This is a genomic window from Kitasatospora sp. NPDC049258, assembly GCF_040678895.1.
Lineage (GTDB): Bacteria > Actinomycetota > Actinomycetes > Streptomycetales > Streptomycetaceae > Kitasatospora.
This window is the reverse complement of the sequence record NZ_JBFAQT010000002.1, coordinates 55340-170428: the sequence shown is the minus strand read 5'-3', so window position 1 is coordinate 170428 and position 115089 is coordinate 55340. Positions and strand designations below refer to the sequence as shown.

At 73.6% G+C, this 115089-nt stretch carries 95 protein-coding genes and 3 pseudogenes; 44 read left to right on the top strand and 54 right to left on the bottom strand.

Annotated elements, in window-relative coordinates; genetic code table 11:
* The first annotated feature begins 15 nt into the window (after positions 1-15).
* Entirely contained in the window at positions 16-1023 is a 1008-nt protein-coding gene (locus AB0K43_RS02645; protein ID WP_363634988.1) for a LacI family DNA-binding transcriptional regulator, read from the top strand.
* Between the two features lie 38 nt (positions 1024-1061).
* Here AB0K43_RS02645 and AB0K43_RS02640 read toward each other — a convergent pair whose 3' ends face one another.
* From AB0K43_RS02640 to AB0K43_RS02605, 8 genes are all read right to left on the bottom strand, one after another.
* Positions 1062-1907 carry a PaaX family transcriptional regulator C-terminal domain-containing protein gene (locus AB0K43_RS02640; protein ID WP_363634986.1) on the bottom strand — a complete coding sequence of 282 codons (846 nt, stop codon included), beginning with the start codon at positions 1905-1907 and terminating at the stop codon, positions 1062-1064.
* A 91-nt stretch (positions 1908-1998) separates the two neighbouring features.
* Positions 1999-2796 carry an Asp/Glu racemase gene (locus AB0K43_RS02635; protein ID WP_363634984.1) on the bottom strand — a complete coding sequence of 266 codons (798 nt, stop codon included), beginning with the start codon at positions 2794-2796 and terminating at the stop codon, positions 1999-2001.
* Positions 2797-2908: 112 nt separating this feature from the next.
* Positions 2909-3814 carry a fumarylacetoacetate hydrolase family protein gene (locus AB0K43_RS02630; protein ID WP_363634982.1) on the bottom strand — a complete coding sequence of 302 codons (906 nt, stop codon included), beginning with the start codon at positions 3812-3814 and terminating at the stop codon, positions 2909-2911.
* 243 nt (positions 3815-4057) lie between these two features.
* Positions 4058-5176, bottom strand: coding sequence for a cupin domain-containing protein (locus AB0K43_RS02625; RefSeq protein ID WP_363634980.1), 1119 nt, complete (start codon positions 5174-5176; stop codon positions 4058-4060).
* Entirely contained in the window at positions 5173-6207 is a 1035-nt protein-coding gene (locus AB0K43_RS02620; RefSeq protein ID WP_363634978.1) for a carbon-nitrogen hydrolase family protein, read from the bottom strand. The genes AB0K43_RS02625 and AB0K43_RS02620 overlap by 4 nt, the downstream gene beginning before the upstream one ends.
* Positions 6208-6309: 102 nt before the next feature.
* Positions 6310-8679, bottom strand: a complete 2370-nt coding sequence (locus tag AB0K43_RS02615; RefSeq protein ID WP_363634976.1) for an FAD-dependent monooxygenase — start codon at positions 8677-8679, stop codon at positions 6310-6312.
* Between the two features lie 65 nt (positions 8680-8744).
* Complete coding sequence (locus AB0K43_RS02610) at positions 8745-9254, bottom strand: thioesterase family protein (protein WP_363634974.1); 510 nt, start codon at positions 9252-9254, stop codon at positions 8745-8747.
* 40 nt (positions 9255-9294) lie between these two features.
* Positions 9295-10917, bottom strand: a complete 1623-nt coding sequence (locus AB0K43_RS02605; RefSeq protein WP_363634972.1) for an AMP-binding protein — start codon at positions 10915-10917, stop codon at positions 9295-9297.
* 283 nt (positions 10918-11200) lie between these two features.
* Between AB0K43_RS02605 and AB0K43_RS02600 the strand changes: the two genes are divergently transcribed.
* Entirely contained in the window at positions 11201-12151 is a 951-nt protein-coding gene (locus AB0K43_RS02600; protein WP_363634970.1) for an alpha/beta hydrolase, read from the top strand.
* Positions 12152-12281: 130 nt separating this feature from the next.
* The gene (locus tag AB0K43_RS02595; RefSeq protein WP_363634968.1) at positions 12282-13628 is read left to right on the top strand and encodes a cytochrome P450; all 1347 of its coding nucleotides are present in this window, start codon (positions 12282-12284) and stop codon (positions 13626-13628) included.
* Positions 13629-13684: 56 nt separating this feature from the next.
* On the opposite strand, the gene AB0K43_RS02590 is transcribed toward AB0K43_RS02595, so the two are convergent.
* From AB0K43_RS02590 to AB0K43_RS02575, 4 genes are all read right to left on the bottom strand, one after another.
* On the bottom strand, positions 13685-14119 hold the full coding sequence (locus tag AB0K43_RS02590) for an NUDIX domain-containing protein (protein WP_363634966.1): 435 nt from the start codon (positions 14117-14119) through the stop codon (positions 13685-13687).
* Positions 14120-14216: 97 nt separating this feature from the next.
* Positions 14217-14405 (bottom strand): hypothetical protein, encoded by a 189-nt coding sequence (locus AB0K43_RS02585; RefSeq protein ID WP_363635263.1) that lies wholly within the window; start codon positions 14403-14405, stop codon positions 14217-14219.
* Between the two features lie 196 nt (positions 14406-14601).
* Positions 14602-15189 carry a histidine phosphatase family protein gene (locus AB0K43_RS02580; RefSeq protein WP_363634964.1) on the bottom strand — a complete coding sequence of 196 codons (588 nt, stop codon included), beginning with the start codon at positions 15187-15189 and terminating at the stop codon, positions 14602-14604.
* 227 nt (positions 15190-15416) lie between these two features.
* Positions 15417-15647: a hypothetical protein gene (locus AB0K43_RS02575; RefSeq protein WP_363634962.1), complete on the bottom strand. Its 231-nt coding sequence runs from the start codon at positions 15645-15647 to the stop codon at positions 15417-15419.
* 229 nt (positions 15648-15876) lie between these two features.
* Between AB0K43_RS02575 and AB0K43_RS02570 the strand changes: the two genes are divergently transcribed.
* Positions 15877-16620: a PASTA domain-containing protein gene (locus tag AB0K43_RS02570; protein ID WP_363634960.1), complete on the top strand. Its 744-nt coding sequence runs from the start codon at positions 15877-15879 to the stop codon at positions 16618-16620.
* On the opposite strand, the gene AB0K43_RS02565 is transcribed toward AB0K43_RS02570, so the two are convergent.
* Positions 16595-17059, bottom strand: a complete 465-nt coding sequence (locus AB0K43_RS02565) for a nuclear transport factor 2 family protein (protein ID WP_363634958.1) — start codon at positions 17057-17059, stop codon at positions 16595-16597. The genes AB0K43_RS02570 and AB0K43_RS02565 overlap by 26 nt on opposite strands.
* 120 nt (positions 17060-17179) lie before the next feature.
* On the opposite strand from AB0K43_RS02565, the gene AB0K43_RS02560 reads away from it, so the two are divergent.
* Positions 17180-17752: a helix-turn-helix domain-containing protein gene (locus tag AB0K43_RS02560; RefSeq protein WP_363634956.1), complete on the top strand. Its 573-nt coding sequence runs from the start codon at positions 17180-17182 to the stop codon at positions 17750-17752.
* Between the two features lie 293 nt (positions 17753-18045).
* Here the strand turns inward: AB0K43_RS02560 and AB0K43_RS02555 are convergent, their stop codons facing one another.
* From AB0K43_RS02555 to AB0K43_RS02525, 7 genes are all read right to left on the bottom strand, one after another.
* Positions 18046-18546, bottom strand: coding sequence for a GNAT family N-acetyltransferase (locus AB0K43_RS02555; RefSeq protein WP_363634954.1), 501 nt, complete (start codon positions 18544-18546; stop codon positions 18046-18048).
* Between the two features lie 69 nt (positions 18547-18615).
* Positions 18616-20217 (bottom strand): carboxylesterase family protein, encoded by a 1602-nt coding sequence (locus AB0K43_RS02550; RefSeq protein WP_363634952.1) that lies wholly within the window; start codon positions 20215-20217, stop codon positions 18616-18618.
* 113 nt (positions 20218-20330) lie between these two features.
* Positions 20331-21959, bottom strand: coding sequence for a carboxylesterase family protein (locus AB0K43_RS02545; RefSeq protein ID WP_363634949.1), 1629 nt, complete (start codon positions 21957-21959; stop codon positions 20331-20333).
* Between the two features lie 55 nt (positions 21960-22014).
* Positions 22015-23565 (bottom strand): ABC transporter substrate-binding protein, encoded by a 1551-nt coding sequence (locus AB0K43_RS02540; protein WP_363634947.1) that lies wholly within the window; start codon positions 23563-23565, stop codon positions 22015-22017.
* 41 nt (positions 23566-23606) lie between these two features.
* The gene (locus tag AB0K43_RS02535) at positions 23607-24695 is read right to left on the bottom strand and encodes an oligopeptide/dipeptide ABC transporter ATP-binding protein (protein ID WP_363634944.1); all 1089 of its coding nucleotides are present in this window, start codon (positions 24693-24695) and stop codon (positions 23607-23609) included.
* Positions 24692-26656 (bottom strand): dipeptide/oligopeptide/nickel ABC transporter permease/ATP-binding protein, encoded by a 1965-nt coding sequence (locus AB0K43_RS02530; RefSeq protein ID WP_363634941.1) that lies wholly within the window; start codon positions 26654-26656, stop codon positions 24692-24694. The genes AB0K43_RS02535 and AB0K43_RS02530 overlap by 4 nt, the downstream gene beginning before the upstream one ends.
* Positions 26653-27600 (bottom strand): ABC transporter permease, encoded by a 948-nt coding sequence (locus tag AB0K43_RS02525; protein ID WP_363634939.1) that lies wholly within the window; start codon positions 27598-27600, stop codon positions 26653-26655. Before AB0K43_RS02525 ends, AB0K43_RS02530 begins: the two co-directional genes overlap by 4 nt.
* Before the next feature lie 457 nt (positions 27601-28057).
* On the opposite strand from AB0K43_RS02525, the gene AB0K43_RS02520 reads away from it, so the two are divergent.
* The gene (locus tag AB0K43_RS02520; protein ID WP_363634937.1) at positions 28058-28762 is read left to right on the top strand and encodes a phosphatase PAP2 family protein; all 705 of its coding nucleotides are present in this window, start codon (positions 28058-28060) and stop codon (positions 28760-28762) included.
* Between the two features lie 151 nt (positions 28763-28913).
* Here the strand turns inward: AB0K43_RS02520 and AB0K43_RS02515 are convergent, their stop codons facing one another.
* Complete coding sequence (locus AB0K43_RS02515; RefSeq protein ID WP_363634935.1) at positions 28914-29603, bottom strand: phosphatase PAP2 family protein; 690 nt, start codon at positions 29601-29603, stop codon at positions 28914-28916.
* Between the two features lie 538 nt (positions 29604-30141).
* Between AB0K43_RS02515 and surE the strand changes: the two genes are divergently transcribed.
* Complete coding sequence (gene surE / locus AB0K43_RS02510) at positions 30142-31020, top strand: 5'/3'-nucleotidase SurE (protein WP_363634933.1); 879 nt, start codon at positions 30142-30144, stop codon at positions 31018-31020.
* 140 nt (positions 31021-31160) lie between these two features.
* Here surE and AB0K43_RS02505 read toward each other — a convergent pair whose 3' ends face one another.
* On the bottom strand, positions 31161-33272 hold the full coding sequence (locus AB0K43_RS02505; RefSeq protein ID WP_363634931.1) for a SpoIIE family protein phosphatase: 2112 nt from the start codon (positions 33270-33272) through the stop codon (positions 31161-31163).
* A 214-nt stretch (positions 33273-33486) separates the two neighbouring features.
* Between AB0K43_RS02505 and AB0K43_RS02500 the strand changes: the two genes are divergently transcribed.
* Positions 33487-34146, top strand: coding sequence for a TetR/AcrR family transcriptional regulator (locus tag AB0K43_RS02500; RefSeq protein WP_363634929.1), 660 nt, complete (start codon positions 33487-33489; stop codon positions 34144-34146).
* Positions 34147-34218: 72 nt separating this feature from the next.
* On the opposite strand, the pseudogene AB0K43_RS02495 reads toward AB0K43_RS02500, so the two are convergent.
* Positions 34219-34599: pseudogene (locus AB0K43_RS02495) on the bottom strand (discoidin domain-containing protein); the annotation flags it as partial.
* Between the two features lie 117 nt (positions 34600-34716).
* Positions 34717-37098: pseudogene (locus tag AB0K43_RS02490) on the bottom strand (discoidin domain-containing protein); the annotation flags it as partial.
* Positions 37099-37429: 331 nt separating this feature from the next.
* Here AB0K43_RS02490 and AB0K43_RS02485 point away from each other — a divergent pair.
* Positions 37430-37624 (top strand): DUF1918 domain-containing protein, encoded by a 195-nt coding sequence (locus AB0K43_RS02485; protein ID WP_363634927.1) that lies wholly within the window; start codon positions 37430-37432, stop codon positions 37622-37624.
* A 37-nt stretch (positions 37625-37661) separates the two neighbouring features.
* Complete coding sequence (locus AB0K43_RS02480; protein ID WP_363634925.1) at positions 37662-38375, top strand: DedA family protein; 714 nt, start codon at positions 37662-37664, stop codon at positions 38373-38375.
* On the opposite strand, the gene AB0K43_RS02475 is transcribed toward AB0K43_RS02480, so the two are convergent.
* Positions 38339-39079, bottom strand: a complete 741-nt coding sequence (locus tag AB0K43_RS02475) for a PIG-L deacetylase family protein (RefSeq protein WP_363634923.1) — start codon at positions 39077-39079, stop codon at positions 38339-38341. The two genes, AB0K43_RS02480 and AB0K43_RS02475, sit on opposite strands and share 37 nt — an antisense overlap.
* A gap of 40 nt (positions 39080-39119) precedes the next feature.
* A complete protein-coding gene (locus tag AB0K43_RS02470; protein ID WP_363634921.1) occupies positions 39120-39776 on the bottom strand; it encodes an NAD(P)-binding domain-containing protein in 657 nt (218 codons plus the stop codon).
* A 242-nt stretch (positions 39777-40018) separates the two neighbouring features.
* Here AB0K43_RS02470 and AB0K43_RS02465 point away from each other — a divergent pair, with 242 nt between their 5' ends.
* From AB0K43_RS02465 to AB0K43_RS02455, 3 genes are all read left to right on the top strand, one after another.
* Positions 40019-42958, top strand: coding sequence for a polysaccharide lyase family 8 super-sandwich domain-containing protein (locus AB0K43_RS02465; RefSeq protein ID WP_363634919.1), 2940 nt, complete (start codon positions 40019-40021; stop codon positions 42956-42958).
* 172 nt (positions 42959-43130) lie between these two features.
* Positions 43131-43838, top strand: coding sequence for a DUF2071 domain-containing protein (locus AB0K43_RS02460; protein ID WP_363635261.1), 708 nt, complete (start codon positions 43131-43133; stop codon positions 43836-43838).
* Between the two features lie 84 nt (positions 43839-43922).
* Positions 43923-45023: an ionic transporter y4hA gene (locus AB0K43_RS02455; protein WP_363634917.1), complete on the top strand. Its 1101-nt coding sequence runs from the start codon at positions 43923-43925 to the stop codon at positions 45021-45023.
* A gap of 38 nt (positions 45024-45061) precedes the next feature.
* Here the strand turns inward: AB0K43_RS02455 and AB0K43_RS02450 are convergent, their stop codons facing one another.
* The 3 genes from AB0K43_RS02450 to AB0K43_RS02440 form a co-directional block, all read right to left on the bottom strand.
* Positions 45062-45502 (bottom strand): DUF4279 domain-containing protein, encoded by a 441-nt coding sequence (locus tag AB0K43_RS02450; RefSeq protein WP_363634915.1) that lies wholly within the window; start codon positions 45500-45502, stop codon positions 45062-45064.
* A gap of 119 nt (positions 45503-45621) precedes the next feature.
* On the bottom strand, positions 45622-47445 hold the full coding sequence (gene glmS, locus AB0K43_RS02445) for a glutamine--fructose-6-phosphate transaminase (isomerizing) (protein WP_363634913.1): 1824 nt from the start codon (positions 47443-47445) through the stop codon (positions 45622-45624).
* A 50-nt stretch (positions 47446-47495) separates the two neighbouring features.
* Complete coding sequence (locus tag AB0K43_RS02440; protein WP_363634911.1) at positions 47496-47771, bottom strand: hypothetical protein; 276 nt, start codon at positions 47769-47771, stop codon at positions 47496-47498.
* Positions 47772-47933: 162 nt separating this feature from the next.
* Between AB0K43_RS02440 and asnB the strand changes: the two genes are divergently transcribed.
* From asnB to AB0K43_RS02405, 7 genes are all read left to right on the top strand, one after another.
* Complete coding sequence (gene asnB, locus AB0K43_RS02435; protein WP_363634909.1) at positions 47934-49784, top strand: asparagine synthase (glutamine-hydrolyzing); 1851 nt, start codon at positions 47934-47936, stop codon at positions 49782-49784.
* A 169-nt stretch (positions 49785-49953) separates the two neighbouring features.
* Positions 49954-51066 carry a hypothetical protein gene (locus AB0K43_RS02430; RefSeq protein WP_363634908.1) on the top strand — a complete coding sequence of 371 codons (1113 nt, stop codon included), beginning with the start codon at positions 49954-49956 and terminating at the stop codon, positions 51064-51066.
* An 85-nt stretch (positions 51067-51151) separates the two neighbouring features.
* Positions 51152-52588, top strand: a complete 1437-nt coding sequence (locus AB0K43_RS02425) for a pyridoxal-dependent decarboxylase (RefSeq protein WP_363634906.1) — start codon at positions 51152-51154, stop codon at positions 52586-52588.
* Between the two features lie 107 nt (positions 52589-52695).
* Positions 52696-54081 carry a GNAT family N-acetyltransferase gene (locus AB0K43_RS02420; RefSeq protein WP_363634904.1) on the top strand — a complete coding sequence of 462 codons (1386 nt, stop codon included), beginning with the start codon at positions 52696-52698 and terminating at the stop codon, positions 54079-54081.
* A 178-nt stretch (positions 54082-54259) separates the two neighbouring features.
* Entirely contained in the window at positions 54260-55522 is a 1263-nt protein-coding gene (locus AB0K43_RS02415; protein ID WP_363634902.1) for a MurT ligase domain-containing protein, read from the top strand.
* 80 nt (positions 55523-55602) lie between these two features.
* A complete protein-coding gene (locus tag AB0K43_RS02410; RefSeq protein ID WP_363634900.1) occupies positions 55603-56331 on the top strand; it encodes a glutamine amidotransferase in 729 nt (242 codons plus the stop codon).
* Between the two features lie 374 nt (positions 56332-56705).
* A complete protein-coding gene (locus AB0K43_RS02405; protein WP_363634898.1) occupies positions 56706-57731 on the top strand; it encodes a 6-phosphofructokinase in 1026 nt (341 codons plus the stop codon).
* A 71-nt stretch (positions 57732-57802) separates the two neighbouring features.
* Here the strand turns inward: AB0K43_RS02405 and AB0K43_RS02400 are convergent, their stop codons facing one another.
* From AB0K43_RS02400 to mgrA, 4 genes are all read right to left on the bottom strand, one after another.
* Positions 57803-59335, bottom strand: coding sequence for a M28 family metallopeptidase (locus AB0K43_RS02400; protein ID WP_363634897.1), 1533 nt, complete (start codon positions 59333-59335; stop codon positions 57803-57805).
* 200 nt (positions 59336-59535) lie between these two features.
* Entirely contained in the window at positions 59536-60474 is a 939-nt protein-coding gene (locus AB0K43_RS02395; RefSeq protein WP_363634895.1) for a hypothetical protein, read from the bottom strand.
* Between the two features lie 355 nt (positions 60475-60829).
* Positions 60830-61666: an undecaprenyl-diphosphate phosphatase gene (locus AB0K43_RS02390; RefSeq protein ID WP_363634893.1), complete on the bottom strand. Its 837-nt coding sequence runs from the start codon at positions 61664-61666 to the stop codon at positions 60830-60832.
* 188 nt (positions 61667-61854) lie between these two features.
* Positions 61855-62895, bottom strand: a complete 1041-nt coding sequence (gene mgrA / locus AB0K43_RS02385; RefSeq protein WP_363634891.1) for an L-glyceraldehyde 3-phosphate reductase — start codon at positions 62893-62895, stop codon at positions 61855-61857.
* Positions 62896-63147: 252 nt separating this feature from the next.
* Here mgrA and AB0K43_RS02380 point away from each other — a divergent pair, with 252 nt between their 5' ends.
* Positions 63148-64110 (top strand): cytochrome c oxidase assembly protein, encoded by a 963-nt coding sequence (locus AB0K43_RS02380; protein ID WP_363634888.1) that lies wholly within the window; start codon positions 63148-63150, stop codon positions 64108-64110.
* A gap of 92 nt (positions 64111-64202) precedes the next feature.
* On the opposite strand, the gene AB0K43_RS02375 is transcribed toward AB0K43_RS02380, so the two are convergent.
* The 3 genes from AB0K43_RS02375 to AB0K43_RS02365 form a co-directional block, all read right to left on the bottom strand.
* Positions 64203-65531, bottom strand: a complete 1329-nt coding sequence (locus AB0K43_RS02375; RefSeq protein WP_363634886.1) for a DUF2254 domain-containing protein — start codon at positions 65529-65531, stop codon at positions 64203-64205.
* Between the two features lie 242 nt (positions 65532-65773).
* Positions 65774-66172: a DUF4279 domain-containing protein gene (locus AB0K43_RS02370; RefSeq protein WP_363634884.1), complete on the bottom strand. Its 399-nt coding sequence runs from the start codon at positions 66170-66172 to the stop codon at positions 65774-65776.
* A gap of 36 nt (positions 66173-66208) precedes the next feature.
* A complete protein-coding gene (locus AB0K43_RS02365; RefSeq protein WP_363634882.1) occupies positions 66209-73711 on the bottom strand; it encodes a ricin-type beta-trefoil lectin domain protein in 7503 nt (2500 codons plus the stop codon).
* 454 nt (positions 73712-74165) lie between these two features.
* Between AB0K43_RS02365 and AB0K43_RS02360 the strand changes: the two genes are divergently transcribed.
* The 3 genes from AB0K43_RS02360 (at position 74166) to AB0K43_RS02350 (ending at position 79700) form a co-directional block, all read left to right on the top strand.
* Positions 74166-78083 (top strand): ricin-type beta-trefoil lectin domain protein, encoded by a 3918-nt coding sequence (locus tag AB0K43_RS02360; RefSeq protein WP_363634880.1) that lies wholly within the window; start codon positions 74166-74168, stop codon positions 78081-78083.
* A gap of 367 nt (positions 78084-78450) precedes the next feature.
* Entirely contained in the window at positions 78451-78834 is a 384-nt protein-coding gene (locus tag AB0K43_RS02355; protein WP_363634878.1) for a hypothetical protein, read from the top strand.
* Positions 78834-79700 carry a hypothetical protein gene (locus tag AB0K43_RS02350; protein ID WP_363634876.1) on the top strand — a complete coding sequence of 289 codons (867 nt, stop codon included), beginning with the start codon at positions 78834-78836 and terminating at the stop codon, positions 79698-79700. Before AB0K43_RS02355 ends, AB0K43_RS02350 begins: the two co-directional genes overlap by 1 nt.
* Before the next feature lie 7 nt (positions 79701-79707).
* Here AB0K43_RS02350 and AB0K43_RS02345 read toward each other — a convergent pair whose 3' ends face one another.
* Complete coding sequence (locus AB0K43_RS02345; protein WP_363635259.1) at positions 79708-80136, bottom strand: MarR family winged helix-turn-helix transcriptional regulator; 429 nt, start codon at positions 80134-80136, stop codon at positions 79708-79710.
* A 187-nt stretch (positions 80137-80323) separates the two neighbouring features.
* Between AB0K43_RS02345 and AB0K43_RS02340 the strand changes: the two genes are divergently transcribed.
* Together AB0K43_RS02340 and AB0K43_RS02335 are read left to right on the top strand one after the other, a co-directional pair.
* Entirely contained in the window at positions 80324-81778 is a 1455-nt protein-coding gene (locus tag AB0K43_RS02340) for an MFS transporter (RefSeq protein ID WP_363634874.1), read from the top strand.
* A gap of 105 nt (positions 81779-81883) precedes the next feature.
* Positions 81884-83134 (top strand): Tat pathway signal protein, encoded by a 1251-nt coding sequence (locus tag AB0K43_RS02335; protein ID WP_363634872.1) that lies wholly within the window; start codon positions 81884-81886, stop codon positions 83132-83134.
* Positions 83135-83147: 13 nt separating this feature from the next.
* On the opposite strand, the gene AB0K43_RS02330 is transcribed toward AB0K43_RS02335, so the two are convergent.
* Genes AB0K43_RS02330 through AB0K43_RS02305 form a run of 6 tightly spaced genes read right to left on the bottom strand, consistent with a single transcriptional unit; the run spans position 83148 to position 87537 of the window.
* Entirely contained in the window at positions 83148-83885 is a 738-nt protein-coding gene (locus AB0K43_RS02330; protein ID WP_363634870.1) for an urease accessory protein UreD, read from the bottom strand.
* Positions 83869-84549: an urease accessory protein UreG gene (ureG, locus tag AB0K43_RS02325; RefSeq protein ID WP_363635257.1), complete on the bottom strand. Its 681-nt coding sequence runs from the start codon at positions 84547-84549 to the stop codon at positions 83869-83871. Before ureG ends, AB0K43_RS02330 begins: the two co-directional genes overlap by 17 nt.
* Before the next feature lie 10 nt (positions 84550-84559).
* The gene (locus tag AB0K43_RS02320) at positions 84560-85210 is read right to left on the bottom strand and encodes an urease accessory UreF family protein (protein WP_363634867.1); all 651 of its coding nucleotides are present in this window, start codon (positions 85208-85210) and stop codon (positions 84560-84562) included.
* Positions 85210-86934, bottom strand: a complete 1725-nt coding sequence (locus AB0K43_RS02315; RefSeq protein ID WP_363634865.1) for an urease subunit alpha — start codon at positions 86932-86934, stop codon at positions 85210-85212. Before AB0K43_RS02315 ends, AB0K43_RS02320 begins: the two co-directional genes overlap by 1 nt.
* The gene (locus AB0K43_RS02310) at positions 86927-87238 is read right to left on the bottom strand and encodes an urease subunit beta (RefSeq protein ID WP_363634863.1); all 312 of its coding nucleotides are present in this window, start codon (positions 87236-87238) and stop codon (positions 86927-86929) included. The genes AB0K43_RS02315 and AB0K43_RS02310 overlap by 8 nt, the downstream gene beginning before the upstream one ends.
* A complete protein-coding gene (locus tag AB0K43_RS02305) occupies positions 87235-87537 on the bottom strand; it encodes an urease subunit gamma (RefSeq protein ID WP_363634861.1) in 303 nt (100 codons plus the stop codon). Before AB0K43_RS02305 ends, AB0K43_RS02310 begins: the two co-directional genes overlap by 4 nt.
* 331 nt (positions 87538-87868) lie before the next feature.
* Between AB0K43_RS02305 and AB0K43_RS02300 the strand changes: the two are divergent.
* Together AB0K43_RS02300 and AB0K43_RS02295 are read left to right on the top strand one after the other, a co-directional pair.
* Positions 87869-88024: pseudogene (locus tag AB0K43_RS02300) on the top strand (siderophore-interacting protein); the annotation flags it as partial.
* Positions 88025-88053: 29 nt separating this feature from the next.
* A complete protein-coding gene (locus AB0K43_RS02295; RefSeq protein ID WP_363634859.1) occupies positions 88054-89106 on the top strand; it encodes a HEAT repeat domain-containing protein in 1053 nt (350 codons plus the stop codon).
* Here AB0K43_RS02295 and AB0K43_RS02290 read toward each other — a convergent pair.
* Complete coding sequence (locus tag AB0K43_RS02290) at positions 89103-89891, bottom strand: alpha/beta hydrolase (protein ID WP_363634857.1); 789 nt, start codon at positions 89889-89891, stop codon at positions 89103-89105. The two genes, AB0K43_RS02295 and AB0K43_RS02290, sit on opposite strands and share 4 nt — an antisense overlap.
* Positions 89892-89953: 62 nt before the next feature.
* Here AB0K43_RS02290 and AB0K43_RS02285 point away from each other — a divergent pair, with 62 nt between their 5' ends.
* Positions 89954-90400: a MarR family winged helix-turn-helix transcriptional regulator gene (locus tag AB0K43_RS02285; protein ID WP_363634855.1), complete on the top strand. Its 447-nt coding sequence runs from the start codon at positions 89954-89956 to the stop codon at positions 90398-90400.
* Positions 90401-90412: 12 nt separating this feature from the next.
* Here the strand turns inward: AB0K43_RS02285 and AB0K43_RS02280 are convergent, their stop codons facing one another.
* On the bottom strand, positions 90413-91363 hold the full coding sequence (locus AB0K43_RS02280) for an endonuclease/exonuclease/phosphatase family protein (protein WP_363634853.1): 951 nt from the start codon (positions 91361-91363) through the stop codon (positions 90413-90415).
* 69 nt (positions 91364-91432) lie between these two features.
* On the bottom strand, positions 91433-92671 hold the full coding sequence (locus AB0K43_RS02275) for an MFS transporter (protein WP_363634851.1): 1239 nt from the start codon (positions 92669-92671) through the stop codon (positions 91433-91435).
* Positions 92672-93110: 439 nt separating this feature from the next.
* Here AB0K43_RS02275 and AB0K43_RS02270 point away from each other — a divergent pair, with 439 nt between their 5' ends.
* The gene (locus AB0K43_RS02270; protein WP_363634849.1) at positions 93111-94577 is read left to right on the top strand and encodes an APC family permease; all 1467 of its coding nucleotides are present in this window, start codon (positions 93111-93113) and stop codon (positions 94575-94577) included.
* A gap of 102 nt (positions 94578-94679) precedes the next feature.
* Here the strand turns inward: AB0K43_RS02270 and AB0K43_RS02265 are convergent, their stop codons facing one another.
* Both AB0K43_RS02265 and AB0K43_RS02260 read right to left on the bottom strand, forming a co-directional pair.
* Entirely contained in the window at positions 94680-95198 is a 519-nt protein-coding gene (locus AB0K43_RS02265) for a DUF6584 family protein (RefSeq protein ID WP_363634847.1), read from the bottom strand.
* Positions 95199-95246: 48 nt separating this feature from the next.
* Positions 95247-95780, bottom strand: coding sequence for a DUF4240 domain-containing protein (locus AB0K43_RS02260; RefSeq protein ID WP_363634845.1), 534 nt, complete (start codon positions 95778-95780; stop codon positions 95247-95249).
* 201 nt (positions 95781-95981) lie between these two features.
* Here AB0K43_RS02260 and AB0K43_RS02255 point away from each other — a divergent pair, with 201 nt between their 5' ends.
* Positions 95982-96407 carry a hypothetical protein gene (locus AB0K43_RS02255; protein ID WP_363634843.1) on the top strand — a complete coding sequence of 142 codons (426 nt, stop codon included), beginning with the start codon at positions 95982-95984 and terminating at the stop codon, positions 96405-96407.
* 10 nt (positions 96408-96417) lie between these two features.
* On the opposite strand, the gene AB0K43_RS02250 is transcribed toward AB0K43_RS02255, so the two are convergent.
* Together AB0K43_RS02250 and AB0K43_RS02245 are read right to left on the bottom strand one after the other, a co-directional pair.
* Positions 96418-97170 (bottom strand): TetR/AcrR family transcriptional regulator, encoded by a 753-nt coding sequence (locus AB0K43_RS02250; RefSeq protein WP_363634841.1) that lies wholly within the window; start codon positions 97168-97170, stop codon positions 96418-96420.
* Between the two features lie 68 nt (positions 97171-97238).
* Positions 97239-98756, bottom strand: coding sequence for an MFS transporter (locus AB0K43_RS02245; RefSeq protein ID WP_363634839.1), 1518 nt, complete (start codon positions 98754-98756; stop codon positions 97239-97241).
* Between the two features lie 159 nt (positions 98757-98915).
* On the opposite strand from AB0K43_RS02245, the gene AB0K43_RS02240 reads away from it, so the two are divergent.
* The 4 genes from AB0K43_RS02240 to AB0K43_RS02225 all read left to right on the top strand — a co-directional run bounded on the left by AB0K43_RS02240 (position 98916) and on the right by AB0K43_RS02225 (position 101288).
* Positions 98916-99158, top strand: a complete 243-nt coding sequence (locus AB0K43_RS02240; protein ID WP_363634837.1) for a hypothetical protein — start codon at positions 98916-98918, stop codon at positions 99156-99158.
* Positions 99137-99265: a hypothetical protein gene (locus tag AB0K43_RS02235; protein WP_363634835.1), complete on the top strand. Its 129-nt coding sequence runs from the start codon at positions 99137-99139 to the stop codon at positions 99263-99265. The genes AB0K43_RS02240 and AB0K43_RS02235 overlap by 22 nt, the downstream gene beginning before the upstream one ends.
* Before the next feature lie 122 nt (positions 99266-99387).
* Positions 99388-100602: a glycerophosphodiester phosphodiesterase gene (locus AB0K43_RS02230; protein WP_363634833.1), complete on the top strand. Its 1215-nt coding sequence runs from the start codon at positions 99388-99390 to the stop codon at positions 100600-100602.
* 149 nt (positions 100603-100751) lie between these two features.
* The gene (locus AB0K43_RS02225; protein WP_363634831.1) at positions 100752-101288 is read left to right on the top strand and encodes a ferritin-like domain-containing protein; all 537 of its coding nucleotides are present in this window, start codon (positions 100752-100754) and stop codon (positions 101286-101288) included.
* Between the two features lie 41 nt (positions 101289-101329).
* Here the strand turns inward: AB0K43_RS02225 and AB0K43_RS02220 are convergent, their stop codons facing one another.
* From AB0K43_RS02220 to AB0K43_RS02210, 3 genes are all read right to left on the bottom strand, one after another.
* Positions 101330-103459: a SpoIIE family protein phosphatase gene (locus AB0K43_RS02220; RefSeq protein WP_363634829.1), complete on the bottom strand. Its 2130-nt coding sequence runs from the start codon at positions 103457-103459 to the stop codon at positions 101330-101332.
* 158 nt (positions 103460-103617) lie between these two features.
* Positions 103618-103821 (bottom strand): hypothetical protein, encoded by a 204-nt coding sequence (locus AB0K43_RS02215; RefSeq protein WP_363634827.1) that lies wholly within the window; start codon positions 103819-103821, stop codon positions 103618-103620.
* Positions 103822-103834: 13 nt separating this feature from the next.
* Positions 103835-104737 (bottom strand): SPFH domain-containing protein, encoded by a 903-nt coding sequence (locus AB0K43_RS02210; protein WP_363635255.1) that lies wholly within the window; start codon positions 104735-104737, stop codon positions 103835-103837.
* 195 nt (positions 104738-104932) lie between these two features.
* Here AB0K43_RS02210 and AB0K43_RS02205 point away from each other — a divergent pair, with 195 nt between their 5' ends.
* The 5 genes from AB0K43_RS02205 to AB0K43_RS02185 all read left to right on the top strand — a co-directional run bounded on the left by AB0K43_RS02205 (position 104933) and on the right by AB0K43_RS02185 (position 111737).
* The gene (locus AB0K43_RS02205; protein WP_363634825.1) at positions 104933-105856 is read left to right on the top strand and encodes a DMT family transporter; all 924 of its coding nucleotides are present in this window, start codon (positions 104933-104935) and stop codon (positions 105854-105856) included.
* Between the two features lie 63 nt (positions 105857-105919).
* Positions 105920-106543, top strand: a complete 624-nt coding sequence (locus tag AB0K43_RS02200) for an FxLYD domain-containing protein (RefSeq protein WP_363634823.1) — start codon at positions 105920-105922, stop codon at positions 106541-106543.
* A 371-nt stretch (positions 106544-106914) separates the two neighbouring features.
* A complete protein-coding gene (sph, locus tag AB0K43_RS02195; protein ID WP_363634821.1) occupies positions 106915-107913 on the top strand; it encodes a sphingomyelin phosphodiesterase in 999 nt (332 codons plus the stop codon).
* Positions 107914-108033: 120 nt separating this feature from the next.
* On the top strand, positions 108034-110340 hold the full coding sequence (locus AB0K43_RS02190) for a glycosyl hydrolase family 65 protein (protein WP_363634819.1): 2307 nt from the start codon (positions 108034-108036) through the stop codon (positions 110338-110340).
* 5 nt (positions 110341-110345) lie between these two features.
* Positions 110346-111737 (top strand): NADP-dependent succinic semialdehyde dehydrogenase, encoded by a 1392-nt coding sequence (locus tag AB0K43_RS02185; RefSeq protein ID WP_363634817.1) that lies wholly within the window; start codon positions 110346-110348, stop codon positions 111735-111737.
* Positions 111738-111760: 23 nt separating this feature from the next.
* On the opposite strand, the gene AB0K43_RS02180 is transcribed toward AB0K43_RS02185, so the two are convergent.
* A complete protein-coding gene (locus AB0K43_RS02180) occupies positions 111761-112036 on the bottom strand; it encodes a hypothetical protein (protein ID WP_363634815.1) in 276 nt (91 codons plus the stop codon).
* Positions 112037-112239: 203 nt separating this feature from the next.
* Between AB0K43_RS02180 and AB0K43_RS02175 the strand changes: the two genes are divergently transcribed.
* Genes AB0K43_RS02175 through AB0K43_RS02160 form a run of 4 tightly spaced genes read left to right on the top strand, consistent with a single transcriptional unit; the run spans position 112240 to position 115047 of the window.
* Positions 112240-112536: a hypothetical protein gene (locus AB0K43_RS02175; RefSeq protein ID WP_363634813.1), complete on the top strand. Its 297-nt coding sequence runs from the start codon at positions 112240-112242 to the stop codon at positions 112534-112536.
* Positions 112533-113831: a putative T7SS-secreted protein gene (locus AB0K43_RS02170; RefSeq protein ID WP_363634811.1), complete on the top strand. Its 1299-nt coding sequence runs from the start codon at positions 112533-112535 to the stop codon at positions 113829-113831. Before AB0K43_RS02175 ends, AB0K43_RS02170 begins: the two co-directional genes overlap by 4 nt.
* A complete protein-coding gene (locus AB0K43_RS02165; protein WP_363634809.1) occupies positions 113831-114511 on the top strand; it encodes a hypothetical protein in 681 nt (226 codons plus the stop codon). Before AB0K43_RS02170 ends, AB0K43_RS02165 begins: the two co-directional genes overlap by 1 nt.
* Positions 114508-115047, top strand: coding sequence for a hypothetical protein (locus AB0K43_RS02160; RefSeq protein ID WP_363634807.1), 540 nt, complete (start codon positions 114508-114510; stop codon positions 115045-115047). Before AB0K43_RS02165 ends, AB0K43_RS02160 begins: the two co-directional genes overlap by 4 nt.
* Positions 115048-115089: the final 42 nt, after the last annotated feature.

The window sequence follows — 115089 nt, the reverse complement described above, 5'->3', positions numbered from 1 at the left end:
AATGATGCAATCGTTATGTCGACTGAACAGAGCAACCCGCCCCAGGTCACCAGCGCCGACGTGGCCCGCGCCGCCGGGGTCTCACGTGCCACGGTGTCGTTCGTGCTGAACGAGACCCCGGGGGCCCGGGTCGGCGAGACCACCCGGGCCAGGGTGCTGGCCGTGGCGAAGGAGCTGGGCTACGTGCCGCACGCCGCCGCGCGCTCGCTGCGGGCGGGGCGCAGCGACCTGGTGGTCGTGCCGGTGTCAGTGTCGGCGATCGGCCGGCTCTTCAGCGAGTGGATCGACGAGGTCGAGACGGCGCTCGGGCGGCTCGGCTACACGGTGGTGCTGCACGGCGACCGCACCTCGGACCCGGTCGCGGCCGCCCAGGTGTGGGCCCAGCTGCGGCCGGTCGCGGTGGTCGCGGTCAACGACAGCCGGATGACCGCGGAGGCCGGGCAGGTGCTCACCCGCGCGGGGGTACGGGCGGTGGTGGCGGGCGCGGCGGCGCCGGTGGCGGGCGTGACGACCTTCGTCGGGGACCAGTCGGAGATCGGCGCGGCCGCGATCGGGCACCTGGTGGAGCGCGGCCGGACCAGGATCGGCGTGGTGATGCCGGCGGAGCGCGGACTGTCGGCCTTCGCCCGGCCGCGGCTGACGGGGGCCCAGCGGGCCGCCGAGGAGCACGGCGCGAGCGTCACCGCACTGCCCATGCGGTACACCGACGACGCTGCCGCCGCCATCGCGCTGCTGTGCCGGGAGCTGGAGCTGGACGGGGTGTTCGGCTACAACGACGAGTACGCGGCGCTGCTCGGCGCGGCCTTCGGCGACCGCGGTGTCGCCGTGCCGCGGGACATCGCCCTGGTCGGCGCGGACGACCTGGTGCTCGGGCAGGTGGTCCGCCCCCGGCTGACCTCGATCCGGTACCACCTGCCGAGCCCCGAACTGCTGGCCGAGGCGGTGGACCGGCTGGTGCAGGAGGGCAGCGCTCCGCCGTTGCCGCGGGTCTGGTTCGAGGTCGTGCCGCGGCAGTCCTCCTGACACCGGGTGGAATCCGGGCCGGTCCGCCTGACGCCGGGTCAGCCGCCGGTGGGGGTGTCCTGCCGCTCCAGACCGGTGACCTCGACGACGTGGCGCAGGCTGGGTTCGGCCAGCAGGCTGTGGAGTTCGGCGAAGATCTGGCGCGCCTCCACCGCGTTCCAGTCGTCGGGCAGGAGCTCCACCGGCAGTCCGGGGTCGAGGTACGGCAGGCGCCGCCAGTCGGTGAGCATCGGCACGTAGTCGCGGAACGCCTCGACCTCGTCGAGGCGCGACTCCTGCCGCAGCTCCCGGGCGACCGGCTGGTAGGTGCCGGTGAAGGCGGCGTACTGCGCCTCGATGGCGGTGAAGTCCCACCAGGAGCTGACCGCCTCCTTCAGGTCGGCGAAGCCGGCGTAGTCGGAGGTGAACAGGTGGACGTACTCGGCCAGACCCAGGCGCCGCAGGGTGCGGCGCGCGTCGGGCAGCAGCCGGGCCGGGGCGAGCCAGACGCCGGGTGAGGCGTTGCCGAAGCCCAGCCAGGTCAGCCGCGAGCGCAGCTGGTGGCGGTGGGCCCGCTCGGACTCGGGCACCGAGAAGACGGCGATCACCCAGCCGTCCGCGAGGGCCGCGGGTTCGAGGCTGCCGAAGATCCGGCGGTCGCCCTCGTCGAAGACCGGACCCAGCTCGGCGCCGAGGCGGTAGCCGGTGCCGGTGCGGCGCTCCTGGACCAGGGTGCCGCCCTTCTTCAGCCGGGAGATGGCCGAGCGCACGGCGGGCCCGTCGACATCCAGCTCCGCCATCAGGCCGATCAGGTCGGCGATCGAGATCCAGCCGCCGAGGCGGCGGACGAACTCGCCGTAGATGGTGCTGATCAGGGAGCTGGGCCGCGCCGTGGTCTCCGACATGCTCTGCGCTCCTCCGCGGGTCTCCGGGTGATCATACCGAGCGGCGTTCACCCGTCCGGAGGACCGGGCGGGCCGCCGCCGGGGCCCCGGGTCATCCGGCGGCCGGGGCGGTGTCGGCGCGCAGCGGGGCCTCGGCGTAGGCGCCGGAGAGCAGGTGGCCGGCCCCGGGCGCGAGCGCCGGGAGGTCGAGCGAGCGGAGCATCTGGTGGACGGTGCAGACCGCGGCGGAGACCACGGGCTTGCCGAGCTGCTGCTCGGCCTCGTCGATGGCGGCCAACGAGGGCATCTGGACGCAGGCCGACAGCACCACCGCGTCGGCGTCGGCATGGTCCAGGCGCTTGGCGATGCCGGGCAGCCGGGCGGGGTCGTGGGCGGCGACGTCCAGGTTGTTGGGGATCTCCAGGGCCTCGTAGTCGAGCACGGTGATGCCCTCGTTGGTCAGGTAGTCGACCACCGTGCGGGTGAGCGGGCGCAGGTAGGGCGCGACCAGGGCGACCTTCTTCGCGCCGAGCGTGTGCAGGCCGTTGACCAGGGCGCCGGCGCTGGTCACCACCGGTGCGGGGGCGCCGTTCTCCACCGTGCGCCTGTGCAGGCGCTGCTGGGAGACGCGGTGGTAGCCGTGGCCCATGCTCATGATCGCGACCAGGCAGGCGTACCCGAGGACGTCGACGGCGGCGTCGGAGAGCTCGACGGCGCAGCGGTCGGAGTCCGCGTCCATCGCCTTGAGCTGCTCGGGGGTGACGTGGGTCATCCGCATCCGGCTGGAGTGGAACGTGAACCGCTCGGGGGCGATCGTCTCCCGGGCGCGCAGGATGGCGGGGACCTCGGTCTCCATGGTGACGTTGGAGCTGGGGACGATCTGGCCGATCCGGTAGGTGCGTGCGGGCATCTGAGGCTTCCTCGGCTGGGCGGGACGGGGCAGGACGGGGCGGGACAGGACGGGACGGGCGGCGGGCCTGGGGCGGGGCGTGGGGCCGGGCCGTGGTCCGGCCCCACGGGGTTCAGCGGGCGTCCACGACCGGGTTGGCGAGGGTGCCGATCCGCTCGATGGTGGCCTCGACCAGGTCGCCCGGCTGGAGGAACTGCGGCGGCACGTGGCCGGCGCCGACACCGGACGGCGAGCCGGTGGCGATGACGTCGCCGGGCTCCAGCGTCACCCCGGAGGAGATGTCGGCGATCAGCCGCTGGATCCGGAACAGCATGTGCCGGGTGTTGGAGTCCTGCTTGGTCTCGCCGTTGACGCGCAGCGACAGGTCGAGGTCCTGCGGGTCGGGGATCTCGTCGGCGGTGACCACGGCCGGCCCGAACGGGGCGTAGGAGTCCTGGCCCTTGGAGAAGAACCACTGCCCGGAGCGGCGCTGGTCGCGGGCGCTGATGTCGTTGACGATGCTGTAGCCGAAGACGTGGTCCATCGCGTCCTGCTCGGCCACCCGGTACGCGGTCCGGCCGATCACGACGGCGAGTTCGCACTCCCAGTCGAGTTGCTTGGTCAGCTCGGCGTTGTGCAGGATCGGCTGCCCGGGCCCGGTGACGGCGGTGGCCGGCTTGGAGAACAGCACCGGCCGGTCGGGGAGTTCGCGGTCGGTGTCCAGGGTGCGGTGGGACTCGGCGACGTGCTCGACGTAGTTCAGCCCGACGCCGATGATCTTGCCGGGGCGCAGCGGGGCCCGGAGGGTGACCTCGGCGAGCTCGTGCACGGCGTCGGCCGGGATCTCGCCCTGGAGCAGGGCCCGGACCGTGTCCAGGGCGGGCGGGCCGGCCTGGACGAGGGAGAGCAGGTCGCCGGCGAGGTCGGTGCCGGCGGCCCGGGCCACGGCGGCGAGGTCGACCACGCGGTCGCCGAGCTGGGCGCCGAGGCGGGCGGGTGCCTGGCTCGTGTCGTTCAGGAGGTAGGTGACCAGGCGCATGGGGTGTCTCCTTGCGGTGACGGTGTCGGGTGACGGGGACGGAAAGGGGCGGGGCGAGGGGGTCGAGCGAGGGGTGGGCCGGCGATGCGCGGTCGGGCGGTGGATCGCCGACCCGTCCGGAGGCGGCTGCACGACGGGGCCGTCTCCGGAGGCACCCCCGCGCGGCCGGTCCGACCTCGCGCCCTCGTGCGGGGGCGGACCGGTCGTGACCGCGCGGCGGTGCGGTCCGGGGCTCGGCCGCGGCTACGCGTCCGGCAGGACGGGCTGGTGGCCGTCGTGGTCGGGGAAGGCCTCCTCGCGGTGGAAGCCGAGGGAGCGCATCACCGGGAAGTCGTTGAAGGAGAACAGGCAGGCGTCCTGCGACGGGTCGAGGTTCGCGTGCTCGTGCCAGGCCCAGGAGGGGACGCAGAAGATGTCGCCCTCCTTCCACTCGAAGCGGCGCCCGGCGATCACCGAGACACCCCGGCCCTTGGCGGCCGTGTAGACCACCGAGCCGGTGTGGCGGTGCGCCTTGGTGGCCTGGCCCGGACGCAGCAGCTGGATGTGGGCGCCGAGGGTGGGCATCACCGAACCGCCGGTGAGCGGGTTGGTGTACTCCATGATCACGCCGTCGTACGGGGAGCCTTCGGCGGCCTTCGCCAGGTTGGTCAGCGCGTGGTAGGTGGGCTCCCAGGGGTAGCCGAAGACCGGCGAGTAGGGGCGGGTCCACTTCTCCATGCCGTACGGCAGCAGGTTGGTGCCGTAGGTCAGCACCGAGGAGTTCACCACCTTTCCGGGCACCTGGTAGAGGTCCGGGTGGACCTGGTAGAAGCCCGCGTCCAGGGCGTTGACCAGCGGGATGTCCAGGCCGTCCTGCCAGATGACGGGGGTGTCGGTGGCTTCGTTCCCGTGCTCGTGCCAGGTGCCGTTGGGGGTGATGGCGAAGTCGCGCGGGCCGACCTTGAGCTTCTGGCCGTCCACGATGGTCCAGGCGCCGACGCCCTCGTGGACGAAGCGCAGGGCTGCGGCCTGGTGGCGGTGGGCGGTCATGGCCTCGCCGGGGCCCATGATCTGCAGGCCGGTGTAGAGCAGGCCGACGGCGGCGCTCAGCTCCCGCCGGCCGGGGTTGACCAGCATGACCACCCGGCGGCCGGCGTCGTCGGCCTTCACCAGCGGCAGCGCCTTGTGCACCAGCGGGCGCAGCTCGTCGTAGCGCCAGAGCACCGGGACGGACCTGGGCTGCGGGTACCAGGGCTCGATGTCGTTGGCGACCGTCCACAGGGCGCCCGCGTCCAGCTTGGCCAACTCGTCGTAGTAGGCGAGCAGTTCGGGGCTGTCGGAGACCCGGGCCCGACCGAGCTGGCTGTCGTCGTGGGTGGTCATGCTTCCTCCTCCTTGGATGCGTCCTCGGGTGCGGCGACGCCTTCCCCGACCGGTGGGGCCGCCCCGACCGGTGGGGCCGTGAAGGTCAGCGGGCTGCGGGGACGGTTGTCCACGTGCAGCCGGAAGACGTCGAAGCGGTTGTAGTGGCCGGTGATGTCGTGCATCTGCCTGGGCTGGATGCACCGGGCGAGGTCGATCTCGGCATAGACGATGCCCTCCTCGTCGATCAGCGGCTCGACCACCGGGCGGCCGTCCGGCCCGAAGACGCCGGACAGGGCGCTGCGCGGGCGGCCCAGCAGCTTGCGGACCTCCGGGTCGTCACCGGCGATCCGGTCGACGATCTCCGGCGAGATGGTCGAGCAGGCCACCACCGTGAACACCTTGCCCTCGAAGCAGTGCGCGGCGGTGCGGACCGCGATGGCCTCCGCCATGTCGTAGTCCTCGGGGCCGACCGGCAGCGCGATGTAGCTTGCGGCGTGCACGAGTTCGCCCTGCGCGAGCAGGGTGAACCGGGCCAGGGTGTTGGTGTTCTCGCCACAGGCGAGCACCCCGAGCGGGCCGATCTCGGTGCGGTGCACCTTCAGCGAACTGCCGTCCCCGCCGGTCCAGGTCAGCTTCTCGGCCCAGGTCGGCACCAACTTGCGGTGCACGCCGATCAGTTCGCCGTCGGAGCCGATGGTCAGCATGGTGTTGTAGAGGGTGCCCAGGCTGTGGGCACCGCGCTCGTTGACGCCGATGACCACCGTGACGCCGTGCCTGCGGGCGGCGTCGCGCAGCGCGTCCACCTCGGGGCCGGGCACGTCGATCGAGGAGCGGACCAGGCGCTCGAACCAGGGCGAGCCCTGGATCGGGGTCATCGTCCAGTTCCAGTACGGGTAGCCGGGGACGAAGACCTCGGGGAAGACGATCAGCGAGGCGCCGTGGCCCGCGGCCTCGCCGATCAGGGCGACGGCCTTGTCGACGGTCGCGGCCGGGTCCAGGTAGACCGGGGACGCCTGGACGGCAGCCGCGGTGAAGCGGGGCAGGTCCATCAGTTCCTCCGTTTCGGGTCGGGGCGGGGTTCGGGTCGGGCGGAGCCGGGCGGTTCAGGGCGGGGCACGGCGGGGCAGGGCAGGGTGGGGCAGGGCGGGGTGTCAGCAGGAGCCCGCGACCGCGAGCGGTCGCGGCCCGGCGGTGGGCAGCCAGCGCCGGTGCACCGGGGCGGCCTCCTCGCGCAGCAGCTGGAGGCGCGGCGGGACGCGGTCGCCACGCGGACCGGCCGGCTTGCGGCTGCCGGCCAGCCAGCTCTGCGGCCAGCGCGCGCCGGGCCCCGAGTAGCCCTGCTCCACGGCGGCGTGCAAGGTCCACATCGGGTCCCACAGGTGGGCGCGGCCGACGGCGACCAGGTCGGCCCGGCCGGCGAGGACGATCGAATTGGCGTCGTCGTAGCTGGAGATCGCCCCGACCGCGATGGTGGGGACACCGGTCGCGTTGCGGATCAGATCGGCGAACGGGGTCTGGTAGCTGCGCCCGTAGCGCGGCCGCTGGTACGCGACGACCTCACCGGTGGACACGTCGATGGCGTCCGCCCCGCCGGCCGCCAGCGCCCGGGCGATCTCGACGGCCTCGGCCTCCGTGGTGCCGCCCTCGGCCCAGTCGCAGGCCGAGATCCGCACCACCAGCGGCTTGCCGGCCGGCCAGGCGGCACGGGCGGCGGCCAGCACCCGCAGCGGGAAGCGCAGCCGGCCGGCCGGCGAACCGCCGTACTCGTCGCGGCGGGTGTTGGTGAGCGGGGACAGGAAGCCGGAGACCAGGTGGCCGTGGCCGAACTGCAGCTCCAGCACGTCGAATCCGGCCCGGTCGGCCCGCGCGGCCGCAGCCGCGAAGTCGGCGACGGCCTGGTCCAGATCGGCCTCGGTGGCCTCGCGCGGGGTCGGGCCGCCCGGCTCCCAGGGCAGGGCGGAGGCGGCCAGCGTCGGCCACCCCTCGGCGCCGAGCGGGCGGCCGATCCCGTCCGGCCCCGGCGTGGTGGTGGCCGCGCGCCGCCCGGCGTGGGTGAGCTGGATCCCCAACGGCGCGTCGGACACCTCCCGTACGGCGGCGACCACCCGGCGCCAGGCGTGCTCCTGCTCGGCCGTGTACAGGCCGGTGCAGTTCGGGGTGGACCGGCCGTCGGCGCCGACCGCGACCGAGCCGGCGAATACCAGCCCCGCGCCGCCCAGCGCGTGGGCCGCCAGCTGGGTCCGCTCGAAGCCGCTGGGGAGGCCGTCGGTGGCCGAGTACGTCGCCAACGGCGGGACGACCACGCGGTTGCGCAGGGTCAGCCCGGCGAGCCGCAGCGGGCGGAACATCGGCGGGACGCTCGGGCCGTCGGCGAAGGCGCCGTCGACCGCGTCGACGAAGGCGGCGTCGCGCTCGCGCAGATTGCCGTAGGTGACCCGGCGGCTGCGGGTGAGCAGGTTGAAGGCGAACTGGTCGACGCCCTGGCCGGTGTACCGGCCGATGTTCTCGAACCACTCCAGGCTGGCCTGGGCGGCCCGCTGGGTGGACTCGACCACCGGCTTGCGCTCGGCCTCGTAGGCCGCCAACGCCTCGGCGACCGACGGGTGTTCGTGCAGGCTCGCGGCGAGCGCGAGGGCGTCCTCCATGGCGAGCTTGGTGCCCGAGCCGATCGAGAAGTGCGCGGTGTGGGCGGCGTCGCCGAGCAGCACCACGTTCTCGTGCCGCCAGGAGGCGTTGCGCACGGTGGTGAAGCGGATCCACTTGGAGGCGTTCGGGATCAGCCGGTGGCCGCCGAGGTGGTCGGCGAGGATCTCCTCGCAGCGGCGCACGCTCTCCTCGTCGCTCTCGCCGCGGGCGAACTCCCGGTCGGCCAGGGCCTCGAAGCCGGCCCGCCGCCAGGCGTCCTCCTCGATCTCCACGATGAAGGTGCTGCGCCGCTCGTCGAACGGGTAGGCGTGGACCTGGACGGCCCCGAAGTCCCGCTGCTCGACGATGAAGGTGAACGCCTCGAAGACCCGGTCGGTGGCCAGCCACATGTACCGGCAGCTGCGCTCGTCCAGCTCGGTGCCGAAGCTGCCGGGGTAGCTCTCGCGGGTCGGCGAGCGCACACCGTCGGCCGCCACCACCAGGTCGTACTCGGCCGAGAGCTGCTCCACCGGCGGCGCCTCGGTGCGGTAGCGCACCTCGACGCCGAGCGCCGCGCAGCGCTCCTCCAGGATCGCCCGCAGCCGGTTGCGGTCAAGGGCGGCGAAGCCGTGCCCGCCGGAGGTGCGGACCTGGCCGTCGTAGCGGACGTCGATGTCGCTCCACCGGGCGAAGCCGGCCGACATCGCGGCGAACACCTCGGGGTCGGCCTGGGCGATCCCGTCCAGCGTCTCGTCCGAGAAGACGACTCCGAAGCCGAACGCGTCACCCTGGGCGTTGCGCTCCCAGACCGTGATGCTCCAGGCCGGGGAGAGCTGCTTGGCGAGGGCGGCGAAGTACAGGCCGCCGGGCCCGCCCCCGATGACTGCTACGCGCATGAAGGTCCTCCAGTGGTTCCGTGACGCCAATGTATTGCGTAAATCTCGCGACCGTCAATGACCCGCTATACCTCGTGGTCGGTGTAGGACTGCGGGCGCTGCGGGCCGGACTCGGTGAGCCTGCGGCGGGTCTCCTCGGGCCAGCCGGCCGCGCCCTTGGCGGTCGCGGCGGAGTGGACCACGGACATCCGCCCCGCCGCGGCCGGCCCGTTCGGGCCGTGCACGTCGAACGCGTAGTGCAGCGAGGACGCGCCGACCCGGTCGACCCGGAACTCGATCCGGACCAGGTCCCCGAACCACAGCCGCGCCAGGTAGTCGGCCTCGAAGTGCACCCGGGGGATGCTGCCGAACAGCTCGCCGAGCCCGAGGCGGCGCAGCAGGACCGCCTCCCCCGCCTCGGCCCAGCGCAGCACGGAGGAGAAGTGGTAGTGGCCCGCGGCGTCGGTGTCGGACCATTCGACCCTGCGCTCGATCACCACGCTCGGCAGCGCCGAGGCGGGCTCAGGGCCGGTCGACTCGGCGCCGGTCGGCTCCGGGTTCGTGGGCGCGGGGTTCGAGGGTTCGGGGTGGCTCATGGTGGTGCCTTTCGTCGGGGGGACGGGGGCCGGGCTGCGGTCAGCGGCCCGCGTGCGCCCAGCGCCGGAGCTCGGCGCGGTTCAACTTGCCGCTGGAGTTGCGGGGCAGGCCTTCGACGAACTCGACCGCGCGCGGGTACTTGTAGGGTGCGATGGCCTGCTTGACGAAGTCCTGCAACGCCTTGACGGTCGGCGCGTCGGATGCGACGCCCTCGCGCAGCACCACGTACGCCTTGACGATCGCGCCGCGGCTCGGGTCCGGCGCGCCGACGACGGCGCAGTCGACGACGTCGGGGTGGGTGGAGAGGGCCTGCTCGACCTCGGGTCCGGCGATGTTGTAACCGGAGGAGACGATCATGTCGTCGCTGCGCGCCTGGTACCAGAAGTAGCCGTCGGCGTCGCGGATGTAGGTGTCCCCGGTGACGTTCCAGCCGTCGCGGACGTAGACGCCCTGGCGCTCGTCGTCCAGGTACCGGCAGCCGGTCGGGCCCTTGACCGCGAGCAGGCCGGGCTGCCCGTCGGGCACCGGGGCGCCGCTCCCGTCCACGACCGCGGCCCGGTAGCCGGGGACGGGCCGTCCGGTGGCGCCCGGTCTGATGTCGCCGTCGGCGGCGGAGATGAACACGTGCAGCATCTCGGTGGCGCCGATGCCGTCGATCAGCCGCAGCCCGGTCGCCTCCCGGAACGCCTCCCAGACCGCCACCGGCAGCGGCTCGCCCGCCGAGACGCAGCGGCGCAGTCCGCGCAGCCGGTCCGCCTTGCCGGCCGCGAGGATCGCCCGGTAGGCGGTCGGCGCGGTGAACAGCACGCTCACCCCGTGCTCCGCGACCAGGTCGGCGAGCTGGTCGGGGGTGGCCTGCTCCACCAGGAGGGTGGCCGCGCCGGCCCGCAGCGGGAAGACCACCAGGCCGCCCAGGCCGAAGGTGAAGGCCAGCGGGGGCGTGCCGGCGAACAGATCCCCGGGCTCGGGCCGCACGATGTGCCGGGAGAAGGTGTCGGCATTGGCCAGCACGTCCCGGTGGAAGTGCAGGGTCGCCTTGGGGCGGCCGGTGGTGCCGGAGGTGAAGGCGATCAGCGCCACGTCGTCCGCGGCGGTGTCCACCGCGGCGAAGGGGCCGTCCTTGGCGGCGCAGCGCACCGCCAGGTCGTCCGTACCCGGGCCGCCGTACGCGACCACGGCCAGCCCCGGCGTCTCGGCCGCCTCGACGGCGTCGAGGAAGCGGTGGTCGCACAGGGCCACCACCGGCCTGCTGATCTCGTGCAGCGCGGTGAGCTCGGCGGCCCGCAGCAGCGGCATGGTGGTCACGACCACGCCGCCGGCCTTCAGCACGCCGAGCCAGCAGGCCACCAGCCAGGGGTTGTTGGGCCCGCGCAGCAGGACGCGGTTGCCCGGCACCAGCCCCAGGTCCTCGGTGAGCACCCGGGCGACCTGGTCGGAGCGGCGCCGGAGGTCGCCGTAGCTGAGCTCCTCGGTGGGCGTGCGCAGGCAACGACGGTCCGGGCCCCAGCGCTCGACGGCCTCGTCGATCAGGACGCGGGCGCAGTTCAGGCGGTCCGGGTAGTGGAGTTCCGGCAGATCGAAGAGCAGGTCCGGCCACTGCTCGGCCGGTGGCAGGCGGTCACGACAGAACGTGTCGACATGAGCGGAAGGGGAGAGCTCCATGGGCGGCACCTCTCGGTCGGCGGGGAGTGAGCCAAGTATGTCGCTACGCTGACGACAGTCAAGAGTTCGGCATATCTCGAGCCGGTAAAAGCCCGCGCCTCCCGCAGCCGACGCGAACTCATCGGCGACCCCCGGCCGTTGAGCCCGCGATGCACCACGGCGACGGCCGGCGACGGCGCCAGGAATCGACCCCTGGATGTCCATGATTACTCGTGTTACCTTCTAGCGCGAGGCGGGACCCGCGCCGGTCCCTCCCACCCCATCGCACCCCCGAGGAGCCGCCTTGACCGACCTGCCGCAGGACCAGGACACCGGCTGGCCGCCGCCGCCCTTCCTCCCGCCGCCACCACCGCACCGCTCGGACGGCGGCGTGCTCAGGTACGACGGCGTCACCTACGCCCGGAGCTTCGGCTACCGCCCGCGCCTGCTCGACGTGTACGTCCCCGCCCGCCCCGCACCGGTACCGGCCGTGGTGTGGATCCACGGCGGCGGCTGGATGGACGGCGACCGGCGCTACCCGCCGCCGACCGTGCCGGCCGACCTGCTCTTCGGCTCCCTCCTGGCCGCCGGCCTCGCGGTGGTGACCATCGACTACCGGCACAGCCTGGAGGCGGCGTTCCCGGCGCAGCTGCACGACGTCAAGGCCGCCATCCGCTACGTCCGCCACTTCGCCCCCGAGCTGGGGATCGACGGCGAACGCATCGGGGTGTTCGGCGAGTCCGCTGGCGGCCACCTGACCGCGATGGCCGCGCTCACCGATCAGGACAGCGACGGCGGCCGGCTGGAGGGCACCGAGGGTGTCCTGGTCGGCAGCACCGCCGTGCGGTGCGCCGTGGACTGGTACGGGGTGTCCGACATCGGCGCGGCCGCGGCCGCCTTCCCCGCGCCGGCCGGATCCGCGGCGCTGGAAGTCCCGGCCGTGGGTGATCCGTACACCGCACTGCTCGGCGCCTCGCCGGCCGACCGGCCCGACCTCGCCGCCGGGGCCAGCCCCGTCAGCCACGTGCCGGCGGTGATCCCGCCCTTCCTTCTGATCCACGGCACCGAGGACAACCTGGTGCCCTACAGCCAGAGCGAGCGGCTGGCCGAACACCTGACCGCGCAGGGCGGGTCGGTGGAGCTGGTACCCGTCCACGGGGCGGATCACATCTTCCTCGGCTCCGCGGAGATCCCGGCCATCGTCGGGCAGAGCGTGGCCTTCCTCGCCCGCCACCTGGCCGCCACCACCGGCTGATCCGCGCCGCGGCGCGCCGGACCGGCCGGGGTGGCAACGCCCCGCCCGGCCCGGCGCGCCCCTTCCTTCCCGCCTTCCCTTTCCGCGCACCTCCCCACTCCCCTGCACCGTTGACCAGGAGCCCGCACCCGTGTCCCATCCCCCGCCACCCCGGCCGTCACCCGGGGCGGGGCAGCCGCCGCTCACCCGGCTGTACGGGCCCGAGTTCGCCCAGGACCCGCACGGCTGCTACGCCGGGCTGCGCGCCCGCTGGGGCCCGATCGCCCCCGTCGAGGTCGGGCCGGGGGTCGGCGCATGGCTGGTGCTCGGCTACCAGGAGGCGCTGACCGTCGCCCGCGACGCGGAGCTGTTCAGCAGTGATGCCCGGTACTGGCACGCCGCGCCGAGCGGCCGGCTGCCGCCGGAATCACCCCTGCTGCCCGTCCTCGGCGGGCGCCCGGCTCTGACCCGCCAGGACGGGCCCGCACACCTGCGGCTGCGACAGGCCGTCCTCGACGCCCTCCAGCGGATCGACCGACCGCAGCTGCGGCGCCTCACCGTCACGACGGCCGATGAGCTGATCGACGCCTGGCTGCCGCACGGACAGGCGGATCTGGTCGCCGGGTACGCGCGCCCGGTGGCCGCCAGGGCGTTCACCCGGCTGCTGGGCATCCGCGACGGCGACGGCGGGAGGCTGCACACACTGGCCGCCGCGGTGCTCGACTCCGCCCCCGGGGCCGCCGCGGCCGACCGCGAACTCCGGGCCGCACTCCGTCAGCTGATCGAGACCCGGCGCACCGACCCCGGCCCGGACCTCCCGTCCTGGCTCCTGGACTCCCCGGCGGGGCTGACCGAACCCGAGCTGGTCCACCAGCTCACCGCGTCGGTCCTGGCCGGCCTGGAGAGCACCTCCGGCCTCATCGGCAACACCCTGCTGCACCTGCTGTCCCGGCCCCGCCTGCTGGCCGCGCTCGCCGCAGGGCGCTCGACCGTCCAGGACGCCGTGGAGCTGGCCCTGTGGGCCGAACCTCCGGTCCACAACCTGGCCGCCCGCTGGGCCACCACCGACCTCACCCTCGCCGGCCGGCAGCTCCGGCGCGGCGACCTGCTGGTGATCGCCCTGGCGGCCGCCAACGCGGACCCGGCCGTCCGGCCCACCACGGACTCCCGACCCCCGACCGTCAACCGGGCCCACCTCGCCTGGGGCGCCGGCCCGCATGCCTGCCCCGCCAGGGATCCGGCCCGGCTGATCGCCGAGACCGCCGTGGAGCGGTTGGTGCAGCGGGTACCGGCGTTGCAGCCGACCGTCGCACCGAGCGCACTGGTGTGGCGCCCCTCCCCCTGGGCCCGCACCCTCACCGCGCTCCCGGTCCACTTCCCACCCGTCACACCCCCGCCGACCCCCGAGCCCGAGCCGCCCGCCCCGCACCACGGCCCGGCCGAGGCCACCCCGCAACCCCGCACCACCAACTGGGCCTGGTGGCACCTCGACCCCTGAACCGACGAGGTCGTCGGGACGGGGCCGTCGGGAGTCCGAGAAGCCCTCACCGCACCTCAGTGCGCGATCAGCCTGCGGACCGCGTCGCTCACCTCGGGCAGCTCGCCCGGGAGGGCCCACTGATGCGCGTCGTGTTCGGCGAGGACGACGGGCTCGGCCTTCTCCACGGTGACGGCGAAGGTGAACTGGCGGGTGGTGCCGCCACGCCTGTTCTCGTGGTCGAAGTGTCCGAGGTAGCGGTTGACCTGATCGATCGTCAGGCCGGTCTCCTCGTCGGTCTGGCGGCGGAGGGCGTCCAGGACGGTCTCCCCCGCCTCGACCGTTCCGGAGGGGATCTCCCACATCCCGCCCAGGTGGTCGTCGGGGTTGCGACGCACGAGCAGGACCCGACCGTCGTGGTGGATCACGGCGGCGGCGCCGAAGCCGGTGATGCCCGCGGCTTCGGCATCGGCCGCCGGCCCGGCCACGAACTCGGTTGAGGTCACCGTCACTTCAGCTCCTTGCCACCGGCCACTTCCAGGTCCTGCTCCTGCTCCTGCTCCTGCTCCTGCTCCTGCTCCTGCTCCTGCTCCTGCTCACCATGCCGCATCAGGAGCTTGATCGTGTGAGCATCGGCATGCTCGGAAACGGGCAAGTCCCCGGCCCCGTCACGGCGCCGGGAGTGTGGACGGCCGCCGAGGAGGCGAAGCTGTGCTGCTCGCCGATGAAGGCGGTCACCTTGTCGGCGAGGTCCGCACGGGCCTTGAGGTCGATGCGCCACTCCGGAGAGTCCCGCACCTCGCCGTCCCACCGGTACACCGACCGGACTGCGTCGACCTGGGCACAGGCCGCCAACGCTCCCCGACCACGGCTGCGGCCGGCGCGCGAGCCTGCTGCTCGTCGTCGTGGGTGGTCGTCACGACGATGACGTCACGGTTCGTCATGCGCCGGACCCCACCCCGAACGCCGGCGGCCACCGCCGCCTCCGCCACCGTTACGGGACGTTCCAGGCGGAGATGACCGGCTGCCCGTGCTCAACGGCCAGGAAGCTGAGCGAGCCCGGGTGCGGGTGGCCGAGCAGGCGGGCGGCGGACGCGTCCAGCCCGAGCCACCGCACGGTGATCACTCGCGCCAGATGGCCGTGCGCGACCACGGCGACATCGCCCTGCTCCAGCAGCGGCCGGACCCGGTCCAGCACCGCGTCCGTACGCGCCGCTACCTGCTGGAGCCTCTCGCCAGGATGGTCGGCATCTCCGGGAATGACGCCGTCCCGCCACAGGTCCCAGCCCGGCCTGGACTCCTGGATCTGCTCGGCGGTCAGCCCCTCGTAGCCACCGTAGTCCCACTCCACCAGGTCCGGATCGGTCTCGACGCCGGTCAGACCCGCAAGCTCGGCCGTCCGCATCGCACGGCTCAGCGGACTGCTGAACACAGCGGCCGGACGACGTCGGGCCAGCCTCGGAGCGAGCGCCCTGGCTGCGGCCTCACCCGCATCGGTCAGCGCGACGTCGGTGCGTCCGGCATGCCGGCCCGACAGGCTCCATGCGGTCTGACCGTGCCGGACAACTATCAGTTCTCCCATGGCCGTGCACGCTATCCGACGGCCCGTCGGGCCCCCCTCGGTCAGCAGGTGATGCGAGCCGCCACGCGGCCACCGCGCTCCTGCCGTCAGCCGGTCTTCACCCAGGCCCGGCAGCCCTCTGTCTTGAAGACGGCGTCCGACTTCTTGATGGTGACCACGCCCTGGCCGGTCAGGTTGTCGTTGGCGATGATCGACCCGAAGCCGCCGTCGCTGCTGCTGGCCCGCTCCTAGTAGCACATGCCCAGGCTGCCCGGCCCTGGCGTCTTGTAGGTGCCCGGCTGGATGTCGACGCCGACCTCGTACGTACCGCTGCCCGCGATCTGATGGTCGGGCTCGACGGTGGGCGCCTCGGCCGCTTCCGGTGTGGCCGTGACGGTGACCGTCGCGGTCACCGTCACCGCCGGGGCCGGCACGTGGATGGTCAGGGTGGGCCGGGGAGTCGGCGATGCACCGGCCACCGTGGTGCTGCCACCCGCACGCGCGCGCCGCAGGCACGTTGCCGAGCCGTGATTCGCGCATCAGATCGGATCGAACGTGGGTACGCGTCGCGCACGTCCCGGACGGCCCCTCCGTTCGACTCGTGGGGCGCAGCCGTCGAGCGAGCGATAACGGCTTCGCAACTCCCCCACGGCACGCACACACATCCTGCAAGCGTGTCCGGGTCATCACACCTGCAGGGAGCCGCACGTGAGCCAGCAGTACTTCACCACCCCCCAGCCGCCCCGGTGGGGCGCCCCGCCGCCACCCAAGCAGTCGTTCATCGACTGGATCAAAGCCCACAAGGCGCTCTCCGCCGCCGGCGCCGGCGTAGCCGTGATCGTGGTCGCCGCGGGCCTCGCCGGAGGGGCCGGTCAGCAGCTCGCCGCCACCCCGGCCGGGTCGAACACTCCGGCGCCGCCCTTGCCCGCAGCAACACCGCCGGTTGCACCGACTCCTGCTGCGGCGAACGCAAAGCCGGCGGACCTGCCGAACTTTGTCGGCATGGGTCTGCAGTCCGCGCAGGACAAGGCCCAAGCCGCCGGCTTCTACACGCTCACCAGCCACGACGCCCTCGGCCGCAGCCGCATGCAGATCCTCGACCGGGACTGGAAGGTCTGCAGCCAGACACCCACGGCCGGGCAGCAACCCACCGGCGCGACCATCGACCTGGGCGCGGTGAAACTCGACGAGCAGTGCCCCGCGCAGGACCAGGGCGCGGCCACGCCGAAGGCCGGGGCGACGATGCCGGACTTCAGGGGCAAGTCCGCGGCGGCGGTGCGTGATGCGCTGGACCGGTCGACCAGCCTGTCGGTGAAGGACCGGTTGCAGGATCGGCTGGTGCTGGTGGAATCGAACTGGCAGGTGTGCACGCAGGACCCGAAGCCGGGCACCACGCTGAACGGGCAGCCGGTAGCACTGGGAGTCGTCAAGTTCGAGGAGAAGTGCCCGTGACGGCGGGTTCCAGCGCCGCCACCAGCTGCGGCAGGTCGCCGCCGGCCACGACCAGGGCCAGGTGATCGTGGAAGTCCCGGCTGCCGACGATCAGGCCGTCGCGGACCCGCAACACCTGGATGTTGGCGGTCTCGAAGTCCCGCCCGGTCACCCGGTGGTGGACCTGGTAGTTCCATTCGGCGACGATCACCTCCGGGTCGTCGGTCTCCCGGACCACCACCTCCGTCGCGGTCAGCTCGATCGGCGAGTTCGCGGCAACCGCGGCGAAGCGCTCCTTCAGTGCGGGCCGGCCCTCGATGCGGCGCGGTCCGACCGGCTCGAAGACGGTCTCCACCACGGCATCCTCGGCGTAGAGCTCGGCCAGCTCCGCGAACCGCCCTGCGGTGATGCCTTCGAGCAGCTGCTGGAAGACCTCACGCGGTGACAGCGTTCCGGACATGATCAACCCCCGTCGGATCCGTCGCTAGAATCGGACTGGCGACTCAGGTTATCAACGATACGGACTGGCCACTCCGGTTGTCCAGTGCAGTTCCGCCGTCGGCGGAGAAAGGTGGGAGGGGTGAGCGGCACTCAGGAACGCCCGCTGCGGGCGGACGCGGCTCGCAACCGGGCCAGGCTGCTGGACGTCGCCACGGAGGTGTTCACCACCCGCGGCGTCGGTGTGCCGACCGAGGAGATCGCCCGGGCCGCCGGGGTCGGGGTGGGCACGCTCTTCAGGCACTTCCCGACCAAGGAGGCGCTGTTGGAGGCCGTGATGGTGCGCAGGCTGGAGGCGATCGCCGCCCGGACCGCGGACCTGGCCGCCGCATCCGAGCCCGCCGAGGCCTTCTTCGGCTGCTTCCGCCTGGTGATCGAGCAGTCCGCGGGCAAGAACGAGTTCACCCAGGCACTCGCCGCCGCCGGGGTGGACGCCCACGCGGCCCTGCAGGAGTCCAGCCAGGCGATCCGGGCGCAGCTGGCCGACCTGCTGGCCAGGGCGCAGCAGGTCGGGGCGGTCCGTGCGGAGCTGGGCCTGCCGGAGCTGGTCGCCCTGCTGGTCGGCACCGGCGCGATGATGGAACTCCTCGGCGCCGACCCCGCGGCCCGGGAGCGGATCTTCGAGGTGGTCTTCGACGGCCTGCGGCCGCACTGACCGGGCCAGCACATCGGCCCCCGGGCCTTGCGCGGCTTCTCGGCGATGGTGCGGTCGCGGGTGGGGACCAGCTGCACAGGCCGACGCCCGATCAAGGACGCGGGAGCGATGCCGGGCCCCTGGGCAGAGCTGTGGTTCGAGGGCTCCGTCCGGGGACCATACCGTGATCGCTCGGCAGACTGAAGTCGTGGCGCGGCGTCGCCACCCGCTACGACAAGACCCCCCGAGAGCCGCCTCGCAGCACTCCGCCTCCGCAGCCTCCGCCCACCGGGACCAGTCACCGGTGCCGGACGCTAAAGAGCCAGCTTGAACCCGTCGTGACTGCGCGCGAAGCCCAGCCTGCCGTAGAAGCGGTGCGCGTCCTCGCGCCGCTTGTTGCTGGTCAGCTGGACAAGCGCGCAGCCACGCGTGCGGGCCCGCTCGATCGTGCGCTCCATCAAGATCTGTCCGAGCCCGCCGCCTCGACGGTCGGCGCGGACCCGGACCGCCTCGATCAAGGCCCGCTCGGCCCCGCCCTTGCCCAGCCCGGGGATGTACGTCACCTGCAGACAGCCAACCACCCTGCCGCCATCACCCTGGTCGTCGACGCCTTCGACCAGGACCAGAATCTCGTTACGCGGGTCCACGTCGATCGCCGCGAAAGCCTGCTCGTACACCTGGTCGACCACGAGCGTCGCCGGGTCCACCACCCTCGCCTCATCAGCGAGCAGAGCGAGCACCGCGGGCAGGTCGGCGCGTGTCGCGGGACGCAGCGTGAGAGCGGTCACGTGGACGGGCCCAGAGTCAGCTGGCATGGAACCGACCATAACCGGCCCCTCGTCGGGACCGTCCGACCTGCCCCCGATCACGACTCCGCACAGGCCCTAGAACGCCGGGTGGTGCGCCCAGATCCGGCGGGACTCCGCGAGCGGGTCCACCACCTCCGACGGTTCGGCGTCCCAGATCCGGGCCACCGGGTGGTCGGCCGTGAACCGCGGCCAGCCCGGGTCGCCCGAGGTCGCGAAGGCGGTCCAGGAGGCGCGCAGGCGCTTGGAGAGGGTGTAGTACTCCTCGGGGGCCGAGCGGCCGAGCACGAAGGAGGCCAGCGGGCTGTCCGGGTTGCCGAAGGTCACCGACAGGTCGATGGTGTGGACGGCCCCCAGGACGCCCCGCCACACCGGGCTCTGCCAGGCGAACTCGTACAGGTGGGTGCGGCCGCCGGCCTCGGCGTGGGCCTGGGCCAGCCAGGTGGTCGGCATCCGGAACAGCGCGTCGGAGTACATCACGGTGTACAGCTGCGGATCGGTGTGCCCGGGGTACGCCCGGCGGTAGCGGTCGGCCGCGTCGGGGGCCAGGCCCAGGTGGCCGGCGACGGCGGCGAGGTCGAGCCCGGCGCGTGCGGCCCGGCCCTTGGGGCGGTGGCGCCGGGGGTGGGGGGCGGGGGCGGGCCGGTCCTTGTCGCGCAGTTGCCGGCCCGCCATCCACAGCACGGTCGGCAAGGTCCTGGCCAGGTCGGCGACCCCCATTTTGATCATGCCGCGTTCCATCGCGAACATGGTGAACTCGTCGCGGGTGTAGCCGCAGATCAGTTCGACGCTGCGGGCGGCGCCCGAGCGGACGGCCCGCCACGGCTGGTCCACCACGGTGACGCCGTCGACGACCGGCGAGAAGGCCGTGATCGCCTCGGGGGTGGTCCAGGCCGTGGGGTCGGCCGCCATCGCCCGCAGCGGCTCGTCCTGCACGGCGAGCAGCAACTCCGGTGCACAGCCGCCCACTTCGGCGGCCGGCACCCCGGCGGCCGCGGCGATCAGGCCGGAGATCCGCCGGGCCTCCTGCTCGGGCAGGAAGCGTCCGGCCATGCTCTGGACGATGGCGCGGCGGAACAGCCCCTTGGCGGCCGGCGCCGTCAGCAGCGCCGCCACGGACGCGCCGCCGCCCGACTCCCCGAAGATCGTCACATTGCCGGCGTCACCGCCGAACCCGGCGATGTTCTCCTGCACCCAGCGCAGTGCGGCCGCCTGGTCGAGGAAGCCGCGGTTCGCGGGAGCGTCCGGCACGTACCCGAAACCCTCGAAGCCCACCCGGTAGTTGAAGGTCACCAGCACCACGCCGCCGCGCGCCAGGACGGCCCCGTCGTAGGCCGGGTCGCCCGCGTACCCGCTCTTCCAGCCGCCGCCGTAGATCCACACCAGCACCGGCAGGTCGTCGCCGGCCTCGCCGGGCGTCCACACGTTGACGGTCAGGCAGCCCTGGCCGTCCTCGGGGCGCCAGGGCACCGGCATCCCCGGCACCAAGGGCAGTTGGGGCGGCGCGGCACCGAACTCGAGGGCCGGCCGCACCCCCTCCCAGAGCTCGGCCGGGGTCGGCTCCCGGAAGCGCAGCGGGCCCTCGGGCGGGGCCGCGTACGGGATCCCCTTGAAGATCTTGAGCCCGTGGGACGCCGTCCCCCGGACCGACCCGGCGGTGGTCGTCACGACCGGTTCCATGCGGTACCTCCTGCTGGTGGTCGGGGGGCGGGGCACGCGCCCCGCCCCCTCACTATCGGATCTCCGCGCCCGCGGAACGCCCAGGCAGGGCCCGGGCAGGGCCCGGGCAGGGCTCAGCGGCCCCCGGCCGCCGCGGGCCGGCCGCCGGCGGCGCCGGGCACGGACGCCCACAGGGCGCACCGGTGGTCGTCGGCGAACGTGGTGATGGTGCGGGTGGCCCCGTCGGGGCGCAGGCTCCGGGCCCGGTAGCTGTCGCCGCCGCCGGCCGTCGGCCAGACGGGCGGGCCGGGGGTGTTCGGGTTGCCGGTACGGGCGAAGGCCGCCCAGGAGCGCTTCATCCGGTCCGCCAGCTCCAGTTGGGCGGAGGTCAGTGGACGGTCCCCCATGGTGAAGTCGAACAGGTAGGCCAGTTCGGCGCTGTGGGCGTTGGACTCGTCCAGACCGGGCACCTGGGCCCCGGCCAGGGTCGGCGAGTTGGGGTCGTCGAACTCGTAGACGTAGGTGGGCACCTGGGTGCGCAGCAGAGCGGCGGTCCAGTAGGTGTGGCAGGCGAAGGTGGCGTCGGTGAGCAGTGCCGAGTAGGCGAGGTAGGGCGAACCGTAGGCCGTCAGCGGGTACGCGGCCAGAACCCGGGGCGCGTCGGCCCCGTACGCGACGGTGACCTGGGCGGTGTACTGCTCGGCGGTGAGCCGGGGCTGGGTGAGGGCGACCAGCAGGCGCGCCTCGGCGGCGTTGGAGCCGATCAGGATCGGGACCTGGTGCCAGGCGCCGGCGGCGATGGCCTCGGCGGGCCCGCGGGGCAGTACGGGCGTGCCGGTGGCCGGCCCCGGGGTGGGGTGGTTCGCGGCCGCGGCGAGCAGGGCGGCGGGCGGCGCCGCCCGCAGGCAGGTGAGGGTGTCCGGCCCGGGCGGGCAACCGGCGGCTTCGGCGTAGGCCTGGCCGTCGGCGCCGGCCGCCTGCTGGTCGGGCGCGGAGAGCAGGGTGCAGGGGCCGCTCTGCAGGATGGCGTGGCTGAACAGGCCGGCCGTGCTCGGCGCGGTGAGCAGGGCGCACACCGATCCGGCGCCGGCGGACTGCCCGGCGATGGTGATGTTGGCGGGGTCGCCGCCGAACGCGGCCGCGTTCCGGCGGGTCCAGCTGAGCGCGGCGATCTGGTCCTGCAGGCCCCAGGTGCCCGATCCGGGGGTGCCTTCCTGGTCGAACTGCGGCAGGGCCAGGTAACCGAGCTGGCCCAGCCGGTAGTTGATGCTGACCACGACGGTGCCGGTGAGCCTGGCGAGCGTCGCGCCGCCGAACTGGGTGCCGGTGCCCTGGGAGTAGGCGCCGCCGTGGATCCAGAAGAGCACGGGCAGCCGGGCACCGGGCGCCGCGTCGGCCGGGCGGTAGACGTCGAGGTAGAGGCAGTCCTCGCTGACGTTCTGCGGGTCGCTCAGCCCGAACGGCGAGAACTGCAGGCAGGCGGGCGCCTGTTGGGCGGCCTGGCGCACGCCGTCCCAGCGGGCGGGCGGCTGGGGCGGCCGGAAGCGGCGCGCGCCGGTGGGCGGCGCCGCGTAGGGGACGCCGAGGAAGGCCTGGACGCCGTCCAGCTGCCGGCCCGCCAGCAGGCCGGTGCCGGTGGCGGCCAGCGGTCGGGCGGGCACCCGGCCGGCGCCGTACGCGGGGACGGCGGGCACCAGCAGGGCCGCGAGCGCGAGCAGCAGGACCAGGACGGGGTGCGGTCGGGCGGGAACGTAGGGCCGCAAGGGCGCGTGGGGTCGCAAGGGTCCTCCGGAGGAGAGCAGGGGCACGGGGGCGCTGCTACTTCTTGGGCGCGGTGCTCCAGGCGAGGTCGGGCAGGTAGCCGACCGCGGCGATGAAGCCGGTGACCTTCTTGGCGTTGTAGGCGTAGATGCCGTCCATCCGCAGCACGGGGACGAACCAGGCCTGGTCGACGGTGTAGCGGGTGACGTCCTGGTAGAGCGCGGGGGCCCGGTCGGCGGGCGCTGCCGCGGCGGCCGCCAGCCGGCGGGTGAGCTCGGCGTCCTCGGTGGCGAACGGGTTGAAGGCGGTGGGGTGCGGCAGCATCCAGTCCAGGGACGCCAGGTAGCCGCTGGCGCCGCCGTAACCGAAGCCGAGGGCGGCGTACTTCCTGGAGGTGGCGTTGCTGAGCCACTGGCCGATGCTGGTGTCGGTGGTGAGGTCGACGTCCACGCCGATCTGCTTCCACTGCTGGACCACGGCCTGGGTGACCAGGTCGATGCCGGCCATGCCCTGGGTCTCCATCGTCAGCCGGAAGCCCTTGGGGTAGCCCGCGTCGGCGAGCAGCTTGCGCGCCCGGTCGGCGTCGTACGGGTAGTGGGTGTCGTAGTCGGCCGCGTAGCTGTCGATGCCCGGCAGGGTGATCTGGTCGGTGGGTTGGCCGTACTCCTGGACGACGGCTTTGGTGATGGCCTGGCGGTCGACGGCGTAGTTCAGCGCCTGGCGGACCCGGACGTCCTTCAGCGGCGGGGCGAGGGTGCCCTCGCGGTCGGCGAGGTTGACGCCCAGGAAGAAGGCGGGCGACTTGGTGATCGTCAGGCCGCCGGAGCGCGCGGTGTCGACCTGGCCGGCGTTGAGGGCGAGGATGTCGCCCTGACCGGTCCGGACGGTCTGCAGCGCGGTGTTCGGGTTGGGGACGACCTTGATGACCACCTTCTTCCAGTGGATCTTGGACTTGTCCCAGTAGTTGGGGTTCGGTCGGTAGGTGTAGTGGTCGCCGGAGGCGGTCCCGGCGGTGTCCAGGACGTAGGGCCCGGCGCCGAACGACTGGGTGCCCAGCTTCGCCGGGTCCGCCAGGCCCTTGGGGCTGATCACCGAGCCGATCATCAGCAGCTGGGTGAGCAGCTGGGGCAGGTTGGGGTGCGGGGAGGAGCAGTGGATCCGCACGGTCGTGGGGCCGGTGGCGGTGACGGAGTCGATGGCGGAGACCCAGGAGACGTTCAGCCCGTTCCTGCGGGAGTAGTCGAGTGAGGCCGCGACGTCCGCGGCCGTCATCGGGGTTCCGTCGGCGAATTTCACACCGTCGCGCAGGGTGAACTCGAAGGTCTGGTTGCTGTCGTCGACGTACCCCCAGCGGGTGGCCAGGCCGGCGTCCACCCTGCCGCCCTCGCGCATCCGCAGGACGGTGTCGTAGGTGAGGTTGACGAACCAGTTGTCGGAGCCGACGTTGGCCTTGGCGGGGTCGAGGCTCGCGGGCGGGCTGGCGGAGACGACGGTGAGGGTGTCGCCCTGGGCCTGGGCGCCGCCGCCGGTGGAACTCGCGCAGGCGGTGGCGGAGGCGGCGAGGAGGGTGAGCGCGGCCAGGGCGGGGGCGGTTCGGCGTCTGAGCATGTCGATGCCTTTCGGAGGAGTGGCGCGGCGCGGTCGGGAGGTCAGCCGGCCGGGCCGGACAGTTCGGCGGCGCGGTGGCAGGCGGTCAGGTGGTCCACCGGCCCGGCCTCGGGGCCCGCGGGGTGCGGGAGGAGGACCGGGCGGACGGCGCGGCAGAGGTCGACGGCATGGGCGCAGCGGTGGGCGAAGGTGCATCCGGTGAGGGCCGGCGGCATCGGCGCGCCGGCCTCGCGGTGCGCCCTGCGGGCCCGCTGGACGGCGGGGTCCGGTTCCGGGACGGCGGCGATCAGCATCCGGGTGTACGGGTGCCGGGGCTCGGCGTACACCTGCGCGGCGGGGCCGGATTCCATGATCTGGCCACGGTGGAGAACCACGATGCGGTGCGAGAGGTGGCGGACCACGGGCAGGTCGTGGGCGATGAACAGGTAGCTGAGGGACAGCTCCCGCTGGAGCTCGGCCAGCAGGTTCATCACCTGGGCCTGGATGGAGAGGTCCAGGGCGCTGACCGGCTCGTCGCAGATGACCAGGCGCGGGGAGAGCATCAGCGCCCGCGCAATGGCGATCCGCTGGCGCTGCCCGCCGGAGAACTGGCCGGGGTAGCGGTCGGCGGTGTCGGCCGGCAGGCCGACCCGCTCCAGCATGGCGGCGATCCGCTCGGCGGTCCCGCGGCGGTCGAGCTTCTCGTGCACCAGCAGGGGTTCGGCGAGGGTCCGGCCGATGGTGCGGGCCGGGTTGAGGGAGGAGTACGGGTCCTGGAAGACCACCTGCAGCGAAGCGCTGAGGGTGCGTCGGGTCCCGGGGCCGGCCCGGGTGATGTCGGCGCCGTCGAACAGCACCTGGCCGGAGTGCACCGGGGTGAGGCCCAGTACGGCGCGGCCGATGGTGGACTTGCCGGAGCCGGACTCGCCGACCAGGCCGACGGTCTCGCCCGGCGCGACGGCCAGCGTGACGCCGTCGACGGCCCGCAGCGGCGGGGTGCGCCGGCCCTGGCCGAACTCCACGCCGAGGTCGCGCAGTTCGAGCAGGGGTGGGGTGGTCGGGGTGCTCGGCGTGCTCGGCGTGCTCGGCGTGCCTGGCGTGCTCGGCGTGCCTGGCGTGCTCGGGGTGGTCGGGGTGCTCGGCGTGGTCATCGGCGCTCGGCCTCCAGCAGGAGCTGCGCCGAACGGACGCAGCGGGTGATCCGGTCGGGGGCCGGCTCGGTGAGGGCCACCGGGGCCGCGGTGCACCGCTCGTCGGCCAGCGGGCAGCGCGCCGCGAACCGGCAGCCGGGGGGCCGGTCGCCGGGCGGCGGCACGGTGCCAGGGATGGTCGGCAGTGCCCGGCCGAGCACGGCGCGGTGCGGGTTGGCGGCCAGCAGTCCGGCTGTGTAGGGGTGCAGCGGGAGGGCGAACAGCTGCTCGACCTCGGCCCGCTCGACGACCTGGCCGGCGTACATCACCACCGCCCGGTGGCACAGGTCCGCCACCACGCCCCAGTCGTGGGTGACGATGAGGACGGCCATGCCGGTCCGCTCCTGCAAGGTGCGCAGGAGGGTGAGGACCTCGGCCTGGACGGTGACGTCGAGGGCGGTGGTCGGCTCGTCCGCGACAAGGAGTCGGGGATCGCCGGCCAGCGCCAGGGCGATGGCCACGCGCTGGGCCATGCCGCCGGACAGCTGATGCGGGTAGCGGCGGGCCACCGCGGCGGGATCGGGGATGTTGACCATCGCGAGGAGTTCCAGGACCCGGTCGCGGGCCGCCCGGCGGGTGCCGCCGCGGTGGGTGCGGACCGCCTCGGCCAGCTGCCGGCCCACGGCGAAGGTCGGGTCGAGGGCGACCATCGGCTCCTGGGAGACGTAGGCGATCCCGGTGCCCCGCACCCGGGCGCGAGCGGCGGACGCGGCGGACGCGCCGGTCGCGCCGGCCGCGGCCACCAGGTCGACGCCGTCGAAGACCACGCGACCGCCGGTGATCCGCCCGCCGCCCGGGATCAGGCCGAGGACGCCGAGCGAGGTGACGGACTTCCCGCAGCCGGACTCGCCGACCACCCCGAGGGTCTCGCCGGCCCGGACGTCGAAGCTCACCTCCTGCACCACGGCGGCGCCGCCGATGGCGATGGACAGGCCGCGCACCGACAGCAGCGCCGCCGGGTCGGGAGGGTCGGCCGGAGCGGTCGGGGCGGCCGCCCGCGCGGCGTGGGGTCCGGCCGCGGGCGAGCGCCGGGAGGACGGCGTGGCCGACCAGTTCTCCACGGCGGCGTCGCGGACGGCGTCCCCGAGCAGCCCGAGCGCGACCACGGTGATGACCAGCGGCACGCCGGCGGGCACCAGCATCCATGGATCGCGATCGATCGCCTGCGAGGCATCGGCGACCAGCCCGCCCCAGGACGGGTCCGGAGGCTGGGCACCGAGGCCGAGGAAGCCCAGCCCGGCCTGGACGGTCACCACGATCGCGGCGAACAGCGCGGCCTGGACGATCACGGTGCTCGCCAGCCGGGGCAGCACGTGGCGGCGCAGGATCGCACTGCGGGACAGTCCGGCGACCCTGGCCGCCGCCACGTAGAGCTCCTCGCGCACGCCCAGGGTCTGCGCGCGCAGGATCCTGATCAGCCCGGGGCTGCCGAGCACGCCGAAGGTGACCATCGCGGCGTGCAGGTTGCCGGGGAACACCGACAGGACGACCAGCACGATGATGATGCCGGGCAGGGCGAACATCAGGTCGGCGGCCCGGGTGATCAGCCGGTCCACCCGGCCGCCGAGGTACCCTGCGGCCAACCCGAGGCCGACGCCGACGACCAGGTACACCGCCAGCGCCTCGGCGACCGCGAACAGGGTGGAGCGGCCGCCGAACAGCAGCCGGCTCAGCAGGTCCCGGCCGAGCGTGTCGGTGCCCAGCGGGTGCCGGCCGGACGGGCCGGCCAGCACCCGGTCGAGGTCCTGCTCCAGCGGGCCGTGCGAGGTGAGCAGCGCCGAGCCGGTGGTCGCCAGGGTGAGCAGCACCAGCCACCCGACGGCGAACACCGCCGCCGGGCGCCGGGCCAGCCGGCGCGGCAGACCGGGCCGCGGCGGCACGGTGGTGGCCCGGTCGGGCACGGTGGTGGTCCGGTCGGTCATGACGCACGCACCCGGGGGTCGAGGCGGCCGTAGGCGAGATCGACCAGGAGGTTCACCAGGACGACCAGCACGGTGATGTAGAGGACGGCGCCCTGGATCACCGGGATGTCGTGCTGCACGGTGGCCTGCTGGGTGAGGCTGCCCAGGCCCGGCATGGCGAAGACGGTCTCGACGAAGACCGCCGCGGCCAGCAGGCTGACCAGGACCACGCCCAGCACGGTGACCACCGGCAGCGCGGCGTTGCGCAGCACGTGCCGGTACAGGACGGAGCGCGGCCGGAAGCCGTTGGCCTCCAGCACCCGGACGAAGTCCCTGCCGAGGGTGTCCAGGACCGAGTCGCGGGTCTGCTTGGCGATGATCGCGACCGCGCCGAGCGACAGCGACACCACCGGGAGCACCATCGAGCGGGCCCACTCGCCGGGATCGTCGAGCAGCGGCACGTAGCCGGTCACCGGGAACCACGGCAGCTCGACCGCGAACAGCGCGATCAGCACCAGGGCGAACCAGAACGCCGGCACCGCCAGGCCGAGCAGGGACAGCCCGTCCACGGCCCGGACCAGCAGGCCGCCGCGCCGCGCGCTGGCCAGCCCGAGGGCCACACCCAGCACGCCGGACACCGCCGTGCCCGCGACCACCAGGGACAACGAGACCGGCAGCCGGCTGCCGAGCAGGGCGGTGACCGGCTCCCCGCTGAACAGCGAGGACCCCAGATCTCCGTGGCAGGCCTTCGCCAGCCAGTGCCAGTACTGCTCGATCAGCGGCTCGTCCAGGCCGAGTTGGGCGCGGACGCTCGCGTACTGCTCCGCCGTGGCGTGCTGGCCCACGATCGTGCGGGCGGGGTCTCCCGGGACCAGCGAGACCAGGACGAAGGTCAGACCTGAGACAAGGAACAGCAGGGGGGCCGATGACAGTAGTCGCCGGGCCACCAACCGAAGGATGGCCATGCTCACCTCATTTGATGCGCAGTCAGGGAGACCCGGAGTACCGGGTGAGGTGCAGTGGGGAACGCAACTGTGGGGCGAATTCGCCGTCGCGCGGGTTACACGTGACATCGCCGCTGTTACCGGCGGCGGCAGGGGTCGCAGACTGTCGTCCTTGCGACGGTCGCAGCGTATCGCGTTGATTTGACTATCGCCAGAAGAAATGCACAAGCAATCCGGCCGATCCGGGCGAGCGCGCCACGGGTGCGGTTACACGTGTAACATCACGCATCCCGGCAGCCGGCCCGCGTTCCGCACCCCGGAATCGTCGCCCGCACCGGCCCCTCGCCACGGCCCGGCAACCGCAACGCCGCTCGGCGTGCCAACACCACACCGCCGCTCGACGCGGCCACCTATCGGCCCCCTTCTCCGCCGCTTGTGCCCGCCCCCGGGTGGGCGACGGACACCCCGAGAGAGACCCATGCCCGAAACGATCACCCCCACACCGGACCGCACCGCCCCCGCCAGGGGACACCGACCGCCTACCGGCCCGCGCACGCTCGCGCTGGGCGTGGGCTGCGCCCTCGCGGCCGCCGCGATCGGCGCAGCCGTGGCCACCGAGGCCGGCCACCCCGCCCTCCAAGCCATCGACGACGGCTGGCTGCACCTGATGGGCGGTCCGCACCGCGGCGCCCTCCGCGCCGCGGCCGGCCTGCTCGACCTGTTCGGCGGACCACCCGGGATCGTGGTCCCGCTCGCCCTGCTGGCCGTCCTGCTGGTCCGGCGGCGCTGGTGGTCGACCCTCTACTTCCTCACCGCCTACGTCGGCGGCAGCATGGTCGTCGTCCAGGTGCTCAAGCACGCCGTGGACCGGCCCCGCCCGTCGGCCCCCCTGGTCCGGGTGGATCACGGCTCCTTCCCCTCCGGCCACTCCTTCGGCGCGGCGCTGCTGACCGTCCTGGTCGGCGCGCTGTTCGTCACCCCGGCCCACCGGCGCCCGTGGTGGCTGTTCGGCGGCTGCTTCACCGCGGCGATGATGTGGAGCCGCACCTGGCTGCACGCCCACTGGCTCAGCGACACCGCCGCCGGAGCCGCCGCGGGAGCCGCGACCGCACTCCTGCTGTGGTGCGCCTTCGCTCCCCTGCTGCGCCGGGAGGCGCGGCCGGCCAAGGGCGCGGCCGGGTAGCAGCCGATCCGGCCGCCCGGGCCGGCCACCCAACCCGCTTGCGCAGCCGCGCAGTTCGGCCACGCACTCCGACCGACCACTCCGACGAGCCTTCCGACGAGCAACGGCTCGTCCCCCGGCGCCACCGGGGGACGAGCCGTTCGGCCGCGCGCTACCGCCGGTCGGCGGGCCGCCCCACCTCCTCCCGCCGGAGCAGCGGGGAGAGGACCCGCCAGAGCAGCAGCGCGGCGCCCGCCCCGCCGAGGGCGCCCGCCACCGCGTCACTGGGCCAGTTCGAGTGCAGCCACACACCGGTCCAGATCACCAGCACGGTGAAGCCCGCACCGAACAGCCACCACCGCAGCCGCCCGGCCCCACCGGCGGCCACCACACCGAGGACGACCGCGATCGCGGCCGCGCTGTAGGCGTGCGCGGAGGGGAACGACCCCCCGTCGACCAGGGTCCACGGGTCGGCCGGTCGCGGGCGGTCGACGGCGCTCTTCAACGGGAGGACCACGAGCACGTCGGCCACGACGCAGGTCAGAAAGGTGTAGAGCGCGGACCACCAGCGGCGGCAGACGAGCAGGTAGCCGGCCAGCAGCAGCGGGGCGACGAGGCCGGGCGGGCCTCCGATCCCGGCCTGGACGATCGTGGACACGACGGTGAACAGGCTGTCGTGCGGGCCGCTCATCGCGCCGGTCAGCACCGTGTCGAAACCTCGCAGGACGGGGGTACGGGCGTCGGCGGCCAGCAGGCCGGCGATCGCCAGCGAAGCGGCGAGTGCCGCCGCACCGACCAGGGCCGCGTACCGCGGCGCGGTGTGCGGCCCCGGTCTCTGTTCCAGGGGACGTTCAACGGACATGTGGCACCTTTCGGATCGGCCGCCGCGGGCATCGACGCGCGCCGGTCGAGGAGGGGAGGGGCCCCGGAGTGCGGGGACGGATCCGGCGGCGGACGCCGCCGCCGGACCATGGGGCCGCCCACGCATCGGCATGGACGGACGGAGGTCTTTCGGCGTTCACCGGTCTCGGCGTTCTCGGCGGACCAGCAGGGGCGCGCCCGGCGCTCACCTCGGCCGAGGCCGGCCGGGCGCCCGCCGCCGAAGGGGCCAGAGCATAGCGTGATTACGGCCACCGTCAACAGGGCGCGATACCGGATCGGATCGCACCTCGCCCCGACCGGCGCAGCGGCGCACCATCCCGATCGCCGCCGGGATCTGGCGCGACACCGCGGACGGGTGTAGAAAGTCTCCTGCCGGATGACACGTGTAATCAGACAGTGGTCCACTCCCCCGGCCCTCCACCCCGCCTGCCCTGCGTGCCCCTGTGCCCCTGTGCCCCTGTGCCACGCCGCGGGCTTCACCCGAGAGGCTTCCCGTGCGACGTTCCCGTTCCCTGCCGATGACAGTCGCCCTGCTCTGCACCCCCGCGCTGGTCGGCGCCCTGCCGGCGACGGCCGCCGACCGGCCCGCCGGGCCGGCGCCGCTGCGCATCCTGCTGAGCAACGACGACGGCTTCGACGCCCCGGGCATCAGAGCCGTCTACGACCGGCTCACCGCAGCCGGGTACGAGGTGACCATCGTCGCGCCGCTGCACAACAACAGCGGCGCGGGCACGAAGATCAACTCTGTTCCCACCGTGACCGTCCAGCACCCCGAGGAGCACGTCTGGGCCGTGGACGGCACCCCCGGCGACTCGGTCCTGTTCGGCCTCTACCAGGTCTTCAAGGACAAGGCCCCGGATCTGGTCATCTCGGGCACCAACTTCGGCCCGAACTACGGGACGTTGGCCAACCACTCCGGCACCGTGGGAGCCGCGGTCGCGGCCCTGGAGAACGGTGTCCCGGCGATCGCCGTCAGCACCGACTTCACCGGCGGCAACCCGCAGGCCACCCTCAACGCGATGCGTCCGACGGCCGACTTCACCGCCAAGCTGGTCGCCCGGCTCAAGGAGCGGAGCAAGTCGGGCCGGCTGCTGCCCGCGGGCGTGGGCCTGAACATCAACCACCCGGTCGTGGGCGCCGACGGCACCGGCACGGCCAAGGGCATCGCGATCACCACCCAGGACGGCGGGCGCATCGTCACGCCCAGCTACTCCCCCGCGGGCGGCGACACCTGGAACGTGAGCGTCGCCTTCGCACCGGGGACGCCCGCCCGGGGTTCGGACCTGGAAGCCGTGCAGGACGGCAGGATCGCCATCTCCCCGTTGTCCGCCGACTGGGACGCCGCTCCGTCCGACACCGCCAAGGCCACCGCCGCACTGGCCGGGCTGCACCCGTAACCCGACCTCACCGGCCACCGAGAGGCATCAACAGTCGGAGCCCGGCCGGTCGTCCGATGCACGGCGCCGCCGGCCGGGCCCCGTGGTCCAGCAGGGCCTTGCCCCAACGGAGTTGACGTGGAGAGATCGCAAGCTCGCCGTCAGCCGTCCCCGCCCCTGTCCCCTTCCCTGTCCCCGGCCCCGGCCCCGGCCGGGATGGCCTGCTCCGACCAGATCGTCTTGCCCCCGCCGGTGAAACGGCTGCCCCAGCGGTCGGTGAGCTGGGCGACCAGGAAGAGTCCACGCCCGCCCTCGTCGGTCTCCCGGGCTCGGCGCAGCCGGGGTTGGGTGCTGCTCGGATCCGACACCTCGCACACCAGCACGCCGGCCCGGATCAGCCGGAGCCCGACGGGCGCCCCGGCGTAGCGGATGGCGTTGGTGACGAGTTCGCTCACCACGAGTTCGGTGACGAAGGCGAGTTCCTCCAGCCCCCAGGTGGTGAGTCGGTCCACGACCAGTGCCCGCGCCCGCGCGACCAGCGAGAGGTCGGCCTCGAACTCCCACGCGGCCACCTGGTCGCGCGGCAGCCGCCGGGTGCGGGCCAGCAGCAGCGCCGCGTCGTCCGTCGGCGAGGGCGGCAGCACGCGGTCGAAGACCGCCTGGGCGCTCTCCCCCAGCGGGGCCCCGGGGCGCACGGTCTCGCCGAGGGCCTGCCCGAGCCGGCCCATCCCGTCCTCGAGGTCGCCGGTGCGGCCAGCGAGCAGACCGTCCGTGCACAGGGCCAGCGTCGTGCCCTCCGGCACCTCGAACTCGGTCGCCCCGAACGGCATCGTGCCGACGCCGAGCGGCGGCCCGGGTGCGGCCTCCAGGAAGGCGGGCTGCTGCCCCGGGGCGCACACCACCAGGGGCGGGTGGCCCGCGGAGGCCGCCGAGCAGCGGCCCGTCACCGGGTCGTAGACCGCGTACAGGCAGGTGGCCCCGACGAGCGCGAGCCCGGAGGCGGAGGACGAGGAGGAGGCGGCCCGGCGGTCGGGCCCGGCATGGTCGGGCCCGGCATGGTCGTGCTCGGCCGAGAAGCCCAGCACGAGGTCGTCGAGGTGGGTGAGCAGTTCCTCCGGCTCCAGGTCGAGATCGGCGAGCGCCTGGACGGCGGTGCGCAGCCGCGCCATCGCGGCGGTGGCGTCGAGTCCGTGGCCGACCACGTCCCCGACCACCAACGCCACCCGCAGCGAGGGGAGCGGGATGACGTCGAACCAGTCCCCGCCGACGCCGCTCGCGCCGCCCGCCGGCTGGTAGACCCCTGCCGTGTCGGCGGCGGGCAGCCGGGTGTCCGACCGGGGCAGCAGGCTGCGCTGGAGGGCGAGGGCCGCGCGGTGCTCCTTGGTGTACCGCCGGGCGTTGTCCACGCTCAGGGCGGCCCGGGAGGTGATCTCCTCGAGCAGCGCGGCGTCCTCGTCGCCGAACGGGGCGAGCGGCCCGCCGCGCCACAGGGTGAGGCAGCCGAGCACCAGGCCGCGGGCGTACAGCGGGACGGCCATCGAGGAGTGCGCGCCCTCGGGGATGAAGGAGCGCAGGGCCTGCGGGTCCAGGGTGAGCGCGCGCCGCAGGACGTCCAGATCGGACACGACCACCGGGCGGCCCATCATCAGGGGCCGCATCAGCGCGTTGTCCGGCACCGGGGGGATGGCGTCGCCCGCTCTGAGCAGGTACTCGGCGCGGACGTCCGTCCCCTGGGCGGCGGCCACCCTGCGCAGCCGGACATCGGCGCCCTTGACGAGCCTGGGCGGCTCGTCCCCCATCAGCACCGCTTCGGCGAGGTCGACGGTGGCCAGGTCGGCGAAGTCCGGGACGAGCAGGTTGGCGAGGGTCTGGGCGGTGTCCACCAGGTCCAGCGACTCGCCGATCCGGGCCGAGGCGCGGTGGGAGAGTTCGAGCCGCCCGCCCGGGCCGGGTGGTTCGCCCGGCGTGAGCAGCACCAGCCAGCGCGGGGCGCCGGATGCTCCCGCGGTGGTGTCCGTCGTCATCGGGGTCACGGTGGCGTCGAACGCCCGGGCCGCGCCCGTCGCGTCGGCCAGCCGGATCCCGTGCGGCCCGTCCTCGTGCCGCTCCGCGAGCAGGGCGCCGATCGGCTCGCAGGCCTCGCCGGGCCGGGCGCCCAGGAGCGCGGCGGCGGCCGGGGTGAGCAGCAGCAGTCGCCCCTCGGCGTCCACCACCACCGCCGCGCGGTCGTGCGCGGCCGCTCGGTCCGGTGCCCGGAGTTGGCTGCGGCTCATAGGCGGAACGCCTCACATGTGTCGTCCTGCTCATTGTCGCCCGCTGCCGACCGCTGTGCGACCGGCCCCCGCCGGGCCCGGCGCGCGCTCCCCGGGCCGGGTCGTCCCCCCGCCGATCTGCTGATCCTCGGCTCCGGGGCCGCCGGGCGGCGGGCGGGAGCCGGCTCGGGCCGGGAATTGGCCCCGGACGCGCCGGATGCGGCAGAGTGGGCGCATGACGGCGCAGGCGGGCGGACGGGAGCGGGATCAGGCGGGCGCTCCGCGACGGCGCCCGGTGCAGCAGCGCAGCCAGGAGCGGTACGAGCGCCTGCTGGACGCCTGCGCGGGGCTCCTGGACGAGGTCGGCGCGACCGCTCTGACCACCAAGGAGGTGGCCCAGCGGGCCCAGGTGCCGATCGGCACGCTGTACCAGTTCTTCTCCGGCAAGGAGAGCCTGCTGGCCGCGCTCGCCGCGCGCAACCTCGACCGTTACCTGGACCGCCTCACCCGCCGGATCACCGCCGAGGCCCCGCCGGGCGTGGCGGGCTTCGTGGATCTCGCGGTGGAGGAGTTCGTGGCGATGAAGCGGGCCGTGCCCGGCTTCGGCCACCTGGACTTCGGTCTGGTCGACCGGGTCCCGGCCGACCTCGCCGACGACGAGCACCTGCTCAGCGCCGACCTCGACAACAACTCCACGGTCGCGCTGCGGATCCAGGAGATCGGGGGCGGCCTGCTCGACCCGACCGCCTTCCCGCTCGCCGTCCGGGTCGGCCTGGAGTGTGCCGACGCTGTGCTCAAGCTCGCCTTCCGCACCGATCCGGACGGCGACCCGGCGCTGATCGCGGAGTGCAAGCGGCTGCTGCGCTGCTACCTCTCGGACCCGCTGCCGAGCTGACCGACACGCTCGACCGGCGGGCCCCGGCACCCCGGCGCGATGGCGGGGGCGGCAGGGCCCGTGCGGCGCGGCCTACGAGCTGAACACCTGCAGTTCCGAGAGCTGCCCGGCCGGCCAGCCGGTGTTGGCCGTGAAGGTCAGCCGCAGGTAGCGGGCGGTGGTGGCCGGCAGGCTCACCGTCACCGTGTTCCCGCTCGCCGGGTCGAAGGCGTACGGGGTGGCGCCGAGCACCGCGGAGAAGCTCGCCCCGTCGTCGGAACCCTGCACCGCGACGGTCTGGCTGCGCGCCGCCCAGGCGCTCGACGGCGGCAGCTTCAGCACCAGCCGCTTCACCCCGGTCGGGCAGCCGAGGTCGACCTGCGCCCACTGCGGGAGGGCGTTGTTGGCGCTCTCCCAGTACGAGTTGGCGTCACCGTCCACCAGGTTGGCCGGGCCGTAGACCTGGCTGACGCCGGAGGCGGTGGCCGCCTTGCCCTGCGCCAGGTTGCCGCTGCCCGGGTTGCAGGCGGGCGGGGTGCTGGAGGAGGACGAGGAGGGCGACGGGCTCGGCGGGGCGGTCCCGGTGCCGCCGAAGACCTGGAGCTCGGAGAGCTGCCCGGCCGGCCAGGCCGAGTTGGCCGTGAAGGTCAGCCGCAGGTAGCGCGCGGTGGTGGCCGGCAGGCTCACCGTCACCGTGTTCCCGCTCGCCGGGTCGAAGGCGTACGAGGTGGCATCGAGCACCGCGGAGAAGCTCGCCCCGTCGTCGGAACCCTGCACCGCGACGGTCTGGCTGCGCGCCGCCCAGGCGCTCGGCGGCGGCAGCTTCAGCACCAGCCGTGCCAGGTTCTGCCGGCACCCCAGGTCGACCTGCACCCACTGCGGGAAGGCGTTGTTGGCACTCTCCCAGTACGAGCCGGCGTCACCGTCCACCACGTTGCCTGCGGTGTAGCCCTGGGTGCTGCTGGACGCGGTGGCGGGCCGGCCCTGCGCCAGGTTCCCGGTGGTCGGGCAGACCGGCGGCGTCGAGGTGCTGGGCGACGGCGAGGGGGACGGGGCAGGGGACGAGGGCGAGGAGGACGGCGAGGGGCCGCCGCCGCCCGCCGGCACCCCGTCGTACGTCCAGACCGGCGCCGGCCAGGTGCCGGTGCAGGTGGCACCGGTGTTCCAGCCCGAGTTGCCGCCGCCGTCGGTGATCGCGAAGCCGGTGCCGACGCAGTTGTGGATCGGGGTTGCGGCCTGGGCGATGTTCCTGGCGGTCACGTTGGTGAACTTCATGGTGGCGTTGGACTGGGCCTGGACGGCGTAGGTCCCGGCCCCGTTGATGGTGACGTTGGTGAGGTTGACCCCGTTGACCGCGCCCTCGATGGTCTGGATCGCCTCGTAGGAGCTGTCCAGGAGGTCGGTGTCGGTGATGTTGATGGTGGCACCGGAGATCGGCTCGTTGAGGCCGCTGAACCAGAGCGCGCCGACCCCGAAGTTCCAGTTGAAGTCGCTGTTCCCGGTGCGGATCAGGGTGTTGCGGGCCGCCGTGATGGTCCCCGCCACGGCGGTGCCGCTGCCGGAGTTCACCCCCGGGTAGCGGTTGGCGATGTGCAGGCCGCCGCCGTTGCTGATGGTGTCCGCCATGACGTTGTCGGAGATGGTGAAGTCCCGGCCGCCGTAGGTGACGATGTTGTTGGCCAGGATCGGCAGCACCACGGTGTTGTGGGTGAAGCTGTCGTTGGCGTTCGCCTTGCCCTCCGGCCAGGAGGCCAGGCCGTCGTCACCGGTGTTGCGCACGAAGGTGTTGGTCACGGTCGAGTTGGTGACGCCGGTGTGGAAGTTCACGCCGTCGGCGGTCTGGTCCAGGATCCGGCTGTTCCTGATGGTGAGCTGGTCCATCGGACCGTCCATCCAGGCGCCGACCTTGGTGTGCTGGAGCCAGAGGTTGTCGATCAGCGAGTTGGACATCGCCCCGCCGATGGCGTTGACCTGGTCCTCGTCCACCCGCTCGCGGATGTCGCCGATGACGGCGAAGTTCTTCAGCGTGACGCCCCGGCTCGGGCCGCCGTTGGTGACGTACTTGCCGTAGATACCGGCCGCCTTGGCCCGGTTCACCGGGTCCCGTCCGCCGAGCACGCTGTACCAGGGGCCGGCGCCGGTGAGCGTGACCCCGTCCACGATCACGTGGTCGTACAGGGTGAAGGTGCCCTGCGGGATGTAGACCTGCTTGCCCTGCACCTGCCCGGCGTTGACCGCCGCCTGGAACTTCGCGGTGGAGTCGCTCGCCCCGGTCGGGTCGGCGCCGAAGTCGGCGACCACGTCGAGCGCCCCGGCGGGCTTGGCGATCGGCGCGGCCACGTTCTCGAAGTCGGCCAGGTCGATGGTGAAGGTCGGCGACTGCGCGGTCGAGGTGACCTGGAGCCGGATCTTGGTACCGGCGGGCAGCGTCGAGCCGAACATCGTCCGGGTCTCGTCGTAGAAGTGGTGCGGATTCGTGTCGCCCGGGTTGTTGTTGAACGGGTAACCACCGTAGTACCAGCTGTACTTGGAGGTGACGTCCACGCTCTTCAGCCGGCTCCCGTTGACCAGCAGGTCGAGCGAGGCGTCCCGCCCCTTGCCGTCCGCCGAGTCCGGCAGGCTGTACCGGAAGTCGATCGAGTTGGCCGCCGCGGCGAGGGTGAACTCCACGTACTGGCCCGGCGCGCCCAGCGTGACGGCCTGCCGGCCGGAGGCCTCCGAGGGCAGGTGCCCGTAGAGCCGGTCGGGGCCGATGACGGTGCCGTTGGTGGCCGCGTACTCGGCCTCCTGCTCGACGAACGGCACGGTGGCACCGCGCCCGGGCACGGCGAGCGGGGAGAGCGCGGGGACACCGGCGGCGTGCGCGGCACCGGCGTCGGCCAGTACGGCGGTCAGCAGTCCGGCGGCACCCAGGGCGGCCGCGGTGAGCGCGGCGACGGTGCGGGATCCGCGGGTTCGGGGTGGTGGCTGCATCTGCGGCTGCACATCCTTGCGGCTCGGGGGGAGAGCTCGGGTGGGGGTGGCACCCGGCGGCAGAGGCTCGCGTCCGGGCGTGCCGAGACTACGAGCCCGGATCGCAGGAAGTCCATATGCGTGCGCAAAATATCGACGCAGCCATGCAAGATCTGAAGTGCCAGTCCCTCGCGGGCGGCGCTCACCCGGCCGAGGGCGGCAGTCCCACGCATCCCGGCCGCCACGCCGCCCGCCACGCCGGAGCCCACGCCATTGCGCCCGGCACCCCCGCGCCGCACAGTGGAAGACACACCAGTCCCTTTTGTCTCCAGGAGCAGAGCAGGAGCAGCACATGCAGGCCATGGTTGGCGACCGGCTCCACATCCACAGCAGGTCCGTGGGCATGCTGGACCGGCAAGGCGAAATCATCGAAGTCCGGGGCGTCGACGGCTCGCCGCCGTACCTGGTGCAGTTCGAGGACGGCCACGAGGGTCTGATCTACCCCGGGCCCGACACCATCATCGAGCCGCACCAGGAAGCCCGGTAACCCCCGTACGGCCGGTGCCCGCCGGGAGCTCTCGGACGTGACCTCCCCCCTGCCCGGCCCGCTGGCCCCGCTGGCCCCACTGCTGGACGACTACGGTTATCCGGCGGTGGGCCTTCTGGTGTTCCTGGACAACTGCGCCGTCCCCGTCCCCGGCCAGACCATCCTGGTGCTCGCCGCCGTCTACGCCGGCACCGGCCGGCTCAGCATCGCGGCCGTGGCGGCCATCGCGGTGGTGGCGGCCGTCGCGGGCGACAGCCTCGGCTACCTGATCGGGCGCAAGGGCGGGCCGGCCTTCGTCCGCCGCTGGGGCCGCTACCTCGGGCTCACCCCCGAGCGGATGGCCCGCGCCGAGGGCTTCTTCGACCGCCAGGGGGTCAAGGTGGTGGTGTTCGCCCGCTTCGTGGACGGGCTGCGCCAGGCCAACGGCGTCGTCGCCGGGGCGAGCCGGATGCCCTGGCCGCGATTCCTGGCCGCCAACGCGGTCGGCGCGCTGCTCTGGGTGGGGGTCTGGGCGAGCGCGGCGTACCTGGCGGGCAACAACATCGGCGCGCTCTACGACCGGGCCGTGCGCTACCAGCTCTACCTGCTGGTGGCGCTCGGCCTGCTGCTGCTCGGCCTGTGCGCGCGGTTGCTGCTGCGCCGCCGCGGTCGGCCGGGGCCGCCGACCCCGGATCGGCAGCCGACGGACCGGCAGCGGGCCGAGCGGCCGGAGGGTCAGCGCAGCGGGACCACCTCGAAGGACGAGGCGTAGCGCACCCCGAACCGGCTGCCGGTCGCCTCTCCCATCCGGGCCAGGAAGCCCCGGGCGTCGGCCATGTCCCCGCCGAGCCCGGCCAGGTACGCCCGGTGTTCCTCCAGCGAGGCCACCCCGCGGTCGAAGTACCCGGTGGTGTCCACCGCGTGCCGGGCCTCGGGCGAGCCCGCCGCCCAGACCTGCCGCACGCCGTCCCAGGGCGGGTGCCCCTCGGCGGTCAGCTCGCGGAAGACCCACCGGTTGCCGGCGTCCCGGACGGCGTCCAGGGTGGCCCGGCCGGTGGCGATGTGGTCCGCCTGGTTGGGGTACGAGCCGAAGTAGGTGTCCCGGAAGTTGGTGGTGATCACGATCTCCGGCCGGTGCCGCCGGACCGCCCGGGCGATGTCCCGGCGCAGCGGCAGCCCGTACTCCAGGACGCCGTCCGGGTACCCGAGGAACTCCACCGTGTCGACCCCGACCAGCGCGGCGGAGGCGATCTGCTCCGCCTCCCGGAGGGGCCGGCACTCCTGCGGGTCCATCGAGTCGATGCCGGCCTCGCCGCTGGTGACCATCAGGTAGACCACCCGCTTGCCCTGGTCGGTCCAGCGGGCGACCGCGGCGGCGGCGCCGTACTCCATGTCGTCGGGGTGGGCGACCACGGCGAGGGCGGTCTGCCAGTCCTCGTCCAGCGGCTCGAGGTCGGATGCGGTGCGGTCGTTCACGGTTCTCCCCGTGGCGATGGCCGGGCTGCGCCGGCGCCGGTCAGTCGGCGGTGACGATCGAGTAGTTGAAGTCCACGTGGCCGAAGTGCCGCATCAGGTCGAGCCAGAGCGGCATCAGCATCTCCAGGCTCCGGGCGGCCGTGATGCCGCCGAGGTCCAGGACGGCGGCGGAGGGCCAGCCGAACTCCACCAGCATCGCGCGCACCACGGCCTTGGCCTCCGGGTCCTCCCCGGCGATGAACAGGTTGTGGGTGCCGGGCAGGCGGGCCGGGTCGACCATCACGTCGGCGTTCACGGTGTTGAGCGCCTTGACCACCCGGGCGGCCGGGAACTCCCGCTGGATCCGCTCGCCGACGCTGTCGGTGTTGACCGGCTCCAGGCTGACCTGGCCGGTGGCGGAGAAGACCAGCGGGTTGGAGACGTCGACCAGCACCTTGCCGGCCAGCTGCTCGGCGCCGGCCAGCCGCAGCGCCTGGAGCGAGACCGTGCCGGCGGTCGCGTTGATCACCACCTCGCCGAACTCGGCGGCCTGGGTGAAGGTGCCGGCGTGCCCGTACGGGCCGGAGCGGTCGGCCCACTCGTTGGCGGCCGTGTTGTCGCTGGTCCGGGAGCCGAGGGTGACCTCGTGGCCGAGCGAGACCAGCTTGGCCGCCAGCGTGCGGCCGACCGTGCCGGTGCCGATGATTCCGAACCGCATCGTTGCTCTCCCACCTCGGTCTTCGAACGCTCGATCGGGGTGCGTGCAGCCCCGGTGGAACCTTAGCCCGCCACGGTACTGAGGCGTGGTCACATCGGCACCATGTCGCCCCACAGCCCCGCGGGGCCGGTGCGCGCGCCCCGTTGACGCCCTTGCGGTAAGCGCTTACCGTCGTGCCGGACCGGACCGGAGCCACCCCCTCCGCGCCCCGCCCCGTCCGGTCATCCCGGCTTGGAGGCCCCGTGGACGCCACCCCCCGCTCCGCCCTCACCCGCCGCCGGCTGATCCAGGCGGGCGGCACCGCCGCCGCGGCCCTGGCCGGCCAGTGGTCCGCCGGCGCCCGCCCCGCCCGGGCCGCCGACGCCTTCGACACCCTGCGGCTGCGCTGGGCCGAGCTGCTCACCGGCAGCGGCTTCGACCCGGCCGCCGCCCCGTACGCCGGGGTGCTCGCCGCGCTCGGCGGGCGGGCCCGGGCGGTGCTGGACACGATGGCACCGGCCGCCGGCTCGCTCTGGCCCGATCTGCCGCTGGGCACCAACTCCGCCAACATCACCGCCGGTTACGTCCGGCTGCGCACCATGGCGCTCGCCCTGGCCCAGCCCGGCACCGGTCTGACCGGCGACCCGGGCCTGGCCGCGGCCGTCGCCACCGGCCTCGACCACCTGCACGCCCAGGCCTACACCCCGACCGCCACCGCCTACGGCAACTGGTGGGACTGGCAGATCGGCGCCCCGCAGGCGCTGCTGGACACCGCCGTGCTGCTGCACGACGGGCTGACCCCGGCGCAGCTCGCGGCCTACTGCTCCGCCGTGGACCACTTCGTGCCGGACGGCGCGGTCGCCACGTACACCGGCACCAGCACCGGGGCCAACCGGGTCGACCTGTGCCGGGTGCTGGCACTGCGCGGGGTGCTGGGCCGGAGCTCCGCGAAGCTCACCACCGCCTCGACCGCGCTCTCCCCGGTCTTCCGGTACGTGCTCAGCGGCGACGGCCTGTACGCCGACGGGTCGTTCGTGCAGCACACCTGGGTCCCGTACACCGGCTCGTACGGCGAGGTGCTGCTCGGCGGGCTGAGCCGGCTGCTCGGGCTGCTGGCCGGCTCCGGCTGGCAGGTGACCGACCCGCAGCGGCAGAACGTCTTCGACTCGGTGGCCCGCGCCTGGGCGCCGTTCATCCTCAACGGGCTGGTGATGGACGCGGTCTGCGGTCGGGCGGTCAGCCGCGGCCTGCAGAGCGCGGACCAGCTGCACCTCCAGCAGGACGACCACACCCGCGGGCACACCCTGCTCGGGCACATCCTGCGGCTGGCCGACTCGGGCGCCGCGCCCGCCGGGCAGTCCGCCGCCTGGCGGGCCGCCGTGAAGGGCTGGATCGGCCGGGACGGCTACCGTCCGTACCTCTCCAACGGCTATCTCGACGTGCCCGAACTCGCCCGGGCGCAGAGGCTGCTGGGCGACTCCTCGGTGCCGGCCGCGGCCGAGCCGCTCGGGGCGACCGTGCTCGCCATGGACCGCGCGGTGGTCCGCCGGGCCGGCTGGGCCGCCTCGCTGAGCCTGTGCTCGGCCCGCACCACCTTCTACGAGACCGGCAACGGCGAGCACCTGCGCGGCTGGCACAGCAACAGCGGCATGCTCTGCTGGTGGGGTTCGACCTTCGGCAACGGCCAGTACTCGGACGCCTTCTGGCCGACCGTGGACCCGTACCGGCTGCCCGGCACCACGGTCTCGACCAAGCCGCTGGCGGATGCGGCGGGCGGCGAATGGGGCGCGCCCCGGCCGGAGGCGCTCTGGGCGGGCGGCGCCTGCGACGGGACGTACGCGGCCGTCGGGCAGGACCTGCGCGGCCTGTCCTCCACCCTGCGCGGCCGCAAGTCGTGGTTCCTGCTGGACGATTCGGTGGTCTGCCTGGGCGCCGGGATCTCCTGCACGGACGGCGCGGTGGTGCACACCGTGGTCGACAACCGCAACCTGGGGGCCACCGGCACCCACGCCCTGACCGTGGACGGCGCCACCCAGCCGACCGACCTCGGCCGCAGCGCGCACTTCGGCGCCGCCCGGTCGATGGCGCTGGCCGGCTTCGGCGGCTACGTGTTTCCCGGCGGGGCGGCGGTCGAGGTGCTGCGGGAGGCCCGCACCGGCAGTTGGCACGACATCAACGGCGGCGGCGCCACCGAGGCGCTCACCCGGCGCTACCTGGGGATCCGGATCGACCACGGCACGGACCCGGCCGACGCCGGCTACCACTACCTGGTGATGCCGGGCGCGAGCGCCGCCGCCGCGGCCGCGCGGGCCGCCGCCCCCACCGTCACCGTGCTCGCCAACACCGCCGCGGCGCAGGCGATCCGGGACACCGCCTCGGGGGTGACGGCGGCCAACTTCTTCACCCCCGGCACGGCCGGCCCGATCACCGTGTCGGCACCGGCCTCGGTCCTGCTGCGGGAGGCGGGCGACACCCTCACGGTGACGGTCTGCGACCCGTCTCGGAACGCCGCCACCGTGCTGGTGACCATCGCCCGCTCCGGTCTCACCGCCGCCGAACCGGGCCCCGGGGTGAGCGTGCTGTCGCTGGACGGGTCGGTCTCGCTGCTGGTGGAGACCGGCGGCAGCCAGGGCGCCGGCCGGAGCGTCACCCTGCGCGGCACCGGGCCGGCCGCGCCCGGCGCCACCGTGACCATGCTGGCGCCGACCCGGGACACCTACCTGCGCGACGGCTCCTACGCGGACGCCAACTACGGCACCGCCACCACGCTGACCGTGAAGAACACCGACTCGACCGGCAGCGGTTTCGCCCGCCGCGCCCTGCTCGGTTTCGATGTCTCGGCCGTCCCGGGGACGCTGCGCCGGGCCGTGCTCTGGGTGCACGGCGCGGTCGCCGACTCCGGCGGGACGCAGACCACCCTGCAGGCCTTCGCCGCAGCGGACGGCTGGACCGAGACGGCCGCCAGCTGGAACCGCGGGCCGGCCCTCGGCGCGGCCCTGGGCACCGGACGGATCTCCTCGACGGCCGACTGGGTGGGCCTGGAGGTGACGGCCGCCGTGGCGGCCGCCCTGCCCGCGGCGGGCGGTGGCGGGGCCCTCTCGCTGGCGGTCTGGCAGCCGCTCGGCGCGGTCGGCCTGGCCGTCGACCTGGCCAGCCGGGAGAACCCCGGGCACCCGCCGGTGCTGCAGTTGGTGACCGGCTGACCGGTCCGCCGAAGGCCGCCGGCGGTACGGGCATAGGATCGCCGACGTGACCCAGCCGACCCCGGACCGGCCGACCCCGGACCGGCCGACCCCGCAGCAGCCGACCCCGGAGCAGCCGGCCCCGCAGCCGTTCGCACCGCCGGAGCCCGTCACCGCCGAGCCGCCGCGCCCGGTGCGCGCCACGCTGCTCGGCCAGTCCTGGCTCGACCTCACCTTCCTGCACTGGGCGGTGGAGCCGGCGCGGGTGGCCCCGCTGCTGCCGGCGGGCACCCGGCCGGACACCGTGGACGGGGTGACCTACGTCGGCCTGGTCGCCTTCCGGATGCACCGGATCGGCTGGTTGGGCCTGCCCGGGCTGCCGTACCTGGGCACCTTCCCGGAGACCAACGTGCGGCTGTACTCGGTGGACCGGCACGGCCGGCGCGGGGTGGTCTTCCGCTCGCTGGAGGCCTCCCGGCTGCTCCCGGTGCTGGCGGCCCGGATCGGCTTCCGGCTGCCGTACGTCTGGGCCCGGATGGCGATCGAGCACGACGGTGACACCGTCACCTACACCAGCTCCCGGCGCTGGCCCGGGCCGCGCGGCGCGCGCAGCCGGATCACGGTCGAGGTCGGCGAGGAGCTGGCCGGGCCGACCGCGCTGGAGCACTTCCTCACCGCCCGCTGGGGCCTGCACAACTGCGTCGCCGGCCGCCCGGTGTACCTGCCGAACGTCCACCCGCGCTGGCCGCTGCACCGGGCCCGGCTGCTCGACCTCGACGAGGATCTGCTGGCCGCGGCCGGCCTGCCGGGCATCACCGGCGCGCCGTGCAGCGTGCTGTACTCCCCCGGCGTCCCGGTCCGCTTCGGGCCGCCGCTGCGGGCACCGCGGGCCGGCGGCTGACCCAGGGGAAGGGCGGCCCGGGCGGGCCGGCCGGCGGGGTGTCACTTCCGCGCCGGGCCGGGCCGATCTGCCAAGCTCGACCGCATGATCACTCGGATCCGTCCGATCGCCGCGTACTGGACCACCGTGGTGCCCGTGCTGGCCCTGGTGCTGCTCCTGCTCAGCTGGAAGCGGTCGCTGCCGGGCTCGGTGGTCGCGCTGGTGGCCTGCTTCCTGGCCGGCGCGGTGCTGGCCGCCGTGCACCACGCCGAGGTGATCGCGCACCGGGTCGGCGAGCCGCTCGGGTCACTGGTGCTGGCGGTGGCGGTGACGGTGATCGAGGTGGCGCTGATCGTCACCCTGATGGCCGACGGCGGGGACAAGAGCGCGGGCCTGGCCCGGGACACGGTCTTCGCCGCCGTGATGATCACCTGCAACGGCATCCTCGGCCTGTGCATCCTGGTCGGCGCGCTGAAGCACCGGGTCGCGGTCTTCAACTCGGAGGGCACCGGCGCCGCCTTCGCCACCATCGCGACCCTCGCCACCATGAGCATGGTGCTGCCGACCTTCACCACCAGCACCCCCGGCCCGCAGTTCAACCCCACCCAGCTGGTCTACGCGGCGACCGCCTCGCTGCTGCTGTACGGCCTGTTCGTGGCGACCCTGACGGTCCGCCACCGCGAGTACTTCCTGCCCGTCACCCCGGCCGGCGACCTGCTCGACCCGCAGGACCACTCCGACCCGCCCGGCGCGCGGGCCACCCTGGCCAGCGTCCTGCTGCTGGCCGTCGCACTGGTCTCGGTGGTGGGGCTGGCCAAGGGGGTCTCCCCGACCATCGAGCGCGGGGTGGCCGCCGCCGGCCTGCCGGCCGCGGTGGTGGGCGTGGTGATCGCCCTGCTCGTGCTGCTGCCCGAGACCATCGCCGCAGTCCGGGCCGCGACCCGCAACCAGGTGCAGACCAGCCTCAACCTCGCGCTCGGCTCGGCCCTCGCCAGCATCGGCCTGACCATCCCCGCCGTCGCGGTCGCCTCCATCTGGCTGTCGGGCCCGCTGCTGCTCGGTCTCGGTCCGACCCACCTGGTGCTGCTGGCACTGACCGTCGCCGTCGGCACCCTGACCATCATCCCGAAGCGGGCCACCCCGTTGCAGGGCGCCGTCCACCTGGCGATCCTGGCCGCCTACCTGGTGCTCGCGGTCAGCCCCTGAGACCCCGGCCCGACGCGTCCGCCCGGCGGCCGGTCACGTCATCGGAGGCCGTACCCGATCGGGTCGGGCGGCGCGCCGGCCAGCAGGTCGTGCTCGTCCACGTCCAGGTCGGCGCCGGTGTCCAGCAGGAAGCGGAGCACCTCCGGGTCCAGCGCCCACCCGAACAGGCTGGGCCCGCCGGCCGGGCCCGCCGCGCCGAAGAAGCGCACCACCTCCAGCGCCGCGCCGCCGCCCTCCGCCCGCAGCCGGCCCGCGAGCTCGGCGATCCGGGCCGCGCGCGGGCGCAGCCGCTCCAGGATCCTGGCGATCTGCTCGTCCACCGTCAGGTCGCTCTCGCGGCAGACCGCCTTCCAGCGGTGGGTGGCCCCGGCCGGCGGCCCGGCGGTCTCGTCGGGTGCGAGGTCGAGGAAGGCCGCCATCCGCTCGGCGGAGGTGGACGGGCCGGACAGGACGAAGGAGGCGTACTGACGGACAGGCATGCGGGGGAAGTTACCGCCAGGTCACCGAGCGCGCCCCTCAATTTCGACCGCGGGCCAACGGGCCGGGCCCGGAGCGGAGTTGTCCGCTCCGGGCCCGGCCGCCGGCGGGCGCCGGGCGGCTACTCGACGGTGACGCTCTTCGCCAGGTTGCGCGGCTTGTCCACGTCCCGGCCCAGCGCGACCGCCGCGTAGTAGGCGAGCAGCTGGAGCGGGATGTTGAGGAGCAGCGGGTCGAGCTCCGGCTCGCTCTTGGGCACCAGGAGGCAGTGGTCGATCAGCTTGGCCTCGGGGGTGCGGTGGGCGATGGCGAGAATGCGGCCGGAGCGGGCCTTGATCTCGCCGAGGGTGGTGAGGTTCTTGTCGAGCAGCTCGTCGTCGGGCACCAGCGCCACCGTGGGCAGCTCGGGGCTGATCAGGGCGAGCGGGCCGTGCTTCAGCTCGCTGGCCGGGTACGCCTCGGCGTGGACGTAGGAGATCTCCTTGAGCTTCTGGGCGCCCTCGCGGGCGACCGGGTAGCCGCGGGTCCGGCCGATGAACATCATCCCGGCGTTGTCGGCGTACTCGGCGGCGAGCTCGGCGATCTGCTCCTCCTGCTTGAGGATCTCGCGGATGTGGTCCGGCAGGGCCTTGAGCCCGGCCACGATGCGGCGGCCGTCGGCGGGCGAGAGGTCGTGGATCCGGCCGAAGTGCAGGGCGAGCAGCGCGAAGGCGATGACGGTGGAGGTGAAGGCCTTGGTGGAGGCCACCGAGATCTCCGGGCCGGCGTGCAGGTAGATGCCGCCGTCGCACTCGCGGGCGATGGCACTGCCGACGGTGTTGACGACACCGAGGACCCGGCCGCCCTTGCGCTTGATCTCCTGGACGGCGGCCAGCGTGTCGTACGTCTCGCCGGACTGGCTGACCGCGACGTAGAGGGTGTCGGCCTCGATCACCGGGTTGCGGTAGCGGAACTCGGAGGCGGGCTCGCTGTGCGCGGGGATGCGGGCCAGCTCCTCGATCAGCTGGGCGCCCATCTCACCGGCGTAGTAGGCGGAGCCGCAGCCGAGGATCTTCACCCGGCGGATCTCGCGCAGCTCGCGGGCGTCCAGGTTGAGGCCGCCGAGGTGGGCGGTGGCGAAGCGCTCGTCCAGCCGGCCGCTCAGGGTGCGCTCGACGGCGCCGGGCTGCTCGTGGATCTCCTTGAGCAGGTAGTGCTGGTAGCCGGCGGTGTCGTAGGAGGCGACCTCCCAGTCGACGGTGGACGGCTGGCGGGTGACGGTGCGGGCGTCCTCGGTGAAGGTGCGGAAGCCGTCGGCGCGGACGGTGGCGAGCTCGCCGTCCTCCAGGTGGACGACCTGGCGGGTGTAGCGGACCAGGGCGGCGACGTCGGAGGCGACGAACATCTCCTTCTCGCCGAGGCCGAGCACGATCGGGCTGCCGTTGCGGGCGACCACGATCCGGTCCGGCTGCTGGGCGTCGAGCACGGCGATGCCGTAGGTGCCGACCACCTGGCCGAGCGCGGCGCGCACCGCGTCCTCCAGCTCCACGCCCTCGCCGCTGTGCGCGGCGACCAGGTGGGCGAGGACCTCGGTGTCGGTCTCGGAGGTGAAGACCACGCCGTCCGCGGCGAGCAGGGCGCGCAGCTGGTCGGCGTTCTCGATGATGCCGTTGTGGACGACGGCGATGCGCTCGCTCACATCGGTGTGCGGGTGCGCGTTGGCGTCACTGGGCACGCCGTGGGTGGCCCAGCGGGTGTGCCCGATGCCGGTGGTGCCCTTGAAGCGCGCGGGGACGGCGGCGGCGAGGTCGGCGACCCGGCCCTTGACCTTGCAGACCTTGAGGCCGCCCTTGGCGGCGACGGCGACACCGGCCGAGTCGTAGCCGCGGTACTCCAGGCGCTGCAGGCCTTCCAGCAGGAAGGCGGTGGCGTCCTTCGGGCCGATGTAGGCCACAATTCCGCACATTTCGGACTCCAGGGGTTCGGCTCTGTTGGGACACGGCATGGCTGGAGGGTTCAGCCGTAGACGATGCGGCGCAGCTGACGGGTGGACAGCTCCGGTGCCGCGACCCGGCGGGCGGCGAGTTCGGCGCCGAGCCGGGCGAAGATCTTCTCGTTGGTCAGCCCCCGCGCCTGCAGCTCCCCGTGGCGGCGGCGGACGTACTCCTCGACGGGTTCGGAGAAGTACGCCAGCACCTCCGCGACCACTCGCGCGGCCTCGCCGGGGCCCAGCGGGCTGATCCGGGTGAGGTGGGCGAGGAGGTCCTCGTGGGGGTGGGGCGAGGCGGACACGAGTAAGGAGCCTAGGCGCCATTTGCTCGTCGACCAAGAATCCTGCCCGAAATCGGGCAGATCTTCAGACATTCAGCCGCCGCACGCCCATTGATCTACCCACCCGTTCGGCGTAACGTCACGGTGCGTACCCATCGAACTACTGTGGGGAGATGCGCTGACATGTGCGGGATCACCGGATGGGTGGCCTTCGACCGCGACCTCACCGCCGAACGCGCCGTCCTGGAGGCGATGACCGCCACCATGGCCTGTCGCGGACCGGACGCCGGCGGCGTCCACCTGCTGCCGCACGCCGCCCTCGGGCACCGCAGGCTCGCGGTGATCGACATCGAGGGCGGCGCCCAGCCGATGACCGTCGAGCAGGACGGCCGCACCCTCGCCGTCCTCAGCTACAGCGGAGAGGTCTACAACCACCGGGAGCTGCGCGCCGAGCTGGAGCTGGCCGGCCACCGGTTCCGCACCCGCAGCGACACCGAGGTGGTGCTGCGCGCCTACCTCCAGTGGGGCGAGCACCTCGCCGAGCGGCTGAACGGCATGTACGCCTTCGCCCTGTGGGACCCGCGGGCCGAGGAGCTGCTGCTGGTGCGGGACCGGATGGGCGTCAAGCCGCTGTACTTCCACCGCACCGCCGACGGGGTGCTGTTCGGCTCCGAGCTCAAGGCCCTGCTCGCCCACCCGCTGGTGCAGCCCACGGTCGACCTGGACGGGCTGCGCGAGCTGCTCGCCTTCACCAGGACCCCGGGGCACGCCGTCTACCGCGGCACCGAGGAGGTGCTGCCGGGCCACGTGGTGCACATCCGCCGCGAGGGGGTGACGCTGCGCCGGTACTGGGCGCTGGAGGCCCGCGAGCACACCGACGACCTGCCGACCACCGTGGCCACCGTGCGGGAGCTGCTCACCGACACCGTCCGCCGACAGCTGATCGCCGACGTGCCGCTGTGCTCCCTGCTCTCCGGCGGCCTGGACTCCAGCGCCGTCACCGCGCTGGCCGACCGGGAGCTGCGGGCCGCCGGGCTCGGGCCGGTGCGCTCGTTCGCCGTCGACTACACCGGGCAGAGCGAGAACTTCCGGGCCGAGCCGTTGCGCGGCACCCACGACGGCCCGTACGCACTGCTGGTGGCCCAGCACCTGGGCGCCGACCACCGGGTGATCGAGGTGGACAGCACCGCGCTGACCTCCACCGCGGCGCGGGCCGAGGTGCTGCGCGCCTGGGACCTCCCGATGGGCTTCAGCGACATGAACGCCTCGCTGCTGCTGCTCTTCAAGGCCGTCCGGGAGCACTCCACCGTCGCGCTGTCCGGGGAGTCCGCGGACGAGCTGTTCGGCGGCTACCCGTGGTTCCACCGGCCCGAGGTGGTCGCGGCCCCGACCTTCCCCTGGGTCGCCGCGATGGGCCAGATGGCCGGCGCCGGCAGCCTCGGGCCGACCGCACTGCTCTCACCGGACCTGCTGAAGGCGCTGGACCTGGGCAGCTACCGGGCCGACGGCTACGCCCGGGCGCTGGCGGAGGTGGAGCACCTGCCCGGGGCCGACCGGCTGGAGCGCCGGATGCGGGAGATCGGCCACCTGCACCTGACCCGGTTCGTCCGGCTGCTGCTGGACCGCAAGGACCGGATGTCGATGGCCAGCGGCCTGGAGGTGCGGGTCCCGTTCTGCGACCACCGCCTGGTGGAGTACGTCTTCAACACGCCGTGGTCGATGAAGACCTTCGACGGCCGGGAGAAGAGCCTGCTGCGCGCCGCCGTCCGCGACCTGCTGCCGGCCGCGGTGGCCGACCGGGTGAAGAGCCCGTACCCGACCACCCAGGACCCGGCCTACCCGCAGGCCCTGCGCCGGGACCTGGCCGAGCTGACCGCCGACCTCGGCGCGCCGGTGCTCGACCTGCTGGACCGGCAGGCGGTGGCCGCCGCGCTGCGGCCCGGCGCGGACCCGCAGGCGAGCCGCCAGGGTACCGAGCTGGCCCTGGATCTGGCCGCCTGGTTGACGAAGTACCATGTGGCGCTGATGTTGTGAGACGGTGTGGGCGGGGTGCCGGGGGACGGGACCGCGTCGACCCGGCCCGCCGTTGGGCCGTTGGGTCGAACACCTCCCCGATGGCCGACCCTGATCCGCGGTTTCGGGCTCCGGGCGGCCAGGATGGGAGCACCCGCCGTCCACGTCCGACCACCGGGGGACCACTGCCATGCACCCGCGACTATTCGCGATCATCACCGCCGTCCTGCTCGGCGCGCTCGGCCTCGGCGCGGTGGCGCTGACCGACTGGACCCCGGGCACCCGTCCGGTGGCCGCGGTCGGCGCCGCCCAGCCCGGTGGAGCCCCGGCCGGCGGCGCCGCGGCGGCCCCCTCCCCCGCACCCACCGGCGACCCGGCGGTGTGGACCCGCAGCACGCTGCGCAACAAGCTGATGGCCGAGATGGAGGCCACCGACCCGGGCGTGGCGCTGGCCGACCTCGACAAGATCAGCAAGGACAAGCCGTACACCGTGCGGTTCTGCCACCCGATCGCGCACGAGCTCGGCCACGCGGCGGTGCTGCGCTACAAGCAGGACTTCCAGAAGGTCATCTCGTTCCCGCACGAGACCTGCGCGGCCGGCTACCTGCACGGCGCGGTGGAGGAGATGCTCGCCAACTCCAAGACCCCGGAGCAGGACATCCTCACCCTGTGCGCGCCCAAGAACACCGGGCCCTGCATCCACGGCATCGGTCACGGCATCATGTTCGTCACCAAGCAGGACATCCCGGCCGCCCGCGCGCTGTGCAACAAGTTCCCCACCGACAGCCGCCGGATCACCTGCTCCGAGGGCGTGTTCATGCAGCTGTTCGCCCCGGACGAGGAGGACGAGAAGGCCAAGGCGAACCTGCCCGCCGACAAGATCGCCAAGGACCCGCTCTACCCCTGCCCGGAGCAGCCGGCGCTGTTCCAGTCGGCCTGCTTCTTCTACGCCCCGACCTTCTACCTGAGCTCGCACGACTACGCCAACCACCCGGAGGCCTTCGCCGACGCGCTCAAGTGGTGCCTGGCCGGCAAGGCCAGCGGCGGGGCCAACGACTGCAGCCGGGGCGTGGGCTCGCGGACCATGAAGTACAACCTGGACCGCGAGGACTGGGCCGCCAACCAGTGCGCCACCGCCGCCGACACCTGGCAGCGGCAGGCCTGCGCCCAGGGCCTGGTCAGCTACTACACCGTCAACTACACCGACGCCGGAGCGGCCGGCCGGCTCTGCGCGAAGATCACCAACAAGGAGATCGCCGGGTACTGCCGCACCGCCGGCGGCCTGTCCACCACCCTGGACTGAACCACCTGGCCAGGGGCGTAGGATCGGGCCCCACCCAGGTGCGCCGAGGAAGTCGCGCCGTCATCGGACCTGTTGGAGCGGCACCGTGAGCGACGACTTCCGCAGTGCGGCCCTGGCCGCCGCCGAGCTGGTCTCGGACTACCTCGACGAGCTGCCGGGCCGCCCGGTCTGGCAGCCGATGGACCCGGCCGACCGGCAGGCCCTGCTGGAACTGAAGCTGCCCGAGCAGGGCGCTCCGCTGGAGGAGCTGCTGGCGGTGATCGGCGAGCAGGTGCTGCCGGCACCGATGGGCAACGGCAGCCCGCGGTTCTTCGGCTGGGTCAACTCGGCGCCGCAGCCCGCCGGGGTGCTCGCCACCCTGGCGGCCGCCGCGATGAACCCCAGCTCGGCCGGCGGCGACCACGCCGACGTCCACCTGGAGCGGGCCGTGGTCCGCTGGATCGCCGAGCTGGTCGGGTTCCCGCACCCGGCCGGCGGCGGCATCCTCACCTCCGGCACCTCGATGGCGACCATCCTGTGCCTGGCCGCCGCCCGCCACCGGGCCGCCCGCCGGGCCGGCCACGACCTGCGCCAGGACGGCCTGGCCGGGCTGCCCCCACTGGTCGGCTACGTCACCGGCGAGACCCACTCCTGCGTGCGCAAGGCCGCCGAGCTGCTCGGTCTGGGCAGCCGGCACCTGCGCACCGTCGCCACCGACGCCGAGGGCCGGCTGGACACCGCCGCACTGCGCGCCGCCGTGGCCGAGGACCGCGCCGCCGGCCGGCTGCCCTTCCTCGTCGTCGCCTCGGCCGGCACCGTCGGCACCGGCGCCGTGGACCCCTTCCACCCGATCGCCGACCTGTGCGCCGAGGAGGGCCTGTGGCTGCACGTGGACGGCGCGTACGGCGCCTTCGGCGTGCTGGACGGCACCATCGCGCACCGCTACGCCGGCATGGACCGGGCCGACTCGCTCGCCCTCGACCCGCACAAGTGGCTCGGCGTGCCGGTCGACTGCGGCTGCGCGCTGGTGCGCGACACCGAGGAGCTGCGCGCCACCTTCAGCCTGGTCCCCTCCTACCTGCGCGACGAGGCGGCCGGCGAGCTCGGCTGGTTCTCCGAGTACGGCACGGAGCAGACCCGCCCGTTCCGCTCGCTGAAGGTCTGGGCCACCATCGCGCACCGCGGCCGGGCCGGCATCGCCGCCGACATCGCCCGCTGCACCGCGCTGGCCAGGCGGCTCGGGGAGCTCGTCGCCACCGACCCGGAGCTGGAGCTGCTGGCACCGGTGGAGACCTCGATCGTGGCCTTCCGGTACCGGCCGGCCGGGCTCTCGGAGCAGGAGCTGGACGCGCTCAACGGCCGGCTGCCGGTCGCCGTCCAGCAGCGCGGCCGGGTGTTCGTCACGGGCGCGCTGCTCGGCGGCCGCGAGATGCTCCGCGCCTGCCTGCTGAACGCCGCCACCACCCAGGACGACCTGCACCTGCTGCTCGCCGAAGTACGGGCCGCCGGCGCCGAACTGACCGAGGGTCCGCCCACCCCGTGACCACGCCCCCGGCCCGCCGACCCGGGCCGGGCAGCATCCCGAGGACATTAACCGACAGGTCACGGGGGATTCGTGATCGTGAAACACCAGCGCGACACCATACCGACATGGACGATTCCTCGCGCACCCGCCCCGCCACCCCTTCCCGCGCCCAGCGCCGCGGCACCCGGCAGCACCGCTGGCGCCGGGACACCGTCGAACTCGCCGCGGTCTTCCTGGCCGTGGCCTCCGCCGACCTGGTCGCCAATGTCGTGGTGCACGGCCACGACGGCCCGGTGCTGCTGGCCGCCTCGGCCGCCGCACTGCTCGCCACGGCGCTCTTCCACAGCTGGTGGGCACACCGGCACCCGCACGGGCCGCCCTCGCCCGACACCCCCGCGCCGCCCGGCGAGGCGGCCGTGAGCGGCCCGCTGGACGGCTTCGAGGCCACCGCCCTGTGGCGGATCCGGACCACCGTCGAGGACGCCCCCGGCAGCCTGGGCCGGATCTGCACCGCGCTGGCCGCGCAGGGCGTGAACATCGTCTCGATGCAGGCGCACCCGCTTCCCACCGGCGCCGTGGACGAGTTCTTCGTCCGGGCCCCGCAGAGCCTCAGCCGGGCCGAGCTGACCGCCGCCGTGGCCGCGGCCGGCGGCCACGACATCTGGACCGACCAGGCCGACGCGCACGACCTGGTCGACGCCCCCACCCATGTGCTGGCGCTCGCCACCAGGACGGCCCTGGACGCCGCCGAGCTGCCGGTCGCGCTGCGCCAGCTGTTCGGCCGGTGCGCGATCCGGCAGTACCCCGCCGCCGGCGCGAGCGCGGTGGCCGGGGTCGACGGCCATGTGATGCGGCTGCCGGTGCCCTCCGGCGACCTGATCGAGCTCTCCCGCCCGCACCTGCCCTTCACCCCGACCGAGTTCGCCCGGGCCCAGGCGCTGGTCGAGCTGGACAGCCTGCTGGGCCCCCGGGTGCCCAAGGTCGAGGCGCGGCTCACCCTGCCCGCGGGGGCGGACCTGACGGTGCGCCGGGCCGAGCCCGCCGACAAGGCCGCGGCGCTGGAGATGCACCACCGCTGCTCGCCGGACACCCTGCGCAAGCGCTACCACGGCCCGGTCCGGGACGCCGACCGCTACCTCGACCACCTGCTCGACCCCCGGCACGGCCAGACCCTGGCGGTCGAGTCCGCGGACGGCCGGATCGTCGCGCTGGCCCACCTGCTCTGGGACGACGAGGGCGCCGAGGTCGCCCTGCTGGTCGAGGACGACTGGCAGCGCCGCGGCCTCGGCGTCGACCTGCTGCGGCGGATGGCCGCGCTGGCCCTGGAGGCCGGCCTGCCGACCGTCTACGCCGTGACCCACGCCTCCAACAGCGGGCTGATCGCCACCATGCGGCGGCTCTCCGCCCCGCTCGACTACCAGGTGGAGGACGGCACCCTGGTGATCACCGCCCACCTCGCCGAGGCCACCGAGCAGCTCCCCACCCCCTGGCCCACCCGGCCCCGCCGGTAGGGCACGGCGGGGCCGGCGGCACCCCCCGTTCGGTCCCGCTCCGAAGGCCCCGCCAGGGTGCCGCACCGGGTCCGGGGATCAACGCCGCGGTGAGGAGTGGGTAGGCTGGCCCCGTCCCCGCCGCCCGACGGTCACCGCTCGACCTGGGCGGTGCCGCAGCAAGGAGGAACCACTGAGCATGCCAGGCACCGATTCGGAAGCCACGGGCGCGCGCGACGCCTCGCTGCCCGCCCGCGCCAAGATCGCCGTGACGGCCGGCCGGATGGCCGCTGCCCTCTCCCAGAAGGCGGGCCGCGGCAGTGGCTCGGTGATCGGCGGCAAGGTAGCTCTCAAGCTCGACCCCGACCTGCTGGCGACCCTCGCCGACCACCTCGACGTGGTCCTGGTCAGCGCGACCAACGGCAAGACCACCACCACCCGGCTGATCGCCGAGGCGCTGCGCGCCGCCGGCCCGGTCGTCTCCAACGCGCTGGGCGCCAACATGCCGGCCGGTATCACCGCCGCGCTGGCGGGTGGCTCGGACGCCAAGTTCGGCGTGATCGAGGTCGACGAGAAGTACCTGCCGATGGTCGCCCGGGACACCCGGCCCAAGGCCATAGCGCTGCTCAACCTCTCCCGCGACCAGCTGGACCGCGCCGCCGAGACCCGGATGATGGCCGAGAAGTGGCGCGAGGGCCTCAAGGACACCGACGCGGTGATCATCGCGAACGCGGACGACCCGCTGGTGACCTGGGCCGCCTCCTCCTGCAAGAAGGTGGTCTGGGTGGCCGCCGGACAGGCGTGGAAGGAGGACGCCTGGTCCTGCCCGTCCTGCGGCGGTGTGATGCAGCGCCCCGGTGACGACTGGTTCTGCCAGGAGTGCGGCTTCCGCCGTCCCAACCCGCACTGGGCGCTCCAGGGCACCCACGTGATCGACCCGCACCGCGGTGCCTGGCCGATCCAGCTCCAGCTGCCCGGCCGCGCCAACCTGGCCAACGCCACCAGCTCGGCCGCGGTGGCCGCGGTGTTCGGGGTGGCCCCGCAGGTCGCCCTGCAGCGGATGGAGTCGGTGGCCGCGGTGGCCGGGCGCTACGACGTGGTCTCCTACCTGGGCCGCGACGTCCGCCTGCTGCTGGCCAAGAACCCGGCCGGCTGGCTGGAGACCTTCTCGCTGATCGACGGCCCGCCGGCACCCGTGATCCTCTCGGTGAACGCGCTGGACGCCGACGGCACCGACACGTCCTGGCTGTGGGACGTCGACTACGAGCGGCTGTCCGGGCACCCGATCTTCGTGATGGGCCAGCGCAAGCTGGACCTGGCCGTTCGCCTGGAGGTCGCCGGCCTGCAGTTCCAGGTGGTGGAGAGCCTGGAGGAGGCCGTCCGGATCGCCCCGGCCGGGCGGATCGAGGCGATCGCCAACTACACCGCGTTCCAGCAGCTGCGCAAGGCGGTGGTGAGCTGATGTCCGTCCCGCCCCACCAGAACCCCGGTTTCGGTTCGGCCCCGCAGTACGGGTCGCAGCAGCACGGAAGGCCTTCCAGGATGAGCGAGAGCAGCCTGCGGGTGGTCTGGGTCTACCCCGACCTCCTCAGCACCTACGGCGACCGCGGCAACGCGCTGGTGGTCGAGCGCCGGGCGCGCCAGCGGGGGCTCGGGGTCACCCGGATCGACGTGCGCTCCGACCAGTCGGTGCCCACCAGCGGCGACATCTACCTGATCGGCGGCGGCGAGGACCGGCCGCAGCGGCTGGCCGCCGAGCGGCTGCGCAACGACGGCGGCCTGCAGCGCGCGGCCGAGAACGGCGCGATCATCTTCTCGGTGTGCGCCGGCTACCAGATCCTCGGCCGCGAGTTCATCAACGACCTCGGCGAGCGCGAGCCGGGCCTCGGCCTGCTCGACGTCTGGACCACCCGGGGCGAGGGCTCCCGCTGCGTCGGCGACGTGCTGGCGAGCGTCGACCCGATCCTCGGCCTGCCGCAGCTGACCGGCTTCGAGAACCACCAGGGCGTGACCCACCTCGGCCAGGGCGTCAAGCCGCTCGCCTCGGTCCAGGTCGGCCGTGGCAACGGCACCGGTGACGGCACCGAGGGCGCCTGGCGGGACACCGTCTTCGGCACCTACCTGCACGGCCCGGTGCTGGCCCGCAACCCCGCCGTCGCCGACATGCTGATCAAGCTGGCGCTGGACGTGAACGCGCTCCCGCCGGCCGACACCACCTGGTACGACGCCCTGCGCGCCGAGCGGATCGCGGCCACCGGGCGCCCGGCCTAGGCCGACCCCGGGGCCCGCCCCGCACCTCGCCGAGGTCCCGGCCGCGCCGGGACCTCGGCCACGCCGACCGGGAGAAGACCAGCATCCGGTCCACCCGTGCCCTAGTGGCCGTCGGCATAACAGAATAGGAAGCGCTGGACGCACACCCTCCTCGGCGTCCAGCCGCAGTCTCGCGCGGAGGCGTCGACGATGCCGCTCCCGCGCCGGTCCCTGCCCGGCCGGACGCAGGAACCGTATGCTGTACTGCACGGTCGATTTGGGGCCAATGGTCCGAAATCGACCGACCGCGGTGGCGACACCGAGGTGGTCGTCCGGCCGTCCGGTTACTCCCCCAGCCTGGCGGCTGGGGGTGCCCCCTGGGGAGTTGCAAAGCAATGCGTATTGGTGTCCTGACCAGCGGCGGTGACTGCCCCGGCCTGAACGCCGTGATCCGTTCCGTGGTCCACCGGGGGGTGGTCGACCACGGCGACGAGATCATCGGGTTCCAGGACGGCTGGCGCGGTCTCCTCGAAGGCGCCCACCGCCCTCTGACCCTCGACTCGGTGAGCGGCATCCTCGCCCAGGGCGGGACGATACTGGGCTCCTCGCGGGTCCAGCCGAGCCACCTGCGCGACGGCGTGGAGCGGGCCAAGAAGTTCTGCGCCGACCTCGGCATCGACGCCGTCATCCCGATCGGCGGCGAGGGCACCCTCAAGGCGGCCAAGCTGATGAGCGACGGCGGACTGCCGGTGATCGGCGTGCCGAAGACCATCGACAACGACATCGCCTGCACCGACGTCACCTTCGGCTTCGACACCGCCGTCTCGGTCGCCACCGACGCGCTGGACCGGCTGAAGACCACCGCCGAGTCGCACCAGCGGGTCATGGTGGTCGAGGTGATGGGCCGCCACACCGGCTGGATCGCCCTGAACGCCGGCATGGCCGCCGGTGCGCACGCGATCGTGGTCCCGGAGCGCCCGTTCCACATCGACAAGCTCACCGAGGTCGTCCGCGAGCGGTTCGAACGGGGCAAGAAGTTCGCCATCGTGGTCTGCGCCGAGGGCGCCAAGCCCGAGCCGGGCACCATGCACTGGGAGGAGGGCACCCGGGACATCTACGGCCACGAGCGGTTCACCGGCATCGCCACCCAGCTCTCCGGCGAGCTGGAGCACCGCCTCGGCAAGGAGGCCCGCCCGGTGATCCTCGGCCACACCCAGCGCGGCGGCACCCCGACCGCGTACGACCGGGTGCTGGCCACCCGCTTCGGCTGGCACGCGGTCGAGGCCGCCCACAAGGGCGCGTTCGGGCACATCACCGCGTTGCAGGGCACCGAGATCAAGCTGGTGCCGCTGGCCGAGGCGGTCGCCGAGCTGAAGACCGTCCCCGCCGAGCGCTACGTCGAGGCCGAGACCGTCATCTGACGGCCGGGCCCGGGCCCCCGACCGCCGTGCGCGGTCGGGGGCCCTTCGCGTGCGCGCCGCCACCCGGGCGGCTACTCGGCGGGCGTCCCCTCGTGCAGGCCGCCGCCGCTGCCGGCCGCGCCCGTGGTGTCCTCGGGGGCGACCGGGGCGGACAGCGAGGAGAGGTCCCAGGCATAGGTGCCGACCGCGTCGGCGATCACGTCGATGTTGACGTCGAAGGCCTTCGGGTCCAGGTTGGCGAGGGTGTCGCAGGCCTGGTGGTAGCACGGGTCGTAGGCCACCCCGGCGGTACCGCCGTACCGGGCCGCCTGGGCCTCGGACTTGACGCCCTCCGCGCCGGTGGCGGTGCCGCCGGCCGGGATGCCGGCCGCGATGAACGGCCCGTAGTCGGAGCGGCCGGTGAAGTCGGTGCCCTCGTGCGGCAGGCCGCGGCGGTCCAGGTAGCCGGTGATCCGCCGCTCCAGCTGGGCCGAGCCGGCCGGACCCGGGCCGGACCCGGTGCGGTCGGAGTCGTCGCCGTCGTAGACGAACCGCGCCCCGTTCGGCGAGGCGATCATGTCGAAGTTGAGGTAGAGCTTGATCTTCGCCCGCTCCGCCTCGGACAGCGAGGCCACGTACTTCTCCGAGCCGACCAGACCGAACTCCTCGGCCGACCACCAGGCGAACCGCACCTTGTTCTGCACCCGGTGGCCCGCGAGCGCCTTGGCGACCTCCAGGATGCCGGCCGAGCCGGACCCGTTGTCGTTGATCCCCGGGCCGGCCTGGACGGAGTCCAGGTGCGCGCCGACGAAGACGGTGTTGCGCTCGTCGCCGCCACGCGTCTCGGCGAGCACGTTCCAGGTCCTGCGGGTCTCGTGGAAGGTGCGGATCTCCAGCGCGACCGTCACCTCACCGGCCGCCACCCTCGCCGCCAGCGCCTCGCCGCGGGCCCGGGTGATCCCGCCGGTCGGGATCCTGGCCACCTCCGGGTCGCCCAGCGTGCCGTTCAGGTCACCGTCGGTGTTGTTGTACACGATCGCCCCGACCGCTCCCGCGGCGGCGGCCGTGGCCTGCTTGACCGCGAAGCTGCAGCCGCCCCGCTTGATCAGTGCGATCCTGCCGGTGAAGGCACCGGCCGGGTAGTCGGCGTCCTCGCACCCGGTGGTGGCGTCCGGGGCGACCACCGCGACCGGGGCCGTGAGGCCGCCCTCCGGGGTGCTCGTCGAGTACGTCATCGCGAACACCGGCAGGTCCTCGGGGACCGGCCCGAGCACCCGCAGGTGTTCGGCCAGGGTCTGCGCGTAGACGTAGTCGAACTCGTGCCGGGACACCTTGAGCCCGGCCCGGCGGGCCTGCTCGGCGACGTACTCCGCCGACTCCCGGTGGCCGGGCGAACCGGCCACCCGGGTACCGCCGTTGCGGTCCGCGATCCGCTGCAGCGACCTCAGGGTCCGGTAGGCGTCCTCGGCCCCGGCCTGGCGCACCAGCTCCTTGGCCAGCCGCTCGGCCCGGGAGGCCGGCCGGTCGTCGGCGGACGCCGGTGCGGCGCCGATCAGCAGGAGCGGTGCGGTGAGCGCGGCCGCGGCGAGCGCGGCCGGGATGGTCCGGCGATTTTGTGCGTTCAAGGCGTGTCCTTCCGACGGTCCGTGACGGTGCGGCAGGTGACGGCAGGAGCCGGGGGAAGCGCTGGAGGGAAACTACCGGCAAAGAGATGGCATGGACATACCCAAGGCATGTCCTCGGCCGGAATTCACACCTTTGCCGGACACGGCGGTGCCGCCCGGCGGCGAGGCCGGGCGGCACCGTGGCGAGCTTGCCCCCGGGGTCAGCCGGGGTAGACCCGGGCGGCCGCGATCGGGCGTTCGGCCACCGGGTGGGCGACGGTGGAGTTGACGCCCCAGCGGTAGCCGGCGAACAGCTTGGTGCCGGCGTCCGCGTAGAACACCAGGTGGCCGTAGCCGGCGCCGTCGTGCTCCACCCAGGCCGGATTCTGCCCCTGCCGCTCCTCGATCCTGGTGTCCGGGAAGGCGCGGTAGATCGCCTCCGCGCTCGCCGAGGCGGCCGGATTGCCGTGCGGGTTGCTGGTGCAGTCGATCACCTCGAAGACGTACGGCACCAGGTTGCTCCCGACCTGGCCGTCCGCCGGGGAGGCCCAGGTGCCCTTGCGCTCCCTGATCATCACGATGTGCCCGGTGTACGGCTCGGTGGTCGCCTCCCCGTCGTAGTCGAAGGCCACGAAGTCGCCGGGGCGCAGGTTGACCGGCTTGGTGACGGCCGTGAAGTGCGGGATCGTCGCGGCGTTCGCGAAGCCGGCCCGGAACTTCTCCGCCGTCGGGTAGAGCTTGCCGGGTTCGGTGCCGAAGTTGTCCCGGAAGTACTGCGTGGTCGCCCAGCGGGTCGGGTCCGCCTCCTCGGCGGGTGTGCGCGGGCCGTAGGTGCGCTCCAGCACCAGCGTCACGAAGGACGAGCACTGGGCGAGCACCCGGTACTGCTCGGGATGGCCCGGCTCGCCCCAGACCGCGGCGGAGTACTCGTCCGGGAACTGGCCGGCGAGCTTGTACCGGTTGGCCGGATCGCCCCAGGGCAGGCCCCGGAGGTACTCGATCAGCTGCTCGGCCTCGATCTGGTGCGGCGGCTTGACCTGGTACGGGCTCGGCGGCGGCACCTCCGCCGCGGCGGCCCGGCCGGTGGCCGCGGCCCCCGCCAGCGCGGCGCCGGCGGCACCTGCCATCAGCGAGCGGCGGCTGAAACGGTGTGGTGACATGACAGATCTCCCCCGAGCGACTGTCCGATGATCATCAGAAGCGCCCACGATCCTAGAGCGCCGGGCCGCTTCCGGTGGCCCTTTCGCCACACCGGTGCCGGGACTCCGTGTAGTTCCACTCCGAGTCACAGGTCCACAGGGTGCGGACGGCGCCGTTCGCAGAGCTGCCAAATTCCCCGCGCCGCAAGGTAGTTCACAGCGATCACGTCGCCGCTGCGCCCATCGGGCACCACGAGATCGGGAAGGCGAATTCTTCACCGGCCGGAACGAGGCGGCTCGCAGGGGACGGCCGCCCGCCGGTACCGCGAGAGGCCGCCCCCGCACGCGGTGCGGGGGCGGCCTCTCGGGGCTGTGCTCAGGCGTCGATGACGCCCGCGCCCAGCAGGCCGAACAGCAGGAAGCCGACCACCAGGCGGTAGATCACGAAGGCGTTGAAGGAGTGCTTGGCGATGTACTTCAGCAGCCAGGCGATCGAGGCGTAGGCGACCACGAAGGAGACCAGGGTGCCGACGGCCAGCGGGACGATGCCGACTCCGCCGCCGGTGGCGTCCTTGAGCTCGTAGAGGCCGGCGCCGGTCAGCGCGGGGATCGAGAGGAAGAAGGACAACCGGGTCGCCGCCACCCGGTCCAGGTCGCGGATCAGCGCGGTGGACATGGTGGCGCCCGAGCGGGAGAAGCCGGGGAAGAGCAGCGCGAGGATCTGCGAGGAGCCGACGATCATGGCGTCGGCCAGCGTGATGTCCGCCTCGCCGCGCCGGTGGCGGCCCATCTGGTCGGCGCACCACATCACGATGCTGCCCGCGATCAGCGAACCGGCCACCACCCACAGCGAGGCCAGCGGCCCGTCGATGAGCGGCTTGGCGGCCAGGCCGACGATCACGATCGGGATGGTGGCGTAGATGACCCACCAGGCGAACTTGTAGTCGTGGTTGGCGCGTTCGGAGCGGTTGACGATGCCCCGGCCCCAGGCGGTGACGAAGCGGAGGATGTCCTTGAAGAAGTACAGCAGCACCGCGGCGATCGCGCCGACCTGGATCACGGCGGTGAAGCCGACCACCGCCTTGTCGTCGACGGGGATCCCCATCAGCCCTTCGGTGATCTTCAGGTGTCCGGTCGAGGAGATCGGGAGGAACTCCGTCACTCCTTCCACGATGCCGAGGATGACGGCCTGGCCGACACCGATTGCGCTCATCTGAAATGTCCTCGCGGTGGTCTGAACGGTCGGAAGTGCAGTGCCCAGCGCACGGCAGAGTCGGCCGGACGGCCACGGCTGCGTCTACAGGCTTGTAGATGCTAGGGGATGAAGATGTCGGCCCGCACCGCCGGGTACCACCGGGCCGCACCCCGCGGGCGCGGCCCGGTGCCCGGGAGCCGGTCCGGTCAGCCCTCGGTGGACCTGGCCCAGAGGTTGAGGCCCGCGTCGGTCGCGTACTTGTCGATCTCGGCGAGCTCCTCCTCGGTCAGCTCGGGGCCCTGAATCGCCGCGACGTTGGTCTCCAGCTGCGCCACCGAGGACGCTCCGATCAGGGCGGAGGTCATCCGGGGGTCGCGCAGCAGCCACTTCAGGGCGAGCTGGGCCAGCGACTGGCCCCGGCCGGCGGCGACCTCGTCGAGCTTGTTCAGCTTGTGCCGGGTCTCCTCGGTGAGGGCCTGCGGGTCCAGCGACTTGCCCTGCGCGGCCCGGGAGTCGGCCGGGATCCCCTTGAGGTAGCGGTCGGTCAGGATGCCCTGCGCCAGCGGCGCGAAGCCGATGCAGCCGGCCCCCTCCTCGGCCAGCACGTCCAGCAGGCCGTCGTCCTCGATCCAGCGGTTGAGCATGGAGTACGAGGGCTGGTGGATCAGCAGCGGCACGCCCAGGTCGCGCAGGATGGCGGCGGCCTCGCGGGTCTTCTCGGCGTTGTACGAGGAGATGCCCGCGTAGAGCGCCTTGCCCTGCCGGACCGCGGCGGCGAGCGCCCCCATGGTCTCCTCCAGCGGGGTCTGCGGGTCGAAGCGGTGCGAGTAGAAGATGTCGACGTACTCCAGGCCCATCCGCCGCAGCGACTGGTCCAGGCTGGCCGTGAGGTACTTGCGCGAGCCCCACTCGCCGTACGGGCCGGGCCACATGTCGTAGCCCGCCTTGGTGGAGATGACCAGCTCGTCGCGGTACGGGTGGAGGTCGGCGGCCAGGTGCCGGCCGAAGTTGGCCTCGGCCGAGCCGTACGGCGGGCCGTAGTTGTTGGCCAGGTCGAAGTGGGTGATCCCGAGGTCGAAGGCGCGGCGCAGGATCGCGCGCTGCGATTCGAGGGTGCGGTCGTCGCCGAAGTTGTGCCACAGGCCGAGCGAGATCTCCGGCAGCTGGAGGCCGCTGCGGCCGGTGCGGCGGTAGCGCATGGACCCGTCGTAGCGGTCCTCGGCAGCCCGGTAGGGGGCGGTGGTCATCAGAGCCTCCAGAAGAGATTTGTTTCGTCCAAGAACATATCGGATCCAGCAGCCCACCCCAAGCTGCGAGTCCACCACGCCCCACCGGCCCGCTCCACCGGACTCGCCGGGACCGGGGGCGGGTGCGGGCCCCGCGTAAGCCCCGCCTAGGCTGACCCCGAAGCAAAACGGACGAAACCGGACCACGGCCCGGCCCCGACCGACGCAGCACGAGGAAAGCAGGACGCGCCGATGGGCGACGGCATGGCAGGCATGCACCACCACGGAGGCCAGACACTCGGCCCGTTCACCCTCTCCTCCAGCCTCGGCTGGTCACCCGACTGGCCGTTCCTGATCGGCGCCCTGCTGGCACTCGGCCTCTACCTCGGCGGCGCCGTCCGGCTCTGGCGCCGCGGCGACCGCTGGCCGATCGGCCGGCTGATCGCCTGGGTGGCCGGCGTCGGCACGATCGCGCTGGTGACCTGCACCGGGCTGAACGACTACGGCATGGTGCTGTTCAGCGCGCACATGATCCAGCACATGGTGCTGAGCATGCTCTCGCCGATCCTGCTGCTGCTCGGCGCCCCGATCACGCTGACCCTGCGGGCACTGCGCCCGGCCCGCAAGGGCAGCGGCCGCGGGCCGCGCGAGCTGGTGGTGGCGCTGCTGCACAGCCGGTACATCCGGATCGTCTCGCACCCGGCGTTCACCATCCCGCTGTTCGTCGCCAGCCTGTACGCGCTGTACTTCAGCCCGCTGTTCGACTTCCTGATGCAGTACCGTCTCGGGCACCTCGCGATGATGGTCCACTTCCTGGCGGTCGGCCTGCTGTTCTTCTGGCCGATCATGGGCGTGGACCCGGGCCCGCACCGGCCCGGCTTCGTGATGCGGATCATCGAGCTGTTCATGGGGATGCCGTTCCACGCCTTCTTCGGCGTCGCGGTGATGATGGCCACCCACCCGCTGGTCACCACCTTCGGCACCGACTCCGCACCGCCGGGCACGAACCTGCTGAACGACCAGAAGATCGCCGGCGGCATCACCTGGGCCTTCGGCGAGATCCCGACCGCGATCGTGCTGATCGCCCTCACCCTCCAGTGGGCGAAGTCGGAGGAGCGCCAGGCCCGCCGGCGCGACCGGGCGGCGGACCGCGACGGCGACGCCGAGCTGGTCGCGTACAACGCCTACCTGGCCTCGCTCGACAAGCGCGGCCGGCAGGCGACCGGGGCCGGCTGACCGCCGGCTCCGCGCTTTCCCCGGCAGCCCGACCGCCAAGGCCCCGCCCGATCGCCCCCCGAGGATCGGCCGGGGCCTTCGCCGTCCGCGGCTCAGCCGATGCCCTGGCGGTCGGGCTGCAGGGCGAAGGCGCGGTCCTCCGGGTCGGTGACGTGCTGGGCGACCGCCCTGACCAGCAGCTCGCGCTGGATCCGCAGGGGTGCGCGGCGCGGCTCGGGGGCGATCCGGAGCAGGTCGTCGAGGGCCGCCGCGAGCCGGCGGGTGACCTGCGGGTGGGCCGCGCCGCAGAGCCGGATCTCGGTGAAGGCCAGGTCGATCGTGGCCGCCCAGCCCGGCACCGGCTGCACCAGCCGGACCCGGCCCTCCCGGTCGCGGTGGCGGAGCTCACCGAAGGACTCGGCCGCCAGCAACGCGGTCAGCTGGTAGATCCGGTCGATCGCCTGGACGGCCGTGGTGGGGTCGTTCACCGCCGGGGAGAGCGCCCGGATCGCGATGTCCACCAGCTGCCGGAAGCCGAAGCTGAGGTCCTGGTGCATGGTGCGGTCCACCCCGACGTTCAGCGCCGCCGCGATCCGGCGCGGGCGCGGGGTGCTCCCGCCGGCCACCACCACGGTCGGGGTGCCCGGGGCGATGAAGTCCCCGATCCGGGGCACCAGGTGCAGCACCGCGTCGTGCCGCCGCGCCACCCGGACCAGCCGGCCGATGTTCACGTCCCGCAGCACCCCGGCGCTGCCCTCGTGCAGCAGGGTCCGCCCGTCCTCGGGCCGGCTCGGCTCGGCAACCTCGGGCATCAGCCGGTGGTACTGCACCAGGACGGCGAGGGACTCCCGGGTGACCCGGTCGATCACGTGCGGCACCCGCAGCAGCCGCAGGGTGGCCTGCACGTACAGCACGAAGAAGGCGAGGCTGAGCATCACCAGCAGCACGGCCACGACCGTCGACATGATGGGGACGGAGACCGCCTTGGCGGGGTCGGTGGTGTCGTCGTAGGTCAGCTGGACCAGCAGGGTGAAGACGAAGGTGGCCAGGCAGGTCGAGAAGGTCGCCTTGGTGAGCCGGCTGCGGACGTACAGGCGCAGCACTCGGGGGCTGAACTGGCTGGCGGCCATCTGCAGCGAGACCAGCGAGATCGAGAACACCACGCCGATGAAGGTGAGCATCGCCGAGCTGACGGTGGAGACCACGCTCTTCGCGGCGCCCGTGAACCGGAGCAGGTCCTCGGCGGACCCGCCCTCCTGCACCGTCGCCCGGTAGATCTCCCGGTCCAGCCAGTCGGTGACCCCGGCCAGCAGCACCGCCAGCACGCAGGCCACCAGCGGGGCCACCCAGAACGAATCCCGCAGGTGCTCCCGCAACGGCGAGAGCGGCCGGTACCGACGCTGCCGCCCGCGCTGCTCGGGCTCGGGCCGACGGGCACTCATCCCCCCAGGCTAGGCGGGCAGACGGCACGTGCCCTGCGCTGCTCGGCCGGATGAGCTTCCGGACCGGCCGCTGGAGTGGTGCCGGATTCCTCCGACGGGGCCGACTCCCGACGGTCGTCCGGTAGTGCCGCTGAGGTCCCCATGACAGTCGCCAGAACGAGCAGAAGTGCGCCGGCCAGGCCTGCCTGGGTTGGCGGGCCTGGCCGACTGGGGAAACGGAGGACCAGCCTCCGACAGCCCGACTATTGATCAATCACATACTGGTCGACATCGATCGCTGCCCCGACATCCGACAAGAAGCCGAGCAGTGATGATTTCACGACGAACCCTGGGCCGGCCTCGTCCAGCAGCGAGCAATACTGCACGATTGACAGAAGAGTTGAACACCCGTTTCTCAGAAGCTCGGCAATCGGTTCACGCAGCCCGGCGACCCGGACCTCGATCCGCTCCAGGAGATCCGTGACATCCTCACCCGCCACACCCTCCTCGACAAGCTGCCAACTGTTGATGCGTGCGGGCCGCCCGAGGATCGAGCCTTCCGGCACCCGGGCAACATGGGACGACCGGTCAGGGTCCAGCGACAGGGCAGCAGAAATGAACTCCGGCGAGATCCTCTCACTACTGATCGTGAACTTGACCATCCGCCGAGGACCATCGAACCCAGACATTTTCGACCCTCACCTATCCATTCGGTACCACGTCGGAATCGGAGCCTTCTGATTCTTCGCCATGAGGAAGAGGTAACCGCTGGAGGTGTCCTTGAAAACGTCGTAGCGTCCGACAGGCGCGCCTTTGCCAACAGCTTCCTCCTTGAAGGCGTGGACATCTCCCACCTCCTCCTTCAGTGTGTTCTTGCTGACCTTCTTGAGTGCAGACATATCCGGCTCGGTCGCCGGATCCCTCGCGGGCGAGGACGACGAATCCTTCTCGCGCAACAGCGTGCTGATGTCGTCGCCGAGACCGCGCGCACCATCGACCGCCATCGTCGAACTCGGTGCAGCAATCGCCAATCCACCGGCAATGGATGGCGCCCCCGCAACACAGAGCACACCGGTGCCGCACTCCACTGCGCCACTCGCGGCCAACGTGCCGCCTGCGACAGTACCCGCTGCTCCGACCACAGTCTCGGTCGCGTGCACGAGGCCGGAACCAAGGGTCTTCGCGAGGTCCGTGAGGTTCTGCGCATCACGCTCCGCCTGGGCCGCTCGTCGATCCCACTCCTTCTGGCTCTGGCAACCCGCCCGCCCCTTGCATACGGGCTTCGTGGCATATGTCCACGCCTTGTCGAGCGCCTGCTGGATGGCCTGCAGGTCCCAGAAGCTCAGAGGCGGTTTCTCCGTCCCGCAGTCACCCGGGCGGCACCCTCCACCGTGGTTGGGGTCCTGCCCGCGCTCCTTCCCCCATTCCTCGTTCTTGGTGGTCCCACAGCCACCAGGGCATCCGCCGCCCGGGCTGTACCCGTAGCACGGCATCTCCTTGCCGCACTCGGCCGGGATGAGGCCGGTCGGATCGGACTTGGTGGCGGGACTGTCGGCGGCGTAGCTGTAGCCACCCATCTGGTTGGGATCGCCCGCCTCGAACACCGGGTCGACGGTGAGGAAGCGGCCGAGGGAGGGGTCGTAGGTGCGGGCGCCCAGGAGGTCGAGGCCGCTGGTGGCGTCGGTGGGCTTGCCCAGGTAGCCGTGGTTGTCGGCCCACGAGCCCGGGAGGGCGCCGCGGGGGTTGCCGTAGGGGTCGAAGGCGCGTCGGGTGACGGCCAGGGTGTCGGCATCGATCTGGACGCTGCTGGTGTGCTGCGGGTTGGTGGGCTGGTAGGTCAGCGCCCCGGTGCTGGAGCGGACGACGACCGTGCCGTCGGGGTTGGCGTAGTAGCGCAGCCCGGAGACCGAGTTGCCGTCGCCGGAGAGGGTGAGCTGCTCGGCGCCGCCGAACAGGTAGAGGACGGTGCCTTCGGAGCCGCGCTGCAGGAGCAGCGCGCCCTCGGCGTCGTAGAGGTAGCCGGACGTCCTGGCCACCCCCGCGGACGGGGTGGTGACGGTGGCCGTGCGGCCCTCGGCGTCGTAGCCGAAGGTCTGGGTGGCACCGGCCGCCGGGGTGTCGGCGCCGGTGGTCCACTGCTGGTTGACCCCGCCGTGGCAGGTGTAGAGCGCGACCCGGGTGCCGGGGGTGTTGTCCCAGCCCGTGATGTCGAGGCAGAGCCCGGACACCACGTTGACCATCGAGCCGCCGGCCCCGCTGCGCCACTCCTGGGCGGGGCTGCCGTCACAGGTCCACAGTTCGACCGCGCGGCCGGCCTCCGACACGCCGTCCGCCGGACGCGCGCATTTGCCCAGCGCCTTGAGGGCGCCGTCCGTCCCCAGCGTCCACTTCTGGGCGTCGGTGCCGTTGCAGGTGTAGGAGACGACGGGGTTGCCGTCGTCCGTGCGGGAGCCGCTGTCGTCCAGGCAGAGCGGGGTCGCCGTCCCGGTGGAGAGGCTGGAGGCGACCGAACCGGTGCTGCTGACGGCCCGTGCGGTGGTGTCACCGGCCTCGTCGTACTGCGGGGTCACGGTGGTGGTGTAGCCGGCGCCGGTGGGCGTGTTCACCGTGGCGGGCCACTGCTGGTTGGCCCCGCCGTTGCAGTACCAGAGCGCGGTCCGGGTGCCCTGGGCGCTACTGGCGCCGGGGATGTCCAGGCACAGGCTCGTGGCGGCGTTGACCAGCGCGCCGTCGGCGCCGTCCTGCCACTGCTGGGAGCCGCTGCCGTCACAGGTGCCGAGTTCGATCGCCGTCCCCGGCCCGGCGTCACCGCCGCCCGCCGGGCGGGCGCACTTACCGAGCGCCTTGAGCGTGCCGTCCCCGCCCCTGGTCCACTTCTGGGCTCCGCTGCCGTTGCAGGTCCAGGTCTGGATGGCGGTGCCGTCGGCGGTCCAGGCGGCGTTCACGTCCAGGCACAGCGGGGCCCCGCCGGTCGGCACGGCCGAGACCAGTGCACGGGTCGCCGCGCCGGTGCTGCTGGTGACGGCGGTGACGGTGTTGGGCTTGGCGGCCGGGGTACGGCCGTCACCGGGGTAGCTGCCGGTCTGGGTGATGTCGCGGGCGGTGTCGCCGGTGACGTCGTGCTTGACCTGCTGGGTGCGGTCACCGAGCAGGTTGTACCGGAAGCTCTGCCAGTACGGGGCCGGGCCGCCGATGCTGCTCGGGCCGGGGTCGGTGTTGTTGCACCGCGAGACCTGCCCGGCGGTCGGGGTGCCGACACCCCAGGTGTCGGTCCAGGCCTCGACCAGCCGGTCGAGCCCGTCGTAGCGGAAGCACTGGGTGTCGACGGCCTGGTCCGGTCCGCCGGAGGACTGCAGTTCGGAGGTGTTGGTGAGGTTCCCGGCCTCGTCGTAGCCGTAGGTGGTCGCCGAGACGGGGTTGTTGGTCGCGGTCTGGATGCTGACCCGGTTGGTGGTCAGCCGGCCGGTGGCGTCGTCGTACGTCTGGGCGGTCCGGAACTGCTTGCGGTTCAGCCCGTACGTGGACTGCAGGAGCTGGCCGAGCGCGTTGTAGTTGGCCAGGTCGAGCAGCGCGGTGTTCTCCGTGCCGCTCTGGACCAACTCGCCTTGGAGGTCGTAGCCGTAGCCGACCGACTCGGCGGGCAGGCCGCCCTCCGCGCGGTAGTTGGTGGCGGCCAGCAGGCCGACGTTGGGCGTGTAGTTCGCGGTGGCCGAGTAGTCGCCCGCGAGCCGGCCCTCGGAGGCCGGGATGGTGGTGGTGGTGCCGGTCGGCTGGTAGGCCGTGTTGTAACCGTCGGTCTTGGTCACATAAGCGCTGCCGGCCGCGCCTCCGACGTACCGGGTAGCCGCGGTTGGATAGCCCTTGGCGAGGCTGTCAAAGGTCCATGACGCCAGCAGCTTGGTTGCGTCGGTCGTGTCGCTGCCCGAGTACTCACCGGTCCGACGACCAAGCAGGTCGTAGGTGAAGGAGAGGGACTGACCCCTGCCGTCGATCGATCGGGCCACCCGCCCGTAGTCGTCATAGGCCTTCGAGGACGTGCCCCCGTCCGGATCAGTCTGCGAGACCAGGCGGCCGGCCAGGTCATAGGAGTAGGACCAAGCGTTGCCGGCAGCATCCGCGATCGTGGCGACCTGTCCGCCCGGCTTGTAGGTGTAGCGGGTGGCGACATCACCGACGCCAGCTCCACCGTGCAGCTCCGAGGTCGTCGTCCGGCCTCGGGCATCGGTCAGGACCGTGGTCGAAGTACCACCACTCGGTGGCGTGGTGTCGACCCGATCCGCGCCTGGGTATGCGGTGGTCGACTGCCATAGCTCGGCACCCTTGGCGTACTGCTTGACAGCTGTAGGACGGCCCATCCCGTCGTAGACCGTCACCTGCTCCGAGGGCAGCGAGTTCTCCGTCTCGACGAACAAGGTCGAGTTGGGCGCGGTGGTCGGGTCCGAGTAGGCGGGGATCCTGATCACGGGCCGGCCTCGGCCGTCGTACCAGGTTGAGCTGACTATCCGGCCCGCTGTGTCGTTGGCCGGTGTGGCCTGGGTCTGACGAGGCTGCAGCAGACCGTCGTAGACGGTCACGGTGGTGCGGTAGGTCTCGTTCTCGCGGAGCGTCTTGGTGATCACACTCGACGGGTCCGGGTTGTTTCCGCTGCCATTGATCTTGTACTCGAAGATCTGGCTCGGGGCTTTGCCTGCGTCCTTGCTCCGACCCGGGAGCCAGTCCTTGGAACGGCGGCCGAGTGCGTCGAAAACCGAATCGGTGGTACGACCGTTGACGTCGACTCCACGAGTGACCACACCTCGCCCGGGGGCGACAGCACGGTTCGCAGTCCAGCCAAGGGCGTTCGTGGTCGACACCCCGGTGGGAAGGATGCCAGCGGCAGGCGTGTAGGTGACGGTGGTCGCCGAACCTGCCGCATCGAGACTACGGATCACGCGGCCGTAGGCGTCGAATGTGTCGGCTCCGAGGGTCTGGAACACCGGCTCACCGGAACCGTCATAGGACTTGACCGACTGGGTGGCCGTCACCAATCCCTGGGAAGAACCGGTCCGGCCCAGCGTGCCAAAGGCGCCCAGGTTGCCAAGGCTGCCGTCTCCGTCATAGTAGGTGCGCTTGTGGCTGAGCGTGGTTTCGGTGCCCGCCGCAGTGCCGCAGGGGCCGGCCACTGTGAGGGACTCGCTCGGGTAGGTCAGCATCATCGGATTGCCGGGCGGCGCATCCGCGTAGCGAATCGTGGTGCAGGTCTCCTGTCCGGGGACGGAGACATCGCCCTTCTCATCCACCTGGAACGGCCGTCCGAGGCCGTCGTAGTTGGTGGCACTGAGCGTGGTCCGCCAGCTTCGGTCGGAAAGCTGGGTGACCTGGCGCCCCCCACTGGTTCGGGCGCGGCGGCCGATCAGGTCCGGGAGCTCTGAGAGCTTCTCGGGTGCAGGGCTCTCGGATGTCCACGCTACTCGGGGACTGGAAGCCGTCACTGTGGTGTCCGGCACAACCGGTAGCGCCTTGGCGACGACGTCGCCGCCGGCTTTGGTGTATGTGGCCGACTCCTGGGCCAGTCCGGCCAACCACGGACTGTCGGTGACCTCCTCGCCCAGCGAGTTCCTCCACTTGATGCTGCGTCGGGTTCCGTCGGCTCGGTAGTCACCATCCATCCCCTGCAGATAGGAGACCGTGATCTGACCCACCGGGTAGGGTGCGCTTCCGGTGGTGGTGGTGACGGTGCGGTAGCCGCGGAAGTCGTTCCAGGTGCGGTACTGGTCGTCCGTCAGCTCGGAGTCGTCCCGGTGCCAGGCGGCGCCGTCGCCGTAGCCGTAGTTGACCACCTGGGCCGGGGAGCCGGCCTTGGTGACGTCGGACGAGGTGACCGTGGAGACCAGGGTCTTGTGGAACCAGTCCGCGATCGGGGTCGCCGCACCCGGTGTGGTCCAGTAGACCGGGAAGCAGGCCATGGTGTTGCTGTCGGCCGAGGCCGGCATGGTGTTCTTCGTCCGGGAGCACTCCTTGTCGCGGTAGGTGACCGCGATGTAGGTGCCGCTCTCGGTCTGGACGCCAGAGATCCGCGGCCGGTAGAGCGGCGGCGCGGCGGGGCTCGGCCCGTCGACCCGGTTGTCGACCTCGATGCCGCTGAAGGTGACCGGGTCGAGGGTGATCGCGCCGCTTCCGCCGGCCGAGGTGTCCAGGCCGGTGTGCCGGATCTCGGAGAGCCACATCACCGACTGGAGGGCGCCCGCGTTCTTCGGGTCCTCGGTCCGGCCGGTGACCGGGTCGATGGTGCCGCCCGCGTCCGAGAACTGGTGTGTCAGGGCGTACGAGTCCACGCCCTGCCATCCGCCGCCGGTGCGCACCTCGGTGGTGACGCCGCGCAGCCGGACGGTCGACCAGAAAGTGGGTGAGCCGACCTTGCAGACGGTCGGTCCGGTGCCGCTGGTGGTCCAGTCGGACCGGCAGCCCAGGTCGAACGGCACGTCCGGCCAGTTGGTCGCGGTGGCGGCGGAGAGGTTGTCGCTCCGGCAGACGCTGTCGGAGACCACGCAGCGCTGCGCGGTGTCGAAGCTGACCCGGGCGGCGGGCTCGCGGCCGGCCTTGGCGTCGTCGAGCTTGTAGCCGTAGGAGACCCGGGTGAGGTACCCGCCGCGGCTGTACGCGGTCAGCGTGCCGGAGCCGCCGGCGGCCGCCTGGCCCTGGCCCATGGAGTAGTAGTTGGCCTCGTTGGCCCAGTCGTAGCGCTGGACGTCGCCGTTCGGGTCGACGACGAAGTCCAGGTTGAAGCGGTAGCCGGGCTGCTTGTCGCACTGCGACGCCTTGCCCTTGGCGGCCGTGTAGCACGGGTCGCCGCTGTTCGGGTGGTAGACCGGGGCGCCCCAGGCACTGTTGGTGGCAGCGTCGGAGGTGGTGCCGGGGGCGTGGTTGAGCCCCAGGTAGTAGGCGGTGCCGTCGGTCGTGGTGACCTTGAAGTACTCGCCGTCCCACAGGCCGTTGGCCGCGCCGGTCAGCCGCTCGATCCGCGTGCCGTCGTCCGAGAGCAGGTGGTACACGCCGTTGGCGTCCCGGACGAGCTCACCGGAGTGGGAGCCGAGCGACAGGGTGGCGTTCCAGCCCGCCCAGCACTGGTCGGCGGAGTTGTCGATGCCCGCGTTCCGACAGGACTTGGCTGAGCGCTCGATGAAGCCAGGGCTGTACGACCAGCCGTCACCGATCCAGGACGCCTGCGAGTTGCGCGCCGAGGTCTCGCCGTCCACGGCCTGGGAGTTGTACGACAGCCCGATCGACGGCGCGGGTCCGGCCAGCGAGGGCGGGACCGCGATCGGGTAGCTGTAGGTGAAGGCGCCGGATGCCGACTGGGACCACGTCCCCGAGGCGGAGAGCGACGTGGCCGTGTACGAGCCCTGCGAGCCGCCGGTGCCGGCGACGGCCGCGACGGCCAGACCGGAGGCGGCCGGAGCGGCGGACTGCGCCCCTGCCGCGGGCGCGGCGGCCGACTTCGGCGCGCCCTTCCCGGCGGCCGGCAGTGCGACCGTTCCGGTGATCCGTTGGCTCACCGGGTCGTTGGTGGACTCGACCGGCTGCTGGCGGCGGCACTCGGCGAGCTGGGGCGTGGTCAGCGCGCAGCTCGGCAGGGCGACCAGCCGCAGCCGGGAGGCCCAACCGCCGCCGTACGCCTGGGCGATCGATCCGTAGTCGAGTGCGACCGAGACGCTGCCCGCGTCGGAGCGGCTGTCGGCGCGGGTCAGACCGACCAGCAGGCCGTCGACGTCGGCGGCCTGAGCCTTGGCCCGGTCGGCCACCTTGACCTGGACCGCGGCGGGCGGGCTGACCGGGGTCTGCTCGCCGACCAGGTCGCGGGCCTGGCGGCCTAGTTGCTCCGGCGCGGCGGCGCCGAGCAGCACCGGGCTCGCGCCGGCCCGGACCGGGCTGCTGCCGGCCGGGGCCTTGCCGAACGGGGTGGCGCCGGCCGACTTGGCGGACACGGCACCCAGGTCGACCGTGCTGGTGGTCTCGGCCGGCCACTGTACGGCGGCGCTCTTGTGGGCACTCAGCGCGCGGGCACCGGGCTGGCCCGAGCCGGTGCCGGGCGGCCTCGGGCTGTCGGCGTCGCGCCCGTCGATCCTCGGGAGCTGCTGGAGCGGGTCCGGCGCCCAGAGTTCGCCCGCGTAGTGGTAGCCCCCGACCACCTCCGCGCCCGCAAGCGGGACCACGAGCGACATCGCCGCGGTGAGCGCGGCGACGGTGGTGACCCTCCTTCGCCGGCGGACCCGCCGGCCGGGCCCCGGCGGAGCATCGGATCCGAACAAGAGCAGGCCGAAGCGCACGTCATCCCCCCGTAGTGTCTTTCCCCATGACGGGTCGCCGTCGAATGACCACTCGCCACCCCCGACGCCCCCCTTGCGATCGCGGGAACCGTATTGCCACCCGGGCGATCATCGCAATAGCCTTCCGGCGACCCACTCCGCGATATCGCCGGGTGCGAAGCGCCGGACGGGTCGACGGGGCTCGATCCAGACATTTTTCGGCCGATTCGTGTGCGCTGTGGGCCGTCGCCCGCAAGCCGCGATACGCGGCCGATACATCTTGAGGGGGATAATTCTCGTGGGGGTACCCTTCCGCGTCCGGCAGAGCCGGTCGCGCAGACTGACACGCCACCTGGCCCTGGCTTCGGCCGTGGGCACCCTGGTCCTCGGCGCCGCGACACCGGCGCTCGCGGACGACCGGCCGTTCGCGGTGAAGCCCGGCCTGACCAGCCGCCCTGACGGCATGTCGGCTCCGGTGGCGGGCGGGCCGGTCCAGGCCGCCCGGCTCAAGGCGAAGTCCACCGGAAAGCCCGTCACGATCGACGAGCTGACCACCGGGAACTCGCAGACCGTCGCCGAACCGGACGGCCGGCTGACGCTCACCACCCACCTGCAGTCCGCCCGGGTGAAGAAGAACGGAAAGTGGATTCCGGTCGACGCCGGACTGGCGAAGAATGCGGACGGAACATGGTCTCCTAAAGCGACCCCGTCCGGTGTTTCGCTCTCCGGTGGAGGCACCGGTCCGCTTGCCACGCTTTCCGATCCCCAAGGGCGCAGTCTGGCCCTGACATTCCCGGTGAAACTGCCCGCGCCGCAGATCAGCGGTGACGGTGCCAGGTATCCCGAGGTGCTGCCCGGGGTCGACCTGCAGGTGCGGGTGACGGACCAGGGCGCCGTCCGCGAGGTCCTCGTCGTCAAGGACGCCAGGGCCGCCGCCGACCCGGCGCTCAGGTCGCTGCGGCTGGCCACCACGGCGAAGGGCCTGACGACGACGGCCGACCCGGCGGGGAACCTGACCGCCAAGACGGCCGACGGCACGGTGGTGTTCAGCGCGCCGACCCCGTTGATGTGGGACTCCGCCGCAGCTCCGGCCGCGGCCCCGCCCAAGGGGGGCAGGTCGGCCGCCGCGGCGCCGACCGCCGGGGACACCGGCTCCGCCTCCAGCACCGAGGGCCCGGGGCAGGGCGCCCAGGTCCGCCCGATCGCCGTGGCGGCCGACGCCGACGCGCTCACCCTGACGCCCGATGCGAGTCTGCTCGGCGGCGCGGGCACAGCATGGCCGCTGTACATCGACCCGTCGTTCACCCCGACCGCGCCGATGGGCACCAACCACTACGCCCAGGTGATGGAGGGCTGCCCGAACACCCCGCAGTACGACACGCCCCAGCCCAACGGTGAGGGCGTCGGCTACCAGCACTACCAGACCAGTTGCCACGGCATGGAGCGCTCGTACTACGAGTTCAACACCTCCGCCGTGAACGCGGGCATGGTCATCGACGACGCCAAGATGTACTTCACCGAGACCTACGGCGCCAACCACGACTGCAAGAACGCCACAGCCCCGGTCGCGCTGAAATGGACCGGTGCCGTCGGCGGCGGTACGGACTGGAACCACCAGCCCCAGGTGCTCCAGGACATCGACGGCCAGTGGGTCAACAGCGCGTACTGCGAGTGGAAGCCGGTCACCTTCACCGTGACCAACGCCCTGCGGTCCGTCGCCCAGCAGGGCATCACGGCCTGGACGGTGGCGCTGTTCGGGGACGAGACCCGCAGCGACGCCAACCTCGGGTTCATGCGCTTCCGCACCAACCCCTACCTGATCGCCACCTACGACCTGCCGCCGAACACCCCCGACTCGATGTACACCAGCCCCGACTCGCAGAACCCCAACGGGGCCGCCTGCGGCGGTGGGAACCCCGGCTGGATCGGCCGGACCACGCTGGCCGGGGACGCCTCCAACATCACGCTGCACGCCTGGGCGTCCACCCCGATGCCGGGCACCAACCTGCAGGTGGCCTTCCACGTCTGGGACAACATGACCGAGGACGGCAACGGCAACCCGGGCGGCGGCGGCTGGCCCACGAGCCAGACCATCGGCTCGGCCGGCTGGGGCCACGCCAACATCGGCTTCCAGGTCGGCGACGGCCATCAGTACGGCTGGAACGCCGCGGCCACCGACGGCCTGCTGAACAGCTCCGGCAGCGCCTACTGCTACTTCGACGTCGACCTGTCCCCGCCCTCCCTCGCGGAGTTCGGCACCTCGCCGGCCTTCCCGCCGCTCGGCAGCGGGATCACGCCGACCGCGCACGCCGGTGACCAGGGCGCCACCATCCGGGTCAGCAGCAACGACCCGACCCCGGGCGGCTGCAGCCGCGGCCAGTGCATCAAGAGCGGGGTGCGCGGCTTCCAGTACTCGCTGGACGACAACATCCCGCCGGTGGGCGCCAACACCGTGGCGGTCGAGCCCGACGGCAACGGCACCGCCACCGCGGACATTCCGATCAACCTCAACCCCGACCAGTGGGGCACCCACCGGCTGTACGTCCGCGCCGTCGACGGCGCGGGCAACACCCAGCCCCAGGCCGCCGTCTACGACTTCTACGCGCCCTGGAACCCGGCCACCAAGGTGGTCCCCGGCGACCTGACCTTCGACGGCACCCCGGACTTCCTGTCCACCTCGCCGGACGGAAGTCTCACCCTCGTTCCCGGCAACAGCGACTTCACCGCCGCGCCGGGGCTGGCCTCCACGGCCGACCAGAGCCCCGAGCACGACAGTTGGAACAACTACCTGGTCGCGCACCGAGGTTCGCTCACCCAGTCGAGCGTCGACGACCTCTTCGCCTACAACAAGGGGAGCCACAACCTCTACGCCTACTTCAACGACTCGACCGCCACCCCGGCCGGCACCCCCGGCCACTTCAGCATCCACAGCCGGGTCAGCCAGCTCCAGGACGCCGCCTCCGGCTGCGCCGGCGGCATCGACGGCACCTGGAACAACATCGCCCAGCTGATCTCCCCCGGTGCGGTGAGCAACCCGGCCCCCTCGGCGAGCGTGATCACCGTCGAGAACGGACACCTGCGTTACTACCGGGGCACCCTCAAGGCCGGTTGCCGACTCGCGCAGGGCGCCGACCTCGGTGACGGCGACTGGTCCGGCGTCACCCTGATCGCTCCCGGGACGGCTGCCGGCACCCCCACCCTGTGGGCCCGCGACAACACCACCGGCGCCATCAGCACCTTCCCGCTGGCCTTCGACGGCTCCGGCGCACCCAGCACGGTGCTGCACGCCCCGGTCCACCACCCGCTCGTCTCGGCGGTCAAGGACACCGCAGGTGCGGGCATGTGCGCCGACATCGACCACGGCCGGACGGACAACGGCACCACGGCGCTGCTGTGGAACTGCGCCGCGGCGAGCGGCAACCAGCTGTTCACCCAGGGCACGGACGGCGCCCTGCACGTGGTCGGCAAGTGCCTCGACGTACCGGGCGGGGGCACCGACAACGGCACCATGGTCCAGCTCTACGAGTGCAACGACACCGACGCCCAGAAGTGGACCGCGGGCCCCTATCCGGGCACCCTGCAGAACCCCCGGTCCGGCCGCTGCCTGGCCGTCCCCCGCGGTGACAACACCCCGGGCACCGGCCTGATCATCTGGGACTGTCTGGACGACGCCAGCCAGCGGTGGGAGGGCCCGGCCGCCCAGGCCGTGCTGCCGCTCGGGCTCGGCACCGGCGCGTACCCGAGCGTCGACTCCCCCGGCGACGTGAACGGGGACGGCAACCCCGACCTGTTCGTCATCGATGCCGATGGCCGGCTGACCGAGATCCCGGGTGCGGCCTCGTCGGACGGCATCCCCCGGTTCGCCGCGCCGATCGCGCTCGGCACCGCCAATCGGCCGGTGAGCTACAACCTGCACTCGGCGCACGACCAGAACAAGTGCATGGACAGCTACGGCGCCGCCGCGGGCAACGATGTCGTGGTGTGGGACTGCTGGAACGGGACGAGCCAGAAGTTCACCTTCGCCGCCGACGGCACCCTGCGGGCCGGCGGACGGTGCGTCAGCACTCGCGACAACGCCACGTGGAACGGCGCCAGGGTCGGCATCCTGGAGTGCGTCGGCGACCCGGGCCAGAGCTGGGTCCTGCGGGACGGCAGCCTCTACAACCCGGCCTCCAACCGCTGCCTGGAGCTGCCCGGTTGGCAGACCGCCAACGGCACCGTGCTGGGCATCTGGGACTGCACCGGCAATCCCAACCAGCGCTGGTCGCTCGGCGTGAACACCGCCTGACCGGCTTCGCCCCGACGGGCCCGCGGCGCACCTCGCGCCGCGGGCTCGCCGCGTCCCGTCGGTCGAAGCGGAGGTGCTTCAGCCCCGTCCGGGCGCGGCGCCGGCCGCAGCCGAAGGGCCCGTTGATCCACAGGAGTATCCGGCGGCCTGGCGAGGTGCGGGCAGGGGCAGCAGCAGGAGGCGGGCAGCTCCCGGAAGGCGGTCGACGGGCTGCGGCTGGGTGGCTACCATCGCCGGTGTGAACTCCGGACCGCACTGACCGACCGTGCGCCGCCCCGAGCCGTCGGCGACGGGGTGGCACGACGATCCGTCATGCCCGCGCGCGCCCCGCACCGGCCGGCCGCGCCGATCTTCCGGAGAACTCCCCATGACACGCCCCACCAGGGGCGGCGCGACCTACCGCGCCGTCCTCGCCCTCCCTCCTGCCCGCCTGCCGTTCGCCGCCGCGCTGCTGGCGCGGCTCTGCTACGGGCTGCTCCCGCTGCCGCTGCTTCTCTCGCTCCAGCACGGCACCGGCTCGTACCTGGTGGCCGGCGCCGCCACCGGCCTGTTCGGTCTGACCGGCGCGCTGCTCGGGCCGCTGCGGGCCCGGCTGGTCGAGCGCAGGCCCGCCGCGCTGACCGCCCTCTCGCTCTGCTGCACCACCGCGCTGGCCTCGATCGCCGCCGGGTGCGCCCTGGGCATCGGCGCCTGGCCGGCCGTCGGGCTGGCCGTGCTGGCCGGAGTGTTCCCCCGCCGGTGGGCCCGCTGATGCGGCGGCTGTGGGCCGAGTCGGCGGTGGACGAGGCGCAGCGGCAGGCCGCGCTCAGTCTGGACACGGTCGCCGAGTCCACCGTGTTCGCCCTCGGCCCGGTGCTGGGCGGGGTGGTGATCGGGGTGTCCTCGGCCCCGGTGGCGCTCGCCTGCTGCGCGGGGGTCATGGTGACCGGTTTCGGCGCGTTCGCGGCCGCCCTGCGGCGGCGGCCGGGAGCCGCCTCGGTGGCGGAGCCGGCGGCGACCGGCCGGCGGGGTGCGCTCGGCCCGTTGCGCGCGCCGGGCATGCCGGCCATGCTGCTGGTCGCGTCCGCGGTGAGCGGTGCGCCGGCCCTGGCGGAGATCGCGGTGGTCGCGTCCTGGGGCGCACCGGTGGCGGGGCCGCTGCTGGCCCTGTTCTCGGTGGGCGGTGTGCTCGGCGGCCTGGCGTACGGGCGGCACCGGTGGCGGTCGGCGCCCGAGCGGCGGCTGCGGGCGCTGGCCGCGCTCGCCGGCACCTGCTACGCCGGAGCGTTGCTGGCCGGCGTGGTGCTGCGGGTCGGCGCGCTGCCGGGCGCCGGCGCGGCGCTGCTGCTCGCCGGTGCCTGCACCGACACCGTGCTGATCACCTGCTACCTGCTGGCGGACGGCCTGGTGCCGGAGGGCTCGCGGACCGAGGCGGGCGCCTGGGTCAACACGGCGTTCAACCTGGGCAGCGCGCTGGGGTCGGCGCTGGCCGGTCTGCTGGTGGACCGTTCGGGCCCCGGGGCCGCGTGGCTGGGCGCGGCGGCGTTGCCGGTCCTGGCCGCGCTGGCCGCGCTGGCGGCGCTCGCGGCGGCGGTGCGGGTGCGGGTGCCGGTGCGGGCGGCACGGGCGGGGGCCTGACGGCGGGTCAGCGGCGGCGGGCGACCTGGTCGGGGCGGGGCCAGCTGCGCCCTTCCTTGCGCTCGATGCTGGCGTTCAGCCGGGTGAGCATCCGGGCCAGGTCGCCGATCTCGTCGGCGGGCCAGTCGGCGAGCACCCCGCCGAGGCCGGCGATCGCCCAGTCCCGGTCGGCGTGCAGGCGGCGCAGGCCCTCGGCGGTGATCCGCAGCTTGCGGGCCAGGCCGCCGTCGGGGTCGGGGATCCGCTCGACCAGCCCCTGGCGGAGCATGGCGGCGGTCTGCCGGTTGACGGTGGAGGCGTCGAGGGCGAAGGCCTCGGCGAGCTGGCCGATGGTCATCGGGCCCTCGGCCTCGATCCGGCTGAGCAGGGTGTAGGCGCTGCGCTCCAAGCGGTCGACCGGGCGCTCGGCCGGTCGGTCGGTGCGCAGCGCGGCCATCGCCTGATGGCGGCCGATCAGCATCAGCTCGCGTTCGATCTCACCGAGCTCCTCGCGCACCGTGTCCTCCGTCCACTACCCGCCCACCGCCGTCCGCTCCGCTGCCAAGGCTATCGCCCGGAAGTGACATATGCATCATGCACATCGTGTGTACGATACATAGTCTGATCTCGTGAGTGGAGAACCCGTGAGCACAGGCTCCCCCGTCCCACAGCGCGGCAACGCCGTGGTCGCCGTCCTCGCCGGCGCCGGCATCGTCGTCTCGCTGATGCAGACGCTGGTGGTACCGCTGATCCCCGAACTCCCGCGGCTGCTGCACACCAGCTCCGCCAACGCCTCCTGGACCATCACCGCCACCCTGCTGGCCGGCGCCGTCGCCACCCCGGTGCTCGGCCGGCTCGGCGACATGTACGGCAAGCGCCGGGTGCTGCTGCTCAGCCTCGGCCTGATGGTGATCGGCTCGGTGGTCTCCGCGCTCGGCGGCTCGCTGGTGCCGATGGTCGTCGGCCGGGCCCTCCAGGGGTGCGCGATGGCGGTCGTCCCGCTCGGCATCAGCATCATGCGCGACGAGCTGCCGCCGGAGCGGATGGGCTCGGCGATGGCGCTGATGAGCTCCTCGCTCGGGGTCGGCGGCGCGCTCGGGCTGCCCGCGGCCGCCGTGCTCGCCCAGCACACCGACTGGCACGTGCTGTTCTGGACCTCCGCCGCGCTGGGGGCCGTGGTCGCGCTGCTGGTGCGGCTGTCGGTGCCGGAGTCGCCGCTGCGCACGGGCGGACGGTTCGACCTGGTGGGCGCGCTGGGCCTGTCGGCCGGCCTGATCTGCCTGCTGCTCGCCGTCTCCAAGGGCGGCGACTGGGGCTGGACCAGCGGGCCCGTGCTCGGCCTGGCGGTCGCGGCCGTGCTGGTGCTGCTCGTCTGGGGCGCCTGGGAGCTGCGGGCCCCAAGCCCGCTGGTCGACCTGCGCACCAGTGCCCGCCCGCAGGTGCTGATGACCAACCTGGTGTCCGTGGTGGTCGGCTTCGCGATGTACGCGATGTCGCTGATCGTCCCCCAGCTGCTCCAGCTGCCCGCCGCCACCGGGTACGGGCTCGGCCGGTCGATGGTGGAGGCGGGCCTGTGCGTGGCGCCCTCGGGGCTGGTGATGATGGCGGTCTCGCCGCTGTCCGCCCGGCTCTCGGCGCGCAAGGGCCCGAAGGTCTCGCTGTTCACCGGCGCGGTGGTGATCGCGCTCGGGTACGCGCTGGCGCTGCTCCTGATGGACCGGGTCTGGGGCGTGGTGCTGTTCGCCGCCCTGATCGGCGCGGGTATCGCCTTCGCCTACGCCGCGATGCCCGCACTGATCATGTCCGCCGTACCGGCCTCCGAGACCGCGGCCGCCAACGGGCTCAACAGCCTGATGCGGGCCATCGGCACCTCCACCTCCAGCGCGGTGGTGGGTGTGGTGCTCGCCCAGCTGACGGTGCGGACGGGGCCCGTGGTCCTGCCCTCCGAGCAGGGCTTCCGGGTCGGATTCCTGATCGGCCTCGGCGCGGCCCTGCTGGCGGCCCTGGTCACCCTCGCCATCCCCACCCGCCGCCCGTCCGGCGCCCTCCCCCCGACGACCCCGCGGACCGCGCCGGCCCCGACGGTGGACCGGGTCTGACCCGGGCCCCGGGGTGACGGGCCCGGAAAACCCGGGTCATTCCTGACGCCGGGTCAGGGGTGTCCCCGATGTGGTGCGGCCCGGTGGCGCGGCAGCATGAAGGGCATGACGATCCATCGTTCGCACGCCTCCTTCCGCCGCGCCGCCCGGCGCGCCGCGGCCGCCTGCGCCACGGGCGCGCTCATCCTGCTGGGTACCGCGCTCCCGGCCACGGCGGCCGACCGCCCCACCACCACCCGGCTCGCGCTTCCCGCGCCCACCGGGCCGTACCGGGTCGGTGCGACGGCGCTGCACCTGGTCGACCAGGACCGGGCCGATCCGTGGCGGCCCGAGCGGGGCCCGCGCGAGCTGATGGTGAGCGTCTTCTACCCCGCCGCCCGCACGGCCGGCCACCCGGCGGAGCCGTACATGCTGGCCGCCGCGGCCGCGCACTTCGACGCGGTGACGGCCGACGACTACCTGCGGCTGGGCGTCCCGCCCGGCCGGGCCGACTGGGCGGGCACCCGTACCCAGGCGTGGCAGGACGCGCCGGTGGCGACCGAGCGGGGCGGGCGGCCCGTACTGCTCTACTCCCCCGGCCTCGGCGAGCCGCGGACCTGGGGTACCACCCTGGTGGCGGACCTCGCCGCCCGCGGCTACGTCGTGGTCACCGTCGACCACACCTACGAGGCCCCCGAGGTCCAGTTCCCGGACGGCTCGCTCGCCACCATGGTGGCGCCCGGCGACCCGGACCCCTTCATCCGCAAGGCCCTCGCCATCAGGGTCGAGGACACCCGCTTCGTGCTGGACCAGCTGCGGCTGCTGGCGGCCGGGCGGAACCCGGACGCGGACGGGCGGCGGCTGCCGGCCGGGCTCGGCGGGGCGCTGGACCTGTCCCGGGTGGGCATGTTCGGCCACTCGATGGGCGGCACGGCGGCGGCGCTGGCCATGGACGCCGACCCCCGGATCGACGCCGGCATCGACCTCGACGGCAACCTCACCAACTTCGACGGCTCGCTGATGCCGGTGGCCGAGCACGGGCTGGACCGGCCGTTCCTGCTGCTGGGCAAGGACGGCGAGACGGACACCGGCCCCGGCTGGCAGGCCTTCCGCGACCACACACCGGGCTGGACCCGCCAGCTGACGCTGCTCGGCTCGGAGCACGCCTCCTTCACCGACGCCGAGGCGCTGATCCCCCAGCTGGGCCTGGACCCGGCGGTGCGGGCCGCCGACATCGGCACCATCGATCCGGCCGACGCGATCCGCACCACCGAGGCCTATCTGGCCGGGTACTTCGACCGCTGGCTGCGCGGCAGCTGCGGCACGCTGCTGGACGGGCCGTCGCCGACGTACCCGGCGATGGCGTTCGTGGGCTGACCGGGCCGGCCGGTCAGTCCGCCGGGAGCGTCAGCAGCCGCCGCAGCGCCAGCGCGTCCGGGGCGAGCGCCGTCAGCAGGGTGGCCCCGCCTCCGGGGAGGTCGAGCAGGGCCGCATCCGTGCCGGGTGGCGGGGGCGGCGGCGCCGGCAGGCCGACGGTGAGCAGCTGGCCGAGGGTGCGGTGGCCGCCGAGGGCCGCGGGGCCGGACCAGCCGGGGGCGCCCGGGCCGAGGTCGGTCTGCTGGTCGAGCAGCGGGCGGCCGGCCAGGTGGACCGTCAGGCGGGAGGTGAGGCGACCGGGCGGGGCGCCGCGGGCCCAGTCGTGGTGCCGGCCGAACACCTGCTCCTCCCGCAGCCGCAGCCCGGCGCCGGGGGCGAGGACGACCCGGGTGGTCAGCACCAGGTGGCTGCCGGCGGCGGCGACCACCGGCTCGGGGAGCCAGTCGAGCCGGGCACCCTCCCCCACGGTCAGCTCGATCTCGTAGCGGGCCGGCCCGGCCTCGCGGCCGGGCAGGCTGATGGTGGCCGCCGCGCTGGTGACCGCCAGCTCGGCGCCGGGCCGGAGTTCGACCCGCAGCGCCAGCCGGTCGCCGCCGAGCGGGGCGGCCATCGTCCCGACCAGGGTGACCCGGCCGCCCCGGGTCTGCCGCAGCGCGATCGGTCCGGCGCCGGCCAGCACGGGCAGCGCGGTGCCGCCCCGCCCGTCCGGCTCGGCGACGATCCGGGCGGCGGCCTCAAGCGTGCTGGTCAACGGCGCTCCACGCGGCCCGGCGGGCGCGGACCCAGGCGGCGATCGGCGCGATGCCGTCCGGGGTCGCGAGCGAGCAGAAGAGCGTGGGCAGGTCACCGCGCTGGGCGGCGGCGTCGCGGGCCATCACGTCGAGGTCGGCGCCGACCAGCGGGGCGAGGTCGGTCTTGTTGATCACCAGCAGGTCGGAGCTGGAGACGCCCGGGCCGCCCTTGCGCGGGATCTTGTCGCCGCCGGAGACGTCGATCACGAAGATCTGGTGGTCCACCAGGCCGCGGCTGAAGGTGGCGGTGAGGTTGTCGCCGCCGGATTCGACCAGGATCAGGTCCAGCGGCCCGAGCGCGTCCTCCAGTTCCTCCACCGCCTCCAGGTTGGCGGAGATGTCGTCGCGGATCGCGGTGTGCGGGCAGCAGCCGGTCTCGACCGCGATGATCCGTTCCGGCGGCAGGACGGCGTTGCGGAGCAGGAACTCGGCGTCCTCGGTGGTGTAGATGTCGTTGGTGACCACCGCGAGCGAGAGTTCGTCGCGCAGCACCCGGCAGAGCGCGGCGACGGTGGCGGTCTTGCCGGAGCCGACCGGCCCGCCGAGGCCGATCCGCAGGGCGCGCCGCTGCCGGTCGCCGGTGCGGTGGTCGGTCCAGGCGTGGTGCGCGGGGGCGTCGTGCAGGTCGACGTGGTCACGATGCAAAGAGACGCACCTTCCAGGAGGCGTGCTGCTCGGCGTAGACGTCGAGCAAGGGGGCTGAGGCGGCGGGCAGTTCCCCGGACCGGGCGGCGCGGACGGCCTCGGCCGCGACCGCGTCCAGCTGCGGGCCGAGCCGGGCCAGGGCGGCCGCGACCTGGTACGGGTCCAGGCCGAGCAGGCGGACGCAGGCGGTGGCCGGTCCGTTGACGCTCTCGTACGCGGCGAGGGCGGCGGCCTGCTCGGGGGTGAGGCCGGCGGCCTGCGCGGTGACGCCGAGGACGACGCTCTGGTGGGCGCCGCGCGGGTGCCGCGCGTGCAGCTGGTCGAGGGCGGGGTGCGGCCAGGCCGCGCGGGCCGCGCGCAGCAGCTGGCGGCCGAGCCGCCGGCTGGTGACGCGCTGCGCGGGCGAGGGGGTGCGGGCGTCGGCGGCGAGGTCGAGCTCGGCGAGGTCGCCGCCGGCCGCGGCGGTCGCCGCCAGTGCGGCGGCGACCAGGCCGGCAGTGTGCAGGCGGCCGGCGAGGAAGGCCGCCAGGCTCTCGGCGTCGTGGATCCGGCCGGCCTTGACGGCGGCCTCGGCCCCGCCGGAGTGGGCGTGGCCGCCGGCCGGGAAGCGGCCGTCGGCGAGCAGCAGGAAGGCGGACATCAGAACAGGAAGTACCGCTGGGCGAGCGGCAGTTCGGTGGCGGGTGCGGGGGTGACGACCTCGCCGTCGATGGTCACGGTGAAGCTGTCGGGATCGACCCGGACCTCGGGGCGGGCGGTGTTGTTGACCATGTGATCCTTGGTGACGCCCCGGGTGTTGTTGATCGCCCGGAACGACTTGCCGAGGCCGAGCCGCTCGGGGAGGCCGTCGTCGAGGGCCGCCTGGGCGGTGAAGTTGAAGGAGTTGGCCGCCGGCGCCCGGCCGGTGGCACCGAACATCGGCCTGGGCAACATGGGTTGCGGGGTCGGGATGGAGGCGTTGGCGTCGCCCGTCTGGGCCAGGGCGATCTGGCCGCCCTTGAGCACCAGATCGGGCTTGACCCCGAAGAAGGCCGGCGACCAGAGCACCAGGTCGGCGAGCTTGCCGGGCTCGACCGAGCCGATCTCGTGGTCCAGGCCCTGGGCCACGGCCGGGTTCACGGTGTACTTGGCGACGTAGCGCCGGGCCCGGTGGTTGTCGGCGCGGCCGTCGCCGGGCAGCGCGCCCCGGCGGACCTTCATCACGTGGGCGGTCTGCCAGGTCCGCATCACCACCTCGCCGATCCGGCCCATCGCCTGGGAGTCGGAGCTGATGATGGAGATCGCACCGAGGTCGTGCAGCACGTCCTCGGCCGCGATGGTGGACGGGCGGATCCGGGATTCGGCGAAGGCCAGGTCCTCGGGCACGTGCGGGCTGAGGTGGTGGCAGACCATCAGCATGTCCAGGTGCTCGGCCACGGTGTTGACGGTGTGCGGGCGGGTCGGGTTGGTCGAGCTGGGCAGCACGTTGAGCTGGGAGACCACGGTGATGATGTCGGGCGCGTGCCCGCCGCCCGCGCCCTCGGTGTGGTAGGCGTGGATGCCGCGCCCGGCGATCGCCGCCAGGGTGTCGGCGACGAAGCCGGCCTCGTTCAAGGTGTCCGTGTGAATGGCCAGTTGGGCCCCGGTCAGGTCGCAGACCCGCAGGCAGGCGTCGATCACGGCGGGGGTGGCGCCCCAGTCCTCGTGGATCTTGAAGCCGAGTGCACCGCCGCGCAACTGGTCGTGCATGGCGACGGTGTTGACGGTGTTGCCCTTGCCCAGCAGACCGATGTTGAGCGGCAGGTCGTCCATCGCGGCGAACATCCGGGCCAGGTGCCAGCCGCCGGGTGTGACGGTGGTGGCCTTGCTGCCCTCGGCCGGGCCGGTGCCGCCGCCGATCAGGGTGGTGATCCCGGAGCCGAGTGCCTCGTCCGCCAGCTGCGGGCAGATGAAGTGCACGTGGGCGTCGATCGCACCGGCGGTGAGGATCCGCCCGTTGCCCGAGATCACCTCGGTCTCCGGCCCGATCACCAGGGCGGGGTGCACCCCGTCCATGGTCTCCGGGTTGCCGGCCTTGCCGAGGGCGGTGATCCGGCCGTCCCGGATGCCGATGTCGGCCTTGACGACGCCCCAGTGGTCCAGCACCACCGCGCCGGTGATCACGGTGTCCGGCGCACCCTCGGCCCGGCTGGTGCGGGCCTGGCCCATCGACTCGCGGATCACCTTGCCGCCGCCGAAGACCACCTCGTCCCCGCCCGCGCTGCGGTCCTCCTCGATCTCGATCAGCAGGTCGGTGTCGGCCAGCCGGATCCGGTCACCGGTGGTCGGGCCGTAGAGGTCGGCGTAGCGCTCGCGGGAGAGGTGGAGCGCGTGGCGGTCAGCCATCGAGGCCTCCGGCGACCTCGCCGCGCAGCCCGTGCACCTCGCGCCGGCCGCCGATCGGGATCAGCTCGATCTCGACCGGGATGCCCGGCTCGAAGCGGACGGCGGTGCCGGCCGGGATGTTCAGCCGCAGCCCGTACGCGGCCCGGCGGTCGAACTCCAGGCCGGGGTTGGACTCGGCGAAGTGGTAGTGCGAGCCGACCTGCACGGGGCGGTCGGCGGCGTTGACGGCGGTCAGCCGGGTCACCGGACGGTCGGCGTTGAGGCCGATCACGCCCTCGCCGTAAAGGATCTCACCGGGCGTCACAGGATCGGCCCGTGCACGGTGACCAGCTTGGTGCCGTCCGGGAAGGTGGCCTCGACCTGGACGTCGGGGATCATCTCGGCGATGCCCTCCATGACGTCCTTGCGGCCGAGCACATGCCGGCCGGACTCCATCAGGTCGGCGACGGTCCGGCCGTCGCGGGCGCCCTCCAGCACGTGCGAGGTGATCAGTGCGACCGCCTCCGGGTGGTTCAGGCGCAGGCCGCGGGCCTGCCGGGCACGGGCCACGTCGGCGGCCACGTGGATGAGCAGACGCTCCTGCTCGTGCGGGGTGAGCTTCATCTGCGGACCTCGGGTGGGAAGTCAGGATCGTGCGGACACGGCGGTGTGCCCCGGACGGCCTCGGGCGCGCAGGATCGGCCGGGCGGGCGGGGGACGCACGGGCTGCACCGCCCGGCAGAGCCGCCTCGGCCCTGCACAACAGGAGGGTCGAACTCGCGGTTACGGTAGCCGACGAACTTCCGCCCTCCCAGGCCCTCGACGGCCCGTTGGCGGCGAATTTACCCAGAGTTGCCACGACCCGGGGGTGGCGGTCGGAGAACGAAACATTCAGGCCCGGCGGACGGCGGCCTCGATCCCGTCGAGCAGGACGGACAGCCCGGCGGGCACGGCCAGGGCGCTGCGCCGGCACCTGGTGGAGGACCGCGGCCTGGCCAAGCCGTCCGTGGACTGCGCCGGCTACTGGCGCCTCAGCCTCACCCAGGACGACGCACCGACCCCGGAGGACCTGGCCGAGGCCCGGGAGCGGCTGACCGAGGCCCAGCGGTGACCCTCGGCCGGCGGGAGGACAATGACGCCGTGGACCTCGCGAGCGCATCGGCGCTGATCGACCGGGCCGTGGCCGACGCCGACCGCCGGGGCGCCGCCGGCACCGGCGCCCTGCTCGACCGGGTGGCGGCGGACGGCGCCACCGCGCTGCGCCTGGGCACCCGCCTGCTGTCCGACCCCGGCCCTGCCGCCCGCGCGGTCGGCTGCCGGCTGCTGCGGCGGGCGGGCGGCCTGCACGAGGAGGTCCGCGCACCGGCGGCGACCGCCCTGCTCGCCCACCTGCCCGCCGAAGCGGACCGGACGGTACGCCGGCTCGCGGTCGCCGCGCTGGGCGCCACCCAGGACGAGCGCGCGGTGGCGCAGTTGGTGTCGCTGGCCGAGGACGTCGACCCCGAGGTCCGCGAGGCGGTGGCGCGGTCGCTGGCCTCGGTGGCGCCGGAGCTGCCGGGCGACCCGGAGGTGCCCGCGCTGATCCGGCTGACCACCGACCCCGAGCCCGAGGTCCGCAACTGGGCGACCTTCGCCCTGGGCTTCCAGCTGGAGGTGGACACCCCGGCCGTCCGGGCGGCCCTGTGGGCGCGGGCCGGCGACTCCTACCACCAGGCCCGCGCGGAGGGCGTCCGGGGCCTGGCCGTCCGTCATGACCCGCGCGCCGTACGGCCGCTCGGCGAGCTGCTGGCCTGGTCCGGCGGCGACCCGCTGACGCTGCGCGCGGCCGCCGTCCTCGGGGCGGCGGAGCTGCTGCCCGGGCTCCGCGCCCTCGACCCCGCCACTCCCGGCCTCGCCGAGGCACTGGCCTCCTGCGACCCGGTGGCGCGGGCCGCGCTGGACAGGCAGGCCTGGTCGCTGGTCGAGACCCTCCAGCCGCTGCTGCCGGACGCGGCCGTCTCGGTCACCTCCGACCGCTTCGAGCCGGGCCTGACCCTCACCGTCGGCACCGCCCACTCCACCCTCAGCTGGTCGGTCGAGCCGCTGCTGGCCCGGGCGGGCGGCGCGGTGGGGCGCGCCGCGGCGCTGGCGGCCGAGGACGTCGAGGAGGACGCTCACCTGAGCCCTCCTGCCGGATCCGCCGACAGGGCCTAACGCGCCCCGAACTCCCGCAGCGCGGTGAGCAGTTGCTGCGGGGTTTCGAGCTGCGGCACGTGGCCGGTGCCGGGGAGCAGGCGGAACTCGGCGCCGGGGATCGCGCCGGCGAAGGCCCGCCCGTAGGCCGGGTGGACGACCTGGTCGCTCTCGCCCCACAGCACCAGGGTGGGCACGGAGATCTTGGCCAGCCGCTCCCGCAGCCCCGGGTCGGCCATCGCCGAGCCACGGCCGTACACGCCGAGGGCCTGCCGGTTGCCGGCGAAGACGGCCTGCTGCTGCTCGGTGAGGGCGGCCGGGTCGAACCGGAACAGGGCCGGGTCGTGGTAGCTGAGCCGGGACAGCTCGACCGGCGACAGGCCCGCGACCTCCGCGATCGGGGACTCCGGCACCAGGATGCCGACGGCGTTGACCAGGACCAGCCCGGCCACCCGAGGGCTGTCCAGCAGGGCGAGTTCGGCGGCGATCCAGCCGCCGATGGAGTTGCCGACCAGGATCACGTCCCGGAGGTCGAGCCGGTCCAGCAGGTCGCGGTAGAGCACGGCCAGGGCCGGGACGTCGGCAAGCCGCTCCGGGCGCGGGGTGCCGCCGAAGCCGGGGTGGGTCGGGGCGACGACCCGGCCCTGGCCTTCGGCGGCGAGCAGCGCGGCGAAGGGGGCGACCGACTGCGGCCCCGCCCCGCCGTGCAGCAGCAGGTAGGTCGGGCGCCCCGCGCCGAACCGGGCGACGGTCAGCTCGGCGGAATCGAAGGACAGGGTCACGGTGGAATGCTCGACTGGGTTCATATCAACAACCTTAGATCAGCATGTTGATATAAACAACCTTGCCCGTCGCCTAGGATCGCCTTGTGAGCACCTCCCTCCAGAGCCTCGGCCTGGCCGTCAAGCGCCTCCAGCACCGCCACCACCAGGCCATGAACGCCGAACTCAAGACGCTCGGCGTCAGCCTCGTCCAGTGGGACGCGCTGCGGCACCTCGACCGCAACCCCGACGCCTCCCTGCACGACCTGGCCCAGCTGACCTTCCAGACCGACCAGGCCTTCGGGACCCTGGCCGGCCGGATGGTGGACCGCGGCCTGATCGAGCGCGCACCAGGCCCGGGCCGAGCCGTCCGACACCGGCTCACCACCCGCGGCCGCGAGGTCCGCGAGGCCGGCGAGGCCCTGCTGGGCCGCGTCCTGGCCGAGTCCTTCGCCCCGCTCAGCAGCACCGAACTGGACACCCTCGGCGGCCTCCTCGACCGCCTGCTCACCAACCGGACCGACGGGGCCGACGGGGCCGACGGGACCCAGTGAGCCGCCGGTCGGTCAGAATCCGATCCGGGCAGCGATCGGCAGGTGGTCGCTGCCGGTCGCGGGCAGGGTCCAGGTGGCGACCGGTGTGACGGCGCGGCACAGCACCTGGTCGATCCTGGCCAGCGGGAAGGCGGCCGGGAAGGTGAGGTCGAAGCCCGAGCGGGCCGGGGTGAGCCGGGAGGTCAGCGGGCGCAGGCCGCGGTCGTCCAGGGTGCTGTTGAGGTCACCCAGCAGGATGACCCGGCGCAGCGGTTCGGCGTCCAGGGCCGCTCCCAGCCGGGCCGCGCTCTCGTCCCGGCGCGCGCTTGCGAAGCCCCCGGGCCCGATCCGCACCGAGGGCAGGTGCGCCACGTGGACGGCCAGCTCGGCGCGCGGCGTCCGTACGGTGGCGCGCAGGCCGCGCTGCCAGTCGGCGGCGAGCCCGGACGGCTTGAGGTCGACCGGGCGGGCGTCGGTGAGCGGGTACCGGGACCACAGGCCGACGGTGCCGGCGACGGCGTGGTACGGGTAGGCGGGCGCGAGCACCGCCTCGTAGACGGGCAGCGCGGGTGCGGTCAGCTCCTCCAGGGCGATCAGGTCGGCGCCGGTGGCCGCCAGCGCACCGGCGGTGCCGGCCGGATCCCGGTTCTCGTCGCTGACGTTGTGCTGCACCACCGTCAGATCCCCCTGCGTGGCGGCCGCGCCGGAGTCGAGCAGCAGGCCGCCGAACAGCGCCGCCCAGACCACCGCGGGCAGCAGCACGGCCGCCGTCGCGAGCACCGAGCGCCGGACCAGCGCGCCCAGCAGCAGCACCGGCACCGCCAGGCCGAGCCAGGGCAGGAAGGCCTCCAGCAGGCTGCCGAGCCGCCAGCCCGTATCGGGCACCAGCCGGTGCCCGGCCAGCAGGGCGGCGACCAGCACCGCGGCGGCGGCGAGCACCACCCCGCGCCGACGGCCCGTCACGGCACGCGGCCACTGCCTCACGGCGGCTCCCCCCAGCTCCGGTCGACGGACGGCGCGGAGAAGGACGCCGGCGCGCCCGCCCGGGTTCCGTCAGGCCGCGACGGCGTCCACCGGCCGGGCCGGCACCGGCCCGGCCGGCAGGAGCCGCCGGGAGCAGCGGCGCTGCTGCACCACCGAGAGGCCGGCCACCACCGCCCCCAGCAGCACCCACCCGGCCGGCCCGGCGGCCATCACCGCGCCGGTCAGCAGCGGCGGCCCCGCGGACTTCTGGATCGACTGGGACATCCCGGCCACCCCCAGGTACGAGGCGCGGGCGTCCTCGGGTGCGAGCAGCACCGCCAGCTCCCAGGAGCTCACCGAGCGCATCAGCTCGGCCAGGGTGGCCAGCAGCGCCGCCCCGAGCAGCACGGCTCCGGCCACCAGGCCGCCGGCCCGGTCGGAGGTCCAGCCGGAGGCGGCCACCACCAGGCAGCACAGCAGCATCACTCCCCCGTACACCCGCACCGCCCGGGCCGCCCGGCCCGGCCCCTCGGCCCGCGCCGAGACGCCCACCTGGAGCAGCACGACCAGCACGGTGTTGAGGATCAGGAAGGCCGGGACCAGGGCGTGCGGCGCCGAGGTGTGGTGCACCAGCCACAGCGGCAGGGCGACGCCGAGCACCGAGTCATCGATGTTCATCGGGATGTCCAGCAGCACGAAGGTCAGATAGCCGCGGTCCCGCCAGGGGTTCGCCCGCCGGGCGGCCGGGCGGTCGCCGGTCGCGGCCACCTCGGGGGCCACGGCGGTGGCCCGGCCGTCGGCCGGTTCCCCGGTCCGCCACACCAGTGCGGCGGCGACGACGAACGACAGCGCGTCGCCCAGGATCATGACCCGGTAGGCCTCGTCGGTGGCGACCGCGAGGCCGATGGCCGCGATCCCCGCACCGAGGGCGTAGCCCGCGTTGGCCGCGCTGCGCGACAGTGCCTGGTAGGCCGCGCGCCGCTCCCCCGCCGTGCGGGTGGCGAACAGCATCTCCAGCGTCTTCGCCGCGCGGTCGCCCAGGTAGGTGACCGCGACCACGGGGAGCAGCGCCTCGAAGCCGGTGCACAGCAGCAGCAGGCTGAGGGTCACCAGCCGCAGCAGGTGGCAGCCGATCAGCAGGGGGCGCACCGTGAACCGGCCGGCCAGGCGCCCGGCGAGCGGGGAGCCGAGGATGCCCGCCACCCCGGCCACGCCCAGCAGGAGGCCGATCTGCTCGGCGCTCAGGTGCGCCACGAAGGTGAGGTAGAGCACCGAGGCGGAGGCCCACAGGCCCGATCCGGTCCGGTCCAGCGCGAGGGCGAGCAGCATGATCCGCGCATTGCGCCCGCCCGGCGGATTACGCAGCTGCGCCACCAGCCCGTGCCCGTCGCCCCTCGACCGTCCCTCGCCCCGTGCACCGCGCAGCATCGTCCGTCCCCTCGGATATATCTCGACATCAAGAGATCGAGGGAAGCCTGCCCCGGAGAGTATCTCGATGTCAAGATACTTGATGTCGACAGACCTCCGGTCCGCCCGCCCTGGGGCACCCGGGCACGGTTGCACAGTGTCAAAGGCGACACACGACGCCTGTCATGATGATCGATTGTGGTGACGGGCCACAGGCCGGAGACTCCTAGGACTCCGCCGGGCCAGGTGTCGGGGGCGCTCCCGGAAGCCGTTCGGTCACCCAGCCGAATCGACTCGGCGCCGCGCGACCGACCCGGGCGATCCGGGTTCCACGATCCGCGCCGACCACTCCGAGGTGACCATGACCGCCGTTCCGGTGGGCCCTGCCCCGAACCGCCTGCCCACCCCCAAGCGGGTACGGATGATGCCGCTGGTCGCACTGATCTTCTTCAGCGTGTCCGGTGGCGCGTACGGCATCGAGGAGCTGTTCTCGACCTCCGGGCCCGGCATGGCGATCCTGCTGATCATGGTGACACCGCTGATCTACAGCGTGCCGCACGCGCTGGTGGTGGCCGAGCTCGGCACCGCGATTCCGGCGGAGGGCGGCTACTACCACTGGGTCAAGCGCGGGCTCGGCAAGTTCTGGGGCTTCCAGCAGGGCCTGCTGCAGTGGATCTGCAGCTTTGTCGACATGGCCGTCTACCCGGTCCTGTTCACCAGCTACCTGCAGAGCCTGGTGGGCGCGGTCGCGCCCGGCGAGCACGTGCTGTTCCGGCTCGGGAACTTCCAGTTCGACCTGAACTGGTTCATCTGTCTCGCGGTCATCGTCGTCTTCACCCTGCTCAACCTGCTCGGGGCCGGCTGGGTCGGCGAGTCCTCGGTCGTCTTCGCGGTGGTCTGCCTGCTCCCGATGCTGATCCTCTCGGTGATCGGCATCACCCACCTGGTGGGCGACGGGATCAACCCGGTCGGCTCGCTGACCACCGGCGCCGACCAGTCGACCTGGAACGCCTTCGGCGCGGGCCTGTTCATCGTGATGTGGAACTACTGCGGCTGGGACAGCGTGTCCAATGTGGCCGGCGAGATGGAGAACCCGCGCCGGCACCTGCCCCGGGCGCTCGCGGTCTCGATCGTGCTGATCATGGTCGGCTACCTGCTGCCCACCATCGCCTCGCTCGCCACCGGCGCGGACGGCGACGCGGGCTGGCGGAACTGGGAGGCCGGGTCGTTCTCCGCCGTCGCCGAGCAGCTGGCCGGCCCCTGGCTCCAGGTCACCGTCACCGTGGGCGGCATGTTCGCCGCCGTGGCGATGTTCTCGGCGCTGCTGGCCTCCAACTCCCGGCTGCCGCTGGTCCTCGCCAAGGACGGCTACTTCCCGGCCTGGCTCGCCAAGGAGAGCCCGCGCTACCGGGTGCCGGTCGCCTCCGTGGTCGGCTCCTCGGTCATCTACGCGGTGTTCTGCCTCAGCAGCTTCACCAACCTGGTGATCTTCGACGTCTTCCTGACCAACATCGGCATCCTGCTGGAGGTCGCCGCCCTGATCGCCCTGCGGATCAAGGAGCCGGGCCTGGAGCGCCCGTACCGGATCCCCGGCGGCTGGTGGAGCATCGGCGCGATCGTGGTCAGCTTGCTGGGCGTCTGCGCCTGGGCCGCCTGGCAGCAGTACGTCGAGAGCGGCACCCAGGCCGTGACCTACGGCTTGGTGGTGATCGTCGGATCATGTCTGCTCTACCCCCTGCTCGCCCGCCGGGCCCGCCGGATCCAGGCCGGCGCGGCGCCGCGGCAGCCGGCCCCCGAGACCGCGGACCTCTCCTCCGCCGCCTCCTGAACCGCCTCCCGAACCACGTACCGACCCACCGCCAAACGCCGGCACCCAAGGCCTCCGTGCCCCGGGTGCCGGCGTTCGGCCGTGCAGCCGTGCGGCCCGCCCTCAGAACCAGCCGACCAGGCGGATGACGCCGAGCACCAGCAGCCACCCCAGGAGCAGCGCCAGCACCACCAGGGCCGCGCAGCCGAGCGTCTGCGAGCCGCCGGACGCCTGCTCGGCCGCCGCCCGACCCGCGAGGGCCCGGACGTCCTCCCACCCGACGGCCCGGCCGGTGGCCTCGCCCGCCGCGGCCCGGATCTCGGCGAGCCGGGCGCGGGCGACGTCGGTGCCGGCGGCCTGCTCCGGCCCGCGCCAGCCGAGGGCCAGCATCCGGTCCAGCGGATCCGGGTGGCGCGCCTCGAAGGCCGCGACCTCGGCGGGATCGCGGTCCGCCTCCAGGTACGTCCAGCGCCCGGCCTGGACGGGCTCGCCGTACCGCCGGTACACCTCGCCGAGCCGGCGGCGCACCGCGAGGTCGGCCGGGTACGAGCCCACCAGGCCGCGCAGCCGCTGCCGGGCCAGCGGTACCCGGCCCGCTGCGAGGTCCGCGTCCACGGCGGCGAGGGTGGACCTGATGCTCATCGGCACATGATCGGCCCTGGCACCCGGGTGATCAAACGCCTTTCCCGGTCATCCGTACAGCTCGGCGAGGCGGGGCAGCCGGGCGGCGAGTTGGGCGTCGTCGTCGAAGTCCAGCGCCTCGGCCGGGCCGAGGTCCGGAAGGTGGATGGTGAAGGAGTCCTCGGGCAGCTCCGCGCCGGTCGCCGCGAGGTGGGCGTCCCAGGCGATGCCGAGGGCGTCCTCGCACTCCAGCTCCTCCTCCTCGGCGGCCGCCGCCCGCACGGCGGGCCACTGCGCCAGCGTGTCCGGCTCCCGGACGGCCCGCTCGAAGGTCTCGCGGCCCTGGAGGATCAGCCAGCCGCGGAAGTAGTCGAAGCCGTCGTCCGAGCAGCCGCCGTTGATCAGGTAGGCGGCCGCCCACAGCGGATCACGGTAGGAGTCGGCCATCAGGTCCCAGAACACCTGCTGGGCCGCGACGATCTCCTCGCGCGGCCGGGCCGCCAGCAACGCGGTGGCGCGGGCGGCCACCGCCTCACCGTCGTCGTGGTCCGAGACGCTGCCGCGGGCCTGCTCGATCAACTGCCAGAACTCGTCCCTGTCCATGCGGCAGATCATGCCGCCCGGCACCGACAGCCGAACGGTCTCGGCGGGCCGGGCACCCCGGCCTCCTGGGGCTGACGGGTGTTCAGCAGAGCTGCCACCGTGGGGAGCCGGCCCGTTCACCGCTCCGGCAGACTGTGCGATCGATCGCCCGCTGGGGTCGGGCACGACAAGGGGGCGGGGGCAATGTGGGGTCGGGGGACCGTGCTCGGAGGGCGTTACACCCTGCTCGAGCGGATCGGCGGCACCGGCTGGGGCGCCACCGTCAACGTCGGCGACAGCCTCAAGCTGGGGCTGGCCGACGACAACCTCTCCGGCGGCAACGCCGCAGTGATGGGCGGGGCGACCGCCTACGGCTGGATCCACACCGTCCCGAGCAGCTGGCACCACTTCAACGCGTGCAACCTGAGCTCCCCCGAGCTGGTCCAGGAGCAGGACGACAGCGTCGACCTGTCCGGCGGCTTCAGCTTCCTCAACAACTGGAAGGTCGACCGCGCGACCACCGCGGGCGCCTACACCCTCGAGGACTACATGGGGTACACCTGCCTGACCGACCACGGCGCGGGCAACCGGGTCACCATGACCACCTGTACCCCGGGCAACAAGTCCCAGGAGTGGAAGATCCCCTGAGGCGTCCTGGTCAGCCCGGGTCGGGCGCGGTGCGGACGGCGGCGTCGATGCCGGCCAGCGCCATGTCCAGGCCGAGTTCGAACTGGCGGTCGCGGGCGGCCGCGACGCCACCCTCGACCTCGGGGCGGATCCAGTCGGCGTTCTCCAGGAAACGGGCGTCGGCCCGCTCGACGATGCCGTACACGGACTTGTGCAGCTCGTCCTCGGTCGAGCCGGAGTCGCGGACCCGCACCAACCACTGCGCCTCGCCCAGTGCGAAGCCGTACGCGAACTGGAGGACCAGGCCGAGTGCCGCCCCCAGCGCGTCGCCGGACAGGCCGCTGCGGGCCACCGTGCCGACGGCACTGGTGGAGAGGAACAGCGCGTTCGGCCCCAGCGCCAGGAACCGGCCGGACAGCTGGGCGGCCCAGGGGTGCCGCTGGAAGCAACTCCGGTACTCGCGGGCCAAGGTCCGCAGGTGCGCGCGCCAGTCGCCGTGCTCGCCCAGCGGCGGGATCCGCATCTCGCCGAAGGCCGCGTCGAGCGCCAGTTCCAGCAACTCGTCCTTGTTGTCGACGTACCAGTAGACCGACATCGGGGTGACGTCGAGCTCACCGGCCAGCTTGCGCATCGAGAACGCCGGCACGCCGTCGGCGTCGAGCAGTGCGAGGGCCGCGCGCACGATCCGCTCCCGGCTGAGCCCGGTGGGCGCGCTGCCCCTTCGGCGGGCCTTGGGCGGGGCCACCCAGATGCTGACGCCGGGGTCGCGGGGCTGGTCGGCCATGGTCCGGTCCTTCGGTGATCGCTGCACGGCCGCCGGGGAGCGGCCGTGCAGCGATCGTAGATGGCCGCTCAGCCCTGCTGGGCGACCGGCTCGACCGGCCCGGGCGCCGCGGCCGCCCGCTGCTGCGCGGCCCGGCTCAGCAGCCAGGCGGCGACCAGGCCGCCCAGCAGCACCGCGACGGCGCCGATCAGCTGGCCGGCCGTCAGGCTGTCCGCGAAGGCGGAGCGGACCTGGGAGGCGGCCGACGGGCCGGCGGCGGCCAGCGCGTCCGGGAGCGAGCGGGCGGCCGAGTCCGGCAGGCCCGCCGGCAGCGAGCCGGCGAATCCGGCGGTGAGCACCGCGCCGAGCACCGCGACGCCGAGCGAGTTGCCCAGCTCACCCAGGGTGCCCATCAGTCCGGAGCCGATACCGGCTTTCTCCGGCGGGATCGAGGTCATCACCGCACCGGCCATGGCGGGTTGGGCGCAGGCCACACCCGCACCCATCAGCACCAGGCCCAGCAGGATGCCGGGGTAGGAGCCGCCGTGCCCGAACTCGGCGATCGCGGCCAGGCCGGCCGCCAGCAGGGCCAGACCGGTGGCCACGGCGACCGGCGGGCTGAGCCGGGAGGTCAGCCGGATGCCCGCGCCGGTGAGGTTGAGCGCGACCACGGTGAGGGCCATCGGGGCGGTGCGCAGCCCGGCCGCGAGCGGGGCGTAGCCGAGCACGAACTGCAGGTGCTGGGTGAGCAGGAAGAGCGAGCCGCCCATCCCGAAGCTGACCAGCACGCCGCCGGAGACGGCGCCCCGGAAGCGGGCGTCACGGAAGAACTCCAGGTCCAGCAGGGGGTGTTCGATCCGGCGCTCCCACAGCCCGAAGGCCAGCAGGAAGAGCAGGCCGAGTCCGAAGGGCAGCAGGGTGCGGGGCGCGGTCCAGCCGCTGCCGGGGCCCTGGATCACCGCGTACACCAGGCCGACCAGGCCGGCCGTGGAGAGCGCGGCGCCGAGCAGGTCGGGGCGGTCGCCGCGCGGGTCCTTGGACTCGGGCACCAGCCGGGCGACGGCGATCAGGCCGAGGACGGCGACCGGCAGGTTGACCAGGAAGACCGCGCCCCACCAGAAGTGGGCGAGCAGCAGCCCGCCGATCACCGGCCCGAGGGCCACGCCGAGCGAGGCCACGGCCGTCCAGGCGGCGATGGCCTTGGGCTGCTCGTCCTGGTCGAAGGTGCGCACCACGATGGCCAGGCTGGTGGCCAGCAGCAGGCTGCCGCCGACGCCCATGCCCGCGCGGGCCGCGATCAGCTGCCCGGGGCTGGCCGACAGTGCCGCCCCGAGCGAGCCCACCCCGAACAGGGCGAGGCCGAGCAGCTGCACCTTCTTGCGCCCGTACCGGTCGGCGAGCCCGCCGGCGGCGATCAGCAGGCCCGCCTGGGCGAGCGAGTACGCGCCGATCGCCCACTGGGTCTGCGCGGTGGTCGCACCGAGCCCCTCGGTCAGCGAGGGCACGGCGACATTGAGGATGGTGTTGTCGAGCACCACCACCAGCTGGGCCAGGCAGATGACGGCGAGGATCAGCCAGCGGTCCGGTCGACGCTCGGGCTGGGGCATGCCCACTCCCCTTTCGTTCTACGGCGTATAAGACTTGTACACCGTAGAAGAACCTCCCGGCGGGTGCCAGCCGTTTTCCGGCGGGGCCCGGGTGCGGGCCCGACCGCGCGCCGTCCGTACGAGGTGCCGATCCGACCGCGGGGTCGGCGCGGCGACATCGTGAGGTTCACCCCGCCCGGGTCGTTCGGCCCCGGCCCGTACCTCCAGCGGGTGGTCGGTGCGGGCGGCGACGAGCTGTCCAGCGATGCGGCCGGCTTCCTGATGGGCGACAACCGGCCGAACTCGCTCGACTCCCGCTACTACGACGACAACGGCCACCAGGGCCCATCGCCGGCCAGGACGTGCGGAGCCGGCTGGTCCGGAGCCCGGGGGTGTTCGGGTTGGCCCCGGCCCCGCTCCTGACCTTCGCCGCCGGACTGCTGGTCACGGCCGTCGGCATGGTGGGGCTGCTGATCGCGGTGCTGGTGTCGTCCCGCGGGCGGAAGAAGACTGTCCTTCTGGTGGCCTGACGGATTGTCATGCATTCGGCACCGGTTGGTGGCCGGTTCGCCCACGGTTCACCGCGGGGAGGGGACGGACGCCCTAGGGTGCGGGTCGGAATGCGCCGGCCCGCCAGCAGGGAGTGCAGCACATGACGAACCGTCCGACCGGGGAGAACTCCTCCCGCCGCTCGTTCCTGCGGGCCACCGGGGCCGTCGGCCTCGGGGTCGCCGCGCTCGGCACCGCCGGGGTGCCGCAGGCCGCCGCCGACGGCCTCACGGACGGGCAGCCGGCCGCCGGCACCCGCCCGCCGGTGCGCACCGGAACCGGCCTCGACCGGCTGCCGCACCCGCTGGTCATCGGCCACCGCGGCGCCAGCGGCTACCGCCCCGAGCACACCCTCGGCTCGTACGAGCTGGCGCTGGAGCTGGGCGCCGACGTCATCGAGCAGGACCTGGTGCCGACCAAGGACGGCCAGCTGGTGGTCCGGCACGAGAACAACATCGCGGAGACCACCGACGTCGCCGACCACCCCGGCTTCGCCGCCCGCAGGACCACCAGGACGGTCGACGGTGTGACGCTGACCGGCTGGTTCACCGAAGACTTCACCCTCGCCGAGCTGCGCACCCTGCGCGCCAAGGAGCGGCTGCCGCAGCAGCGCCAGCGCAACACCCTCTACGACGGCCGCTGGCCGATCCCGACCTTCCGCGAGGTCACCGAGTTCGCCGCCCGCCGCTCGCGCACCCTCGGCCGCGAGGTGTGGCTGTACGTCGAGACCAAGCACCCCAGCTACTTCCGGTCGATCGGCCTCCCGCTGGAGGAGCGGCTGGCGGACGAGCTGCGCCGGGCCGGCCTGGCGGGCCGCCAGGGCCGGGCGATCCTGCAGTCCTTCGAGCCCAGCAGCCTGCAGCGGCTGGCGAAGCTGGTCGGCAACCCCCGGGTCCAGCTGCTCGGCGGGGCCACCACCCGGCCGTACGACTTCGTGCTGGCGAACGACCCCCGGACGGTGGCGGACCTGGTCACGCCGGACGGGCTGCGCTGGCTGGCCGGCTTCTCGCACGGCATCGGTCCCACCACCGAGCTGATCGCCCCGACCGACCCGGCCACCGGCAAGCTCACGACGCCGACCACGCTGGTCGCGGACGCCCACCGGGCCGGCCTGGTGCTGCACCCGTACACCGTCCGCAACGAGAACGGCTTCCTGCCCGCCGACTTCCGCCGGGGCACCGACCCGGCCGCGTACGGCGACTCGATCAGCTGGGCCAAGCGGCTCTACGAGCTCGGCGTGGACGGCTTCTTCACCGACAACAGCGACACCACCGTGCTGGCCCGCGGCGACTTCTGGGCCTCCCGCGGGGTGAGCTGACGCTCCGTCCGGCCGGCCCCCGAACCGAGGCTTCGGCCGGGGGCCGCGCCGTCCCCCGAACCGGTGGCTCGCTACGGCGGCACGCATGCGAACGGCGGGCAGGTGGAAGAGGTGGCGGAGAAGACCACCAGCTAACCACGGGAGCGCCCATGACCACCGACGACTTCGTCCTCGACGTCACCAGGATCCGCGAGGACGCCCGCCGGAAGATGTCGGAGGGCCCGGTCACCGGTTCCTACGGGCTGGACACCGACAAGGTGATCGCCATCCTCAACGACGTGGTGGCGACCGAGATCGTGTGCTGGCTGCGCTACACCCGGCACGCGATCTCCGCCACCGGCATCGACCGCGCCCAGGTCGCGGCGGAGTTCACCGAGCACGCCGCCGCCGAGATGCAGCACGCGCTGCGGGCCGCGGAGCGGGTCTCCCAGCTGGGCGGCCAGCCGGACTTCGACCCGGCGACGCTGGTGCAGCGCGCCCACACCGACTACACCACGCCGGACGAGAAGGACCTCAAGGCCATGCTGGAGCACAACCTGCTGGCCGAGCGGATCGTGATCTCGGCCTACCAGGAGATCGCCCGCTGGCTCGGCGACCACGACCCGACCACCCGGCGGCTGATCGAGTCGATCCTGGAGGAGGAGGAAGAGCACGCCGACGACCTGACCGACCTCCTGGCGGCATGACGGGCGCCGCCCCGCATTCAGGCCCGCGCGCAGGCCCGCGTTCAGGCCCGGGGACCGGCGGCATGGAGCCCGGTGGCCCGGGCCGCGAGGACGGTGACGTCGTCCGAGTGCCGCCGGTGCCGGAGCCGGGCCATCAGCCGGTCGCAGAGCTCGGGCAGCGGCACGGTGGCCAGACCGGCGGACAGCTCCAGCAGCGAGGCCAGTCCCTCGTCGATGTGCTCCGCCCGGCTCTCCACCAGTCCGTCGGTGAACAGCACCAGGGTGTCCCCCGGCAGCAGCCGGGTGGTCAGGGTCCGGTACACCCCGCCGCCCACCCCGAGCGGCACCCCCGGCTCCACCGCGAGCAGCTCGGGGGGCTGGGACGCCCCGAGGAGGACGGGCGGCGGATGGCCGGCGTCGGCCACCTGGAGCTCGCCGGTGGCCGGGTCGAAGATCGCGTAGAGCGAGGTGGCGATCTGCGGGCCGAGCCCCTCGGTGATCCGGTCGAGATGGTGCAGCAGCCGGGCCGGCGGCAGACCGAGCCCGGCCAGGGTGTACGCGGCGGTCCGCAGCCGGCCCATGGTGGTGGCGGCCTCGATCCCGCTGCCCATCACGTCGCCGACCGCCAGCGCCGTCCGGCCGCCGGCCAGCGCGATCACGTCGAACCAGTCCCCGCCGACCTCGTCCGCCTGGTCGGCCGGCTGGTAGCGGTACGCGATCTCCAGCCCCGGCCGGACGGCTCCAGGGCTGGGCAGCAGCCCGCGCTGGAGGGTGACCGCGGTGTTGCGGGCCCGCTGGTACCAGCGGGCGTTGTCGATGGCCACCGCCGCCCGGGCGGCCAGCTCGGTCGCCAGCAGGACGTCGTCCTCCTCGATCGGATCGGGGTTGGCGGCGCGCTTGAGGTCGAGCACCCCGAGCACCTCGCCCCGGGCGATCAGCGGCACGGCCAGGTAGGAGTGCACCCCGGCCTCGGCGAGCAGCGCGGCCGCCTCCGGGCTGCGGGCGATCCGGGCCAGGTCGCCCGGGCCCAGGGTGCGCAGGTGCACCGGCCGGCCGGTGCGGGCGCACCTGGTCACCAGGCGGTCCTCGCCGTACTCGGCCGCCTCGCCGGGCGGGTCGGCGGCCTCGATGGCGGGGCCGGGGTGCTCGGCGGCGACGGCGAGCGCGCGGAAGCAGGTGCCGCCCTCGGTGGCCTCGGAGCGGCGGTGCCCGGGCAGCAGCGCGTCGATCACGTCCACCGCGGCGACGTCCGCGACCACCGGGACGCACAGCCGGGCCAGCTCCTCGGCGGTCCGCGCCAGGTCGAGCGTGGTGCCGATGCGCAGCGAGGCGTCCGCGACCAGCGCGAGCCGGCGGCGGCCGCGCTCCAGCTCCAGGTGCTCGCGGTGGCGGTCGGTGACCTCGACGGCCGAGGCGGCCAACCCGAGCACCGTGCCCTGGGCGTCCTCGAGCCGGTAGAAGGAGACCGACCAGGCGCGGGCCGCGGTGCCGTCGGCCCGGGCGGGCGTGGTACCGGTGCGGTCCAGGATCGGCTGTCCGGTGGCCAGCACCTCGGCCGCGGCCGTCAGGAACTGCGCGCGGTCCAGGAAGGGCAGCGCCTCGGCGCCGCTGCGTCCGACGAAGCGGGCGGCCGGGCCGCCGTTGACGGCCGTCAGCGCGGGGTTGACCGCCACGCAGCGCAGCTCGGTGTCCATCACCGCGAGGCCCACCGGCGTCTGCGAGACCAGCCGCGCGGACAGCGCCAGATCCCGCTCCAGGCGGACGGCCGCGGCCCGGTCGGAGACCAGGCCGAGGACGTAGGGGCGGCCGAGCGCGTCGTGCAGGCGCATTGCGCGGACCTCCGAGAGGGCCGTGCCGCCGTCCTTGCGCCGGACCGGGAAGCCTCCCTCCCAGTGGCCGGCGCCGTGCATGACCACCTCGAAGAGCCGTCGCACCTCGGTCGTGTCGGAGTCGGCGGCGAGCAGCCGCAGCACGCTACGGCCGAGCACCTCCGCGGGCGCGTACCCGAACAGCCGCTCGGCCTGCGGGCTCCACAGGGCGATCCGCCCGCGGGCGTCCAGCACCACCGCCGCCACCCCGAGGTCGTCGAGCACCGGCAGCGGGCGCCGCGCGGGCGCGCCGGCGGGCGTCCGGAGTTTCGGCTGCGGCGGCGACTCGGGCCGCGACCGCGGCCGTGGGCGGGCAGGCTTCATGGCGCCCCTCTCCTCGGCAGGCTCCGGTACGCCTCTACCCCGATCACACCTGGTCAACCGGGCCAGCCGCACAGGCGTCCGAGCCGGCGGCCCGGGGCGGCCCCGGGCGGTTGCCGCCGACCGGCGTCCGCACGCCCCCGCCCGGCGCGCCGCGGAGGCTACTCCTGCGCCTTCGGGGGCCGGCCGCGGGCGGGGATCCGGGGCACGCCGCCCGGCATCCGGCCGGCGTCCGTCAGCGCCCGCCGGAGCAGGAACTCGATCTGGGCGTTGGTGCTCCGCAGCTCGTCGGCGGCCCACCGGGCGAGCGCGTCGTGGACGGCCGGATCCAGCCGCAGCAGGATCTTCTTGCGCTCCGTCGCCACCTGGCTCCCTCTCCTACTGGTACAGCGAACCGGTGTTGACCACGGGCTGGGTGCCGCGCTCCGCGCAGAGCACCACCAGCAGGTTGCTCACCATCGCGGCCTTGCGCTCCTCGTCCAGCTCGACCACATTCTCCTCGGCGAGCCGCTCCAGTGCGAGGTTCACCATGCCGACCGCGCCCTCCACGATCAGCCGGCGGGCCGCCACCACCGCACCGGCCTGCTGACGCTGCAGCATCACCTGGGCCACCTCGGGCGCGTAGGCGAGGCGGGTGATCCGCGACTCGACCACCCGCACGCCGGCCGAGGCGACCCGGGCGTCGATCTCGGCGGAGAGGGTGCGGGTGATCTCGTCGGCGCTGTCGCGCAGCGACATCTGCCCCTCGGCGTGGGCGTCGTACGGGTAGCTGTTGGCGATGTGCCGCACGGCGGTCTCGGTCTGGATGGCGACGAACTCGACGAAGTCGTCCACCTCGTAGACGGCCTTGGCGGTGTCCTCGACCTGCCAGACCACCACCGCGGCGATCTGGATCGGGTTGCCGTCCGCGTCGTTGACCTTGGCGGTCTCGGTCTCGTGGTTGCGGATCCGGGTGGAGATCGGCCGGCGGCCGGCGAACGGGTTCAGCCAGGTCAGCCCGTCGGCCCGGACGGTGCCGCGGTAGCGGCCGAGCAGCTGCACCACCCGGGCCTGTCCGGGGGCGACGGCGGTCAGGCCGCGGCAGAGCACCAGGCCGGTCACCAGGGTCAGCGGCCCGAGCACGACCAGGGTGACCCCGAGCGCGGATCCGCCGTTCGCCTGGACGACGGCACCCGCGACCAGCAGGCCGATGCCGGCGAGGACGGTGAGCAGGCTCAGCGCGAGCATGGGCAGCCCGGGTGCTCCGGTGATCACCCGTTCGGTGACCTTCGGGGCGGGCATCTCGACGGCGAGGCCCTCGGCCGGTGCGGGATCGGCAGGCTGGACGGCCACGGTGGGCACTCCTTCGGTGGTGCGGCAGATAACTAGCATACTGATATCACTTATTGCTTCGGGCGTCGAGATGTCGGCCCCGGCCGCGGGCCGCAGGATGGTGGGTGACCGGCCGTCCGGGCCCGCGAGCCGAGGAAGTGACCCGTGCACACACCCCTCGCCGTGCTGTTCGCACTGCTGACCACCTGCAGCAACGCGCTGGCGACGGTGCTCCAGCGCAAGGCCGCGCAGCGGGTGCCGGTGAGCGGCAGGCTGGGCCGGGGCCTGATGTCCGCCCTGGTCCGCCAGCGGGTGTGGCTCGCCGGTATGGCGGCGGTCGGCGCCGCGGCCTGCTTCCAGGCCCTGGCCCTGGCCAACGGGGCGCTGTCGGTGGTGCAGCCGGTGTTCGTCCTGGAACTGCCGATCGCGCTGCTGCTGGCTGGGGCGATCCTGCACCGCCGGCTGCCCCGGGAGGTCTGGTGGGCGGCGGCCGGCGTCACGGTCGGGCTCGGCCTGGCGCTGTGGGCGGCCGCCCCCACCCCCGGCGGCACCGAGGCGCCGACGACCCGCTGGCTGATCGCGCTCGGCTGCTGCCTCGGGGCCGCCGCGGCACTCACCGCCACCGCGGTGCGGCGCGCCCCGGGGGCCGGCCGGGCGGCCTGCCTCGCCCTGGCCGCCGCGCTCTGCTACGCCCTGACCGCGGCGCTGCTGAAGTCGTCGGCGCAGACCTGGAAGGCGGACGGCGTGGCGGCGTTCTTCTCGGTCTGGCAGACCTACGGCTTCGCGGCGGTGGGCGTGCTGGCCCTGTTCCTGCTGGAGAACGCGCTGCAGTCGGGCCCGCTGGCCTTCTCCCAGCCGGCCCTCACCCTGGGCGACGCCTGCACCAGCGTGGCCCTCGGCGTGCTGCTGTTCGGGGAGCGGCTGCGGACCGGCTGGTGGCTGCTGCCGGAGGCGGCCGGGCTGGCGCTGATCCTGCTCGGGATCGTGCTGCTCAGCCGCTCGGCCGCGGCCCGCACCCTGATCACACCCGCGCCGCCGGCGCCCGCCCCGGGACCCGGTCGGGCCACTCCCGATCGCGGTGCGCGCTGACCGGGTGTGACTGTAGGGGGACGAGGCAGGGGACGGCTCTGCACTGGACCTCCGGGTGGATTCGTGGACAGAAAGTACGTGGGAACGCAGGCCGGCCCGCTCGGCCGCCGGCGCCGGACGCTGACCGCCCTGGTGCTGGCGCTGGGCGGGCTCGGGGTGGTCGTGGCGTGCAGCTCCTCCGGCGGTTCGAGCAGCCCGTCCTCCGCCACCTCGGCCTTCTCGCCGAATCCGTCCGCCTTCTCCTCGGGCGCCTCCGCGCTCGGCTCGCTGGCCTCCTCAGCCAAGGCCTCGGTCTCCTCGGCCGCCGCCTCACTGTCCGCCGGCGCCTCCTCGTTCGCCGCCTCGGTCTCCGCCCAGGCCGGGGAGAACCGCGCGGCGGCCGAGTCGGCGCTCGCCACCGTCACCGGCAGCGGGAACGTGACCTCCGGCATCACCATCACCGGCCTGCCCAAGGCCACCACGGGCGGGCTGAACGCGGCCCTGGTCACCATCGTGAACACCACCTCCGGCACCGCCAGCTACGCGGTCCGGGTCAACTTCTCCGACGCCTCGGGCACCGTGGTGGACAGCACCGTGGTGAGCCGCCAGAACGTCGCGGCGGGCGCGACCGCCACGGTGACCGCCTTCAGCACCCAGTCCCCCGATCAGGCGCTGATCCCCACCGTCGCCCAGGCACAGCGCTACTGATCCGCCCCGCCGCCGCACCGCGCGGAGTGACGGACTACGGGGTGGAGCCTGGCGCGCGCCGCGACCCTCCCGGCAGACTCCGAGCCGGAGCGGAGGAGGCGCACGGATGCAGGAGACCAGGACGAGGACCTCACGGCGGCCCGCGGCCGCCTGGCCGGTGGTGCTGTGGCTCGCCGCGGGCCTGGCGCTGGACGGACTGCTGACCGTCTGGCGGTAGCCACCCGGTTACGAGAACTACTGTCGAGTAGCTCTGTTTCGGCCGAGTTCATCTGATGCTCGACCGGTGTCTTGAAGGACGTGGACCAGCGCGAGTTGACTGAACAACACCTCGTCGCGTGACGAACCCTCGACAAGACAACAGCGGAGCATCGATGCCCCTGCCCACGAGCCGTCGCACCCCCCGTCTGGCCGCCGCCGTCTGCACCGCGGCCGCGCTGCTGACCCCGCTCGCCGCCGCCCCGGCGTCCGCCGCCACCGCCGAGAGCGCCCCGCTGACCGCGCCGCCGCTCGACGTGCTGACGTACAACGTGTTCCTGATGAGCAAGAACCTCTACCCGAACTGGGGCCAGGACTACCGCGCCCAGGCGATCGCGGGGGCGGACTTCTTCCAGGGCCACGACGTGGTGGTGCTCCAGGAGGACTTCGACAACGCGGCCTCCGACGCGCTCGCCGCCAAGGCCTCGGCGGCCTACCCGTACCAGACCCCGGTGGTCGGCCGGTCCAAGAGCGGCTGGGACGCCACCAGCGGCAGCTACAGCGCGACCACGCCCGAGGACGGCGGCGTGACGCTGCTCAGCAAGTGGCCGATCCTGCGCAAGGAGCAGTACGTCTTCAAGGACGCCTGCGGCGCCGACTGGTGGTCCAACAAGGGCTTCGTGTACGCGGTGCTGAACGTCAACGGCCTGCGCACCCACGTGATCGGCACCCACCTGCAGTCCACCGACTCGGGCTGCTCCAGCGGCCAGCCGGCGACCGTCCGGGCCGCCCAGCTGAACGCGATGCGCGCCTTCGTCGACGCCAAGCAGATCCCGGCGAGCGAGCCGATCGTGCTGGCCGGCGACCTCAACATCAACTCGCACGACTCCGAGTACCCGGCCCTGCTGGCCAACGGCAACCTGGCGCCCGCCTCGCAGCGGACCGGCTGGACCAACTCCTTCGACACGGTCGACAACTCGATCGCGGCCTACCGCTACCCCGGTGAGCCCAAGGAGGACCTGGACTACGTGCTCTACCGGGCCGACCACGCCCGCCCGCAGCAGTACACCAACCAGGTGTACCGCTACCACAGCTCGCCGTGGACGGTGAGCAGCTGGGGCACCAGCTACACCTACAACGACCTCTCCGACCACTACCCGGTGATCGCCGGCTGACCCCGCGGCACCCGGCCCCGCCCCCGGCCTCGGGCGGCGCGTCCTGCAGGCGCCCGGGGCCGATCCGGGGGAGGGTGGACGCATGGCCTGTCCGCCGAGCAGCGCGGGAGGTGCCGCGGCGTGATCGACCACCGCGCGTACCCCGTCGATCCCTGGTGCCTGCGCGAGAACGCGCTGCACCTCGAGGTGCTCGCCCAGAGCGAGTCGCTGTTCGCGCTCTCCAACGGCCACCTCGGCTGGCGCGGCACCCTGGACGAGGGCGAGCCGGCCGGCCTGCCGGGCAGCTACCTCAACGGCGTCTTCGAGCGGGTGCCCGGCGGCGCCGGGGAGCCGGGCCGGCGGGTGGCGGACATCCCGGACGGCCGGCTGGTCCGGCTGATGGTGGACGACGAGCCCTTCGACCTGCGCTACGGGCGGCTGCACCGCCACCACCGCACCCTCGACCTGCGCACCGGTGTGCTGGAGCGGGCGGTCGAGTGGAGCTCGCCCTCCGGCCGCACGGTGCGGATCGCCTCCTCCCGGCTGGTCTCGCTCAGCCAGCGGGCGATCGGCGCGCTCTCCTACCGGGTCGAGCCGGTGGACGGACCGGCCCGGGTCGTCCTGCAGTCCGAACTGCTGGCCGGCTCGCCCGCGCTGGAGCCGGAGGCCGCGGAGGCGGCGGGCACCCGGCTGCACCTGATGCACCGCACCCGGCAGAGCGGGCAGCGGATCGGCGTGGCCGCCGAGCACACCGTGGCCGGGCCGGACGGCACGGCCACCGCCGTGGAGTCGGGCCCCGAACTGGCCCGGCTGACCGTGACCTCCGCGCTGCGGGCGGGCCAGAGCCTGGGGCTGGAGAAGCTGGTCGCGCACGGCTGGTCGGCGGTGCGCTCGCGGCACGCGGTGCGCAGCCAGCTGGACGCGGCGCTCGCCAGGGCGACCGCGACCGGCTGGGCCGGGCTGGTGGCCGAGCAGCGGCAGGTGCTGGCGGCCTTCTGGAACAAGGCCGATGTGGAGCTGGAGGGCGACGCGGAGATCCAGCAGGCGGTCAGGTTCGCGCTGTTCCAGCTCTACCAGGCGGCCGCCCGGGCCGAGCAGCGGGCCGTCGCGGCCAAGGGGCTGACCGGCCCCGGCCACGACGGGCACTGCTTCTGGGACACCGAGACGCACGTGCTGCCGGTGCTCACCTACACCGCGCCCCAGCTGGTCGCCCAGGCGCTGCGCTGGCGGCACAGCACCCTGCCGGCGGCGCGCCGGCGGGCCCGGGCGCTCGGCCTGGAGGGGGCCGCGTTCCCCGCCCGGACCATCGACGGCGAGGAGTGCGCCACCCACCTGCCGGCCGACGCGTCCGCCTTCCACGTCAACGCCGGGGTCGCGGATGCCTTGGCGCACTACACCGCGGCCACCGACGACCTGGTGCTGGACCGCGAGGCCGGGCTCGAACTGCTGGTGCACACCGCCCGGTTGTGGCGCTCGCTGGGTCACCACGACCCGGCCGGCACGTTCCACCTGGACGGCGTCAGCGGACCGGACGAGTACAGCGGCGACGCGGACGACAACCTCTACACCAACCTGATGGCGCAGCAGAACCTGCGGGCCGCCGCCGACGCGGCCGAGCGCAACGCCGACCTCGCGGTGGCCCTCGGGGTCAGCGACGAGGAGACCGCCGCCTGGCGGGACGCGGCCCTGCACCTGGCGGTGCCCTTCGACGAGCGGCTCGGCGTGCACGAGCAGTCGGCCGGCTTCACCCGCCACCAGGTCTGGGACTTCGCCGGCACCGGGCCCGGCGAGTACCCGCTGCTGCGCCACCACCCGTACTTCCAGCTCCGGCGCCGGCAGGTGGTGCAGCAGCCGGACCTGGTGCTCGCGCTGTACCGGCGCGGGGAGGCCTTCGGGCCGGAGCAGAAGGCCAGGGACTTCGCCTACTACGAGGCGCTGACCGTCCGGGACTCACCGATCGCGGCGGGTGTGCAGGCGGTGCTGGCGGCGGAGACCGGGCATCTGGCGCTGGCGTACGACTACCTGGCCGAGACAGCGCTGCTGGACCTTGACGGCACCGTGCACGACCTGCGCGACGGGCTGCGGCTGGCCGCCCTGGCCGGGGTCTGGCTGGCGCTGGTGGCCGGATTCGGCGGCCTCAGGCACCACGGCGACACCCTGGCGTTCGCACCGCGGCTGCCCGCGCAGCTGGCCCGGCTGGCCTTCACCGTGCAGTTCCAGCGGCGGGTCCTGCGGGTCGAGACCACCGCGGCCGAGACCCGCTACAGCCTGCTGGAGGGCGCCGAGCTCCAGCTGTGGCACCACGGCGAGCCGCTCACGGTCGCCCGCGACGAACCTGCGGTGCGGCCGGTGCCGCCGCTGCCGGACCGCCCCGCCCCCACCCAGCCGGCCGGTCGCCGGCCCCGCCACCGGCGCCGGTCCGAGGACCGGGCCCGGACCGAGGAGTGACACCCATGCCCATCGCCACCGTCGACCCGGCCACCGGCGAGACCCTGGAGACCTTCGAGCCGCTCGACCAGCCGGCGCTGGAGCTGCGACTGGCCCGTGCCGAGGCCACCTTCGCGCAGTACCGGACCACCTCCTTCGCCGAGCGGTCGGCGCTGCTGCGCCGCGCCGCCGACCTGCTGGACGAGGACCGGGAGTCGATCGCCCGGACCATGACCACCGAGATGGGCAAGCCGATCGGGGCCGCCCGCGCCGAGGCGGCCAAGTGCGCCAAGGCGATGCGCTGGTACGCGGACCGGGCGGGCGATCTGCTGGCGGACGAGCACCCGGACCAGGCCGACGTCGCGGACTCCGGCGCCCGCGCCGCGTACGTGCGCTACCGGCCGCTGGGCGTGGTGCTGGCGGTGATGCCGTGGAACTTCCCGCTCTGGCAGGTGGTCAGGTTCGCCGCGCCGGCGCTGATGGCGGGCAATGTCGGGCTGCTGAAGCACGCCTCCAACGTGCCGCGGACCGCGCTGTTCCTGGCGGAGCTGTTCGCCCGGGCGGGCTTCCCGGTGGGCTGCTTCCAGACGCTGCTGATCGAGTCGGGCGCGGTGGAGGCGGTGGTCCGGGACCGCCGGGTGGCCGCGGTGACGCTGACCGGCAGCGAGGGCGCGGGCCGGGCGGTGGCGGCCGCGGCCGGCGACGAGGTGAAGAAGACGGTGCTGGAGCTCGGCGGCAGCGACCCGTTCCTGGTGCTGCCCTCGGCGGATCTGCCGGAGGCGGTCAGGTGGGCGGTCACCGCCCGGGTGCAGAACAACGGCCAGTCCTGCATCGCGGCCAAGCGCTTCATCGTGCACGCGCAGGTCTACGACGCGTTCGCGGCCGCCTTCACCGAGCGGATGCGGGCGCTGAGGGTCGGCGATCCGCTGCAGGAGGAGACCGAGGTCGGGCCGCTGGCCACCCGTCAGGGGCGGGCCGACCTGGAGGAACTGGTGCAGGACGCCGTCGAGCGCGGGGCCGTGGTGGAGTGCGGCGGCGGGCGGCCGGACGGCCGGGACGCCGGCTGGTACTACCGGCCGACCGTGCTCAGCGGGATCACCCCCGAGATGCGGATCCACCACGAGGAGGCGTTCGGACCGGTCGCCACGCTCTACCGGGCGCAGAGCCTGGACGCGGCGATCGCGCTGGCCAACGACACCCCGTTCGGGCTGAGCTCCAACGTCTGGACCGCCGACCCGGACGAGCGCGAGCGCTGCGTCCGGGACCTGCAGGCGGGCGGGGTGTTCTTCAACGGGATGACCGCCTCGCACCCCGCGTTCCCGTTCGGCGGCATCCGGCGATCCGGCTACGGGCGCGAGCTGTCCGCCCACGGCATCCGGGAGTTCTGCAACATCACCACCGTGTGGCTCGGGCACTGAGCGGCGTATGCCGAGCGACGGACTCAGGCGGCTCGGTGCTGCTGTTGCCCGAGCCTGGGGTGCCCGACCAGCCAGCCGGCCGTCAGCACCACCGTGACCAGCCAGATCAGGCTGAGCACGGCCAGCGCCACCGGGTTGTCCAGCTGGACCACCACTGCCGTGGTGCCGATCGCCAGGCCCAGCCAGAAGACCACGGCCAGCACCGGCGTGTGGCGCAGCGCGGTGGTGAACCGCTGGAGGGGTCCCGGCCGCTTGTGGGCCGGGCCCCGCGGCTGTCGGGTGCTCTCCGCAACTGCCATCGCGCCCACCTCCAGGACGTCCGGTCCGCCCCCTTGACCACCATAGGTCCACCCGGGTGAAGCGGCGTGCCGAGCGGTGCGGGCCGCGGTACGCGTTCCGGTTGTGAGAGTCCGGTGCATTCCTCCGGGAGCAGCCGAGGGGCGGCCCGGGCGGGCCCGTAGCTTGGCCTGATCCGCATGCGACACACGGGGAAGGTGCGGCCATGGGGGACTACTTCAGAGTCGAGGTGCAGGACCTGGATCGGCTGCTGCAGCAGCTGAAGCAGAGTCAGGAGGACCTGCGGTCGGCGTTGGACGCGATGCGTGACACCGGGCCGCGGACCACCGGCAGCAAGACCCTCGACCACGCCTGCGACGAGTTCCACGACAGCTGGGACGACGCCATCAAGAAGATCGCCGACGGCACGGCCCAGCTGGAGGGCCGGCTCCAGGAAACCCGCAAGGGCTACGCGGAGACCGAAGAGGCGATCCGGAGCGCGTTCACGGGGGCCGCGGCATGAGCGAGGACGCGAACTTCCCCGCGCTGGGGTTCGATCCCGCGCCCGGCCGGGTGGACAGCGTGGAGCAGCTGGTCTCCCGGCTGAACTCGACCGCGGGCTCGCTGGAGAGCGCGCACCGCACCCTGGTGGCGGTCGGCCAGGGCGGCGCCAGCTGGCAGGGCGACGCGGCCAAGGCCTTCGCGGGCAAGGTCGGCGAGCTGCCGAAGATCATGCAGGACAGCGTGGACGCGGTCCGGTCGGCGGCCGGCCAGCTGGACAGCTGGAGCCGGCAGCTCACCGGCTACCAGGACACCGCCAAGCGCTACGAGTCGGCCGCCCAGGACGCCAAGCAGCGGATCGAGTCCGCCGAGTCGCGCAAGGACGAGGCGACCTCGCGCTACAACCGGGCCGCCGAGGACCCGGCCTTCCGGCTCGCCGGCCGGTTCTTCACCGACGACCGGGAGCTGGCCGACGCCCAGTCGAAGATCACCGCCGCCTCCCGGCAGCTGGACGAGGCCAACGACCGGCTGGAGAGCGCCTCCCACGAGCTCGCGCAGATCCAGGACGAGCTCGACGACATCGTCAAGCAGGCCAAGGAACTCCTGGAACACCATCAGGACGACGCCGAGAAGGCCGCCAAGGCGCTGCGCAAGGCCAACCACGGCGCTCCGCACACCAGTGTCTGGAGCAGGATCGGCGACGGCTTCAAGAAGGTCGGCAACTCCATCAGGGAGTGGGCCACCCAGCACGCCGACCTGCTCAAGAAGATCGGCGACATCGCCGGCGCGGCCTCCGCCGTGCTGGGCATCGCCGCACTGGCGACCATGTGGTGCCCGCCGCTGTCCGCGGCCCTCGGGGCCGGCGCGGCCGGCGCCTCGGTGGTCGCGCTCGGCGCCCACGGGCTGGCCAAGCTGGGTGGTGCCAACGTCAGTTGGAGCACCATCGCACTGGACGGGGTGGGCGCGCTGCCGTTCGTGGGCACCGCCGTCAAGGGGGTCAAGGGAGTGGGCATGGGCGTCAAGGCGATCGCCGCCGAGCGCTCCATCGCGGCCGGCGGCGTGAAGCTGGCGGAGGCGGGCAACGCCATCACCAAGGCCGCCGAGGGCGGCACGCTGATGCACAAGTTCGGCCTCGGCCCGCTGCTCACCAAGACCCCGCTGCGCAAGCTGCCCGGCATCGCCGACAGCCTGGACGCGGCCGGGAAGCTCAGCCCGCAGTCCTGGTGGTCGCGCGGCATCCAGATCGGCATCAAGGGCACCGGCCTCGGCATCAACGCGCCCAAGCTGTACCACGAGTTCGTCCCCGGAGCCGCGTGATGACCACCGTCGAAGAGCCCGTGGCCGCCGAGGACGACATCCGGTGGGAGGTGCCGGTCTTCTTCCACTCGCTGGGCCTCGCGCTGCCCGAACCGGAGCGGGCGGCGCACCTGGCCGAGATCGCCGCCGAGATCTGGTCCGGCGGCACCGCGTACCAGCGCGAGACCGTGGCCGGCTGGTACGGGGAGATCGCCGCGGACGCCGCCGAGGACGGCGCGGTCTACGCGGGGCTCAGCCTGCTGGGCACCGAGGACGACCGGATCACCGCCGCGACCCTGGTGATCCTGGCGGAGGAGGCCGACACCGCGGATCCGGAGGTGGCCGCCGCCGCCCTGGTCGAACTGCTCTCGCTCGACCCGGCGCACGAGGTGATCCGCACCGAGATCGCCTGCGGCCCGGCGGTGCTGGTGGTCTCCGGCACGGTGCTGGACCTGTCGGGCCGGGCCGGCGACGGCGGTACGGCCTCGCTGGAACTGGCCCAGGCCGAGGTGTACGTCCCCGTCCCCGGCGCGGACACCCTGGTCGTGTTCCGGCTGAGCACGCCCTCGCTGCCGGAGTTCCCGGAGTACGTCACCATCCTGGCCCGGATGGCGGACACCGTCACCTACCGCGGGCCCGGCGCGCGGGCGCCCGAGGCCGCCCTGCCGCAGCAGGCCAGGATCACGAAGGCCTTCGGGTGAGCGCCCCCGGCACCACCGGTACGCCGTACGACCCGCCGCCGCCCGGGACGGACCTCGGCCCGCTGCCCCGGCGGTCGGCCCTCGGCCTGGCGCTGCAGTTCTGGCTGCAGTGGCTCTGGCTGGTGCCCTGGGGCGTGCTGGTCGCGCTCTACTTCCTGGGCGCCCTGCTCGGCGCCGGCGGGGACTCGGTCGGCCCGAACATCGTCCGCTCCACGCTGACCCCGCGCCGCTACCGGCTGGAGCGGCGCGGCGGCCCCCAGGAGTGGGAGGCCTTCGCCGCGGCCGAGCTGGAGCGGGTGGGCGCGCCGGCGCTGGCCCGGGAGCGCGAGCGGCGGGCGGCCAACGCGGCGGGCCGCAGCCGCTACCGGCATCCGGAGACCGACCCGCAGGTGCGGATCCGCAGCCGCTCCTACCGGGGCATCGGCGCGGGCGGCCTGGCCGCCCTCGCCGCCCGGCAGGGCTGGCAGGTCGACTGGGCGAGGACCCGCCCGGCCGCGGAGGTCCGGCTGGTCCACCGGGGGCCACTGGGCGGCTGACCGGGTTGCCCGCCCGGCCGGCCGGGTACGGCTCGCGGGTGG

Coding starts and splice junctions, on each gene's coding strand:
- AB0K43_RS02645 (WP_363634988.1), top strand. CDS start 16: ATGTCGACTGAACAGAGCAACCCGCCCCAGGTCACCAGCGCCGACGTG.
- AB0K43_RS02640 (WP_363634986.1), bottom strand. CDS start 1,907: ATGTCGGAGACCACGGCGCGGCCCAGCTCCCTGATCAGCACCATCTAC.
- AB0K43_RS02635 (WP_363634984.1), bottom strand. CDS start 2,796: ATGCCCGCACGCACCTACCGGATCGGCCAGATCGTCCCCAGCTCCAAC.
- AB0K43_RS02630 (WP_363634982.1), bottom strand. CDS start 3,814: ATGCGCCTGGTCACCTACCTCCTGAACGACACGAGCCAGGCACCCGCC.
- AB0K43_RS02625 (WP_363634980.1), bottom strand. CDS start 5,176: ATGACCACCCACGACGACAGCCAGCTCGGTCGGGCCCGGGTCTCCGAC.
- AB0K43_RS02620 (WP_363634978.1), bottom strand. CDS start 6,207: ATGGACCTGCCCCGCTTCACCGCGGCTGCCGTCCAGGCGTCCCCGGTC.
- AB0K43_RS02615 (WP_363634976.1), bottom strand. CDS start 8,679: ATGCGCGTAGCAGTCATCGGGGGCGGGCCCGGCGGCCTGTACTTCGCC.
- AB0K43_RS02610 (WP_363634974.1), bottom strand. CDS start 9,254: ATGAGCCACCCCGAACCCTCGAACCCCGCGCCCACGAACCCGGAGCCG.
- AB0K43_RS02605 (WP_363634972.1), bottom strand. CDS start 10,917: ATGGAGCTCTCCCCTTCCGCTCATGTCGACACGTTCTGTCGTGACCGC.
- AB0K43_RS02580 (WP_363634964.1), bottom strand. CDS start 15,189: ATGGGAGAACTGATAGTTGTCCGGCACGGTCAGACCGCATGGAGCCTG.
- AB0K43_RS02565 (WP_363634958.1), bottom strand. CDS start 17,059: ATGTCCGGAACGCTGTCACCGCGTGAGGTCTTCCAGCAGCTGCTCGAA.
- AB0K43_RS02555 (WP_363634954.1), bottom strand. CDS start 18,546: ATGCCAGCTGACTCTGGGCCCGTCCACGTGACCGCTCTCACGCTGCGT.
- AB0K43_RS02550 (WP_363634952.1), bottom strand. CDS start 20,217: ATGGAACCGGTCGTGACGACCACCGCCGGGTCGGTCCGGGGGACGGCG.
- AB0K43_RS02540 (WP_363634947.1), bottom strand. CDS start 23,565: ATGCTCAGACGCCGAACCGCCCCCGCCCTGGCCGCGCTCACCCTCCTC.
- AB0K43_RS02535 (WP_363634944.1), bottom strand. CDS start 24,695: ATGACCACGCCGAGCACCCCGACCACCCCGAGCACGCCAGGCACGCCG.
- AB0K43_RS02530 (WP_363634941.1), bottom strand. CDS start 26,656: ATGACCGACCGGACCACCACCGTGCCCGACCGGGCCACCACCGTGCCG.
- AB0K43_RS02525 (WP_363634939.1), bottom strand. CDS start 27,600: ATGGCCATCCTTCGGTTGGTGGCCCGGCGACTACTGTCATCGGCCCCC.
- AB0K43_RS02520 (WP_363634937.1), top strand. CDS start 28,058: ATGCCCGAAACGATCACCCCCACACCGGACCGCACCGCCCCCGCCAGG.
- AB0K43_RS02515 (WP_363634935.1), bottom strand. CDS start 29,603: ATGTCCGTTGAACGTCCCCTGGAACAGAGACCGGGGCCGCACACCGCG.
- surE (WP_363634933.1), top strand. CDS start 30,142: ATGACAGTCGCCCTGCTCTGCACCCCCGCGCTGGTCGGCGCCCTGCCG.
- AB0K43_RS02505 (WP_363634931.1), bottom strand. CDS start 33,272: ATGAGCCGCAGCCAACTCCGGGCACCGGACCGAGCGGCCGCGCACGAC.
- AB0K43_RS02500 (WP_363634929.1), top strand. CDS start 33,487: ATGACGGCGCAGGCGGGCGGACGGGAGCGGGATCAGGCGGGCGCTCCG.
- AB0K43_RS02485 (WP_363634927.1), top strand. CDS start 37,430: ATGCAGGCCATGGTTGGCGACCGGCTCCACATCCACAGCAGGTCCGTG.
- AB0K43_RS02470 (WP_363634921.1), bottom strand. CDS start 39,776: ATGCGGTTCGGAATCATCGGCACCGGCACGGTCGGCCGCACGCTGGCG.
- AB0K43_RS02455 (WP_363634917.1), top strand. CDS start 43,923: ATGATCACTCGGATCCGTCCGATCGCCGCGTACTGGACCACCGTGGTG.
- AB0K43_RS02450 (WP_363634915.1), bottom strand. CDS start 45,502: ATGCCTGTCCGTCAGTACGCCTCCTTCGTCCTGTCCGGCCCGTCCACC.
- glmS (WP_363634913.1), bottom strand. CDS start 47,445: ATGTGCGGAATTGTGGCCTACATCGGCCCGAAGGACGCCACCGCCTTC.
- asnB (WP_363634909.1), top strand. CDS start 47,934: ATGTGCGGGATCACCGGATGGGTGGCCTTCGACCGCGACCTCACCGCC.
- AB0K43_RS02430 (WP_363634908.1), top strand. CDS start 49,954: ATGCACCCGCGACTATTCGCGATCATCACCGCCGTCCTGCTCGGCGCG.
- AB0K43_RS02420 (WP_363634904.1), top strand. CDS start 52,696: ATGGACGATTCCTCGCGCACCCGCCCCGCCACCCCTTCCCGCGCCCAG.
- AB0K43_RS02415 (WP_363634902.1), top strand. CDS start 54,260: ATGCCAGGCACCGATTCGGAAGCCACGGGCGCGCGCGACGCCTCGCTG.
- AB0K43_RS02410 (WP_363634900.1), top strand. CDS start 55,603: ATGAGCGAGAGCAGCCTGCGGGTGGTCTGGGTCTACCCCGACCTCCTC.
- AB0K43_RS02405 (WP_363634898.1), top strand. CDS start 56,706: ATGCGTATTGGTGTCCTGACCAGCGGCGGTGACTGCCCCGGCCTGAAC.
- AB0K43_RS02395 (WP_363634895.1), bottom strand. CDS start 60,474: ATGTCACCACACCGTTTCAGCCGCCGCTCGCTGATGGCAGGTGCCGCC.
- AB0K43_RS02390 (WP_363634893.1), bottom strand. CDS start 61,666: ATGAGCGCAATCGGTGTCGGCCAGGCCGTCATCCTCGGCATCGTGGAA.
- mgrA (WP_363634891.1), bottom strand. CDS start 62,895: ATGACCACCGCCCCCTACCGGGCTGCCGAGGACCGCTACGACGGGTCC.
- AB0K43_RS02380 (WP_363634888.1), top strand. CDS start 63,148: ATGCACCACCACGGAGGCCAGACACTCGGCCCGTTCACCCTCTCCTCC.
- AB0K43_RS02375 (WP_363634886.1), bottom strand. CDS start 65,531: ATGAGTGCCCGTCGGCCCGAGCCCGAGCAGCGCGGGCGGCAGCGTCGG.
- AB0K43_RS02370 (WP_363634884.1), bottom strand. CDS start 66,172: ATGGTCAAGTTCACGATCAGTAGTGAGAGGATCTCGCCGGAGTTCATT.
- AB0K43_RS02365 (WP_363634882.1), bottom strand. CDS start 73,711: ATGTCGCTCGTGGTCCCGCTTGCGGGCGCGGAGGTGGTCGGGGGCTAC.
- AB0K43_RS02355 (WP_363634878.1), top strand. CDS start 78,451: ATGACACGCCCCACCAGGGGCGGCGCGACCTACCGCGCCGTCCTCGCC.
- AB0K43_RS02350 (WP_363634876.1), top strand. CDS start 78,834: ATGCGGCGGCTGTGGGCCGAGTCGGCGGTGGACGAGGCGCAGCGGCAG.
- AB0K43_RS02345 (WP_363635259.1), bottom strand. CDS start 80,136: ATGGCCGCGCTGCGCACCGACCGACCGGCCGAGCGCCCGGTCGACCGC.
- AB0K43_RS02335 (WP_363634872.1), top strand. CDS start 81,884: ATGACGATCCATCGTTCGCACGCCTCCTTCCGCCGCGCCGCCCGGCGC.
- AB0K43_RS02320 (WP_363634867.1), bottom strand. CDS start 85,210: ATGTCCGCCTTCCTGCTGCTCGCCGACGGCCGCTTCCCGGCCGGCGGC.
- AB0K43_RS02315 (WP_363634865.1), bottom strand. CDS start 86,934: ATGGCTGACCGCCACGCGCTCCACCTCTCCCGCGAGCGCTACGCCGAC.
- AB0K43_RS02305 (WP_363634861.1), bottom strand. CDS start 87,537: ATGAAGCTCACCCCGCACGAGCAGGAGCGTCTGCTCATCCACGTGGCC.
- AB0K43_RS02290 (WP_363634857.1), bottom strand. CDS start 89,891: ATGAACCCAGTCGAGCATTCCACCGTGACCCTGTCCTTCGATTCCGCC.
- AB0K43_RS02275 (WP_363634851.1), bottom strand. CDS start 92,671: ATGCTGCTCGCCCTCGCGCTGGACCGGACCGGATCGGGCCTGTGGGCC.
- AB0K43_RS02270 (WP_363634849.1), top strand. CDS start 93,111: ATGACCGCCGTTCCGGTGGGCCCTGCCCCGAACCGCCTGCCCACCCCC.
- AB0K43_RS02265 (WP_363634847.1), bottom strand. CDS start 95,198: ATGAGCATCAGGTCCACCCTCGCCGCCGTGGACGCGGACCTCGCAGCG.
- AB0K43_RS02260 (WP_363634845.1), bottom strand. CDS start 95,780: ATGGACAGGGACGAGTTCTGGCAGTTGATCGAGCAGGCCCGCGGCAGC.
- AB0K43_RS02250 (WP_363634841.1), bottom strand. CDS start 97,170: ATGGCCGACCAGCCCCGCGACCCCGGCGTCAGCATCTGGGTGGCCCCG.
- AB0K43_RS02245 (WP_363634839.1), bottom strand. CDS start 98,756: ATGCCCCAGCCCGAGCGTCGACCGGACCGCTGGCTGATCCTCGCCGTC.
- AB0K43_RS02230 (WP_363634833.1), top strand. CDS start 99,388: ATGACGAACCGTCCGACCGGGGAGAACTCCTCCCGCCGCTCGTTCCTG.
- AB0K43_RS02225 (WP_363634831.1), top strand. CDS start 100,752: ATGACCACCGACGACTTCGTCCTCGACGTCACCAGGATCCGCGAGGAC.
- AB0K43_RS02220 (WP_363634829.1), bottom strand. CDS start 103,459: ATGAAGCCTGCCCGCCCACGGCCGCGGTCGCGGCCCGAGTCGCCGCCG.
- AB0K43_RS02210 (WP_363635255.1), bottom strand. CDS start 104,737: ATGCCCGCCCCGAAGGTCACCGAACGGGTGATCACCGGAGCACCCGGG.
- sph (WP_363634821.1), top strand. CDS start 106,915: ATGCCCCTGCCCACGAGCCGTCGCACCCCCCGTCTGGCCGCCGCCGTC.
- AB0K43_RS02185 (WP_363634817.1), top strand. CDS start 110,346: ATGCCCATCGCCACCGTCGACCCGGCCACCGGCGAGACCCTGGAGACC.
- AB0K43_RS02180 (WP_363634815.1), bottom strand. CDS start 112,036: ATGGCAGTTGCGGAGAGCACCCGACAGCCGCGGGGCCCGGCCCACAAG.
- AB0K43_RS02175 (WP_363634813.1), top strand. CDS start 112,240: ATGGGGGACTACTTCAGAGTCGAGGTGCAGGACCTGGATCGGCTGCTG.
- AB0K43_RS02170 (WP_363634811.1), top strand. CDS start 112,533: ATGAGCGAGGACGCGAACTTCCCCGCGCTGGGGTTCGATCCCGCGCCC.
- AB0K43_RS02165 (WP_363634809.1), top strand. CDS start 113,831: ATGACCACCGTCGAAGAGCCCGTGGCCGCCGAGGACGACATCCGGTGG.